We start from the raw sequence: 115,343 nt of genomic DNA on the forward strand, positions 1-115,343 counted from the left end.
GAACACTTTCACTCATTGGATTCATGAACTTACGGCCAATCGCCTCAACGCAACGAACAATAATAGAAGTGTGATCAGGGTGAGGATCGTTCATAAGCGGAGAAGAAACTAAACTATATTGCTTCGTGCATACTCTAAAAATTGCTTGCAAACTTGCAGTCACAGGCAAAGCCAAAAATGCTCCAAGAGCACCAAATACAGCGCCCATTACAAGAACTGAAATAAAAGCTACTGCAGGATTCAGATCCATAGTCTTTTCGGAAATCTTCGGCGAAATAACCATGTTCTCAATTTGCTGATAAATCGTAATAAAAATTAATGTTGCAACAGCCGCACCAAAACCATTGGAACCCCACGCAACCAAGATAGGCAAAGCTCCACCCAAATAGCCACCAATTGTAGGCACAAACTGCGAAACAATTCCGCAGAATAAGGATAGCGGAAGCCAATACGGTATATTCATCACAATAAGGAAAATTGCGGTACCCACTGCGTTAATCGCTGCCAAAATAATTCGCGAAAATAAGAAGCTCGAAATCTGCTCTTGAACAACTGACCAAATAAATAGGAAACGACGCTGAGCTTGCGGATTCATCCAACGGCACATGCTACGACGCATAGCCGGACCTGCTGCAGAAATGTAATACGTAACCATAATAATGGTAAGCAAATCAAGCAGAACAGTCATCAATCCCCATGTTGTGTTAAGTGCTTGGCCAGCAAAATCAACAACCCAAGATGTTTGCACATGCTTCAAAATTTCCATGCCAAGCTGCTCAATATTAGGCATTTTAAAACCGGTATAATGAAGCACAAAATTTGCAAATTGATTGTATAAATCAGGCAAGCCCATAACCATTGAAACAACCTGCTGAGCAAATAAATTACCAAACAAAGCAAGTAGCAAGCTAATTACAACAAGCAAGCCCGTTAGCGTAAAGCCAGAAGCAACTCCTCGCCTCCAACCATGCTTAATTAACCGAACAACAAGCGGTTCCATTGCGAGCGCAATAAAAATAGAAATCACAACATCGAAAACAATGAATGAAATGCTATTCCAAGCGAACCATAGGAAGATGGACACAAAAGTAACAATTGCAACGTAAATAAGTGCACGCCCTAGCCAATCTGGCGGCCTTCTATCATCGCCTTTGGCTGGGAAAAGTGAAGCTAAATCTAGCTTATTTTCACTTTCTTTAATATGCTCATGCATCTTATGTTCATGCATTTCTTGCTCTTGGTAATTCATAGGTACTATTGTAACTGCGCGAACTGATGAATGCGAATTAGCGGCATGTAGTATTAATTATTCGCATCTACGCAACTACACGTAACATTATGTAACACAAACGTAACGAGATATTCGAGTCGCTGAAATCCAAAATGGCATTCATAGTCATAAACTCATTACTGGGTTTTTTAAGAAAGGAATGGTGGCCATGACCACTTTGCAAACTAAAGAAGATGCCGCAGCCCTCATTGAAAAGGAAGGCATTGAATACGTATCCGTACGATTTACTGATTTAATTGGCGTTCAGCAGCACTTTACTGTTCCTGCTGACGAGTTCTTGCACAGTGCTTTCACTGATGGAATGGCGTTCGATGGTTCTTCAATGCAAGGCTTCCAGGCTATTAACGAATCAGATATGAAGCTTATTCCAGATGTTGACACTGCTTATATTGACCCATTCCGTAAGCATAAGACTCTGAATGTTGCTTTCTCTATTGTTGACCCTGTAACAGATGAGCCATATTCTAGGGATCCTCGTCAGGTCGCTATTAAAGCAGAGTCCTATTTGAAGTCAACTGGCATTGCTGACACTGCAAGCTTTGCCCCTGAAGCTGAGTTCTTCATCTTTGATAAGGTGCGTTTTGCTAACGACATGCAACGCTCCTTCTATGAGGTTGATTCTAACGAAGCTCCTTGGAATTCTGGCATCGACACTGAGGATGACGGCAGCAACAATATTGGTTTCAAGAATCGCGTAAAGCACGGCTACTTCCCTGTGCCACCAGTAGATCACAATCAGGATTTGCGCGATGACATGGTTTGCAATTTGCAAAAGGTCGGCTTGATTCTTGAGCGTTCTCACCACGAAGTCGGCGGCGCAGGTCAGCAGGAAATCAACTACCGTTACAATACGCTTGTTCATGCTGGCGATGATTTGATGAAGTACAAGTATGTGGTTCATGAAACTGCTGCTTTAGCTGGTAAGGCTGCAACATTTATGCCAAAGCCAATTGCTGGAGATAACGGCACCGGCATGCACTGCCATCAGTCGCTTTGGAAGGATGGCAAGCCATTGTTCTATGCGGAAACTGGCTACGCTCAACTTTCTGATATTGCACGTTGGTACATTGGCGGCTTGATTAAGCACGCTTCTTCTGTGCTTGCATTTACGAATCCTTCGCTTAACTCTTACCATCGCTTGGTTCCAGGATACGAAGCTCCAGTCAACTTGGTTTACTCTGCTCGTAACCGTTCTGCAGCTATTCGTATTCCTCTTGCTGGTACGGAACCTGCTGCTAAGCGAATTGAGTTCCGTGCACCGGATCCTTCATGCAACCCATTCTTAGCATTCTCCGCTCAGCTTATGGCAGGTTTGGATGGTGTTGTTAACCATATTGAGCCTCCTGCCCCTGTTGATAAAGATTTGTACGAGCTTCCTCCAGAGGAGCATGACGGCATTAAGCAAGTTCCTTCTTCACTTGGTGAGGCTTTGCAAGCTTTGGAAGAGGATCACGACTTCCTTATGCAAGGCGACGTATTTACTAGCGACTTGATTGAAACTTGGCTGAATTTGAAGCATGAGGAAATGGATATGGCGCGCTTGGCTCCAACTCCACTCGAGTATGAGCTTTACTTCCACATCTGATTTGTAGTTAAGTTCTTCTAGCCAATAAGCCGACTCTACGATTTCGCAGAGTCGGCTTATTGTTTGGCGCTCAAGCAGATTGTCGCGTTAGCTGTTTATTTTTTAGCACGTATTTTACATCAGCTTGAGATGCGACCTTCGAATCATGAGTAACAACAATCACACATTTGCCATGCTCTCTAGCAGCTTTTTTTAATATTGCAATAACTTCTTTAGTTGTTGCAGGGTCAAGACTTCCAGTAGGCTCATCAGCTAAAATTACCGGCGCAGAAGATACTAAAGCTCGTCCAATTGCAACACGCTGCTGTTGACCACCAGAAAGTTTAGTGACGTTACGATTTGCTTCTTCTTCAGTTAACCCAAGATCTATTAGCACTTGAACATCAGCATGTGAATTTACTAATCGCAAATTTTCTAATGGCGTCAAATAGTCAATAAGATTAAAATTCTGGAAAACAAGTGAAATATGTTTTTTGCGATGCTCAACATATCCTGTTTTTGCAATATCCTCACCATTGAACAATACTTCACCTTTATAAGGAGTATCTAATCCAGCTAAAAGTGAGAGCATAGTAGACTTTCCTGCTCCAGAAGCTCCCATGATACTGTACATTTTGCCAATTTCGAAATCTGCATTCACGTCATTTAGTACCGCAATATTTGCAGGTCCGTAAGTGTACTTCACATTTTTTAATTGCAATAAAGCCGACATAATAAGCTCCTTATTTTTACATAATTTAAATATGATTTATACGATTTGTTCCATTTATGCGATTGCGCTTTTAGTAGAAAATTCGCATACGCAACTACATTTCTGCTAACTCATGGCACTCAGTATTTTCCGAGGCTTCTTTATTAATATTGGCAGCACTGCGACAAGTAATGCGACTATTGAAATAAACAAACCCATAACAAAGGCAGCAAGAGTTTGCAGCAATGGCAATACTGGCATACCATCCGCAATAAATGACGAATCAGCACTATGCAAAATCGCAGAACCAATAACGCCAGAAAAAGCAGCACCGAAGCCTAACGAAATGACGAATGACACAATGTTGAGTATCGCTATTTCAACAAGCAATTGACTAACTATTATTGCTCTAGATAATCCAATAGACATAAGTACGCCAATCTCGTGCATACGTCCTCTAACCCAGAACACTAATACAAGTCCAAGCACTAAAATACCAACAAAACTTAGTGCCACAAAAATCATTCGCACAAGTTGTTGCACAGAGTTAACCGAGCTTATTACATCAGACAATTGCGAAGCATTCTGCTCTACATCTGCCCACTTGCCAGTAATACTTTTAGCCTCCCGTATTGCACTAGCTAATAAATCAGAACGCTCAACAACACAACGCAAAACACTTCGATTAGAAGAACCCGCCAAAGACAACGCAGAACTTAAGTCAGTAAATATGCGGTTTTCTGACGTATCCGAAGGAAGCGCTCCTTTAGTTTGCAATTTGCCGGCAAAAATACCAACAACACGAACTTTTACATTAAACCCCTGCTTAAGAATTATAGTAGAACCAATCTTAAGATTATTCTTCTTAGCAAAATCACGATGCACTATTGCTCTACCAGAAGAACGATTAGTAATATGCTCACCCTGCTCTAAACGGTACAATCCCTCTTGAAAACCTTGAGATAATCGAGAATCTGTTGTGCCAGTAATTCCGGCAGCATGAGCCAAAACATCATCGTCTAGTCTAGGACCCTGCGCAGGAAGCACAAGTTGCTTTCCAACAGGCACAGCTAAAACATCGCGCTCTTCCACTACAGTTTTTACGCTCGAAATCGCAGCAAATTTACGAATTTGACTAGAGTCAATTCCTTCATTTGCGCCCAAATCTTGAGGAATTGAGGAACTAGATGTAGCAGTAGCAGAATTAGAATTTGCATTACTTTGCTCTGGAAGAGTTTCACCTCGAGTTTTTGCTCGTACAGTAAAACCTAAGCCAATACTGGATTGAATACGATCCCTAGCACCCTCAACAGAAGCACTGATACCAGCTTGTGAAACTAGCGCACTTAAAACAAGAGTCATAATCAGCACAATTATTGCGTTACGTCGAGGTTTGCGCAATATTGCAAGTTTCGCTCGAGCACATAAAGAAATTACTTCACCATTCATAATGTTACTCACTAACTTTTCAAATAACTTTCATACGACGAATTATGAAAACTATGCCGCCAAACAGCATAGTTCTACTTTTGCAATCCGAGGAGCTCACGAGGAGATTTGCATATAATTGGCAAATAAGACAACACAACTGCAACAACGATTACTGCACCAACGATTGTAGAAACTCCGACAAAACACTGAGCATCTACTTGTACGCTAAGTGTTTCTAAAGTTTTTGTTGCCAAAGTTGATTCAAGATTTCCACCAGCTTGACCCATATTACTCAATTCACGGGCGGCTGATGATTGCACAGAGCCAAGAGCAACATTAGCCATCAACGGAGCTATAACTTTTGCAAAAAGGTAACCCACAATCAACGAAGGTATTGAAATAAGCACAATCTCAGCAAGATATTGACCAACTATAGATAATTTGCCAGTGCCAATTGCAACAAACACACCAATTTCATTACGTCGCTCATTCATCCACAGCAAAAGCACTAATGCCAAAGCAATAATAGCGAATGATACAACAGCAATTGTTGTAACAGTCATTATTGAGCGCACTCCCTTTGCTGCTTTCAACAAACCAGAAACGAACTGATCGTCACGAGTTAGTTGATAGTTTTGCAAATCAATAGGCAATTTCGCAGCTTGAGACATAATATTATCCGCATCCTCGCCGCGCTTTATTCTAAAACTTGCATCCTGATATATTTCTTTTCCAGGCTTATATTTGTATAATTCGCGAGTAGTTTGCAAATCCGTATACACGGTATTAGCTGTCAATTCCGCCCTAGTTGCGACTTGACGCTTATTTGCTCCGGCATAAATTCCAACAATACGAGTTTTTACTGTTGCTGTTGATTGTTGAATATTGTCAGCATCGTAAGGATTAGCGCGAAGTGTAAGAGTATCTCCTACATGTAATCCGTTAGCTTTAGCGAGATCTTCATGAATTAGTGATGCATGAACGTTGTTAGCAATAAGATGCTTGCCCTTAGACATAGTTATTGCTTTTGTTTTAAAAGTATTTAAACCAGTAGAGTCATTCGTCCCTTCAATATTAACGGCATTGCCAAACTGCTGTTCACGCTTATTGTCATACTCTTGTACGCCTGGAATTCTTGCCGCTTTAGCATTAACTAAATCCGCTGTTACATTTTGTCGAACAACGTAGGAAGCAATTCCATTTAACTTTGCAATTGCCTGTACATCTTTAGGTTTTACAGTTCCAGCTCCTCTAGGAGTTCCAGGGTTTATTTGAGGGTTATTTGCGAGCACAAAACTAGACTCTGCTTGCGCTTCAACTTTTTCTCCTTCTCTACCTGCAGCATTTGAAACTGCAGAAGTAGAAAATAACAATGTCGAAATAAGAAATACAATAATGAAAACTATTGCTGTTTTTATTCGTTTCCTCAGAATGTAGCGTATTGCACGAGAGATAAACGTCATCGACTACCTTTCTTCATTGAAAATTGCTTGTATATCAACCTTTAAATATACGGACTACCAGTATAACATATCCATACTGAAAAATGCGTTTAGTGTCATACTTTACAATGCGCAAATCTACCAGTGCGCAAATCTACGCTATAAAAAAGTTTCCCTCTGCAAAACAAATTGTAGAGGGAAACTTTTATTCGTATTTAATGCGCCTTTAAATTTTGCACATTTCGTTAGGTTTAGTCTTGGTTAAAATCTATTACTAGCTTATTATCTTTAATACTAAACTTTCCATAAACATAACCACTATTTCTAGTGTGCGAGTCTCTCCAATCGCTATCATCATCATCGTCCTTATAGCGATAAGTAATGTCTACACCAACCTCATCGCTCTGAAAAGTTCCTGACGACATGTTAACTTGATCCAACATAGGAGTGCTATTAACACTACGCTTAATATTGTCATATTTATAGCTGGTATAGTAACTAAAGCTTGCAAATCTACAACTCTCTGGAACATCAGTTTCAGTTGACGCTACACATTTATCGACATGCTTTTGAATAGCCTTAGTAAGCTCATCCTTTAATGTTTCTGTAGCTTCTAACTCTAAACTTGCAGATTCCGAACTATCTTTTTCGCTAATTGACGCGTCAGCAGAATTTGTGGTCCACAGTTGCGAACTTTTTGCAGATTCAATATGGTAAGCACCAGGATACACTGGAAGTCTATATTCTGTAGCTGATGTATATACTGAATAACCGTATTCTGAACTGTAGCTTTCACCGTCATATTTCGGCGATTTTTTGAGAGTAGACAAATTTATTTCAGAATCATTAACTTTTATTTTATCAACTTCATTTGGCACAGTTATGGTAATGTGACCAAATGGTGGATATTGAACTTTATAAGAGTCAAAGAATAGCCACTGTTTGCCAGCTGGTACAAGGCTTATTACCGCCGAAGCATCACTATCGCCAATTTTGTAAGAAAGCTTAAATGAATTGTATGGGCCACTATCAACACTCATGTAAGACATATGATTCTTGGAAGCTCTGCCTATTGCGCTTGTAAGTAAGGCACGATAATTTTCTGGAACTTTAGAAGAAGACCAATCTGTCATATTGTTAGCTTCATCAAAATTGCCTTCTTGCAAAGACTTCACATAACGTTGAATTGTTGCTTGTGGAGAATACACATTCTGTTGAATAACTGTATAACCTATACCAAGAACCACAATAACAATGCCAATTACAATAAGCATAATTTTTGTGCTGTGTTTCATAGGCGTGCTTCTCACAACATTACCTGCTACGAAATTAGGATTAAACGAATCAGGAGCATAATATTCTGTAGGCTGATTTTGCGAATAATCCTGCTGATTATAGTACTGTTGATTTGAATAATCCTGCTGTCCATAAGTATTTTGACTGCTATAAACAGGTTGAGGATAAGCTTGCGTATTCTGCTGAATGAACTGCGTTTGTTGTACATCGTTCATTTGATTTTGCTGATATTGAGCACTTTGCATTGGCTGATAACTTGAATTAGCTTGCTGCGGCACAAGACTAGCTCCACAAGATGAGCATACTATAGCTCCATAAGCATTTTGACTGTTGCAATATGGACAATTCATATATTTCTCTCCGTATATTTTTACAAAATAAGCCTAGCAGACAAGACTGCTAGGCTTATGACTTATTAGATATATTTACCTAAATAAATTAGCTAGGTCTTGTGCTTTATTCATAAGATTATTCGAAGGAACCAAGGAATTAACCATAGCAGTATTGATTGCAGCAACGATAAATATTGCAACAATTCCAATCAAGATAAAGATAACCCACATCCACTCACGATCAAGCTTACCCTTGTAGTGTGCAGTTGCCATAAACGATACAGGAATGAGCATCAATAATACCAAGTAAAGTGTGTGCAAAGACATAGATGGAACTTGCAAAACAGCACTAGGATTATTCATTAACAATGAGATGTCTGAATTGCTGTAGATTATAGATGCAACTAAAGAATCACTGCCTTCTACTTTTCCTTTAAAGTAATTCATAACAGGAATAGATGGAGCAATGAAAGTCAAAATCACTGAAACAATTTGCAAGCCTAAAAGCGGTACGAGTTTCTGAGCAAAAAGAACGTGAAGCTGAGCTGGCGAAACCTCTTCACCAAACATCTTCATGCCAAGCAAAGCTACACCGTATACAGCGTATACGGTAATCATTCCAATAACAAACTTATAGAAGAATAGTGTAAAAGGCACACCAGGAGTTTGCTGTCCAGCGAACTTAGATACAAGTTCCAAAGCAGTGCTATTAGAAGCATTGTAGAAAGAAAGCGAAGAGAAATATGCTTGGAAACCAAACAGCAAACCAGAAATCACAGAAATTAAAACTGCGTAAATATTAGATACGCGATACCTCTGAGAAGGATTCTTAAGAGCAGTTACTAACCAACGGAAGAAGTTCATCATCTGTTCAGCATTAAGCTGGTTTGAAATTTGGCTATAGTGCGAAACGCCTGGAGTATTTGGGCGATTCTGCATACCCGGCATTCCTGGCTGAGCTGGCATACCCTGCTGAGCATATGGATAGCCTGGACGTTGCATATTTGGCATACCCTGCTGAGGCATACCCTGCTGAGGCATTCCTGGCTGAGCTGGCATACCCTGCTGAGGCATACTAGGACGCGCAAACTGAGGAGCATGCTGCGCAATAGGCTGAGCAGGCGCCGGCTGAGCTGGTGTAGGCTGAACATGCACTTGCTGAACAGGCACTGGCTGAGCTGGAGCATGTTGAACAGGTACTGACTGAACAGGTGCCGGCTGAGCAGGTGTTGGCTGAACGGGTGCCGGCTGAACGGGTGCCGGCTGAGCAGCCTCAAACTTGTTACCACAACCCTTGCAGAATTTTGCAGTATCAATATTCTGGGTACCGCATTGAGCGCAAACTTTCACTCGTCTCTCCTTTGTTAATGGAACAGATCCCATAAATTTGCTAACCGAAAAATGTTTAACAAACCACTTGCGCTCAATTCTATTACTAAAAGCACACAAAACAAACCAGACGTAACAAAAAAGTGCTTGTTTGAAACAAAAAATTCTATAAACACGACATAAATCAGTAAAAAATACGACGCAAAAATAGAAAAACAGAAAAATATAGTCAGTATCTATTAATCAAAAACAAAATCAAATTAATAAATAAATTGACAATAAAACCTAGATAGCAAATCCCAAAGTGCGAGCCGCCGCCACTGGAACTGCTTCATCTGCCCAATAATCCTCAAGGTTCTCATCAGTGGAAAGTGAACGCATTTCTGCACGATCAATATAAAGTTCACCACGAAGATGATCTGTTTCGTGCTGGAAAATACGCGCAGGCCAACCATGCAAACGCTCGGAATGTTGTTTGCCGTCCTCATCCTGCCAAGTAGCCTGAATATCAAGCCAACGTTGACGTACAGCCTGATAGCCGGAAACGCTTAAACAACCTTCATAAAAACTACGAGTTTGCGTACCAATAGGCTCATAATGAGGGTTAATAATAGCTCTAAACGGAAGCTCTGCGATGTCACGAGGATCGTCCTCATCATCACGAACATGATCTTCAATAACAGCAATAGCAAGACCAAGACCAATTTGAGGAGCAGCTAAACCAACTCCCGGAGCTTCCAACATTGTGCTATGCATTAACGAAATTAGCTTAGTAAGAGTTGCACGTGTAAGCTGACCATCATACGCAACAGTACGCTGGCGAAGAACAGGCTCACCTGCCTGCACAATCGGCAAAATGCCGTCTTCTGTAGCGGAATCAAGCAAGCGCTCAACAGCGCGACTGAGCTTAGTATCAACACTTGCGTGATGCGTAAACATAGGACTCCTTTTCACCGTTTTAAATAACGCGCATAATAACGCGAAAATATACAAAATTTACATGCCGCGAGCAGAATTTGAAAGCAGCACTAAAGATATAAGTGTATCAAAATTATTTGCGCACTGCTAGAGCCGACTGAGATGTAAGCAAACAGAGAACGCAAAAGTAAACAAACTTATAACTTCAGATTATCAACCACAACTTGAGCAAGACGAGCGCAAACCTCATCCGCCTGAGTTTGAGTTGCAGCCTCGCACATAACGCGCACAAGAGGCTCGGTGCCGCTAGGACGCAAAAGCACGCGACCTGTATCTCCAAGAAGTTTCGATTCTTTCTCAACAGCTGCAAGCACAGCTGCGTTAGTTTTCGAAGCCATTTTATCTACATTTGGCACATTTACAAGAGCTTGCGGAAGCTGTGGGAAGTCTGCAGCCATTTGCGAAAGTTTCTTGCCTGAACGCACAACTTCACGGCACAAAGTCAAAGCAGTAAGCGTACCGTCGCCGGTGGTTGCAAATTCGCGATTAATAACGTGACCAGACTGCTCGCCGCCGAGCGAATAATCGTGCTTGAGCATTTCTTCAAGAACGTAGCGATCGCCAACGTTTGTTTGCACTGTTGCAATACCCATATCTTTAAGAGCAAGTTTTAAGCCAAGATTGCTCATAACTGTAACTACAAGAGTGTCATGATTAAGCTTGCCTTCAGCCTTTTTAGCGCGAGCAAGAATACCCATAATTTGATCGCCATTAACCATATTGCCGTTTTCATCGACAGCCAAGCAGCGGTCCGCGTCACCATCAAACGCAACACCTAAATCAGCCTTAGAAGCTTTAACCATAGCTTGTAACTGCTCAGGATGAGTCGAGCCCGCATGATCGTTAATGTTGTAGCCGTCAGGAGATGCGTTAATAACTACAACTTCTGCACCAGCGCGGCGCAAAGCCTCAGGAGCAACAACAGAAGTAGCACCATTCGCGCAATCTGCTACAACACGCAAACCTGCAAGCGGCTTTGGGCGCGTAGTAGAAGCGTTACTTAAAGGCGCAACAGCAGAAACTAAATGATCAATATACAAGTTAGTAGCTGTAGTAGTATCATGGCTGACTCGACCTACACCAGCACCAGTTGGACGCTCCCAATCTTGACCAAGCACAGCCTCAATCTCATCTTCCTTGCTATCTGGAAGCTTAAAGCCTCCGCGCGCAAAGAATTTAATGCCGTTATCTGGCATAGGATTATGCGACGCAGAAATAACAGCACCCATTTCAACGTTAAGCACGGAAGTGAGGAAAGCAACACCAGGAGTTGGAATAATTCCAGCATCGATAACATCAAAACCGCCAGCACTCATGCCAGCAGCGAGAGCAGAAGCTAGAAAATCGCCAGAAACGCGAGTATCTCTACCAATAAGTGCGCGGCGACGAGCGTGAGCGGAGCGAGAAGAGGTATCTGATGACGCTTCTTCTTCTGCAGCAGACGCAACCGCGCTTTTATCTCCCAAAACGCGCACTGCAGCGTCACCTAAATCTAACGCAAGTTGCGCTGTTAAATCGCGATTTGCTAATCCACGCACACCGTCTGTACCAAACATTCTTGGCATAATAAAGCCTCTTTCGCAAAAATCACTTCTCTTGCGCGCAAGCAAACAACATCGCATACTAGCGCGTCACACACTATTCGCAATTCTACTCACTGTTTCGCATAACGCGCTAGCGCAGCAAAGAAGCTTTGCAGTAATACTTCTGCGAACATCGATTACTTGTTGATTAGTGAACTTTAACATTCATGCTCTGCAGATATTGAATACTTATCCCCTAGTGGACACTAGCATTCGCGCTGCTGCACAAACTGCACCAGACTCTCCTACCACACCACAAAACACTAGCGTTTTTATCAGTAGTGAGGGGTGGGTGTTGCTTGGTCGAGCAATATAAAAGCGGAGCGATAGTAATAATCGTGATGATGAATAACTATTTCCGCAGAAAAAGTAAGCAAAAAACTAAACTTAACTACCTATCCACTAGTCCAAATGAGGTATAGGAGCGTAGCGCTGCGAGACAAGTAACCCCACCCCTCACAGCCACTCCAGAAAACTGCCAGCCAAGCACCACATTAAACAAAAAAACTCGCGCCACATTAAACAAGAACTTACTTGCTCAATGCAGCGCGAAAGCAGGACATCGCACTAGCGCAAAGAAGCGTTGTAATGCTGCACTTTAAGCGTGCGACGCGAAGAATCAAGGCTACCAAGCACCATGCGTCGCAAAGCCTGATCCGCATCAGCATGAGCCTCAAGCCACTTTTCACCGTGCTTAACCAGCTCCTCAACCGGCGCATACACAGGATACAAGCCCTCAATCAGAGCCTCAGCCATATGGAATGTGCGGTTCTTCCAAATCCACTCAACTTCAGCAAAGTAGCGCTCAACATAAGGCTTAACCAAATCGCCTTTAGCTGTGCTTGCAAATCCGGCAACCACAGCGCCCATTTGCATATTAGTCAAATCGAGATTGCGCAAAGCCTGTTCAAAAGCCCAATCCTTAGCTTCTGCAGTTGAGCGAGCTGCACGAGCCTGGTAAGCGTATTCGCGATTCTCAGTCGTGTCGCGCTTTTGAAGTTCCGCGTCAATTCCAGCTTCATCCAAAGCATTCACGCCTGCGAGCGCAATCAAAATGCTCCAGCGCAAGTCGTTGTCGATTTCCAAGCCTTCCAAACTCACGAAACCGTCAAGCAATCCGTTAGCTACGCGCAAGAACTCAGCATCTCCAACTTCGCCGTATCCAAGATAAGCCTTAACGAGCTGGAATTGCTCGTCGGAACCTGCAGAAGCTGCCAAAGCCAACTGCCACAATTCGTGAGCAACATGCTTTGCGACTTCTGCTTGACGCTCTGGGACAACGTAGTGGCTTGCAGTTACTTTCACTTGACCAAGAGCATAGCGGAAAGTAGTTGATTCGCGCTCAGTTGCCAAAGCTTTAAGGCTGAGTTCCACGAAGCGTTCTGCTGGGAATTCTGCGTCGCGAGTCATGTCCCACAACGCGAGCCAAATAAGTGAGCGAGTCAAAGAATCCTTGAAACGATACAAGTTTTCGGCAGCAAATTCAAGCGACTTTTCGTCAAAACGTAGCTTCGTGTAAGTCAAGTCGTCGTCGTTTACAAGGATAAGTGCTGGCATTTTTTCGCCGCGCGCCTCAACAACTTCCGTCACTTCGCCGTCTACGTCAAGTTCGATTCGCTTTGTGCGCTTAATTTCGCCAGTTGCTTCGTCTACATTGTAGAATCCAACAGCCAAACGGTGTGCGCGAAGAACAGGATGCTCAGCTGGCGCGCTCTGACGCAAACGCAAGGAAGCAATAGTGCCGTCACCTGCTTCTTCGACTTCGGTAGAAATCGTGTTAATTCCAGCCTTTTCAAGCCATTGAGCACTCCAAGCTTTAAGATCGCGGCCGCTTGTAAGCTCTAACTCGTGCAACAAATCGGCCAAAGTTGCGTTGCTGTATGCATGCTTGCTCAAATAGTTATGGATTCCTTCAAAGAACTTTTCGCGACCAACATACGCTACGAGTTGCTTCAATACGGAAGCACCCTTTGCATAAGTGATGCCGTCGAAGTTGACGGAAGTGTCATTCAAATCGTTGATTGGAGCCACGATTGGGTGCGTTGTTGGAAGCTGATCTTGATTAAGTGCCCAGCTTTTTTCGCCGGAATTGAAAGTGCTCCAAGCGTCATGCCATTCGGTTGCTTCAGCAGTTGCAAGAGTAGAAGTGAATTCTGCGAAGGATTCGTTAAGCCACAAATCATTCCACCACTTCATGGTCACGTAGTCGCCGAACCACATGTGTGCAAGCTCATGCAAAACTGTTACAACGCGGCGCTCAGCATAAGCGTCCGTGACTTTGGATTCAAACACGTACTGGTCGCGAATCGTAACCATACCAATGTTTTCCATAGCTCCAGCGTTATATTCTGGCACGTAAATCTGATCGTACTTTGCGTACGGATACGGCACTCCCCAAGTCTTAGCGTAGAAAGCAAAACCTTTCTTCGTAATATCGAACAAGTAGTCAACGTCTTTTGCAAAAGCGTCTTTAAGTGCCTGACGGCAGTACATTGCCATTGGCACTACGCGACCGTCTTCGTTGTCGTAAGTTGTGTGCCATTGCGCGTAAGGTCCTGCGCAAATAGCAGTTAAATAAGAGCTCATCTTTGGAGTTGACTCGAATACCCAGTGCTTCATGCCTTCTACAGCACCATTTTCCAAAGTGCCTGCTTCAGTTTCGCGGCCCTCTAACGCTGTTTCGCTTTTAATTGGCATGTTTGAAGTAACGATCCAGCTTTCTGGAGCATCAACCGTAAAATCAAAAACAGCTTTCAAATCTGGCTGATCAAATACAGCATAAACACGGCGAGCATCCGGCACTTCGAACTGAGTATATAAATACACGTTTCCGTCAGAAGGATCGACACTTCTGTGCAAACCCTCGCCCGTGTTGGAATACTGGCAGTTTGCTACAACTTCTACGGTATTATGCTCAAGCAAATTTGCAAGCTCAATTCGGCTGTCTGCAAAAACTTTAGAAACGTCAAGATCGGTACCGTTTAACACCACGGATTCTACGCTGTTTGCAATTAAATCGAGGAAGCTTGCGCTACCAGCCTTAGCATCGAACTCAATCTTTGTGCGCGAAGTAAAATCGCGTCCGCCTTTTCCTAAATCGAGCGCAACATCGTAGTGAATTGGCATTTGGATAGCGTCGAAACGCTCTTGAGCTTCTATGCGAGTAAGATTTGCTCCTGGCATATTTTGTACCTTTCTTATTTTTTCTTATTTTTAATTATATTTACGATTATTTTCAGCTATTTACGAATAATCGCGAATATTTTTCTTTATTTTTGATTATTTTTCATTATTCTTGACTATTTTTTGCAATATCCGCAACTACCGGAACGAGCATAGGCTTCCTGCGTAAAGCGCGAGCCACCCAACTGCCCAATGTGCGTCGCATAATTTGCTGCAATTTATAAGTATCGTGCTCGCCGCGCATCATAGCATCTTGCAACTGTTCAACAATTTGATGACGAACCTTCTCAAAATCAGCCTCGTCTTCAGCAACAGCATTCAAGAAAATCTTTGGACCAGAAACCACGTCAGCGTGCTCTGTATCAACTACAACAAAGCTCGAAACGAAACCTTCCGTGCCCAAAATTCTGCGCTTTTCAAGCTCTTCATCTGTAAGCTCACCGACAGAATCACCATCAACATACACGTAACCGCATGGCACAGAACCAACAACTGCAGCATTGCCATGATACAAATCCACAACATCGCCGTCTTCAGCAAGCACAACGTTATTTGGATCAACGCCAGTTTTTACTGCAATCAATCCGTTTGCAACCAAGTGACGATGCTCACCATGAATTGGCATGGCGCACTTTGGCTTCACAATGTTGTACAAGTACAGCAACTCGCCTTCATTGCAATGACCAGACACGTGGATAGCAGCATTATCTTTGTTAATTACGCGCGCACCCAACTGCACAAGCTTATTAATAACTTTGTAAACTTCGTGCTCATTTCCTGGAATAAGCGAACTTGCAAGAATAACAGTATCGAATTCGTTAACTGTAATATCTCGGTGACTGCCATCTGCAATACGCCCAAGCGCAGCCATAGGCTCACCTTGTGAACCAGTGCACATGTATACGAGCTTGTCATCCTGAATATCCTTCGCCTGTTTTAAGTCAACAACAGTATTTTCAGGAATATGCAAGTAGCCTAAATCCGCAGCAATTGACATATTGCGAACCATCGAGCGACCAACGAACACAACTTTGCGCCCAAACTTATGCGCAGCGTCAACCACTTGTTGCACGCGATGAACGTGACTTGAGAAGCTAGCAACAATAATTTTGCGCGTAGCTTCAGCAAAAGCGCGATCCAAAGCCGGACCAATCGAAGTTTCAGGCTTCACAAATCCTGGTACTTCAGCATTAGTGGAATCAGCCATAAGCAAATCTATGCCTTGCTCACCTAAACGCCCGAACTCAACTAAATCAGTAATGCGATGGTCAAGAGGAAGCTGGTCAAGTTTAATATCTCCAGTATCAATAAGCGTTCCGGCCGGAGTTTTTACGCACACAGCGAGCGCATCTGGAATAGAATGCGTAACAGTAATAAATTCAAGGTTAAACGGACCGACTTTCATCTTATCGCGACCTTCTACGCGAATAAGCTCCGGATCAATATGATGCTCTTTGCACTTAGCTTCCACAAAAGCAAGAGTTAGCTTTGAACCAATTAACGGAATGTCGGGACGCATTTTAAGAAGGTAAGGCACACCACCGATATGATCTTCGTGACCATGCGTTAAAACCAATGCCTCAACTTTGTCTAAGCGATCTTGAATGTAGTGAAAATCTGGGAGAATCAAATCAACGCCTGGCTGCTCTTCTTCTGGGAATAGCACACCACAATCGATAAGCAGAATATGACCGTTATATTCAATTACGTTCATATTGCGGCCGATTTCACCCAAACCACCAAGCGGTACGATTCGCATTGAGCCTTTACGATACTTTGGCGGCGCAATAAGCGCACCTTCTCTTTGATCGTTAACTACAGGAGGAAGAACATTTCCTGTTCTACGAGTTGATGACTTTGCGTTTTCTGTTTTAGTTTCTTTGTTGAATTTAGCTTTTTTAGTTGATTTAGTTTTAGCAGATTTTACATCTTTAGTAGATACTGATTTAGTTGAAGTATCAGAAGACATTTTTTTATTCACTTTTTTCACCGACTGTCGAATTTGCTTAGACGACGCAGAAGATTCTTGGTTATTAAGAGAACGCATATTATCAGCGTCAGATTGCAACGCATCGCGTACTACTTCAGCAAGAATTTCCTCAGTACGTTCATCATATTCTATTTTCATATTCATCTCACTACATCTTGCGATATTGCGCACTTCTTTCTAGTGTACCGTTAGGACTCAACTCAGCTTTTGTTACTGAAACGGCAGAAACTTTACAGCGGCGTAAAGAAACTGCCGTTCCCTAGCCAAAAAGCGGCAGAAACTTTACACGCGTGCGCAGTTAATGTCGCTTTTTAAGCACCATTACAATAAACCAGCCGAACGTTGCGATAGGTATAGCTGCCATTGTTGAAATCCACGGAACCATCATTCCGGCATGCGAATTCCACGAGTCTATTGCAGCTCCAGCAGCCATCGAACCTAAAGAACAGCCGACAGCAGACGCAGTTGGTAGCCATGAAAGGCCTTCCGTAAGCGATTCTTCAGGGACAGTTGCTTTAACGATAAGATTTCCAGTAGCAAAAATTGGCGAAACGCATAAGCCGGAAAGCACTTCAAAAACGCTCATAAGCATAAGTCTGTCAATATTAAGACTCATAAGCACAAATCCAACAGTTAAACCAGTCAAAAATACAATCAAATGCGACCAATTAGAACCGCGGAATTTATGCGATCCAAAAATAATCGCTCCCACAAGCGAACCGCATGCAAACAATGCCAGCTGCATACCAATAAAATGATCAAGTCCTTGAGCTTTCATTGCAGCTGTTACAGACACGTCAAATGCACTAAAACTCATATTAAACACAACAAACATGAGCACTAGCGGGATAATACCGCGGTAAAGCAGCACGTTTTTGCCACGCTTTTTTGAGTGATGATTGTGCAATTGCTTAAGACTAAATTTGTCTGCAAATGAGCGTTTCGGTTCTTGCTTTTGAGATTCCGCATAATCTTTAGAAATTTCATCTTCTTTTTGAGAAGCGATTAATACATCAACGTCTTCAGCTGCAGCAGTTGGAACTTCCACTACTTTAAGCACAGCAGGTTGAGTATTTTTTAGAGAAAAGAACCAAGCTCCGCCCAATCCACTTGCAAATACTGGCACGAATAATTGCGAAACAGGATGCACAGAAGTTGCTAACCACGCAGCTAAAATAGGTCCTAATATAAACACAATTTCATCGATACCAGATTCCAACGCATAAGCAACGTTTAATAAAGAATCGTCATCTTCTGCACGCAATGTATAAGCCCAACGAGTACGCACCAACGCGCCAAAAGCAAACTGAGTTACGCCCATCACAATTGCTAGCACAAAAAGCAAAACAAGAGGAACCTTAAATAACGCTGCACATGCAAAAGAAATCATAGCGATTACTTGTGCACTTAGCGCAATAACTCCGACTTTACGCTGACCAAAACGGTCGAAAAGCTTAGCATACACAGGAGTTACCGCAGCTTGTGCAAGCACATACGACGCAGACATTGCTCCAGCAATAGTCCAGTTGTTATACAAATGGTTTAATGCAAGAACAATCCCCAACGCAATCATAGACATTGGCAAACGCGCAATTGCGCCTGCTACGCAAAACGCTTTAGCTCCATTAAATGAAAATAATCTAGAATATTGAGAAAATACCGATGCTTTCTTAGTTGCCGTTTGCGACGACATATATTTCTTTGCTCCTTTTGTCAAGCAAGTCACGCACGTTATACATTTGCATATTTTTTATTAGCACGTTTTAGAACGAGCATTCGCTTGCTTTGAACGAACTCTCGGCTCACCTGAGTAAATATACAAGTCATCCACCAAAGATTTCACGTTCTTAGCTTCATAAGGATGATCCGAACGCATAAAAGAAGCATCTCTTCTAAGCCCGTGATAATCATAAAAGCTTACGTCGCACGCTGAATCAGTATGCAAATAGTAACGATTTACGCCATTATTTCTTAGCATATGCATTGTTCGCTTCCACAAGCCTCCACCGACACCATGCCCACGAGCATCCGGAGATACAAGGAAAAGCTCCAATTCCGCTTGAGTTAAATTATTAATATGAGATTTTGCTTCAAGTTTAGTTTCCAACGCGCGCATGCCATACGCTTCTTCTAAAGCGAGAGCATAGTTTTTGTCACAATTTTCTTTCATTGCGGCTTCTTGCTCGCGAAGCATTCTCCCTACTTCTGGAAATAAAACAGGTGCGCCAAAAACTCGCGCCAAAAGCAGACCCATAAACTTACCGTCTACTTCAGCAATAGTACCATGCGTTGAAGGTTCCAAGTAATGCAACACACATCTTCGAGAAAGACTTAACGAAGCATCTTTCCCAACTTCTTGCGCAATACCCCAAGTACGTTCATATTCTTTAACCATTGCATCAATATCGCTGAGTTTTACAGAACGAAATTCAACAGTCATGATTCTTCCTTACTTCATACTCAAATCGATGTTGTGCGTATGCCCGCCCACACACACTGCACGAGGAATCTGCACGTTTTCGAAGTGATGCACGATGCGTTTCAATCGCGGCGCAAAATACGTTACAGCAAACAAAAATTGCAGCAAATAAATTGCGGCAAAATGATTGCAATAGCAACATTTATGCGTCATCATCATCGAGGGAGATTAACGTGTCAGAGTGTAACTCGGCAAGGATCTCATCTTTCGTTTTTTGCTCGGCATGAATTTCCCGTTCACATTCATCCGATATGTTCACATAATAAAGGGTGGCATCGATAGCATCAAGCGGAACCTTAGTCATAAGAGACAGAAGCAGACGATACCAGTCAAGCTGACCAAGTTTAAGCGCAATATCTTGTGGCTTGGTTGGTTTTCTACCGGTTTTCCAATCGACTATCGTGTACAATTTGCTTGGATCTTCTGGATTTAAACCACCTGCGAATATTGCGTCGATTTTGCCATTAATAATTTGATCGCCTAATTCTGGAACATGAGCTACAATCGGCTGCTCTGCTGCTATAGGACGGCGATGCGCCCATTTTGATGTTATTAAGCGCTGCTTCCATATCAACAATTTGCGCTCCGAAGATTTTGCATTTTGCGAAATATTCTCGCAAGTTCCAGCAACGTTCTCATCAACGTTCTCATCAACGTTCTCATCAACGTTCTCATCAACGTTCTCATCAACGTCATACTGAATAGAATTTTTATTCACGCAACCAGCTTTTACAAACTGTTCAGCCCAAGCATGAAAACGAGTTCCCAAATCAGAAGCAGGAGAAGAAACACTAGGAATAGGGCGAATAATTGCCATCCATTCCTTTCGCAAACGCTTAGCATCCGCATCATCAAAATCTTCATTCGCGCGCGAATAATCATTACGAAACATAGCGCGCCTTTGCACAGCAGTCACATTGACATTTTCAACATTAGAAAGCTGCTCTGCTCTGTTTTTTAACTCTTGAATGTTACGATACCAATCAATTTTCGGCATTAAATCCGCATCTTGTAGCAAAGCTTGAGCTTTGTAAAGCAAAGAATTATCTTTTGAAATACCAGAAACTTGATTACTAATTTTTGAATTTACAACGTCTTGCGCAGATTTTTGCAATACACTACGTATAGCTTCACTAGATGCACTCGGCCAAGATAATTGCTTCTTATTATCTTCAGTTGGAATAGAGCTTTCCTCGCTAAATAATTGCGCAAGTTGCGAAGCTGACTCCCCTACAACATAACCTACTTGATTTGAAGAATCTGAAACCTTAGCTGTGACCTGAACCGGAGATTCTTCAGATCCGCGCATTGAATCATACATTTCCTGCCAAAAAACAGAAGGTTTTTTAACTCTAGAAGTTGAAATATTTGAAGATTCATCTACAGAAGAAGCTGCACTATTTGCAAAATTTTCTTTATTCTCAACAACGCTCATAGCATTAGACTGGCTGCAAGTGAGCAATGCTGCGAATTTAGCACGCGTCAAAGCAACATACATAAGGTGACGCTCGTCAATGTGCAAAGCGCGCCCACGCTCCTCGACTTGCGAAAGAGGCAATGTGCCAGTTTTCATCACAGCGTCATACACTTTTCTAGCTTCTGAAGGAATCGCTTCTACTGGAGCCTGCTCATGCTCATGGAACTTTTCTGCCAAATCAAACATTTCTCTAGCTCTTGAACCATAAACTTCTGCGTCGATATCGTCTACAGTTAACATATTTTTCAAAGATTTTTGAGGTTCCATGCTAGTTTCAAGATCAACATCGTGAGGGAATCTTGGCAATATATTTGCATCCACTCTCATAGAAACAGGCACTTTTGCAGCAACTTCGAGCGTTGCGTATGCCCTTTCCCTGTACACGCCACTTTGTTGCGTTGCTATTACGCGCAAATTATCGCCTTGATTACTTGGGAACACGCCTTCATTAAGCCCAACTATCGCTACAGCAGGCCATTCCAAACCTTTCGATTGGTGAATAGTCATTAATACGACATCCGCAGGTTCATCCACTGAAGAAGGTTGATCGTTAATTTTGTCTATATTGAAAATCCAAGACATAAACCCATGCAAAGTAGGAGTTGTAAAATCGCTCATTTCTTGCAAATACGCGTCTGCTAGTAGACAAATAGAATCGACAGTAGAGTGCATATCGTCAAGAAGCGTTGCATTAGAGGAAGTATCATTCATAAGCGCACGAGATAGCGCAACGTCAATATCAACGTTAAGCGTTTCTACAGCAACGCGCATAATATCTTGCAAAGAGCCAGATTGAGCACGTTGTATTGCATGAATCATTTGCCCTATTCTTAACACTGCTACATAAGCTTTAGAGCTTAAATTATTTTTTAGCTCAGAAAGCAAATTATTGTCGTTTTTGTCGTTATTTTTTGCTTCTTCGCTTAGTTGAGTTTCGTATGCTTCAAGCAAAACATCCGCCACAAAAACTCCACCATGAATACTATTGGTTTGCGAAGCTTGAGATTGCTGTTCTCGAACAACTTGCGACCACTTAGAGCGAGGAGTTTCAGCGTCTACTAAACCTGCTTGCACTAAAGCACGAAAAACATATTCGATATTCTTTGATGTTGCAATATTAGCTATAGCAGCCAAATCATCAGTATTAAGCGCAAAACGAGGAGTTGCAAGCAATCTCATCAAAGCTTGAGTATTTGTGTGATCTGCAACAACAGAAAGAAGAGCTAAAACATCTCGAATTTCTGGTTTTTCAAGCAATGCAGAATACCCAACAGTAAGAGTGCGCAAACCTGCTTTTTGTAATGCTTCTTCATATAACGGAATATTATTTTTGCTACGGAAAAGAACTGCAACTCTAGCAGATGCAGAATTAGTATCGTCGTTTTCAGATAGCGCATTATGTTTTACATATTTTACAAAACGCACAACGGCTTCTACTTCTTGATATTGCGTAGGCATATTTAACACACTAAAAGTACCTTTTGGCGCATTATCTAAGTATTGCAAGTTTTTCACTTCTACTTCTGTAGCAAGTGAACTACTATGACGAAGCGGAGGCACTCGCAAAGGTTTCGTAATAGAATTTGCAGCTTTTAATATAAGCTGCGAATTGCGTCGCGTTCTTGTAAGAGAAAACTCACTTGACTGGTCGATATTTAGTGCTTGCTCAAGCTTTCTGAAAGCTCCGGAACTAGCTCCTCTAAACGAGTAAATAGCTTGGAAGGGATCACCTACTGCAGCAATATGCGTTTGTTGAGTAGTCAAAAAGTCTTGATTTTCACTAGTTTTCGCAACAACGCTAGCTTCTTCAACACCGCTAGTTTTTTTATGAAACAGCGTTGCAATCAGCATTGCTTGAGTGGTAGAAGTATCTTGATATTCGTCAAGCAAAACTTGGCTGTATTGGCGGCGATACTGCTCTGCAATAGAAGGAAAATGCGTCACCAAACGGTATGCAGCAATAGTAAAGTCGCTAAATTGCGCCATATTTGCGCGCTGCTTTGCTGCGTCAAAAGCCAAAACTAATTCAAGTAATGCATTGCGCTTCTTAGCAGCTTCAAGCAAGTTATTACAAGATTCATAACACTTATTTTTTAATGTAATATTCAGGTATTCTACGTATTCTTTTCCGTAATTTTCGCACTTTTCGAAATATTTTTCATCCGAATCGTTTTTTCCGCGACGCAATTTAATAGAGCTAGGCTTTTTTGCAATTATTTCAGTAGTTTCAGCACAATCAATTGCTTTTTGCAAATGTTCAATCCAAGCGTTATTCCACTTTTGAATTTCTAGAACAGCTTTAGACGTGCTATCTATAGACTCTCCCCTGCTATTTATGCCAATCATCGAGCATGAAATATCTGCTGCGAGCGCAAGCACGTCGTCAATAAGCGCATCAAAACTATACCAAGACAGTATTTCCGCATGATTAGTAACATAATCGTTTACTAGCGGTTTTATTAATTCGCGCGCACCTGCATCGCTTAAAGGTTGCGTATTTTGATCAAATCCAACGAGCAAACCATATTGGCGCACAATTGACTGGAAAAAAGCATCGTATGTCATTACTTCTGGCTTCAAAAAGCCACTTGAAGATGCAGAATTTCCGTTATTAATGAGCTTATTTATTTCGCTACTATGCTGACTTACAGCTTGAGCAACTCTTGCAAGCAGCTCAGAAGCTGCTTTATTAGTAAAAGTCAACCCCAAAATACTTTCAGGAGCAACTCCGCGCTCAATAAGGTCGATAACGCGACGAGTCATCGTATACGTTTTGCCACTTCCAGCTCCTGCAACAATAATCATGTTCTTATTTGTTGGCGCTTGAATTGCTGCAGCTTGTTCCACGCTATCGGTGTTCTTGCGAGTAAATTGCTTATTTGTTTTATCAATCATAACTACAGCACCTCATATACAGTATCTATGCAACCTGCGCATGCTGGGCATACTTGTTTTCCATTGCAATACTTCAAGTGTTCAGAAGTTGGGTGCGCAATAATCTTATGCGAACGAGCTGCCGCAGCAGCATAGCAAACGCGCGAAATCATAGTAAGAGACCATTTTGCGCTTTGATTTAATGATGTAAACGACTGCCAAGCGTTTTCGCTTACATTTTCTGGACAATTCTTCGCAATATCGTCAAGCTGCGGACAATCTAACAATCTTGCCATATTTTTGAATCCAACTCGTAACTCAAGCGGATTATTATTTAAAGTATTTTTTACGCAAAGCGGCGGCTGATACACGTTTTCAGCAACGTTATGATCTTGAGCAGGATAATCATTCTTAGCAACGTGAAATAGAACACTTCGTGAAATAATCGGCGCATTCGAAGCATCAATAAGCGGATTCTCATCAGAAAAAAGTAAAGCAAGCTGATAGCAAACTAGCTGCAAATCGTTAAAAACTCCGCTTGCTGTTAAAGGTTTTCCTGTTTTGTAGTCCAGTAAACGAATATGCTCAGAACCATCTGAATTGATGCGCTTTTCCATGCGATCAATTCGACCGTGAATATGTACTTGCATATCTTCACTTGCGCCATCCGGCCACCCTCCAACTAAAGCACCCATCAATTCGTAGCAGTCATGCGTAGTAACGGTTTGCAAATTTGCATTCTTAAAAGTATTGTTCAATACGCGAGTAATATCATTAAATCCAAAATGCGCGCTTGTTTGCAATTCGCAATACGCTTGTTGCAATCTGCCTATGCTGCTTTCTAAAGATTTTTCGCTTTTTGTAAGAGATTCTAATATGCCGTTTTCTGACTTTTTTGAGTTAAGCGCATATGTTGATTGATCGTAAGAAGTGACAAAATATTGCGCAATTGCATGTAACGCACGTTTAATATTCTTCTCACGCGCAAGAGCCGAATAATGCTCCTTACTATCTCGAATATCTGCAAGTTCAGGCGCAATACTTAAGTAATAGTTTTCCATAAGATTTGCGATTGCGTTACTGCGGCGCACAAGCGGAGAGTAAGGCGAATAGTCGGCTGAATTATTCGTCGCTTCAGTTTCATCAACTTCAGTTTCATCGACTTCAGTTTCCGGCATATCGTAATGCTGATTTTCGCTTGCCCACCTTGCAGTTTCGTGAATTAGCGTGCCAAAATACGTTGCTGCGCTGCCGGGTTGAGGGCCTAAAAGCTGACGATTGACCAATCCACACACAGGGCATGCCCACAAACTATCTACAGCTGAAGGAGACAAGCTTACAACAGAGTTAGTTTTTTTAGCAGAGCTAGCTTTTTCATTATCTTTTCCAACAGAAGATTTCTCATCAACATAGTCATCGACATCGCTCATAAAATCCCATTCAAAAGGATCAGCGCAAAATACTCCATTTTCTTTAAGTAATTGCAACGTTTGAGCAGCGTCAATAATCGCATTTCTAGACTTACTATTCTCACTATCGGAGCTATTCGCACTACCTGCATTACCTGCATTACCTACACTATTTCCAAACTCTTCTTTCATAGAAGAAGCACGCAAAATTTGCGAACGAGCAGCACACACTAATCCACGAACATCCATATCTAAACCGGCAAAAGGTGTAGTAAATTCCGTAAAAGGCGTGCGCGAATTTTCATTATTGTAGTATCTTTCAGGCAAATAATAATAAAGAAAGTCGCTTGGCACAGCACTATCGCTATATTGCGCGCTTATATACAAACGCTCTGTTGCGCGCGTAATAGCTAACAAAAAACTGCGCTGTTCCGAGGCAAAAACTGCAGATTTATCATTATTTGAAAGAAGTGACGCATTCACAGTCAATTTAGAAGCAGAAATCTTAGAATGCAAAATAATATTCGCTAAACTTTCTGCGCCAAACATAGTGCTACGAGAAGCAAGATTTGGCCACACACGTTGTTGCAAAGTAGGCATCCACACAAGATTCCAATGTTTGCCAACAGAACCAGCAGGAGTAGTAAGCGTTACAGCATCTGGAACAGGCGCTACTTTAGCAAGAGAATCAGCTTCAATTTCCATGCCACGAACTTGAGCTATAAAATCTGCAATACCTACAATATTTTCTTGTCTAAAAGTATCGTCAAACGTATTCATTGACGAGATATCAGAAGAAGCATATGAAGAAACATAATCAAAAAGACGCATTGCAGCATCCAAGCGATCGTTAGCTCGATAACCTTCCGAATCATGCTGTAAAGACATACGCTGCCAACGCTCAGCAACATGACAAATATTCCAAGCCTCACCAAGAGCGTATTGAGCACTACTCAAATCAGGATTATTATGCATACGAGAAGCGAGAATTTGCACGTTTTTCCACAGTTTTACAAAAGATGCAACGTGCGGATTCCGAGGTGCCATATTCTGCAATATTTGCAACACTGTAGAATCTTTACGAACATTAGAATCATCATCTATAAAACGTGCAACATCTGCTACACAAAGCAAATAGCATGCATCAAGAGACAATGGCATAAGCTCATTTGAACTGCCATCAATACGACTATTATCAACCAAAATTTGAGATTCAAAGTACGCTTTGCTTTGCGCATTATGAAGCGAATTTTGCAACAAATCCCAGTTATGAACAAGATTTCGCAAAGGCGCATTAGATTCAAAGCTCTCGTTATTTTCACAATTTTTCTCAATTAAAACAGCCGAAAGAGAAGAAAGAGAACGCATAAGCGAATCTACAGAATATAACTTCGCAGGTATTTCAACGTCTAAATCACCGTAAAATCCAGAATCGCTCTTAGTAATCGAGGAAAGTGGACTATCCATAATATTCTGAACTCGCAAACGCACCCACGAAGCCAAATTTTGCAAACTTCTACCATGTTTTACTTGCTCAACAATTCCAGAAAAACCGTGCTGCGCAAATTGAGCAAGTTCAATAAGCGCAAATAAACCTTGCACAAACGGCTCATCTTTTAATGGGCGAGTTACTAACGAGTATCGCACAGGAACTCCAGAAGCGCGAAGCTGCTCGCCAAAAAGACGAACAGTGGAATTGTCGTGCGCAATTAACGCCATATCGCTCCACTTGCGCTTATTATTTACGTGAGATTGCTTCATTTGCCAAATAACAGCATCTAATTCCTCGCGCTGTGAACGATATAACGCTGTAAAAACAGTGTCATCTGAGTTTAGATGAGAATTTTGTGGGGTTTCTATAGGCTCAATCGGTAAGGACCCTACAAATTTTGGCATTTTCCAAGGGCGATTTGGGAGCGCAACATCTGTTTTATATTGCGAAGTAAGCGAAAGAGAAACGCGCGAAGCGAGTAATTCACGCATCGAAGGTGCTTGGGTATAATTTGCAAAAGTTGGATCTGCAGAATAATTTTTAGAAGAATCAGCAGAATCGTCGGAAGAATTTTCGCAAGAATCAGCAAAACCCGTATATTCTAAAGTTTGTTCAGCAGCATTCAACTCATCCAAAGCTGCAGAAATTGCATAATCCGGGTACGCTCCTCTAAACGATTGCACAGATTCATCCGGATTCGCAAGCAAAACTAAACGCGTGCCAATCTTCGACAAAGTCTCAATAAAACTCAAACCAGCCAAAGTAATATCTTGATAATCATCGACTACAAGAAGAGCCGGAATTTCAGAAGAGTTTACTAAACCATGCTCGCCTAATTCGCGCGCAGATTTTGCACCCTCAACCAACAGTTGCGAAGCGTCAAGTCGGAAAGAAGATTTATAAGTGTCGGCAATTATTTTTCGATATTCAGCTCGCAAAGCAAACGCCAAACGCCATTGAGTTAATCTACGTTTAATAAGCACAGACGTTTGTAAAATATCACTATTATTGGCGTAAGATTGCTCGTCACTAAGAGCGCAAAGAACTGAATTTTCGCTTTCAAAATCGCTAATACCAAGCTCATCTAAACGAGCGAGCATATCGCGCAATTGATGCATAAAAGCGTTGTTAATATCGAAACTATCTGCCAAAAATTCTGGAGACGAAGAAGCTGCTTGAGCAGCCTGAGTTGTTGAAGGCGCGGAAGGTGCGGAAGTGGCGGAAGTATTAGAAACTGCGCAAGTTAATGGAATAACCCATTGAGACGTTTCAAAATAATCCTTAAAAAGCGCGCATATATTGCAATCACCATTATCTCCACGCATAACATGCTCAATGTGTGCGCGCAAAACTTTACGAAGCAAAGAATCCTGCTCAGCACCATTTAGCAGCTTAGGCGAAGGCTCATTCTTTAACTTACAGCAAGCAGAAATGATATTAAAAGCTAAAGAAGCCAAAGTGCCAACTGGACGAGACTGCTTACTCACACCAATTTGACGAATAATAATATTGTCAATTTTTGAAGCAAGAACACGATTTTGCACAGCCATCGCAGTAACATTATGCGACCAACGCTTATAGCCGGAAATTGCTGCGCGCACAGCAAACTGCGTTTTACCAGTATTCGGCGCACCATACACAAGCAACGCATTAGTCACATTGCCAGAAGAATTGCGTAACGTACCGTCAAATAATGCTTGTAATGCAGTATCCTCACTCATACGCTTAATTCTAGCAATTAGGCAATAGTGGCGCGCAACAATACTATTCTTTTAATATTGCACGAGCGCGAGCATCCTTAAGCGCAAGAAATACACTGCCGACACCAATAAAAATAAGAGTAAACACAATTAACAAATACGCAACACCAACGCCCAAAGTAGTGGCATTAAAAGTTTGCGGTGCAAAGCCGAACCAGCCGGCAGGAGCGCCATAATTGAGGAAATTATAAGGCGCGCGCATTGCATGAACACCCCAACGAACACCAGCAAACTCACTAAGCATAGCAGCATAAGCAACATAAGCAAGAGGCGGAACAGTAGAAACATACAAATGTGCGCGAGTAGAGCGGAAACGATAATCAAAAAGCACAAAATCAGCGATTGCAAGAAGCGGCGCAACTGCGTGAACGCAAAGGCTGCTGCAACCGTTATTCATGTAAGCGCCGACAAAACCAAGCTTATTGGTAGGTGCTAAGAAACACAGGTACAAAGTGAATGTGACAGCAATTGAGATGGTCATCATGAATTTGAAAATGTACCAAGCGTTGGATTTTGAGTCGAACCATGCGCAAGATGCTGCAGAATCTTGCTGTGCGGCGGAATCTTGCTGTGCGGCGGAACATGCAGAATTACGAGCACGCATAAACGCAGCTGTATCAAGCAAAAGCGATCCAGCAAGAGCTACGCAAATCATAAGGTTAGAAAGATTCGTAAAATAAGTGAAGGTCATCAAGCCTTCCCACGAAGCAGCCATGCCATAAACAGATGCGATGATTGCAATCGCGCGTATTGCTGTGCGTGTCGCGTATTCGCGCGCTGTGAGCGGAGTCTTTTGTTCTAGCATGGAATCGTTTGCCATGTTATCTCGCTTTCGTAACTTCTATAATCTACTTTTTATTTACTATATTTATGTTTACACAGTTGAAAGCAAAAATATGTAGAAGAAGTTGCAAAAATGCGGCGCGATTTTTGTAGATTCCTGCAAGTGCTGCAAAACAAGCAAAATGAGACACTAACGCAAAAGAGCGTAAGTCATGAACAAAAGATATAGTCGAAGGATGGTTCGGAGTGCGCAATTGCAACAAATTGTGAAGTCAAGCGCTGAGATTACATCCGTAAAACCTGATCTAGATAGTGCTAGCGAAGGGAAACATTATGACAACATGCAACACTGAAAAAACAAATACCTGCAACGAAGCAAACGAATACTGCACAAGCTCAACAACGCAAGTCGACACATGCTTCTCTGTACGCGCACGCCGACGTATGTTCCTTAACGACGTGCGTCAATGCATCGAACGTGTGCGCACACAGCAGCCACTCACCCATTGCATCACGAACGTAATCGTGCAAGACATTACAGCCAACGCACTGCTCGCTGCAGGAGCATCGCCAATTATGGTAACCGATCCAGAAGAAGCGCATGCACTTGCGCAAATTGCCACAGGCGTGCTCATAAACGTTGGCACATTCCATCAGCCAGAAACTTCCGAATACATGCGCGCAGCTGTTGAAGGATGCGAAAAAGCTGATACTCCGTGGGTGCTTGACCCGGTTGGAATCGGCGTTCCAGCACTTGCACCTCGCGCGCGCTTTGTACACGAAATTATTAAGCACCACCCTACTGTAATTCGTGCAAACGCTTCCGAAATAATGGCACTTGCAGGCAAAGAAAGCAACGGAAAAGGCGTAGATTCTCACGATAACGTAAACGACGCGCTTCAAGCTGCTCGCGAATTAGCTAAAAAATACGGATCCGTAGTGGCAATTTCCGGAGAAAAAGACGCGATTTACGCTCACGGATGTTTAGCTCGCGTAACAGGTGGCCACAAAGCTATGACTAAGGTAGTTGGAACAGGTTGCGCTTTGGGAGCGTTAGTTGCAGCATACGTTGGCGCAAACCCGGAACGTCCGCTCGCAGCAACTGTTGCAGCGCACGTGCACGCAGCAGCGGCTGGAACTTGGGCAGCTCGCCAAACCACAGCTCCAGGCACTTTCCGCACACTGTGGATGGATGCGCTTTCAACTCTTAGCGTAAATGATATGTTTAGTTTGACAAATATTGAGTTTACGGTGGAGCCTGTTGATTGGACACTGTATTTGGTAACGGATCCGCGCATGGGAAATCGCCCGGAAGAAGAAGTTGCAGTAGAGTCAGTTGAAGGCGGAGTTACAGTTGTGCAATTGCGCGATAAGTATTCCAATGACGCTGAAATTTCGGCCAAGGCGAAGAAGTTGCGTCACGCGCTTATTGATTCCGGACACGGCGATGTGCCTGTGTTTATTGACGATCATGTTGATTGCGCAGCTCATCTTGGTTTCAACTTGCACGTTGGGCAAAAGGATACGCCGTTTGTTGAGGCACGAAAGGCGATGCCAGCAGAGTGGATGGTTGGGCTTTCTTGCGCTCGACCGGATTTGATGGAGAAAGCTTACCGCGAGTGCAAAGAAAACGACGTTCCACTGCCGGATGTGATTGGCATTGGTGCAGCTTTTGAAACGCATACGAAAGCGCACGACGTGCCTCCACTGGGAGTTGAAGGCGTAAACGAAGTTGCGAAAGTTGCGCACTCTATGGGCGTAAAAACGTTGGCAATTGGCGGAATTCACGAGAACACGGTGTTCCCTATTCGCGGTCTTGAGCTTGACGGAGTTTGCACAGTGTCGGCGCTTATGTGCGCTGAGGATGCTGGGAAAGTTGCGCGCGAGCTTAAAAGCGTGATTACTGAGTAAAACTGGCACGCGTGCGCGACGACCTGCTTTCGCGCTTAGAGCGTAGCGCGCGAAAGCAACTCGGAGCGGAAACTCGCTTAAGCGCGAGCGTTGGCTGGTTTTGGGAACAAATGCCGGAAAATTCCCGGCATTTGTTTACGAACAGAGCTTCGATGTTCACACAGTTTGCTGAAGGATGCGCACGGAATGGTTTACCGGTCCATGCCCGCGCTCGCCGCCGCGCCCAACATGCAATTCACTCCCAGCCGCAATCGCCTCACGAAGCCACGCCGTTGACCATTCAAGCGCGCGAAGTACAGTATCGTGATCACTCAAATTCTTTCCCTCGCGCAAAGCAAGCCCAATTTTCGTAGCAAGCGCAGAAGAAAGCGAGCAACCAGTTCCGTGAGTTGTGCTTGTTTCAACTCGTTCGCTTGGTACGTGACTTGCGTAGCCATCCGGGAAAACCGCAGTATTTCCAACGTCTTCGCCAGTTAAGTGCCCACCTTTTACGATTACAACAACGCTGTTTTTTGCAGCCAACTTGCGCGCCTGGTTGCAAGCTTCCTCAAAATTTTCCGCAACACTTGACTCGCACAAAGCCGCCAATTCCGGCACGTTTGGCGTCACTACATCAACGCAGCTTATAAAGTTTCGCATCGCATTTTCAGCACTTGCCTCAAGCAAGCGCTTCCCGGAAGTTGATATCATAACTGGGTCTAGAACGCTTACAGGAACCGGATTATCACGCATCCAGTCTCGCATTGCTTCAATGTATTCTGTGCATCCGAGCATGCCGATTTTTAGTGCATCAACTGTAACGTCGTCGTACACGCATGAAAGTTGTGTGCGGAAAAAGCTTACTGGTGGCGTGAATACTTCGCGCACCTCGCATGTGTTTTGCGCAACAAGATTAGTTGGTATACACATGCCGTAACCGCCTGCCGCCATGATTGATTTAAGATCTGCCTGTATTCCGGCTCCACCTGTCGGATCTGTGCCAGCTACGCTTAGCACGCGTGGAATGATTGGATTTGATTGCTGCGAAAGCGATTGCGTATGTTGCAAGTCGTTCTGCTTACTTGATACTAGCGTCATATTTTTTATTATATTGCGTCGCGCTCGTTTGTGTTCAAGTAGGTCGTTACTAGCGCAGTGATATGTACCCCCTTTTCTGCATCAGTGTCCGAAGGTAGGCAAAATCACACTCATGCAGCGCGACGACCTGCCTGAGCGCTGCGATTTAGCGCGCGAAAGCAACTCGGAGCGCCGAGCTTGCTCAGAGTTGAAAGCACAGTGTGCTTTCAACGCAAGCGAGGTCTGCCTTCGTCTCGATTGACGAAGGCAGGGCAGAGTTGCGTGGTTGCGCTTTAGAAACTAAGTTGTGACTGGCGTGCGCTGACGACCTGCTTGAGCGCTGCAATTTAGCGCGCGAAAGCAACTCGGAGCGCCGAGCTTGCTCAGAGTTGAAAGCACAGTGTGCTTTCAACGCAAGCGAGGTCTACCTTCGTCTCGATTGACGAAGGCAGGGCAGAGTTGCGTGGTTGCGCTTTAGAAACTAAGTTGTGACTGGCGTGCGCTGACGATCTGCCTGAGCGCTGCCATTTAGCGCGAAGGCAACTCGGAGCGGAAACTCGCTTAAGTTGGAAGTCCAGTGGGCTTCCAACGCGAGTTTCGTAAGCGAGCGCGTAATCCACGCGAGCGCCAACTGTGCCAGCAACAAAAAAGAGCTTCAAGCCCGAAAGCTTGAAGCCCCATTTTTATATTAGATTAGCGCAATCACTCAGCTTCGTCGCCATAATCGCTCTGACCACCCTGATCGTCAAGGAAGTCATCTGGATTAAAGTCGTCGCCGAGCTTCATATCACCAAAATCAATGTTGGAGAAGTCAACATCGCCCATATCGCTCTCACCGAAGTTCGAAGGCGTGCTATCTGCACCGCCCAAACCAAAGTTCGGATAAATAGAGTCGCGAACCTGAGGATCCGGCTCCACACTAGCATTGCGGTAACGTGCCAAACCGGTACCAGCTGGGATGAGCTTACCGATAATCACATTCTCCTTCAAGCCCTTAAGGTCATCTTCCTTCTGGCTCAAGGCGGCCTCAGTAAGCACACGCGTAGTCTCCTGGAACGATGCTGCAGAAAGCCAAGAATCCGTAGCCAAAGAAGCCTTGGTAATACCCATAAGCTCTGGTCGACCAGCAGCAGGCTTTCCGCCGTTCTTTACAGCAGCCAAGTTTGCCTCGCGGAACTTTGCTTGATCCACAAGCTCACCTGGAAGAAGATCCGTATCGCCAGAATCAATCACCGTAATACGGCGAAGCATCTGGTGCACAATAACTTCAATGTGCTTATCGTGAATATCAACACCCTGAGAACGGTACACGTTGTGCACTTCTTCCACGATGTTCACCTGAGCCGCACGCGGACCAAGAATACGCAGAATCTTCTTAGGATCCACAGAACCTTCAATCAGCTGCGTACCAACCTCAACATGGTCGCCATCTTTTACAAGCATTGGCGCACGACGAGTCACTGGGTAAACGATTGGATCAATCGTAGTGTCGTCTGGAGTCAAAGTCACCTGACGGCCGTGATCAGTATCCTCGACCTTCACAACGCCTGGGAACTCAGCGATTGGAGCCTCACCCTTAGGAGTACGAGCCTCGAAAAGCTCCGTAACACGAGGAAGACCCTGAGTAATATCAGAAGCCGAAGCGACGCCACCGGAGTGGAAGGAACGAAGCGTAAGCTGCGTACCAGGTTCACCAATGGACTGTGCTGCAACAATACCAACAGCCTCACCAACATCCACGAGTCGGCTTGTAGCCAAGGACCAGCCGTAGCACTTTGCGCAAACGCCGCGCTTGGATTCGCAAGTAAGCACAGAACGCGCCTTAACTTCCTCAACGCCGTGAGCAACCAAATCACGCAAAACGTCCATAGAAAGTGCGTCGCCACACTTTGCCAAAACTGTCGTACCGTCAGCAGGATCAATTACGTCTGCAGCAAGCAAGCGCGAGTATGGACCACCGTCAGCAGCCTTAACAAGCGTCAAATTGCCGTTTTCGTCGCGATCAGCAATCTTCATCATAAGACCGCGCTTAGTGCCGCAATCTTCTTCACGCACGATTACTTCCTGCGAAACATCCACAAGACGACGAGTCAAGTAGCCAGATTCTGCCGTACGAAGTGCGGTATCTGCCAAGCCCTTACGAGCGCCGTGCTGCGAGATGAAGTACTCCAACACGGAAAGACCATCGCGGTAGTTTGACTTAACAGGTCGAGGAATAATCTCGCCCTTAGGGTTTGCCACGAGACCTCGCATACCAGCAATCTGACGAATCTGCATCCAGTTACCACGTGCGCCTGACTGAACCATGATGTTCACGTTGTTGTCATCGTGGAAGTTTTCGCGCATTGCGTCTGCAACCTTGTCGGTGCATTCAGTCCACAAGTTGATCAACTCTTGACGACGCTCTTCGTCTGTAAGAAGACCCATATCGTATTGAGAGTTGATTTTTGCAGCCTGATCCTCGTAATCTTGCGCAATTTGCTCGCGATTTGGAGGAAGCACAATGTCAGAGAATGCCATCGTTACGCCAGACCAAGGAGCGCGAGTAAAGCCGAGATCCTTCAAAGCGTCGAGTGTTGCTGCAACTTGAGCTGTAGAATAGCGGGTTGCAATATCGTCGACGATCTTAGAAAGTACGCCCTTTGGCACCTGCTCATTTACGAACGGATAGTCGACTGGCAAAGTTCCGTTGAACAAAATGCGTCCGCAAGAAGTTGCAAACAGTACAGTCCCGTCCTTAAAACGCTCTTCGCGCACAACGTCTGGGCTGCCTGGCTCAGGGTCAACAACCTTAAGCTCAGCAGGCTCCCAATTCTTTGGCAATACGAAGTCTGCAGGAACTCGAATCAGCACCTTAGCTTGCATATCAATCTCATGCTTGTCGAGAGCCATTTCAGCTTCAGCAAGCGAGGAGAAGATTCGGCCCTGACCTTTTGCTCCGTCAATTACGGTAGACAAGTAGTAAAGACCCAGAATCATATCCTGAGAAGGCATAGTCACGGTGTGACCGTCTGCTGGCTTCAAGATATTGTCGGAAGCCATCATCAAAGTGCGCGCTTCGGCTTGAGCTTCTGCAGAAAGCGGAAGATGCACTGCCATCTGGTCACCATCGAAGTCTGCGTTGAATGCTGCACAAGCAAGTGGTGGCAGGTGGATTGCTTTACCTTCAACCAAAATCGGCTCGAATGCCTGAATACCCAAGCGGTGAAGTGTAGGTGCGCGGTTAAGAAGCACAGGATGTTCGGAAATAACTTCTTCCAAAACGCCCCAAACTTCGGAGTCGCCGCGGTCAACCAAACGCTTTGCGCTCTTCATATTCTGAGCGAAGCCCTGATCCACCAAACGCTTAATAACGAACGGCTTGAAAAGCTCCAATGCCATTGGCTTTGGCAAACCGCACTGATGCATGCGAAGGCTTGGACCAACGACGATTACGGAACGACCAGAGTAATCAACACGCTTACCAAGCAAGTTCTGGCGGAATCGGCCTTGCTTACCTTTAAGCATGTCGGAAAGCGACTTTAATGGTCGGTTGGATGCGCCGGTTACTGGGCGTCCGCGGCGACCGTTGTCGAAGAGTGAGTCGACTGCTTCCTGAAGCATGCGCTTTTCGTTATTAAGCATAATCTCAGGAGCACCAAGCTCAATAAGTCGCTTCAAACGGTTGTTACGGTTGATTACACGACGGTACAAATCGTTCAAATCGGAAGTTGCAAAACGACCACCATCGAGCTGAACCATTGGTCGCAAGTCTGGTGGGATTACTGGAATTACGTCCAAAACCATAGCTTCTGGCTTGTTTCCAGTAGTCAAGAACGCGTTTACAACCTTCAGTCGCTTCAAAGCGCGAGCCTTGCGCTGACCGGTTCCGTTGTCAATTTCTGCGCGAAGCTCTTCGGCAGCAGACTTCAAATCGAAATCTTGCAAACGCTTCTTAATAGCTTCAGCACCCATGCAGCCTTCGAAGTAATCGCCATAGCGATCTTCCATCTCGCGCCACAAGTCAACGTCGCCTTCCATATCGCCGGCACGCAAGCCCTTGAAACGATCAAATACGGCGTTCAAACGCTGAATTTGCTCGTCATAGCGAGTACGAATAGCAGACATTTCGCGTTCTGCACTAGCGCGCAACTTAGATCTTGCAGCACCTTTGCCTTCGCCAGATTCTTCCAGCTCATGCAAGTCTTCTTCAACTTTCTTAGCGCGCGCTTCAATTTCGTTATCACGACGCTTGCGAAGGTTGCCGATTTCTGTATCGAATTCGTCTTGCAAATCTGGAAGATCTTGGTGACGCTGCTCTTCGTCAACTTTCGTAACCATGTAGGCTGCGAAGTAGATTACTTTTTCAAGATCCTTAGGTGCAATGTCGAGCAAGTAGCCCAAACGGCTTGGCACACCCTTGAAGAACCAAATGTGCGTTACCGGAGCTGCAAGCTCAATATGACCCATGCGTTCGCGGCGAACGCGACTGCGGGTAACTTCTACGCCGCATCGTTCGCACACGATTCCCTTAAAGCGCACGCGCTTATACTTGCCGCATGCGCACTCCCAATCGCGAGTTGGACCGAAGATCTGCTCACCGAACAGACCGTCCTTCTCTGGCTTTAGGGTACGGTAATTAATGGTTTCTGGCTTCTTTACTTCGCCGTGGCTCCAGCTACGGATATCTTCGGCGGTTGCCAGTCCAATCCTCAGTTTGTCAAATGCGTTGACGTCCAGCACTCTTATCGTCCTGTCTCATGAAATTGTTTTTAACGTTTCTTAATTTCTTAAAGTGTGTTCGTTACCGAATCACTGGTATTCAGGTTCAACAGCAATCTGATCTTCCTTGGCGGACGAATCTGGTCGAGCGCCAATATTGAAGCCAAGATCGTCGGAAGATGAAACTGGGTCGTCCTCTTCATCCTTCATGTCGATTGCGACGCCTTCAGCGTTCAACACCTCAACATTAAGCGAAAGCGACTGCATTTCCTTAAGCAACACCTTGAATGATTCAGGAATGCCAGCTGGTGGCAGGTTATCGCCCTTGACGATAGCACCGTACACGCGCACACGACCGTCGACGTCATCAGACTTCGTAGTCATCATTTCGTGCAATGTGTAAGCAGCACCGTAAGCCTCGAGCGCCCACACTTCCATTTCGCCGAAGCGCTGACCGCCGAACTGAGCCTTACCACCCAACGGCTGCTGGGTAATCATGGAGTAAGGACCAGTGGAACGTGCGTGAATCTTATCATCAACCAAGTGATGCAGCTTCAAAATGTACATGTAGCCCACAGAAATTGGCTTCGGGAATGGCTCACCAGTACGACCGTCGAATAAGGTTGCCTTACCGTCAGAGCCAACAAGCTTGTCACCATCGCGATTTGCGAGTGTTGTAGAAAGCAAGCCCTTCAAAGTTTCTGGTCGCACGCCGTCGAATACTGGCGTTGCAACTGGAGTGCATGGATCGCCATGCTCAGCACCTTGCGGCACGTACTTCTTCCAAGCTGCTTCCAAGTCTGGATCCAAGTTAATATCCCAGCCAGCGTGAGCAATCCAACCCAAGTGAAGCTCGAGCACCTGACCCAAGTTCATTCGAGAAGGCACACCCAACGGGTTAAGCATGATGTCAACTGGAGTACCATCAGCCAAGAATGGCATATCTTCTTCTGGCAAAATGCGGGAAATAACACCCTTGTTGCCGTGACGACCGGAAAGCTTATCGCCTTGCGTAATCTTACGATGCTGAGCAATGTAAACGCGAATCATTTGGTTCACGCCGTTTGGAAGCTCGTCACCGTCGTCTTCAGCGTCTTCACGAGTGATTTCCTTAACTGCAATCACAGTACCAGTCTCGCCGTGTGGCACGCGCAAAGAAGTATCGCGCACTTCACGGCTCTTTTCGCCGAAGATTGCGCGGAGCAAACGCTCTTCTGGGGTAAGCTCGGTTTCGCCCTTAGGAGTTACCTTACCAACCAAAATATCGCCAGCTTCGACTTCAGCGCCAATACGAATAATGCCGCGCTCGTCGAGATTTGCAATCGCATCTTCGCCAACGTTTGGCAAGTCACGAGTAATCTCTTCGGAACCAAGCTTGGTTTCGCGAGCGTCGATTTCGTATTCTTCAATGTGAATAGAAGAAAGCGTATCGTCTTGCACAAGACGCTGGGAAATAATCACAGCATCCTCGTAGTTGTAACCGTTCCAAGGCATGAACGCAACGAGCAAATTCTTACCCAATGCAAGTTCGCCCTTTTCGGTTGCAGGACCGTCTGCCAAAACTGTACCAGTTTCAACGCGCTCGCCGTCTTTAATAAGCGGCACTTGGTTGTAGCAAGTAGTCTGGTTAGAACGCTGGAACTTTGAAAGCTTGTAGCTGGACTGAGTTCCATCGTCGTTCATAACGCGAATAATATCTGCAGAAACGTAAGTTACTACGCCCGGCTTTTCAGCCAAGATTACGTCGCCAGAATCAACTGCTGCACGCCATTCAGAACCGGTACCAACAAGTGGTCGCTCCGACTTAATAAGCGGCACAGCCTGACGCTGCATGTTCGTACCCATCAATGCGCGGTGGCCTTCATCGTGCTCCAAGAATGGAATCAAGGAAGCGCCGAGAGAAACCATCTGACGTGGGGAAACGTCCATGTAATCTACAGTGCTTACAGGCACATCGACTGCTTCTTCTTCGTCCACGCGAGCAAGTGCTTGAGTGCCGACGAAGTTGCCGTTTTCGTCGAGTTCCTGGTTTGCTTGAGCAATAACGTGCTCAGCTTCACGATCTGCAGTCATGTATTCGACTTCGTTAGTTACGTGACCATTCACAACCTTGCGGTATGGGGTTTCGATGAAGCCGAATGGATTGATGCGTCCGAAGGTTGCCAAAGAACCGATAAGACCGATGTTTGGACCTTCTGGGGATTCGATTGGGCACATACGTCCGAAGTGGGATGGGTGCACGTCTCGAACTTCCATAGAAGCGCGATCGCGAGAAAGACCACCAGGACCAAGTGCGGAAAGACGACGCTTGTTCGTAACGCCTGCCAAAGGATTGTTTTGATCCATAAACTGGCTGAGCTGGGAAGTTCCGAAGAATTCCTTAATAGTTGCGTTTACTGGACGAATGTTAATCAAGGACTGAGGAGTAATTGCCTCTGCATCCTGAGTTGTCATACGTTCGCGCACAACACGCTCCATGCGGCTTAAGCCGGTACGAAGCTGATTCTGCACAAGCTCGCCAACCTGACGAATACGACGGTTGCCAAAATGATCGATATCGTCAACGTCAACGCGCAACTGTACGTCTTGACCGTCGCGCTTACCTGGGAAGGTTTTTTCGCCAGAATGCAACGTTACCAAGTACTTAATAGTTGCGATAATATCTTCGCGATTCAAGCTGCGATCGCTGTAATCTGCTTCAATACCGAGCTTGCGGTTGATCTTATAGCGACCAACGCGAGCCAAATCGTAACGCTTTGTGTTGAAGTAGAAGGAATCGAGAAGATTGCGACCAGCTTCTGGAGTTGCAGTATCTGCAGGGCGAATCTTACGATACAAATCGGTAAGTGCATCGTCTTGCGTTTCGATAGGCTCTTTTGCGAGCGCATCCAAAACAAGTGGATAGCCTTGGAAAGCATCTGCAATTTCGTCTTTCGTCATGCCAATAGCCATAAGGAATACGATTGCAGACTGCTTACGCTTGCGGTCAACGCGAACGCCTAAAACGTCACGCTTGTCGATCTCAAACTCCAACCATGCACCACGGCTTGGGATAATCTTCGCACCGAAAACATCCTTGTCGGAAGTGCGATCTTGTGTACGATCGAAGTACACGCCTGGGGAGCGCACAAGCTGCGAAACGATTACTCGCTCGGTGCCACCAATAATGAATGTGCCGTGAGGAGTTTGCAATGGGAAATCACCCATGAAAACAGTCTGGCTCTTAATTTCGCCAGTTTCGCCGTTTTCAAACTCAGCATTCACATAAAGTGGAGCAGAATAGGTGTAATCCTTTTCCTTGCACTCGAGCACAGTGTGACGTGGCTCTTCAAAGTATGGATCAGAGAATGTGAGGCTCATCGTCTCAGCAAAGTTCTCAATTGGGGAAATCTCCTGGAAGACTTCGTCGAGGCCAGAAACATGAGGCACGGTGTGAGTTCCGTTTGCTTCATCTTCTGCAACGCGCTTCTTCCAGCGTTCAGAGCCGATCAACCAATCAAAGCTGTCGGTTTGCACGCCGAGGAGGTATGGCACATCAATAGGCTCACAAATGGAGCCAAAATTCACACGATCTGACGCTTTATGCAACTTAATATCATGTTCGTCAGCACGTGCGATGACTTTCGTGGTGCTCGTCATAGCTTGTTCAGCAGCCAATGGACGTTCCTTTATCACTCGCTAGTTAACTATTTAATCTTTGAAAAACTAAAGAAAATCGCGGCAAACGAAACTGCCAAATAAGCAAGTTGCGATGCGCGGGCGCCTTCTTCGGTTCCATGAGCATGCCCGCTATATGACACACCTTACACAGTCTGTCTACTTTACCAAAAACTCCGGACTTTTCCCCACTAATAACGAACGCTCGCAATAGTAATGTGCAAGTTGCGAGTAAACTAAATACGTTACGATTACGAAGTTACGTAAAGATACTTAAAAAGCTAAGGAATAGCATGAATAACAGCGAGAATACGCAAGAAGCAGCAGCCAAAACCAAAAAGCAAACCGAAGAGCAAACCGAAGCACACAAAGCAGCAGCAAGCCGCGTAGAGCAAATGTACGAGTACGGCTACCGCAAATCAAATTATGGCCCAGACGAGCTTGTAACCGACGCTCACGGAAATCCGATTAGCGTTATGGACGCAATGCTCAGTGCCGACGATGCCGCGCGCGCAGAAACGCACACCCCTCACCTTTGCTTTTACTCCCCTCGTATTCCAGGAAATACAGGTTCCGCAATTCGACTTTGCGCTGTAACTGGCACTATCTTGCACTTGGTTGAGCCGCTTGGTTTTAATTTGCACGATACTAAATTACGTCGCGCAGGCTTGGATTATCACGATATGGCTCACGTTGTTTTGCACCCGAATTTTGAGAATTTAGTTGAGTCAATGCCAAATTCGCGAATTATTGCGTTTACTGCAAATGCTACGAAACTTTACACTGAAATTGAATATAAGTCGAACGATATTCTGCTTTTTGGACCAGAGCCAGGAGATATTCCTGATCCAATGGATGTTATGGCTGGTCCACATGTGGCAGAGCAGGTGCGTCTTCCTATGCGCCCGTCACTTCGTAGTTTGAATCTTACAAATTGTGCTTCTATTGCAGTGTATGAAGCGTGGAGGCAACTCGGTTTTACAGGCGGAAAGTAATCACGAAAGCATACGACGTTTACATAATTAAGCATGCAGCAAGATTCACAATCTCTCCCCGAAGAACATCTCACCGAAGAAACTTCTCAACCATTGCGCGAATTGGCAACACTTACGCGCGATAATGTTGCACTTTTTTGGCATAGTTGTGCACGCGATTTGCCTTGGAGGTTTGGGCACACTACCCCTTGGGGTGTGCTTGTGTGTGAAGTAATGAGCCAGCAAACGCAAATGAGCCGCGTTGTACCCTATTGGCTCACTTGGATGCAAACTTGGCCAGATGCACAATCACTAGCTCACGCTACGAGTGCTGAAATTATTACAGCTTGGGGTCGCCTCGGCTACCCTCGACGCGCGTTACGTTTACAATCTTGTGCTCAAGTTGTAGCAACAACATATCGCAATAAGCTGCCATGCACCTATGAAGAACTTATTGCCTTGCCAGGTGTAGGCGATTACACAGCAAGTGCAATACTCAGCTTTGCTTATGGCAAGCACATTGCGGTGATTGATACAAATATTCGCCGCGTACTTATGCGCGCTTTTACTGGAACTGAATCGCATGGTGGCAGCACAACGCAATCTGACCGCGAGCTTGCTGCAGCAGTATTGCCGGAAGATAATCATGTTACTACTGCCACTGCTAACGCTACTAACACCACCAACACTACCTGCACTTCATCCGTTTGGAATCAGGCAATTATGGAAATTGGTGCTACCATTTGCACAGCACGATCTCCGCAATGCACTACATGCCCTTTGCAAACATGGTGCCGTTTCAAAGCTGCTGGACTTCCAGGTCTTGGCCGCCCTACCCGCCCACAGCAACATTTTGCCGGCACTAATCGGCAAGTGCGCGGCATTATTTTGCAGGCATTGCGTGAAGCACATAAAAAACAGCAGGTATTGCAACGTTGCGAGATCAACAATTTATGGTCGAATCAAACGCAACTTGACAAATGCATTGCTTCGCTCGATCATGACAGTCTTATCACTATATTGCCGGATGGCACTTTAGCACTACCTTAAGTAACTAACTAATTACGCTGCTTTTGTAACTCTTTAATTAACAACTTAATTATTTTGTACATGAGTCTACCTTGTGTAGTGAGTACAGTTCATCTCATCGACTTATGTATTACAATGGTAAATATGTCAATGCCAACTACGTCACCACGTAAACCGCATCGCAATGTGAGTGCAACATCATTTCGCAACCCGATGCGCAAACCCGTGCGTAAGCCCGTACGCAACATAAGTGCAGCAAAACGAAAAATGTATCGTCGCCGCAGAATTGTTGTTGGTATTGCTTTGTTGCTTTTGATTATGCTGATCATATTTTGCGTTATTAGCTTGAGTAAAGGTATTGCTGCTATTGGTAAAGCGATTGCTGGCCATGAAGTTACTATTGTTCGTCAACCAGTGCCAGACCCTCGTCCTGTTGGCTTGACACCTCATTGCACTGCTAAAGATATTCGTCTTGAGCTTTCTACTAAGTCACAAACTGTTCCCATGGGCGGTAGCGTTGAATTGACAGAACGATTTGTGTACGAAGGAAACTCTTCTTGCCTTATTGACGCATCGGATATGAATGCTGTTTTAACGATTAATAGTAGTGAAGAAGTTACGCAAGGTAAGCAAGCAACTAAAGATAATAAAAAGAAAAATAATCAAGACAGCAAAGACTCCAGTAAGAGCGTTGACTACTTATCCCATGCAGTATGGCGTTCAGACGTATGCGATATGCCTTTGAAACCTCTTCTTATGGCAAAAGGCGACCATTTTGAGAAGAAAATTACTTGGAACACTAATTCCACTTCCGGCAAAGGCTGCACCGCTGATGAGGATTTGCCAAAAGTGAATCGCGGAACTTACGTTTTACGCATTGAGCACAAACGAGTACAAGGTTTGCATAGCGAACCTGTGCTAATTAACGTGCAATAATCGCTAGCATACCGTACAAAATGCGCTCGTACTAAAAGCTAGTAACAACTTGCACATCAAAATTAAAGCCAGACGCGACGCTTGTGCCCGCAAAGCACGAAAGCAAGTCAAAACGTAGCTAATTCTTGAAGCTGTGTACTGGAGCAGGAATACGTCCACCGCGAGTTACGAAAGCTTCGCAGCTTGTTTGGTTTACTGGCATAATCGGCGCGTATCCCATTAATCCGCCAAAGTTCGCCATTTCACCTACACCTTTTCCAATTACTGGAATAATTCGCACAGCGGTAGTTTTTTGATTAATCATACCAATTGCAGATTCATCCGCAATCATGCCAGAAATCGTTGCAGCGGAAGTGTTTCCAGGAATTGCAATCATGTCAAGACCGACTGAGCAAACGCATGTCATTGCTTCAAGCTTTTCAATAGTCAAGCAGCCAGACTTCGCAGCAGCAATCATATTTGCATCTTCCGAAACGGGTATAAACGCTCCAGAAAGACCGCCAACATAGCTACTTGCCATAATGCCGCCCTTCTTAACTTGATCGTTCAGCATAGCGAGCGCAGCAGTTGTGCCAGGAGCACCAACCTGGTCCAAACCGATTTTCTCAAGCACTTCGCCAACAGAATCGCCAACTGCAGGAGTTGGAGCAAGCGACAAGTCTATAATTCCAAACGGCACACCAAGCCTACGAGAAGCCTCTTGCGCAACCAACTGACCTACACGAGTAATCTTAAACGCAGTGCGCTTAATAGTTTCGCATAGAAAAGCAAAGTCTTTTCCTCTAGCAGCATCGAGTGCACTCGAAACAACGCCAGGACCAGACACGCCAACATTGATCACAGCATCGCCTTCAGTTACACCATGGAAGCCGCCTGCCATGAACGGATTGTCGTCCGGAGCATTGCAAAAAGCCACGAATTTAACACAACCGTAAGAATCGTTTCCAGCTGTAGCTTCAGCGATCTTTTTAATCGTGCGTCCGAGCAGCTCTACGCAATCCATGTCTATACCAGTTCGCGTCGAGCCGACGTTCACAGACGAGCACACAATTTCCGTCTCACTTAAGGCTTGTGGAAGCGACTCAATAAGCATGCGGTCTGCTGCAGTCATCGACTTTGCAGGAAGCGCCGAATACCCACCAATTAAATCAACTCCAACAGTGTGTGCTGCTCTGTCTAATGCGTGCGCAATTTGCACAAAATCTTCAGGCTTTTTACAAGATGACGCTCCAACAAGCGAAATTGGAGTTACGGTAATTCGCTTGTTTACAATTGGAATTCCGTAGTCGCGCGAAATATCGTTACCTGTTTTGACGAGATCTTTTGCAAGACGTGTGATTTTTTCCTCAACTTTGTTACAAACGTCCTGCAAGTTTTCGCAAGCGCAATCTAGCAGGTTAATTCCCATGGTGATTGTGCGAACGTCGAGCTGTTCTTGCTCAATCATCGAATTAGTTTCGCTTACTTCCATCAGGTTGAGCATTGTGTACTTCCTTACATTTACTTAGATTGCTGCGGATTTTAGATTCTGTGCATTGCAGTGAAAATATTGCTACGCTGGCAGCGAATACGCACGCCAATTTCGTCTCCTAGCGTTTCTAATCCTGCAGCAAAGTCGCCAAATTCGCAATCAACAGTAGACACGTCAACAATCATCATCATGTTGAAGAATCCGTCGACAATTGTTTGAGAAATATTCAAAATATTTACATTATGCTCGGCAGCATGTGAAGTAACTTTTGCAATAATACCAACGGTATCGCAGCCGACAACAGTAATAATCGCCCTGAAAGCATCAGATTGCAACGCTTCTTGCGATTCATTATTTTCTGCAACTGCTGTTGTGTTATTGGCGACCATATTTGCCTCCTGCCGTTTTGAACCCGTACGTTAATGCATAAAGCTTATGCAGTTACACGAATTTGCGGTTATTTGTTTTATATATTGTACGTTTTATGCGCTTTATGCGTAAATATTATGCTGTTTCATATCTTCCGGAAGTGCGTTGCGAAGTGACACAAGCGATCCAGAGCGGAACACGGAACGAATGCCAGCAGCAAGAAGCGGCGCAATTGAAAGAACCGTCATATTATCAAGACGCTTCTCTTCGGGCACAGGAACTGTATCCGTCACAATGATCTCGCGAACCCCAGCAGCTTTTAAGCGCTCAACAGCAGGTCCAGAAAGCAAAGCATGCGTTGCAACCAAAGTAACAGATTTTGCTCCAGCCTCACGCAAAGTACGTACAGCTTCGCAAATAGTGCCAGCAGTATCGATCATATCGTCTACAACAATGCAATCACGTCCTTTAATCTCACCAATGATGCCGTGAGCTTCAGCATGGTTAGGACGTGTAATGTCGCGCGTTTTATGAATAAAAGCAAGAGGCAAGTTGCCAAGTTTTGCAGCCCATTGCTCAGAGACTTTGATGCGCCCCGCATCAGGAGAAACAATAGTTGCGTTGTCGAGCTTCATAGAATTACGCACATAATCAATAAGCACAGGCATCGCAGTCAAATGGTCAACAGGACCATCAAAGAAACCTTGCTCCTGAGTTGCGTGCATGTCGACAGTCAAAATGCGCGTGGCGCCAGCAGCGCGGAATAAGTCAAACATGAGGCGAGCAGTAATAGGCTCACGTCCCTGATGCTTTTTATCCTGACGCGAATATCCAAAGAACGGTGCAACCACGTTAATACTGCGAGCAGATGCGCGTCGCAAAGAATCGACCATAAGCAGCTGTTCCATAATCCAATTGTTAATAGGATTCGTATGTGCCTGAAGCACAAACACATCTGAGCCACGAACAGGCTGAGTAAAGCGCACATACATTTCGCCATTCGCAAAATCGTAGGCAGTAGTCTCAAGCACATCAATACCAAGATACTGTGCAGTCTCATTAGCAAGCTCTGGGTATGCACGACCCGTAACTAACATCATCTGCTTTTTTGGATTGCCTTCAAGAATTATTGACATAATTGCCTTCCCGTTTGCAAACTGGTGTACGCGACATAGTCACTTCCCATTTTAGCAGCCTGTACGCCTCGTACGACACAACAAGCGTTTTATTTTAATGCGTTACTTTAAAAATTACTAAGCGCTACGTTTGCAAAGCAAAATCATCATTACGAAAATAAGCCCGAATCCCACAAAATCTGCCCATGAAAAAACGGCTCCAGTAAACATAACAGCAGTAATTGCAGCAGTAACAGGCTCGCTAGCTCCAAGCAAAGTACCACGAACTGAACCGACTCGCATAATGCCCTCTAAGAACAGCCAATATGCTCCAAAAGTTCCAGCAATAACAGTAAAAGTAAAAAGCAGCATAGCGCGCAAATCTAATGCAGGCATCGTTTCCCACGGTCGCACAAACGGAAGCATAATAAAACCAGCAATAATAAACGTAATGCCATTAACAGTCAGATTTCCCCATTTTGCAATCAATTTCACAGGCATAATAGCAAGCGCCGCTGTAGACGCAGCATCTGCAAGGCCCCAAAGCAAACCCATAACAGGCAAAGATAGTGAAGAAAGATTACCGCCTGTAGCCATTAAAGCGGTTCCTGCAAAAGCTAGCACAACTCCAATAGTTTCGCGCATAGTTGGCACGCGGCGAGAGCGAAAACACACATAAACCAAAACAAACAGTAAGTTAAGGCTTTGAAGCACAGTAGCAGTGCCAGAATTAGTCCAATCAATAGTCCATAAATACGAAACTTGCGTAAGAAGAACACACACAATTCCCGTAATAGCCATTGAAATCCAAGTACGACCAGTTTTCACAGCACCACTTAACTGCTTAGGAGTGCACACTGCAGCAGTAATGACAAATAACATGCCAGCAGCAATTTGACGAACGCAAGCGATTTGCAAAGGAGATACGTGATACGTCGACATAAGGATTTTCGAAACTGTTGCGTTTGCACCCCAAAATGCGCCACCCAAAAGAGTTAAAAATATTCCTACAAGAATAGCGTTTGTAGAATGATTTAACGCTGGATTAGGTTTATTTGGAGTACCTTCAATTGCTTTTGCTGCAGCTTTTGATGTGTCAAAAGTCTTTGAACCTGTTGATTGCAATTTCGAAGATTGTTGCTTTTTTGTTGAAGAGGAATCAATATTTGATGAATCCAAATCATGCGCACTGCTACGCCAAGAAAACTTAACCATTATTAGATTCACCTCGCATCCCCAAACAAGCAAACATGCAGTAATTATTGCACATCTACTCAACTAATTTGCTGGTAAACAACACTTTAGAGAAACATACTCTATTTGCACACACGAAAGAAATGTATAGTATTAAAAAATTACAATTCAAAATGCGCATATTAAACAATAAAATCAACGCACTAGCCATATGAAGGCGGTAACATGCACAACTACGCATCAAGCAGTAATACTTTTCAACCACACCACATCTTAGTTACTGGCGGCGCAGGCTTTATTGGATCTAATTTTGTGCATTACATAGCTAAACATCATACAACGGTTGCTGTTACGGTACTTGATTTGCTTACCTACGCTGGGAATATGGCAAATCTTTACGACTTACCTCAAGATTTTGCAAACAACCGATACGCTTTTATTCGCGGAGATATTCGAGACGAAAATATAGTTGATCAGCTATTAGATCCGCATAATCCAATTAAAACGGCAGAAGGAACAACACTTCCTGCTATCGACGCAATTGTAAATTTTGCTGCAGAATCACACAACGATAATGCAATCGAGTTTTCTGACCCATTTATAAGCACAAATATTTTAGGAACGCATACGCTCATTAAATTTGCACACAAATATAATATTCGTTTCCATCAAGTAAGTACCGATGAAGTTTACGGGGATTTTCCTATTGACAGCGTGCTTAAATTTGACGAGTCAAGTCCATATTGTCCGTCTAGTCCATATTCTGCAAGCAAAGCTGCAGGCGATCTGTTGGTAAAAGCATGGTGTAGGACTTACGGTTTGCGCGCAACTATTTCGAATAGCAGCAATAATTACGGGCCACGACAGCATATTGAAAAGTTTATTCCTCGCCAAATTACAAATATTATGTGCAATATGCCAGCAAAATTGTACGGCGTAGGAGATTCGATACGCGATTGGATCCACGTTGAAGATAATTGCGACGCAATATGGCATGTTCTAACGCGTGGAACAATCGGTGAAACATATAATATCGGTGCCAACTGTGAAGTTAACAACATAAATATTTTGCGGATTTTGATGCAGTTAATGGGCGTGCCGGAAACAAATATAGCGTATGTAAATCCCAGAATAGGCGAGGATAGGCGTTACGCACTAGATACTACGAAAATTCGAACGCAATTAAAATGGGAGCCTAAGTACAACAATCTGAAGCAAGGCTTGCAAGAAACAATATCGTGGTACGACTCTCACGCAGATTTATGGAAGCCTATTAAAGCGCAAGTCGAGCAGCATTATGCTGAATTAGGGCACTGAATTTGAGTGACGAATTTGGGTGACGAAATTGGGTTAAGCGGCAATCGGGTTTTCGGCATGAAAAAAGGGCTTCTAGCGATTGGCTAGAAGCCCTAGGCGCGGAGAATACGAGATTCGAACTCGTGAGGCTGTTACACCAACACGCTTTCCAAGCGTGCGCCATAGACCACTAGGCGAATTCTCCAAATGTTAACTTAACAACCAAATTGCTTGATAAGCAAACAACTTAAATAGAATACCACGAATTTGAGATATTGCAAACTCGCGCGCGCCGAGGCGACTAACCACGACTAAATCCCCGGCAAATGTTTGCGGCGACGAAAGTTGAGACTACTTAAGCAGCGGCGCTACTTGAGATTCATAAGCACGCAAAGCCATGTCGATTACGTTGTGCATGTCGTAATAGCTGTAAGTGCCCAAGCGACCGCCGAAAACTGTGCGAGGCTCAGCCGCAGCAAGCTCCGCATAGCGCGCATACAATGCTTTATCTGCATCAGTATTCACAGGATAGTAAGGCTCATCGTCGCGAGTTGCAGCGCGAGAATACTCCTGCCACACTACAGTTTCCCCAGCTTTCACACTTTTACCCGGCACAAAATCAGCTTCACCGCTAGTATCGCCACTAGCCTCTCCGCCAACTTCTTCACGCTCTGGATTAAAGTTCTTAAACTCAATCGCGCGCGTAAATGGCACATCAGCATCCGAATAGTTCATAACTGGGCAGCCAAAATGGTCGCTCTCCTCGTAACGCACTTCCTTAAAGTCCACAGTGCGCCACTTCAACTCGCCGAGCGCATAGTCAAAATACCTATCAACCGGACCGGTATAAACAACCGGCACTCCAGCCTCCGCCAACGCGCGCTTGTTAAATGGCTGCGACTCGTCGAAAAAGTCTACGCCAAGCGAAACGTGAATACGCGGATCGTCAATCATGCGCTGCATCCAAGCTGTGTAGCCGTCCGTTGGCAAGCCTTCCCAAGTGTCTTTAAAATAACGATTATTGTAGTTAAATCGCACAGGCAAGCGTTTAATAATTCCAGCAGGAAGCTCAGAAGGATCCGTTTGCCACTGCTTTGCTGTATAGTTTTTAATAAACGCTTCATAAAGCGGACGCCCAATTAAGCTAATGCCCTTATCGTTCAAATTTTGCGGATCTTTGCCAGCAAACTCCCCCGCTTGGCTTGCAATCAAAGCCTTCGCTTCTTCTGGCGTGTAGTGCGCATGGAAGAATTGGTTAATCGTACCCAAGTTGATTGGCAACGGGTAAACTTCGCCGTCGTGAGTTGCGTACACGCGATGCACGTAGTTAGTAAACGACGTAAAACGGTTCACATAATCCCACACGCGTTTGTTGCTTGTGTGGAAAAGATGCGCACCATACTTGTGAATTTCGATTCCCGTTCGCTCGTCAAAATACGAGTAAGCATTGCCGCCAATATGATTACGAACGTCAATAATTTCAACGCGAGCGCCAGTATGCTCCACTGCTTGTTGAGCTACAGTTAAGCCGAACAATCCTGCTCCAACAACTACTAAATCTGGGTAAGTTGCATTTTGGGAGATTGCTGCTTGCGTCATATCATTTACCTTTCGTACTTTTAGTTGGGCTTATTATTCAAACTATGCTCCAACTCAATTCATTCATGCACAATACATTCTAAGAATAGGCTTAAGCGTATATATAATATCTAATATGACTAAGGCAAAGAGTGCAAAAACCCAAGAAATACAAGAAGCGCAAAATACTAGCAGCGCAAATAGCAACAATAGAAGTTGGGAAGTTGTAAATCGTGTTGTTTACCCTGTAAAAGACGCTGAAATTACTATGCCACTTTACGTAATTCCTTGGCATCGCTCGTATTTGCAGCGCACTGTGCTCGATCCTCGTATGAATATGCGCGCAATCGATATAAATAATCTCAATCTTACTGATTTTAAAAAGCTTCTTGCAGACACTAGCAGTCATTTGCCAAATGTTGAAACTCAAGGGGTTTGCACTGTTCTTTCGCGCAACTCACTTTGCATTGCATCTGGAAAACATGTGTCTCTTTGCACTTTCTTTAACGCTTTTCCTGCAAGCTATTGGCAGCATTGGACGAGCGTAAAAACTGTTAAGTTCACTGCCAGTGTTGAAGGCACTGGCTACTTGCAACTTATGCGATCGACTGGCCGCGGGCTTACGTATCCTGTGCAAAAGTTTGAGTTTGATTCTAATAAACAGCAACCAAACCAGCCAGCACAAGTTACGCAAGATACACAAATTATTAGCTACGAAATACCTATGACCGGTCTTGCAGACGGTGGATATTTTTGGTTTGAAGCTAAAGCAAGCGATTCTAGCAGTCTAACTGTTAGCAATGCCGAATGGAGTGTTCCTTTTGTAAATAAAGTGCAATTTAGCAACACAAAGCATCAGGAAGATTCAGCTAAGCAATCAAATAGCACTTTTTCTATTGCTATTACTACGTTTAATCGCCCTTCATACTGCCACAATCAGTTGAAGGCAATAGCAGAAAACAAAGCACTTCGCGCGCGACTTGACACAATTTATTGCACAGATCAAGGCACCGATTTAGTTAAGAATCAGCCTGGATTTAATGAAACAAGCGCAAATCTTGGCAACCAGCTCACCTATATTCAGCAGGCTAATTTAGGCGGTTCCGGCGGATTCTCGCGCGGCATGTTTGAAACGCTTAAAGCAGGAAAAAGCAGTTACACAATGCTTCTCGACGACGACGCAATTAGTGAAACAGAGTGTATTCTTCGCGCGCTTCAGTTTGCTGATTACACAATTAAACCAGCCATTATTGGCGGCGGAATGCTTCACTTGGATAATCGTACCGTCCTTTACACTCAAGGTGAGCGTTTCACGCGCAACAATGTGTGGATGAAGCCTTCACAGAATCTTGATTACAATCATGATTTTGCAGCGATTACTTTGCAAGATTGCCCAGAACGTCACCAGCGAATAGACACTGATTACAACGGTTGGTGGATGAGCCTTATTCCAACTGCGATTATGAAAGAAATCGGTCTTTCGCTACCTGTGTTTATTAAGTTTGACGATACTGAATATTCGATTAGAGCACTTGAGCACGGATACCACACGATTTGCCTGCCAGGAGTGGCAGTTTGGCATCAAGCTTGGCACGATAAGGATCCTTCACGCACTTGGGAAGAGTACTTCTTCCAGCGCAATCGTTGGATTTGTGGATTACTTCATTGCACTCATCCAAGCTTACGTTTCGCGATTGAAATGCTTCGAAGCGACTTGGCTTCCGGCTTAAAACTTGCGTATTCTGCAATGCATTTGCATCATATGGGATTACAGGATATCTTGCGCGGACCGCAATATATTGTTGATTCAATGCCACAAAAGCTTGGCGAGGTTCGTAAAGCGCGCCAAGCGTTTAGCGACACGCAGCCGGTAAACGATAAGGCACTCATTAGTGAGGTTTTGCGCGAACACGTAAGCCCGTTTACTGCACATGACGCTAAGGCTTTGCGTAAAACACAAAAGCACGCAACGATTAAGGCTTTGTTTGCGCACGAAAAGCACGCAAAGAATCCTCGCCCAGAAGTTGCAATCCCAGCTCAAGACGTTTCTTGGCCTTCGTTTGTGGGAGTTAATACCGCAATTGTTACGGCTCCAGATGGCACTACTCTGAATCTTTTCCAACGAGATAGCAAGTTATTCCGTAAAATGTTGCATGCGGACGCACTTTTGTCGTTAAAAATGTTGCGTAAGTGGAAGAAGCTGTCTAGAGAGTATCGCAGCTACGATATGGCAAGCATTGAAAGTTGGGATAAAATTTTCAACTCAACCAACAACAAGTAAGTAACGGAAGAAACAGCTACAAAACGCCGGAGAAATTACCGACAAATGTTTCACGAAACTTGCTTAATCGTCATAGCACGATCGCTTAGCAAAGCATAGTCGCGATTACGGCTATCTCTAATCACAAACGTGCAGGCGTTCGCATCCACTGCCACAGCTAGCAAATCTGTATAATCATCCTCAGTTGGGCTAGGTGTGCGTAAAGAAGTAAACAGCGTAAACTCGCCATTGTTAAACAAATTTAGCGGCATTTCAAAATACACTGTTTGATGCCCACGCTTTTGCATTTTCAGCACTTTAGAACCAGTATCGTAAGTGATTCCACCACGTCGAACGTCATGCAAAGCGATCGCCAAATAGAAGTCACCCGGCTCGTCATACTGATACTCAACAGCAAAACGGAAAGTATCGCTACTTTTGTAAATCTTGTCTTCCAAAGCATACGTCCTAAGCAACGGGCACTTTGCATTCAAACCTTGAGCATACTGACCCTTGCCCAGCTTTTCGCCAAGCTTATTTTGCTTTTCGCGTTCAGCTTTGATATTTGCCAAAGTATATTGATCTGCCACGGACTCAGTATTGCCAATCGCAGCAACTTCACCATCACTGATCATCATCGCACGCGTGCAATAGCGTTTAACAGCATTCATATCATGCGTAACAAGAATAACTGTTTTAGTAGGATCTTTTCGAATTTCAGTAAAGAAAGAATCGCACTTGCGCTGGAAAGCTTCGTCACCAACAGCCAAAACTTCATCAAGAACTAAAATATCTCCTTGCGCTTTAATTGCCACAGAAAAAGCCAAGCGAACTTGCATACCAGAAGAATAATTCTTTAACTTTTGATCCATAAAATCTTCAAGTTCAGCAAATTCCACAATATCGTCGTACATTGCGTCGATTTCTGCGCGAGTGAAGCCAAGTAAAGCTCCGTTAAGATACACGTTTTCGCGGCCGGTAAGTTCCGGATTAAATCCAACACCAAGCTCAATAAACGGCACAAGCTTGCCTTTTACTTTTACACTTCCAGTATTCGGGTAATAGATTTGCGAAATGATTTTTAGTAGCGTTGATTTTCCACCACCGTTTCGACCGACGATTCCGAAGAATTCACCGCGATGCACTTGAAAGCTTATGTCTTTAAGAACGTTCTGAATTTTATAGCCTTTAATACCTTTTGTAAGATTTATAAACGCTTGCTTTAGACCAGTTGCTTGCTCTGTTGGTAGTTTAAAATACTTGCCTACATGATTGACTGATAGAACAATATCGTCGTCGCTTGCTTCCGCTTCTCGCGCTACATCCACTTCAGCTTCTCGCGTTGCCGTCACTTCCGCTTCTTCCTGTAATGTATTCATAAATTCCACTTCCCCGTCATAACTGTCGTAAAATTTTCGCAATTTTCAACATCGTCACATAACTTCTACGAAAAGACGACTGTTTCTTCTAAATAGATAAACTCCCAGCCACACTATGAGCACAGTAAGTAAAAGTGGCACACAAGACATCCAAGAGAATCCAAATTCACTCCACACAGTTGGTTGCGTGTCTGGAGCCAACATATTGTGACGCATATCTTGAATGCATTGTGCTATAGGATTAAGCAGCTCAAGCTTTGCCAGTGCCGCAAAAATACCGCCTTTATTAATCACATAGCTAAGCGGATAAATAATTGGCATGCCGTAAAACAGTAGCTGTTGAACCACTTCCCAAATATGCAAAATATCGCGGAAAAACACGTACATAGTAGACATTATTAACGCCATACCAATTGCAATCGCGTAAATCTGCACCAAACTTATTGGCAACAGAACCACTCTCCAAGTAAAATGCACTCCTCCAATAATTGCAAAAATAAGCACAACTACTAAGTTGATTAAGAAGCTTATTAAAGAACCAACTGTTGCTGAAACCACCACAATGTAGTTTGGAAAATGAATTTTGCGCAACAAATCGCCACGATCTACAAGCGAGCGCAAACCGATCGAGGTTGATTCTTGCACAAACTGCCATGCACTAATACCTAGTAATAACACCACAGGATAAGTCGGTGTGCCATCTGTCATTCGCAAAAACTTGCCAAAAATAAGATACATCACACAAAACATCATCAACGGCTTCAACGCCGACCATGCTACGCCTAAGAAGGAGCCTTGATAGCGCAGCTTAAAATCGGTTTTTACTAAACCACGAAGTACGATATTTGCATAAGCGTACTTGTTTCGACAACGAGTTATGAGATTTTTCACGTTCCCTATAATATCAGTTATATTGTAATTGAATGTGCTTAATCAAATATGATACGAATACACGCAAGTGCTACACATAAGACATTTATGCTAACATCGTACGTATGCCGAAAGTATCGATTATCGTTCCAATTTATAATGTTGAAGCCTTTTTACCAGAATGTTTAGAGTCTATCCAAAATCAAACTTTTACTGATTGGGAATGTTTAATGTTTTCAGATGGGAGCAAAGACGGTTCCATCGATATTATGAAATCTTTTGCTGAAAAAGATAGTCGCTTTGTTGTTATTGAAAAAGAAAACGAGGGCTATGGAGCCACTTGCAATCGCGGTTTGGAGCGTGCTAAAGGCGAGTGGATTAGCATTGTTGAGCCGGATGATTTCATCGATCCGCACATGTATGAGCGTCTTTTAAGCAATACAGATCTTACGAATGAAAAGATCGATATTATTAAAGGCGGATACTGGCTTTTTTACGATGGAAAAGATGGATATAAGGATGCAGTAGACACGCCAAACTTGTGCTATTTTATGCCTAAACACAGGTCTATTTTTAGCTTGAATGAATTTGCTGAGCCTTTCTACCATCATCCTTCTATTTGGTCCGCTATTTACCGCAAAGATTTTCTTAACGGAGATAACAAAAATAATGAAACCATACGTTTTAAGCCGATTCCTGGAGCAGGTTGGACTGATAATCCTTTCTTTGCGCAAACTATGGTTTTAGCAAATAAAATCTGCTGGAATCCTGGAAAGTACTACTATTATCGTCAAACTAATCCTGGCGCTTCTAGTTTATTGAAGGATTTTCATCTTCCGTTTGACCGTTTGCGTGATATGCGCGAGTTTCTCAGTAAGCAGAATATTTCACGCGAAGTTTTACAAGCTTTTTATTCACGCGAATTTGATTACGTTAATTCGTTAATTACTGAGTTTGGTTTTGACGATAAGAATCCGGAAATACGCAAGCTTATTCGCGAAGTTTTTAGTTCTATGGATTCAAAAGAAGTTTTCCTTATGGCTTCACGTTTAAGGCCAGAGTTTATGGATTACTACATGGATTTCTTAGGATCCTCGTACGAAGTTAAAGCACACAAAGCAGAATCTAATCCTGAGCTTTCTCTTGTTATTTTTACGCATAATGCTCATTCTTGGATTGTTGATTCTCTTAAAGCTTGCACTTCTATAAGCAATATTTCTTGCGAATTTATTATTGTAGACTCTCATTCTTTGGACAGCACTCTTAATATTGCTAACAGATTTACAGATAAAGATAAACGCTTTACAATTCTGCAAAATGACAATTTATATACTGTAAAAGATATGCTCTCTAAAGCGGTTGATTACGCTCATGGAGAATACACTATTTTTATGCCTTCAAGCTATATAATCAACGAAAACGTGCTTAGAGCCGCTTTAGATAATATGCTTAAATGCTCTAACAATAAAAATAAGATCATTGATCTTGAGTTCTTTAACAATAAGAGTTTGCATAGCGATTATCTAATTGATTGTTCCATTAAAAATGATATTAAACATAATATTGATCTTTCTGAAGAAAGCTTTATTAGACCTGTAAATAATGATGACACACTGCAAGATACTTATTACGGGTCTTACGCTCCTAAAGATATTGCAGAGCTTCTAATAAACAGTTGCTACAACTATGGCTGGCAGAAAGTATGGAGAACTGAATTTCTGAAATCTGCTCACATTGAAGCTGGAGTTAACGATACTCCTGCAACTCTTATGACTTTTAGCACTCGCGCAGCATTAGCAGCTCAAAATATTATGTATTGCGATTTGGCTAAATCATACGAAAATGCTTATGGCAGGTTCAGCATTGGAGCTGACGAAGGGTTCGAAAACCTTAACAGTAAAACAATTCCAGAAAACTTCTGGCTTTCAATAGAGCATCATACCTCATTCAACGAAGCACCGCTTGAAGTTGATTCGGTGTTAGAGGTTGGAAAATGGCTTGAAAGCGAAGGGCTTCTTGAAACATACAATCAAGGATACGCGAATGCTCTTGTGGAAAGCTTCGTTCACGATTGCCATACGCGAGTAACTGCTGAATCGTTGGCAAACATCGTCCAAGATAAGTTAAAAGAAGTATTAGAGGTTCTGAATTACGAAAGAAATTCACACAACTTACCAACGTATTTTTACGACGAAAAAGCTTATAACGAATTCCAAAAGTTGCAGCTTAACGCCACTTCTCGCACTTTGTGGCTAAAAGAGCGCATGCTTGATTTTGAGCGCAAAAGCGAATTATGCGAGCAGGAAATTAGTAATATTCGCACTTCTGCACGCTATGTTATTGGCGAAAAAATCGTAAAAACAGCGAAGAAAATAGCCTTCCCGTCTATTATTGCAAAATTGCAGAAAAAGATACGCCTCATGAGAAGAGATAATAAATAATTTAGATTCTCGTAATATACTATACTGTTTGTTGTAGGTAAATCTGTTGGAGATCGTTAGATTATGAATACTTCGTTAAACAATGAGCGTAAAAGTGTTCCAATTTTATACATTGTTGTACCTTGTTTTAACGAGGAAGAAGGCATTTCTAAAACCGCCGAAGTCCTCCAAGCGAAGATGAATTATCTTATGAATCAAAAACTCATTCACTCTTACAGCAAGGTGATTTTTGTAGATGACGGTTCTAAAGATTCAACATGGAATTTAATTGCTTCTTTTAATCGCAAAAACCCTTCACTTTTTGGCGGAGTAAAGCTTGCGCATAACCGCGGTCACCAGAATGCGCTCTACGCAGGGCTTATGTACGCTCGCAAGCAAGGTTGCGACGCTGCTATTTCTATGGATTCTGATTTACAAGATGACGTAAATGCAGTAGACGAAATGCTTAAGAAATTTGTTGAAGAACATTGCGAGGTTGTTTACGGAGTTCGTTCTTCGCGCAAAAAAGACACTTGGTTTAAGCGCAATACGGCTTTGGCTTTTTACAAGGTTTTTGCTTCAATGGGTGCGGAAGTTGTGCCAAATCATGCTGATTATCGCCTAATGAGCGCAATTGCTTTGGATGCTCTTTCCGAATACAGTGAAGTCAACTTATTCCTGCGCGGAATTGTGCCAATGCTTGGATTTAAAACTGGCAAAGTTTATTACGAGCGTGGAGTAAGAACTGCTGGAGTTTCAAAATACCCTTTGCGGAAAATGATTTCTTTCGCTTTAGAGGGTATTACTTCATTCTCCGTTAAGCCGCTTAAATTAGTTACGTATATGGGATTGCTTTCTATTGTTATTGGTTTTGCAATGTTCGTATACGTAATTGTGTCTTTATTTACCAATCACACTGCTGTTGGTTGGTCATCGCTTATGTGCTCAATATGGTTTATTGGCGGATTCCTTATGATTTCTATGGGCATACTGGGAAGCTATATTGGCAAAATTTATTTGGAATCTAAGCATCGTCCACGCTACTATATTGAGAAATCTTTGTAAATACAGCCTTTGTAAATATAATTTTATAAATACAATTTCGTGAAGGCACTTTATAAAAGCAATTTTTAAAGAGAGGTTCAAAAAGTATGATTGAGCGTTTTCAGCATGTAAGCGTAATGCTCGGGCGCTTTTTTAGCAATGCTATTGTATGGTGTTCAGCTGTATTTTTCAGCGCGTTAGCATTACTGACTTTAATTCTTTCTGCTCATCTTTTCCCCGGAGAATACAGACTTGAGTTTTTATGGTTTCAGTCGCCATTTGTACTCATTTTAAGTGCTTTATTATTCTTTATTTTCGTGTTTTTAAAGAAACGGCATGTTTTTGATAAAATCCGTATTCGATACTTTGCTGCAGCAGTTTTTGCTTATGTACTTGTATTGGGATTTTTGTGGATAAAAGTTACTCGTGCTTGGCCTGAATGGGATCCTGCTTATATGTTTAGCGCGGCGCAATATTATGCGGATCCTAATCGAAAACCTATAAATTGTGCTACTGATACGTCAGAATTATCGTGGATTATTTGCCCGGGCGGTTACTTCACTAGATTCCCATTCCAATTCCCTCTTCTTTCTCTTATGCGATTTTTGGTAATCGTCTTTGGCTCTAACGCGTACCTTGCTTTTGAAGTATTGAACGTGTTATGCGCTGCTATTACTGGAATTCTTATTGCATACTACGTAAATTTGTTGTTCCGTAATAAGAATGTAACTATTCTTTCTTTGCTTTTGTATGCAGCTTTTTTGCCTATGATTTTTTACGCGACTTTTGCGTATGGCAATACTGTTTGCTTACCGTTTGTTTTTGGCGCGCTCATTTTTCATGCTAAAAATATTAAAAGTGGAAGTTGGCTTAATGCGGTTCAGTCGTTGATTTGCATGTTCTTTGCTATATTGCTTAAGTCAACTATGGCTTATTGCTTAATTGGCATGATTGTCGTGTGGATTGTGTCGGCTTTGCGCTCTAAAAAGTGGGAACACGCTGTTTGCGTATTGCTTGCCATTGTGTTCTTTGCTTTAAGTAATGTTGCTGTGGCAAGTTCAGCTAATTCTTTCGGACATAATGCAAAAGATGGTTTGCCTTCTACTGTTTGGCTTGCAATGGCAACAGATCCCTCTCGCAAAATAGGTCCAAATAATCCTGGATGGTATAACGGGTATCCTACGAGCTTTGACGTTAAAACGTATAACAAAGATGATATTAAGAAAGAATCTACGGAATTATTGCGCAATAATCTTAGGCATTTCGCAAATAATCCGGGTGATGCCTTTAGTTTTGTCACTAAAAAATTTGCTGGAGAATGGCTTGAACCTACTTACGAATCTTTACTTGCAAGTAGTTGGAAGTGGAATGGTCCAAATAGACCAGTTTTGCTTGATCGCAAAATGAATCCTGTTTTAAGATCGCTTTATTCTGGAAAGCTTAATATTATTACATTTACTTTCTTAGACGCTCTTCAATTTATGCTTGTTGCTTTTACCGCACTATTCTTATGCGTAGCTCTACGAAAGAAAAAGTCAATTTCTTGCGAATATTTTACTCCGCTTGTTATTGTCTTAGGAATGGCTGTTTTGTATCTTGTTTGGGAAGCACAGTCGCAATATATTTTGCCAGCATACTTGCTTATGATTCCGTTTGCCGCGCGAGGTTTCGATATGCTACTTTCGCGCTACGAAAATCGTGCTGCAAATAATAGTAATGCAGCAAACCCAAGCAATAATTGATGGCATTGTTTGGTAAATTATGGAAGATGCAATCATTCCCCATGCAGCGTATGTGACGTTTGCTGCCATTGCGCGAGAGGCTCCTACTTGTGCAATTCCGCGATAATAGCTTAAATATGACCCTGTTCCAAGTAAGCCTATTGCAATTAGCATTGGTATAGTTCCTAAAAGCTTAGAGGACGCAAATATGCTACTCGCTGAAATATTGGCTGTGAAGCATAGCATTAACGCGATTATCGTGTAAGAAATAGCAGATACTGTTTCTCGAATGTGTAAGATTATTTCGTCGTCTACGCTTTGCTTTCTAGCGGCCCAAGCGCATACTACAGCTTCACTACCCCAACCAATTACGCTTAAAAATGCTCCAGCTAACCCTAATAGTGTGTTTGTAATGTTTGCAGAACTTAATGTATTTTGCGCATCAGAGCATGAATAATATCCAAGTACTCCTACTGCTATAAGAGCTAAAGTAAAAGCTGCGTATTTTTTTACACTTAAACGTTCTTTTAGCACGATTGCGGAAAGAACTGCTCCAAAAGCAGGATATAGTGCGGAAATCGCTGCAGCATACCCAGCTCCTATATTGCTTGCTGCTAAAACATATCCGCTCATGCCAATAGGCCCGCCAAGTAAGGATCCGATGATAATAGGCGTGAGAATTTTTGGCTTTTTTAGTATTTCAAAAGTTTTATTCCACTTTTTTCTAACACTTATATAAGTCCATATGAGTATTGCGCATACAATATCGTGAAGTAATGCGCCAATAATTCCTGTGAAGATTACTAGAGCAGTGTTGTTTTCGTATGACGTGTTATTTGTAAATACGAATGATACGGTTAAAAGAGCTAGAAGAGCTGTATCTACTCCCCATAAAAGTCCACTTAGAAACGAATACTTCATAATAAATACCACTTGCTTGTTAGAAGATGTTTGTGATTTGTTTCTGCTTGTTTATATGCTGCTTATTTAGCTTTCACTTGCTTGTTATTAGTTTGTCGATTTATTTATTATTTTCATAAGCTTTTAAAGCTTCGTTAATATATCGTTTCGCATAGCTGTAATACGTGTACATGCAAGTTCCTATATTTTCGCCTTCTGCTTGTTTAACAAGTGACCACAAATGCCAGCACCATCCTGCAAATCCTATATAAGCCAATAAATGACGCTTTTCTTGCGTAGATGGAGTATGCGCTAAATAAATAGGCATTGCTTCGCTTATTTCGGTGTTATTGAATTCGTCTGAAACACATAAAGTACCAAAATCTTGAGCGTAATCAGACATTCCAGCATATTCCCAATCGATAAGATGATAGCGATTGTTTTGATCTATTAGAATATTTGCGCCTAGTATGTCATTATGGCAAAGGCAAGTATGCGAGCCGTCTTGAGTAATTACAAAGTTATGAAGCTCGTCAGCTAAAACACTTAGGTCGATGATTTTTGGCGGTATTTCTACATTTCTATCATTAAGTTCTTTCATATAGCGCTGAGATTCTGCGTAAAAATCAAAGTTGCGATGCACGCTTTCGTTACTTTCATGCAAAGAACGAACTAATTTCAAGCTTTCCTGTAATTGGTTAGGATCGTGCATATTTGCAATATGGCAATCTGGCAAAAATCGTGAAATCTTCCAACCTTCTTTAGCGTCTGCTGTAATAAAAGTGCCATCTAAACCAAGTTTTTGAGCCAATTGCAAAGCTTCAGCTTCAGCTTGTCTGTTAATAAGCACGTCTGTTCCAATGCCAGGATGCCTATAAACGTATTCGCTATTGTCAACCGAAAAATGGCAAGATAAATTAGTAAGACCTTTTTTAAGCGGATAAACGTTATGAATATCGGATTTTTTGCAGTTAAGTGTTTGAGTGATATGGTCAAAAATTGCGCTATCAATATTTTCTAGGAAAAGTGGATCAAATTCGCGTAGCTCATCAATAGAATCAAATTCGTGAATAATTGGCGTATCGTACTTGCGTATTTGCATGTCGAGTTCGTCAATGTGTTCAATAAAAATATCTTCCCAAAGTTTTCCTGCAGTTTGTGGCAAATCGTATTCTTCACGAAGAATTTGCATAAATCGTTTAGAAAATGCTTCGTCAAAATATACGTGACCAATCATGTACCAAGCGTTACTTCCGCCAATCGTGACTTTTGTAATGCGATCATGCGCTCCGCAAGTCATGCACCATTCTTTAGTGTATCCTTGCTGGAATTGCGCGGAATAATAAGCTTTCCAAACGTATTTTTCAAATGGATTTTCGTCGAAATAATTGTCGGATGAGCAAATATAAGTGTTCGATAACTGGTTTGCTACTGCCATAATTGAACTGTTGTTATTGCGCGTGCTGTACTCGCTATTGGGCACGATTTTTACGTTAAAAGCGTCTTCTAAGTAGAAAAATTGCTCTTGCTTGTAGCCAACAACAATTGTTATATCGTTAATCCCAGCTTCGTTAAGTTGCTTGATTTGGCGTTCAATAAGAACCTCTCCTCGAACTTTGATTAGTCCTTTAGGTATCTCGTATGAAATAGGAGAAAATCTTGAAGAAAAGCCTGCTGCCATAATAATAGCGTTGCGTACTTTATATGGTTCAAGAGATTTCATGCCTTCTTCAGTGATGCGCAATTCATTTGTTGTTTCAATAAGATTTTTATTTTCTGCGCTTTTTATTGCTGAATTAACAGTTCCGAGTGAAATTCCTGATTGCGAGGCTATGTCTCGCTGGCTTAATTGCGCACTTCTGTTTTTGTTATTTAATAGCGTTGTAAGAAGCTTAAATTCGTTGTGATTGATAGCCATGCGAGCCTCGCTTGTGTTGGTATTTTGTTCATTATACAACAAGCGTTCAAAAATAGCTATTAAATTTTTATTTTGAACAACGCGCAGCTAAAGTGACCGAAACTGCGCAAGCATGTAAAGTTTATGTCGCTTTTTAGCGAAAATCCGACCAAAACTTTACAGACGCGTAAAGAATAGGTCGCTTGCAAGCAACAAAACGTATATAATGAGTAACCATATGACTTTTGCTAGTAAAAGTGAGAGAAAGCAACAGAAGGTGTAAGTATGGCGTCTGTATTTCGTAAGCTAATGCGCAAATTTATTGAGCATTGTCCTTCATCAAAACGTTCAATAAAAGATCTTAGAGCGCAAGTTAGCGATTTACAGAACAGCATAGATCGCATGCAACGCGTGTTAGACGAGCAATTGCCACGCATTATTGAAAACCAACGCAATATGCACGTTGACATACTTACGAATCGAGAGCACGCTTCTCTCTTAGCTTGGGCAAACTACCGTCATGACAATGAAAGCGATTTTGACGCTCGCAAGCGTTTTTACTATGGTCTTCCTCAAGCAACTGGTTCAGTGCGACTTATTCAACGCGGTTGCGCTTCGCTTTTAAATGAATTTGCAACGTTTGCTAAAGAATATAATTTGCAATATTGGGCTGATTTTGGTACTTTGCTTGGCACTATTCGCCATCGCGGATTTATTCCTTGGGATGACGATACAGATTTAGGAATGATGCGAAGCGATGTAGATAGGCTTCTCGAATTGCTTAAAAAAGATGAAAAGTTGTCTAAACGCTATCGCGCAGTGCTTATATTTGACCCTTACGTTTTCTGCAGGCAGCTTAGATTGCGATACAAAAATTCTGAAGACCCCAGCTTCATTGATATTTTCTTCTACGATTACATGCCTAAATACGATGAGCATACTAAGAAAAGGTTTATTGAAATTCGTGAAGAATTAAAAAAAGATTTGAAATCTAAACCTTTCTATAATAAATGGCACGCAAACGGATACTTGGAAGATGGCGAAGAGTTTAGTGACGAAATAGAAAATACTTTCACCAAATATCAAAATATTGCAAAAAGTGAAAATATTATTGCAGATAACATTACTAGCAACGAGTGCAATATTATTTACGGGCTTGATAACGTCGATTCTGAATTAATATACACATCGCAATATGAGGATATGTTCCCGCTTAGGCAAGAAGAATTTGAAAAATTCGCAATTTTAGTACCTAATAAAGCAGAAAAAATTCTCTTCAATTATTATGGGAATATTTATCAGCTTCCTTCAGATATGGTTTCGCACTTGCAGCATGTAAGCCGTGAGTTACTTAATAACAAACATACTATTGAAGCAATTGAACAAGATATTGAAACTAACCCTTATATGCACTGATCATGCTTAAACTCTGGAATGTAACAAGTATACGCATTACATTCATTGGCATTGATCGTAAAATACATAAAGCGGTAAGCCTTCGCGCTACTTGCCATGCGTTTGCAATATACTTGCTTTAAAAGTAACAGATTTTAGAACCGATACGCACAATAATGTGGGGTAAATAGTGGCAGCAATAGCGACAAAAAGCGAAATGCATGAAAACAGCACAAACGAAAAAAGTACGCGCATAATGCAGAGTTTTCTACTAAAAATAATGCCATCTATGCAAAATACGCAAAACTTTTTAAAAACCCACGCATTATTGCGCAAAATATTACCCTTTATAACAATATTTGTAATTACTGGACTTGTTACTATTTTCTTCTTCAGTAATCTATATCTTTCCTATAGTTCTAAAAATTATGCAGAAAAACAACTTGCTCTAGTTAACGCATCAATACCAGACTCCAGCAGCTATAATGCGCAAACAGGCAAAAAAGAAACTAAAGATCAAGCTCATATAGTTGGAAATACAATAAATATTCCAACTTCTGGATCAGATGTAATATTAAGCGACATCAACTCCGCTACTAAAGCTATAAAAATTGAGTTAGAGCAAACAAAACCAGTAACACTAGTTACAGGAACTGTTGAGATCGAAGACTTCGGCATAGCTCCAAACGCGTACACTCTAGCAGACTCTTTCCAAATGTCTACAGGAAAACACAACACTAGAACACTTCGATTTGAAAGCCACGGAGACGCTTATAAAATTCGCTTACACTTCAACCAAACAGGAGCTCCTTTTACACTCAAAGCTGTAACAGTAAATCCGCCTTTTGCGCTGCACATAAACTTTGGAATGTGGGCAATACTTTTCGTTGCAAGCTCACTTATATTCTTGGTATACAAGAAAAAGTGGTATTTGCTTAACTACGACCGCCACAATCTTGCACAAAATATAGTTTTTTGGGCAGTATGCGCAATGCTTATGGGATTCTCGCTCTACCTGTGCTTTGTTGTATATCACGGCCACGGCATACGAGTGCCATTCCCGTCTGACCTATACGATCGCGTCAACGGAAATCCGTACACTGAGCAGCTTAAAGCTTGGAAATCAAACTCTTTGGCTCTGCTGCAGCAGCCACCTAAAGAATTAGTAGAATCCGCAAACCCGTTTAGTTGGGGCCAACGCATGGACTTGGGTTCTAAAGGAGTATCCATACCTTGGGATGTGGTATTCCACAACAATCATTACTACTGCTACTTTGGCATAGTACCATTCCTGCTCACTTACTTGCCTTTTAATCTGCTCTTCCCACATGCAGTTCCTTCCGCAATATTAGTTGTTACAATATTTGCGGTTGCGATTATTCCGTCTATGTTCGCGCTTCTTAGAGAAGTTGTTGAATTCTTTGCAATACGTGCCAATTACTGCCTGTTTTTGCTTTCTGCAGCAGCCTTCCCATTTGGATGCTTAATCTTCTACTTGCAATCTTCAGCATCCCTTTACTATATGCCTCTGCTTAGCGCAATACTGTTCGGGATCTTATTCGTATACGCTTCTCTTAAAGCTGTGCGACTTCACGCAACTCATCCGCGCGCTGGGTATGCTCTTTTTGCACTCGCTGGCATAAGTCTTGCTTTACAGTGTGGATCTAGGCCAAACGCGTGCATTCCTGTTGTTGCTTTTATAGCTCCGCTGTTTATTGCGCTATTATTTGACGCGAAACGAAGTATTGCAAATCGCGTTGCTGCGGCTTCAAGCTTCCTTGTTCCTGCAATCGTAGGTGTAGCTGGAATATTAGCTTATAACTACTTGCGTTTTAAGTCTTTCTTTAATTTTGGCAATGAAGAGCAACTTACTAATTTCGATTTGCGATTTAATAGTAAATCTTTTGACCCTACTAAGATTCGCGATATTTTCCTTAATTATTTCTTAAAACCTTTTAATATTTCGGAAAATTTCCCATATATCTCTATACCTTGGGCAAATAATCAAGGTTATGGAAATTCTTTCTACACGCATATGATTTTCGGTCTTATGATGATTCCGCTTTTCTGGTGGCTGTTTACATTAAGACGTAAGTTTATGCAAAAAATTGAGTATATTATGACAGTCGTTGGATTAGTAGCATCCTTCTTGCTGCTGTACCTTAACTACTGTTTAGGCGGCAATTTGTACCGCTACTATTGCGATTCGATTATTATATTCATTTTGATTGCAATAATGAGTATGCTTCACAGAGTTAAGCCTTATAGCAAAGATATTGATATTACTTGTGAAAAAGATTGTGCAATTGCTGAGCAATCGTCTTTGCGTTTGTATATTCCAGCTGTGCTTTGTGCAGCGGTAACTATTGTAATAGTTGGTTTATTAGTATTCAGTAATCATACTGAGCCGTCTGCAGATATACAAAACGTAAACCCTGATTTATTCCTTAAGTGGAGTGATTTATTTACGATTGGTCGCTGATTTGCGCGACGACCTGCCGTAGCGCTTAAAGCGTAGCGCGCGAAGGCGACTCGGAGCGTGAGCTTGCTCAAGTTGAAAGCACGGTGTGCTTTCAACGCAAGCTCAGCAGCAAGTACACGCAAAGTGTACGAGCGCTATAAGCGCAAACACAAATTTTCCAGCCTCGTCAAAACCGAAAAATTAAATCAGTTACAAAACTCATAGACGATACTAAAGAATATCGAAAATAAAACTCGCGCAACATGAAACAAAATGTAAAATAAACTATATAAAAAATGGCCAGCATGCTGTTGAGCACACCGGCCACTTTAGCTAGTAGACTTAATTACTTAGCTTGCAATGTAGCCTTCTGGCAATCCTGACGCCAAATACCATTACCGTCATGATGCTCATCTTCAACAGGAGCACCGAGCTTTTCGAAGCCGCCGCGAGCGTAGTAATCTTTACGAAGATTGAACATAAGAACAAACTTCTTATCCTTACCATGCGTCCAAACGTCACCATTTTGGCAACGCTGACGCCACCAGCCAGCACCCATATTTTCCTCTTCGGCAACAGGAGCGCCAAGCCAAGCAGCACCACGATGCCCTTGGTAAGAGTCGCGTAACTCGAACTGAATCACGTACTTAATGTCTTTGCCGTGCGTCCAAACGTCACCGTTCTTGCATTGCTGACACCACCAGCCAGCACCCATATTCTCCTCATCGGCAACAGGAGCGCCAAGACGACCATAGCCACCATGCTTGTAGTAAGAGTCACGCAATTCATACTGAATTACATACTTCTTATCTCGACCCTGGGTAAACACGTCGCCATGCTGGCAACGCTGACGCCACCAGCCGCCACCCAAGTTTTCTTCGTCTGCAACAGGAGCACCAAGACGAGTGAATCCGCCGTGCTTGTAGTAAGAGTCGCGCAATTCATACTGAATCACGTACTTCTTATCTCGACCCTGCGTAAACACGTCGCCATGCTGGCAACGCTGACGCCACCAGCCGCCACCCAAGTTTTCTTCGTCTGCAACAGGAGCACCAAGACGAGCGTAACCGCCGTGCTTGTAGTAAGAGTCACGCAATTCATACTGAATCACGTACTTCTTATCTCGACCCTGCGTAAACACGTCGCCATGCTGGCAACGCTGACGCCACCAGCCGCCTCCCAAGTTTTCTTCGTCTGCAACAGGAGCACCAAGACGAGCGTAACCGCCATGACCATAGTAGGAGTCGCGCAATTCGTACTGAAGAATAAAGCTTTTATCTCCGTTGGTCCAAAGATCGCGGCGATTTGCTTTCTTACTTACTTTCCAGCCGTCTCCAACTTCTTGCGAAGAATTCGTGCTGGTGTTAGTAATAGTGTTACCAAACTCAGAAACACCATTGATTTCGCTGCCATCAGCCATGCCAAATGCGTTCAAATCAACGCGACCATCAATTCCGTCAACGCTGCCGTCGGAAGTGTACTGCCATCCGCGCAATGCTGTAGAAATAGGGAAGCCTACACGAGAACCGTAGCTAGCAACCCAGCTTGTACGCTCGTGAATATACTGAGAATTTAATGGTCCTCTCAAATAATTTGTATAAGAGTAAACGCCGAGCTTATGGTAGCCTGCAGAAACTAACTGATTCCACCAGGAAGCAACAATATCCTGGTAAACATATGGGGATGTTGGTGGTTTATGACCACTCCAGCTCCACTTTTCCAAATCGTAATAAACAGGATACGTTAAATCTTGAGGACTTACTCCAGCACCCTGTAAAAGATTTACAATGTCGGCGCCTTCAGCAGCACCATCTTCAGCTTTTTCAGCATAGGAATACATGTAAATGCCGAATGGAATACCAAGACGCTTGCATTCGCTAATATTGCGCAAAGCTTGCTTGTCATATCCATTATCCCAGCCATAGCTAATACGAATAATCGCACCATCTACTCCAGAAGCTTTTACAGCATCCCAATCAATTTCTTTTTGATGCTCAGAAACGTCAATAACCGCCTTAGCGTTATTAACGAACACATCATCATTTCCATCGATAAAAGCCGTAGTGCCATCAGCATCGCTCCAATGCGCACCATACTCATTATCAATAAACGAGCTTTGATACACAGTGCCAGAATGTGATTGAATAATAGGCTTAACAACACTTTTGGTATGCACATTAGCACGCACATTTGCATGCACATTAGTATTCACATGTTCAATCGATGAAGATTTTTGCGGCGCAATGACATTCATAGTGAAAGCAGTAGCAGCCGACACTAATCCAGCTAATACACGTACGATAATCTGTCCCACGAGTCCTCCAGACATGTTTTTTACGTGTTTCTCCGCTACTACCATAGCAATAGCACCCTAATAACAAGCATAAATTCAATAGAAATGTGAAAATAATATGCAAAAATATGTGATTTTTACAAAAAAACTGAAATAAATAAACCATTAAAAAGAGAATTGCAAAACGTAAAGCAAAAATAAAAAATGGAGCGGACGACGGGAATCGGACCCGCGTAATCAGTTTGGAAGACTGAGACTCTACCATTGAGCTACGTCCGCAATTACGCACCATACTTGCACGAAATATTCACGCACAAATATCGACTCGTTCAAGTATACAGATGCTTGTGACATCGACACAAGTGCACAAAACATATTTTTCTTATATTGTATCTTTTCTTATAAGACTTCAAGCATTACAACAGCTGATGCGAAAGCTGAATTATCGTCTAATAATCCGTCATGGCTGAGCGAAATATGCCAACGAATATTAGCTACGTGCTCACTACTATCTACACACTCGCTGGACGCACTGAAAAGCGATTTTACAAGTTGCGAATGCACATCTGAGCTGAGAATAACGCGCGGGCAACCATGGGAATCGTTAAGAATCTCGATACTAGCCCACGGCATGTTATCCAGAGTATATGGATAAGGGTTATTTATTGTGCATAACGCCTCGGACCACGCTTTAATCACAGCTTCTTTGCCAGCCCAACGTGCTGCAATATGTAAAGCTTTCTCATCATTCTTCACTTGCGCACGAAGATCACATTGTCGAAGCTCTCGCACAGAAAACAGCGCACGCCAACCGTTGCCATCCTGCATCTGCTGAGCAAACTGCGCAACGTTTACCAAGTCGTGCCCTATTCCTGCAATCATACACACCTACTTTTAGCATGCATACCTACTTTTAGAATGCGCACATGTTTTACACGCACCTACTTTTATGCGCACCTACTTTTAAATTGCATACTATTATTACTATATAAGCATATTTCGTTAGGTAAAAAGTAAAGGCGGATGCACAACACCCGCCTTTACAAGTAAATTTTTAATTATTACTAAAGAACTTATTATTACAAAATTACTTTATGCGAATTTAATAATTATAAGAACGAGAATAGCTGCTCTGCAAATCATTCACACCGTTAACAAAGGCATCAATCTTGCTGACCACAGTAATTTGAATATAAGCAGCAATAATAATAGTTATAATTCCAAGAACCAATCCTGCAACAGCCATACCGTGACCACGCTTGGCACCTGGAACACCAGCCTTGGTGTTACGCATTGCAAGAACAGCAAAAATAACAGACAGAATACCCAAAACCCACCAAATAATAGTGAATACAGGTACCCAAGCAAATATGGTACCAATAATTCCAAGAACTAATGATGCAACAGCCAAGCCTGAAACAGGAGCCTGCTGAATATACATTGGTTGCTGACCATATGGCTGCTGAGGTTGCTGACCATATGGCTGCTGAGGCTGCTGAGCATAAGGCTGCTGAGCGTAAGGCTGCTGTTGAGCAGGCTGAGCATACGGTTGCTGAGGTTGCTGAGCATAAGACTGCTGAGGCTGCTGAGCGTATGGCTGCTGTTGGACTGGCTGAGTGTAAGTCTGTTGGACTGGCTGAGCTTGAGGAACCGGCTGAGCTTGCGGAACCTGCTGGTTATTTTCGTCCATTTTCCCTCCATCTGCAAAAGCAATACAAGTAATACAATTCCATGTAGCTCATAAAGCTTTCCAAATAATTTCGATTGTCAAACGATAAGACAAACAATGCGATTATACAACATATGTAAGCCATGCAACACATACAACATTAATTAATTAATTAAGCGTCAACACATAACATATTTTGACATTTTTATGCTCTACGCAAAAATACTATATAAAATCTTGTATAAAATATATTTAAATCAACAATCACTTACGTGATTCTTTACTGCAGTAGCAAACGCCGAAAAAATCACGGCAAATGTTTTCCAAAACTACAAAAACGACAGCAAACGCCAGAAAATTATGCACGCTACGACCTGCTTAAGCATGTGCACAAGAAACGCTACAAGCGTGATTAATCCATATACGAATAAATTACTATAAAACGATAAAATTTTAGATAATTTTAAATAATCCGTCGTTATGACAATATTTTATACATAGAGTACCCCCCCCCCGGCAGAAAATTTTAAAGTTGTTATATATCTAACAATAAAAAAATTATATAAACTTTAATAAAATACTGTATAATATTATGAATTATGTGTATGCGCATAAATATTTATGCCAGTATTCGTTATGAAAAAATAACGAATAAGTATAGAAAAAATGGACATAAGTTTAGAATAAAACGCACTCATAGAAGTAAAAGTTAAAACCAAAACAAGGGGAATACTATGGCAAATAACACTCGCAAAAAGCTCTCTAGCAAAAAAGCTACGAGCGCATTTGCAAACACATGCGCATATTACGCAGCAAAAACGAACGCAACTTCCGCGTCTGCTACCATGCGCAAGGTGTCATTGAGCACACTTGCCACAGTTCTTACTGCCGCCACTTGCTTAGGCGGTCAGCCAATCCTCGCATCCTCTAATATTCTTCTTCCTCCAACTACGGCAGCTTTTGCGCAAGAAGTGCGTAGCGCAGACACTACTACTCCTTGGTTGCACACGCCAAATATTCTTGAGTTCCAGAGGTATCGCTTTGCTAACAGCAATGGAAACACTGGTTCAACAGCCGATTTAGGTGAATACGATAACACCACCAAGAAATCGGATATGTACGCACATCTTGAAAAGAACGGAAACGACCAATACCTAGTCTTCGATGTGTTCTTTAACAACGATGGTAAATCTATGGTCACCCATTCTACACAACACCAATATATGTGGCAGATTCCTTATGCAATTGCAGATTTAAATAGTAACGGTTCTTACAAAGGTGACACATTAAGCAATGTTTCCTTTGATTTCTATAAACGCAATCAAGCTAATCCACAAATGACAAATGCTGTTCTTTCACGCGACATTAGCTTGTTCGAAAAAGATAATAGTAAATCATTTGTTACTGGTTTCTTAGGAAGAGATAATGATCACAATGGTTCTATCTATTTGTATACCTTAGGTATACGTATGGGAGCCAGCAACAGACAAGATTTGAATGCTACTTTCCACAACAATGCAGGCGACGGAGTCATTAGCAATGCTACAACACTGAAAGGTGTTTACAGTAAGTACAGTTATGGCATTGGTTTAAGAACCACAAACGTCAACTACGCAGTACACATGCATTGCAAAGTAAAATTACGTCAAGGAGTCACTCTTGAGGACATTCAAGATGCTTATACATTAGCAAATACGAGTAGTTATGGAACTACTACTAACTCCGCATATACATTTATTTCTGGTCGCGAGCGCTGGAGTGAACCAAATCTTAAGCGCACAAAAAGCGATAAAATCCCTCCAAAGCTGTATTTGAACGGCAAGGAGATTGGCGATAAAGACAACAACAGCATAACCGTATATCAGGGAGATATTCCTACAATCACTTTCGGCACATCAGATGACAGCGGAAAGGTTAATAGCTTCTCAGTTAACGGTCTTCCTAACGGTAAGGGCGATGTCACTGAAAACAGTAATGGCATGGAAGCAACTGAAGCTAAGCATCACAACCATGTTGTTAGTAGAATTAAGTTTGAATATAAGAACGGCAATACGCCAGCAAATACTGACTACACGGTTACTGTCTCTGCAACCGACGCTTCTGGAAACAAAGTAGAAAAGAAAGTTACAGTACATCTTAAGAACCTGAACCAGAAGTATTCTTCGCCAACCGCTACCCCAATTACTGTTGATTGGGGGCATAAGCTTACTGAAGATGATTTAAAACCTCATGTTACTGGCATTACGGGCGGCGGTAAGCTTGTTTTTAATGACTTCCCACAAACCAACATTCCAAAAGAATACTTTAATGGAAAAGATACTCTCCAAAACAACGCATCTGCAAAAGTTGTATACTCCGACAATTCATATCATGTTGTTACGATTCCTGTAAACATTAGGAAACCACTCGCTTTGCAACACAAGAGCGAGCTGAAAGATCACGAAGTTAAAGTAAATGTTGGCGACACTCTTACTAAAACAGGAAACAAGGTTGACGCTAAGAAATATCTCGGCTTAACAGATAACGAAGTTAAAAATAAGAAAATCAAGAGCGCAGAGTGGGTTAATGGCGAACCTTCCACAGATGTTGCCGGAAAGAAAACTTACACTGCTAAAGTCACGTTTAACGACGGCAGTACTGCGGAAGAAAAGGTTACTTTTACAGTTAAGCCTAAGAAACCTACAATTGAGACTGATTTGACTGGTGTTGCAGGCGTAAAGGGCACGGAAGTTGTAGTTGATGCTGGTCCTGGCACAGCTGGAAGCACTGTAACGCTTAAAGATAGCAAGGGCAATCAAATTGGAACTGGAAAAGTTGGCAACGATGGCAAAGTTACGATTACAGTTGCTAACGGCATTCCTGAAGGAAATATTACTGCAGTAACTACTACTGCAGATTCCGTAAGTTCTGAAGAAAGCGACGCTAAAAACGCTAGTAAAGACAATACTGCTCCAACACTTACTGGTCCTAATAGCGTTACAGTAAAAGTTGGCGAAGATCTTAAGATTAATCTTATTGCAAAAGATGATGTAAAGATTGAGTCTATTGACACAGCAACAGCAACTACAGCATTTTCTGGAACTGATTTCAATAAAATTATTGCTAACATGTCTCGTGCAAAAACTGCCTACACGAAGAATACTAATACAGAAAAAGAGTTTACGTACAGCTTCTCCGGCTTTAAGCCTGAAGAAGTTGGCACTTATACTCTTACGTTCTCCGCAACTGATGCTGCTGGTAACAAAGTAGAAAAAACTGTGGCTGTAAAAGTGGAGAAAAAAGAAGACATTAAGTCAAAGAATATTACTGTTGACTTAGGTCACCAGCTAGACGACAAAGATGCAAAGAAAGCTATTGCCAATAGTCGCAAGCTTCCAAAAGGGACTACGTTTGCTTGGGCAAAGAATGGCAAACCGGACACTTCCACTGTTGGCAAAGAAAAGCATGGAAACGTTATTGTAACTATTCCTACTAACGACAAAAATCACCCACGCGTTGAAACTGTTGACGTTAAGGTAACTGTTAGGGATAACGAAAGTCCTAAAGTTGCGATTCAGCAAAAGGACGAAGGTGGTACATATAACACCATTAATGGCACATATCCAGATGGTCCAAAACACGCACAAGTATTCACTATAACTACGTACCGCGGCGATAAGAACGATATTAAGATTACTTCAACAGACAACAGTGGCAACGTTACAACTTTGACGTTGAAGCCATCTGTTCCAGGCGAAACAACTGGCACAACTACCGGAGACGGCACAACTGCAAAACCTAAGACTTTGACTCTTAACAATATAACGCCAATCAACACTAATCCTGACACGTATACACGTACCTTAATGGCGGTGGATCCTTCGGGCAATACTACTGAAGTTACTGTGAAGTTTATTGTTAAAACACAGTCCGAGAAATATGGTGAAGTTAAAAACAATCCTGTGACGTACAACATGAGCGACGGCACAAAGCATCCAGATCCTAAGAGCGGTATTAATGCAGATGATCTAAAGAAACTACCTAGCGACGCTACTTACTCTTGGATTAAGGAGCCTGATTGGAATAAGCCTGGCGAGCAGAAAGATGCTAAAGTTCGCATAACATTTAAGGATGGCTCAACTAAAGACGTTACTACAACCGTTACCGTTAAGGACAATATTGCGCCTGTTATTAACACACCTAGTACCAATAAGGCAAAGAGAGCAGATACCGATAAAACACCTGAATACTACCAGTTCAAGGTGCATAAGGGCAAGCAGTTCAGCATTGATATCAACGCTTATGACAACAGCGGAAAGATTAAGAGTGCGGAATTTGGTTCGGCTTTGCCTAAGGAAATAACTGGCAGCAAGATTAGTATCACTGATAAAGATAAGAATTCTGCGGAAAAGCCTGCAAAAATTACTATTACAGGTACTGCTAATCGCGCTAATAATACGAATCCTGATGCAAACAAGTGGTCTCGTGATCTTGTTGTTAAAGACGAAGCTGGCAATACGTCCAAGATAAAGGTTCAGATTTCCGTATACACGGATGCTGAAGAACACAATGCCACTGCCAAGCAAGTCGATAATCCTAAGGATAACAACGCAATTACCAACGCGATTACCATAACAAAATATGACAATCCAAATACGCCAATCAAAAAAGACGGCATAACATTTGATGTTGGCAATATTCCTACTAAGAATGGAAATTACACTATTCCTGTAACAATTCATTACCCAGATAAGTCAACAGAAAAAGTGGAAGTTCCTGTAAAAATTCAGAAAGATTCAAACGATTTTGAGCCTGAAGGCAAAACAATTGAAGTGTCTTGGCACTCTAGTGCGGAAGAATTGAAGAAAAAGGTTACGTCCTTTGGTGACAACAACGGTCTTAAGTGGAAAAGTACAACAAAACCCGACGATAAAAATAAGCCAACGGTAACTATCGTAAACAACAGTTCCGTTCCAAGCACCGATAAACCTGGCGAGAGCCAAGTACAAGTTAAGGTTACGTATTCGGATGGATCTAGTGACGTTGCAACAGTAACTGTTAAGGTGCTGAATCCACAAAGCGAAACTTATACGCCAGAAGGTCAAACGATTAAGGTTGACTACAGTAAGACGAAGAATAATGATATATCCAGCAAGATTACTGATATTGGCACTGGTAATGGCATTAAGCTAAAGAAGAATGGCGAAACTGCAGAGCTTACAAAGCTTCCAGATGGTGCAAGTATTGCTATTGATGACGAGGCTAAGACTGTTCCAGATGGCACTCAGCCTGGCGATTTCAATATTCCTGTAACCATTACATATAAGGATGGCTCTAAGAGCCATGCAACGGTAACCGTTAAGGTTGGCGAGCCTCAGAATAAGAAGTATGAGCCAAATAAGCCTGATGGAATCAACGTTGGATATGGTAAAACCAAACCTTCTGATGATGACATCATTGCTAAAGTCAAGTTTGACGATAACAACAAACCACCAACTGGTACAACAATTACTGTTGATAAAGATCAAACATCTATCGACACTAAGACTCCTGGAACCGTAAACGTTAAGGTTACTGTTAAGTATCCTGACGGTTCTGAGGATCACGTGGAAGTTCCTGTAACAGTTGGCAATCCAGATAACGAGACCTACAAGCCAAGTGCAGAAGCTATCAACAAGAAGCGCGGAGCGGAAGCACCTACTGCTGATGACATTAAGAATGCTGTAAAGATTCCTACGGTTGATGGTAAAACTCCAGATAAGAACAAAACAACAGTAGAACTTGTAGATTCAAAGGCTCCTCTTCCAACTACAGATAAGACTGGCACAACTAACGTACCCGTTAAGGTCACCTACCCAGATGGTTCCAGCACTGTTGTGCAAGTGCCTGTAGTAGTTACAGATACCGATGCCACTGCGAACACTCCTGCAGTTGACCCTGTGGAAGAGCCGTATGGCACCAGCAGAGACAAGACCAAGGAAGCTGTTAAGAAGGCTGTAACTGTTCCTGATTGGCCAAAAGATTCAAAGAAACAGCCAACAGTCACTATCACAAGCACCGATAAGGATATTCCAGACGGCAATACACCTGGCACCTATCATGTAAATGTAGATGTTCAATATCCTGACAAAACTGTTGATAAAGTTACTGTTGATGTGACTATTAAGAACAAGCAGTCGGATACTTTCGAGCCAACAGCAAAGCCTGTTGTTAAGCCGTATGGCACTCCTGTAAACCCTGTTGACGTAACAGGCAGTGTAACTGTTCCTCATTGGCCAGAAGCAGACAAGAGTCAGCTAAAGATTGAGTTGAACGATCCTAACCAGACTTTGCCAGATGGTAAGACTCCTAAAACCGTAAACGTTAAGGTTAAAGTCACCTACCCAGATGGCACGACTGACATTGTTGATGTTCCAGTAACTATTAGCAACAAGCAGTCTGAACTTTACCCACCTAAGGCAGATAGCATTACCAAGAATAATGGCGAAAAGACTTCAGAAGAAGAAATTATCGGCAAAGTAAGCGTTCCTACTTGGCCAGCAGGCGAAAAAAATAAGCTAACTTACTCTATTGCTGATGGCGATAAGGATAAGATTCCTGCTGGAGATAAGGCTGGCAAGTTTGAAGTGCCTGTAACAATTACGTATCCGGATGGATCAAAAACCGTGATCAACGTGCCTGTAATTATTAAGGCTCCAACTGCTACACCGCAAGTTGTGACTGTGCCAAAGGATGCGGAACCTAAGCCAGAAGACATGATTTCCAATAAGGATAAGTTCCCTGATGGAACCACCTTCGAGTGGAATAAAGACAGCAAGCCAGATACTTCTTCGGAAGGAACAGGCAAGCAAGGCAAGGTCGTAATAACAGTTCCAGGTCAAGATTCTGTGGAAGTGCCTGTAACAGTGAACGTTGTTGACCCAAGTGCTCCACAAATCAACGTGCCGCAAGGTAAGGATTTGCCAAAGCCTGAAGATGTAATTAATGATTCCACCGATAAGAACAAATACCCACAAGGCACTAAGTTCGAGTGGAGTAAGGAAGATACACCAGATACCAAGAATCCTGGCATGAAGAATGGCAAGATTATTGTCACTATTCCAGGTCAAAAGCCTGTGGAAGTGCCTGTAACAGTGAACGTTACACCAACTCCAGAAGCGAATGTTGTTAATGTGAAGGTTGGCGACAACCTTCCAGACGCATCGAAGGGTATCGCTAATAAAGATAAGTTCCCTGAGGGAACCACCTTCGAGTGGAAGAAAGATGCTGCTCCAAAGACCGACAAGCCAGGCACCGCTACCGGCACTGTGCTCGTTCATATCCCAGGTGTGAAAGATCCAGTGGAAGTAACAGTTACTGTGAACGTAAATCCTGCGCCTATAGCGAAGGAAACCACCGTCCCACAGAACAGCGATCCAGATCCTAAGAACAGCATTGATAATAGCAAAGATCTCCCGAAGGGAACCACCTTCGAGTGGAAGAAAGATGCTGCTCCAAAGACCGACAAGCCAGGCAATACTACTGGCACTGTGATTGTCAAGATTCCAGGGCAAGATCCTCAAGAAGTGACTGTAAAAATTACTGTTACAGCATCTCCTGAAGGAAAAGACGTAACCGTGCTGCAAAAGACTGACGGCAAGGATACCACTCCTCAGCCAAAGGATGTTATTAATAATCTACCTAAGGATGCTAGTATTTCTTGGAAGAAGAAGCCTGATACGTCAAAGACTGGCAACCAACCAGGCGTTGTGACCGTTAGAGTGCCAGGCGAGCCAGATGTTGACATTTCAGTCAATGTGTTCGTTGTGCCAAATCCAAAAGGCAAGACGGTAAACGTGCAAAAAGACTCCGCTTTGCCGGATCCAAAAGACATGATTGCCAATAATGGTGACTTCCCTGAGAAAACCACATTTACTTGGGCAACTAACGGTAAGCCATCAACGTCTAGTACTGGTGAGCAAACTGGAACTGTTGTTGTAAATATTCCGGATATTACAACTCCTGTGAATGTAACAGTAAAAGTAAACGTTGTGGATAAAGACAAGCCATTTATCAACGATGACAAAGCCGAGAACACACCAGATAAGCCTGATAAGACCACTATTACTGGTAAAACTCATCCAGGAAACACCGTAACTGTCAAAGACAAAGACGGTAAGACTGTTGGTACTGGAACTGCTAACAAAGACGGAAACTTCACTATCGAAATCGATAAGAAGGATCCTGGTACAAAACTCGAGCTTGTTCCAAGCAAGGGTAATAACGAAGGCACTCCAGTAGAAGTAAAAGTTACTGCTAAACCACAAAAGCCAAAGATTACGGTACCAACCGACGATCACAAGAACGGCGGAAACGTAACTGTAACACCGCCACACGGCGATGAAAACGTTGTCAAGATTGTGATTAACGACAAGCCAAATCCGCTTAACGGTCCAGAAAATCCAGAACAGACAATTATTATCAAGAAGGGTGATGACGGCACGTGGAAGATTGACGGAGACACTCCAGAAGGTGTAACTGTTGATCCGCAAACTGGCGTTGTTACGATTCCAGCAAAAGACTTGGAAGACGGTAGCACTATTACTGCAGTAGCTAAGAACAAGACGGATAAACCATCTGATCCTGCTACTGCTGTAACCGGCTTTAAGACTCCGCAGATTACCAAGCAAACGCTAAAAGACAATCCAGATGATTCTACTAAGCAAATCATCACTGGAAAGACGCTTCCAGGCGCGAAGGTAATTGTTACCGACGAAAAGGGCAAGGAAATAGGAAGTGGCGTTGCAGATAAAGATGGCAACTTCACTATTACTATCCCGAAGCAAAAGCCTGGTGCTATCGTCACCCTCACGCCAACCAATGGTAAGGGTGACGGCGCAAAGACGGGTGATAGCGTAAATATTACTATCGGCGGAAATATTACTAAGCCAAAGATTGACACTCCAACCAATGGTGGCGCTAGCGTAACGCCGGATCTCACGGATACTCGTGTCAACAAGGTTGTAATTACCTACACGCCAGAAGGCAGTGAAACAACCGCAACGATTACCGTTGTTGCTGAAGGCGATAAGCATGAGTGGAAGATTGACGGCTCTGCACCTAACGGCGTGACTGTTGATCCGCAAACTGGCGTTGTTACGATTCCAGCAAACAAGATTAAGCACGGTAGCACTATTACTGCGCAATCAGAAGACAGTAGCGATAAGACTGGCAAGAGCAAGTCAGAAGTGGTAACTGCTAAAGTTGGCGAAAAGGAGAAGCCTGCACCAACTCCAACGCCTATCCCAACAGACAGGCCACTTGTGGTAACACCACAAGATGGTGCCGAGCAGGGCTCTGCAACTGTTACACCACCATCTGACGCTGATTCTATGGAGATTACATACACTCCTGAAGGAACTGGAGCGGCTGGTGAAATACCTGGAATCTCTATTCCTGGTTCCCCGTTGGTTCCAACACCAACACCAACACCAACACCTACCCCAACACCTACCCCAACTCCAGCGCCTGATACCACTCCTTCTACACTCGTAACAATCAGAGTGAAGAAAGGAACGGACGGCAAGTGGACGTTTGACGGAAAAGCTCCAGAAGGCGTAACAGTTGATCCAACTACTGGTAAAGTAACGATTCCAGCGAATAAGATAAAAGACAATACCCAAATCACTGCGAAATCGAAGAAGGGTGAAACTACTTCTCCAGAAGTAACAGGCATAGCTGGAGCGAACCCAACAGGAAACCCAACGCCGTCTCCTTTGCCGTCTCCTTCACCGCTTCCTGATAAGCTTCCTGACGTTCTTCCTGAGCAACTTCCAGAAGAACCTACTGAGCAAAATCAAAGCGACAAGAAGGAACAAGAGCAAGATTCTAAGGACAATAAGCAGCAAACCCAAACTGCTAAAACTCAAGAATCTAATGAGAATAAGTCTGATTCAGACTCTGTAAAGCAAAATGCAAGCAACGCGAAGAACGTAGCAAATAACGCTCCGGCACGGCACTCATCCGGTAAGGTTACTACTTCAAATCTGAGTAACACTGGAGCCGCTATTGCTGCTGCAGGAGCTGTTGCAGCATTTGCAGTAGCAATAGGTGGAGCGATTGCTGTTATTGCTCGCAAAAGGAAGCGCAAGTAAGGCGTACATGCTGGGAAATAGTCAGCATAAACCACAAAACTAAATAAACCAAATAACTAAATAACTAAATGCTCTGTGGAAGAGAAAATTCGCAAATTGCGATAACTACTCAACCACAGAGCATTTTAATATACAGGTTTTTGCCCACTATTTCGCGTTGACATACTGTAGTGCTCAAAGCGCAGCGCGCGAAGTGCACAACGGTGTAAAGTTTCTGCCGGATCTCGCCTAAAAAACGACCTTTATTTTACACGGACGTAAAGTTTCTGCCGGATTTCGCCTAAAAAACGACCTTTATTTTACACGCCTGTAAAATTTAGGTCGGATTTAAGCTAAAATCCGACCTTTTCTTTACATTTGCAACTACTTAGACTCAGCAGTAGTATCCGTTAGCGTTAAGGCGAGCTTCAGGATTAAGCAACATCGCCTTTTCCGCTTCGTGACCGTCGTAGCGAGTACCATCCGGAAGGCGCGTGCCATCCTTCAGCAAGTGACGATTCTCAACAGGCTCGAACAAAGCAGATCGACCCATCATGCCTTCCTCAAATCGCCTCTGACCTGCAGCCAAACGCGCATTTGCCTTGGTACGCCAATTCTTAAGCGCATCAACACCTGCACTAGCAGCCACAGCAGCCTCAAAAGCACCAGGGTGAACTAATGCCACAAATCCGCTAACATGACCGAAACCGAGCGAAGTTGCGAGAGCAGCCTTCACTGCACAAGAACCTGCACCATCGCCAATACGCATCGGTTCACGCAACCAAACCATGTGGTCGTCACGCGCAAGCTTAGGATCCACGCAGTCAAGTGATGCGTTTCCAGGAATTACGCCACTTCTAAACAGTTGAGTCAAACCGTTGATTTGGAAGATGCACGCACCGCCCTTTGCATGTCCGGTCAGCGTCTTTTGGCTGATTACGAACAGTGGATTTCCGTCCGTACGTCCGATTGCGTGCGCAAGAGTATTGTGCAGCTCGGATTCGTTCGGATCGTTGGCATTCGTAGACGTATCGTGCTTAGAAACCACAGCAATATCGTCCGGAGTAACGCCGAGAGCTGCCAAATCACGCACGAGCTTAGACTTAGCTCCACCCATGCCCGCAGCCAAAGCACCCAAGCCCGGAGCAGGAATAGAAGTGTGAATGCCGTCAGCGTAGGAGTGAATGAAACCAACCACACCAGCAACAGGCAAGCCAAGCTTCAAAGCAATATCGCCACGCGTAACCAAAATCGTACCGCCGCCTTGAGCTTCAAGGAAGCCGCCGCGTCTGCGATCGTTTGCGCGAGAGAAGAATCGTGGATCGATGCCCTTCGCATACATTTCTTCGCTATTGGCAGTTGCGTTCATATTGCCGAAGCCAACTACGGATTCCACGCCGATATCGTCAATTGCGCCAGTTACTACGAAGTCAGCTTTGCCGAGAGCAATCTTGTCGACGCCTTCTTCGAGCGAAACAGCTGCAGTTGCGCATGCAGACACCGGCTGAACCATATTTCCGTAGCCGCCGATATAGGTTTGCATTACGTGAGCTGCAACAACGTTTGGAAGCGCCTCTTGCAGTACGTCCGTAGGAATTTCGTGGTTAAGGAAGCGATCCAAGTACAGTTTTCGCATTGAGCTCATGCCACCGAAACCGGTTCCTTGCGTGGAAGCAACCATTGACGGATGCACAGATTGCAAAATCTCCGAAGGTGTGAAACCAGCAGAAATATAAGCATCTACAGTTGTGACAATATTCCACAACGCAATCGTGTCAACACTTCCAACCATCGAAGCTGGAATTCCCCACTTCAGCGGATCGAAGCCCTTAGGGAATTGTCCACCGACGGTTCTGGTCATTGCAGCCCTACGCGGCACGCGAATCATAGAACCCGCCTTGCGCGTAACAGTCCATTCGCCAGATTCTGCATCACGAGCAATCTCAGTATGCGATTCGTCAAGTGCCACATATTCGCGCGCAATTGTTTCTGTTGGAACGCTGAAACTCACGTCGTGATCGAGGAAGATTTCTGCTTCTTCTTCGTTCGCTCCATCCTTGTAGTCGCCGCCCATACCGGTTTCGAATGGTCGAATACCGGAGCGCGCAACTACTTCATCGCGATATTTCTCTGCAATATCTTCTTCTGGAACAAGCGTGCCGTCCGCATCGTACCAGCCTGGCTTTGGCGAATCTTGCCAAGTAAGCAAGCCCATATTCCAAGCCAATTCCAGTACTGCTCCTGCAGAAAGCTCCACGGATCCATCTTCGCGAATTCCAAGTTCTGCTTCGAAACGAGTACGTCCGGAACCCCACGGTCCAAGCTCGCCGACTGAGACGATCACAATTTCGTCTTCTGGACGCGCTGTTACGTTCTTCCAATCAGCCAAGTTGACTCGCGGCTGAGTTGGCACGTAAGGGGTAGGAAGTGCTTTGTTGGTTGATTTAGCAGTTGATTCTGCAGCTTCTTCTGCAGCTTCTTCTGCAGCTTCTTCTACAGCTTCCGCCGCTTCTTCCGCAGCTTCAGCACGCTTCTGATCTTCCAGCGCTTCTGCACGAAGAGCATTCAAATCAAGAGGCTCCTTGCCTAATCCACCCGTAAAATCAACATCCAAAGGCGCAATTGCAGCCTGTTCGCGCGCTTCCTTCGTGCACAAATCGAGCAAACGATCTGCCATTTCTTGCGTTGAGTAGGTAGTTAAACCATGACGTTCAACTACAGCCACAAGCGGATCATTTCCACCCATTAAGCCGGTTCCACGCACCCATCCAATCTTAGGATGCGCAAAAGTCACGCGATCCGACCACACACTTTCTGCATGTGCACGGTTCACAATCGCGTCGAAAGCACTCTTGACTTCGCCATAAGCACCATCGCCGCCAAACATACCGCGGTTTGGAGAGCCAGGTAACACAACGTGCATACGATGTTGCACATCCGTATCTGCTCCAATTTGCGCAAATCCGGCGATTGCACGCTCCACTCCCCACAGCATTAAGCGCGATTGCGATTCAAAAAGCGAACCAGAATCAGCCAAAGTGCCGTGAACTGGAGGCGCTGCAAACGGGAAGAACATGCTCGGCTCGTAAGCAGGCTTCAAAATAGTAGTAGTTGCGCCGCTAACTTTCTTCGAAACTGTGCTAACCCACTTTACAAGCGCGTCAACATCGCGGTAGCTAGACAAGTTTGCTGGAACAAGCCACAACTTTGCGCCCATTTGAGCGTTTTCGCGATACGCTTTCTTCGCCCAAGACTTAACGCTCGGCTTGAAACTGTGCGAAGTTGCGATAACCGTAGCTCCACCCTTAAGCAAGCCCGTTACTACGCGAGCAGCAATCGAATTAGGAGCAACACCTGTAACTACTGCAACTTCTCCTGCAAAACGAGTCGCTTGAGCAGTATCAGCGTTGTTTTGCGCAAGTTTAGTGCGAGAATCGTGAGCAATATCATTAAATATTGTTGCAAGATTGTTTAATTCGCGAGATTTAGAAAGACTTGCAAACCACTCAGCTTCCGAAGCTACTGCTTCCCCTGCACCAAGGAAACTACCAAAATCATTTAAGATTTCAGAAACTTCATTTACCTGAATATCAACATTCTTTCCAGCATACTTGTAGTACAAGCGAGCAACGTCTTCACGAGCAGAGGCCCAGCGGTCGTCGAAAAGAATTGCTTTACGCTCATCAAATCGAGGAGCAACTTGCTTTGGCCAATCCGCACCAAGCTCAGTTTCAACAGCAGCTACAACAGCAGCATTTTCGTCACTTTCAGTTTCTGCTTTAGGAGCCTCAACACCAAGCTTTGCTAGCACAAACTTAGCAGTTGCAGCAAGTACGCCATCTGCGCCAACAACCTGCTGAGCGAAAGCGTCAAGAGCTGCAGAATCAACAACAGCACCGCCTGCACCGCCAGCAGCACCAGGCTGAGAAACGCTAACGCCGTGAGCTTGAGCAACTTGCGCAATTGCTGCATCGATTAAAGCGTCAGCTGCAGCAGTATTCTTTGCAGGATCAGTTGAAAGTTGCGCAAGATTTTCACCGCGCACGCTAGCACCTTCACGCGTTTGCAAAACCAAAGCCGCAAGAACGTGCGCACGCCAGCCTTCGCCAAGCTGCCAGACTTCAGAGATTCGCTTGTCAATTTGCGCTGGTTTCACACCGGCTGCACCGAAAAGCGCACGCAAACGTTCGCGCACAATATCGGAAAGCACAGCACCAAAAGCTTTATAGCGAGGAGCAACCGAATCCACAAGCTTTCGCAACGCACTCATTGGAGCTTCTGCAGCACCATCCACGCTTGCCACGCCAAGCTCGGAACTAATATCCATAAGAAGCTGGTTTCTGCGTGAAGATACGCCGTTTGTAAGAGTATCAGTTGTGTCAGTGTCTCCGATTTGGTCGAGGCGAATTTTTGCACTATACGCAATAAGCATTGAGATTGCGTCGGATGCTTTGAATGGCAAGTCTGCTACAGGTCCGCTTGCTGCTGCATTAGCTGCAGGAGCAGAAGCCGCAGGAGCAGCAGAGGCAACATTTGCTGCAGGAGCTGCAGGAGCAGCAGTCGCATCAGCAATGCTACTTGCTTCTTGACTATCTTCCTCAGTAAACACTTCAGGCACAAGCGAATCAGTGTCAGTCATATAAACGCGGCCTTCATCACGACCAACGTTGTAAACAGTCACTTTTTCGCCACTAAACTCCGGCAAAGCAAGAGTTTTAGCACCAAGATTTGCCAAAGTTGGCGCGTTTCCTAAACCAACTTCAACGTACTCTTCAACGCCAAGACCACCGCGAGCGCGATCGGCAAACATAAGAGCCTGCGTTTCAATCCAGCGAACTGGAGAAGCGAACTGCCATGAAAGAAGCTCCGTAAGAAGCAATCTACCAAGCTTCTGCTCATCCTCTGCATAAGATTTCCACGTAGTTTCATCTTCCAAAGCTGCTTCAATGCGCTCAGATGGCACAACATCCAAAATCTTTTGCGCAAATTCTCGCGTAAGCTCAAACGGGCAAGCCACGAGGTTTGGAATGTAACGATCTACAAGCACAGAGTAATCAATATGCTTCGGCAGCAGCGAATCGAGCTTGTCGCGGAATTCCGGCACACCCTTTCGAAGAATTCGAGAGTGGAACGGCACGTCAATTCCTGGAACAAACATGAATGGAGGCTTGCCGCCATACTCCTTAGCGCGCTTAGAAGCGTCTGCCGCCAATGCCTTCAAGCCTTTAATAGTTCCAGCAATTGCGTACTGCTGACCTGCCAAGTTGTAGTTTACAATTTGCAAGAATTCGCCAGTAGCCTTGGAAATGCCATCAACGTAAGCGTTCACACCTTCGTCTGACACTCCAAACTGGTTTGGTCGAAGCGCACCCATGCGGTAGTTCGAGCGACCTTGCGCATCGCGCTCAATCAAGTGATGCATTGTAGATCCGCGGTGGAACACCAATTCAAGCACAGTTTCGAGTGGAATAATTTGCGCGAAGGAGCTCAAAGCATTGTATTCTCCAAGCGAGTGACCAGCAAAGTAAGCAGGCCAAATATCGCATCCCGCTTCACGCAAACGCGCGGTTTGCGCAAAGGCAACTGTTGCGAGCGCAACTTGCGTAAATTGCGTTAAATTAAGCAATCCTTCAGGATGGTGATAAGTTACGCCGTGAGCAGTAAGCTCCTTTGGATTATCGCGCACGACTGCGAGGATTGAGAATCCAAGCTTTTCGCGAGTAAGCTTGTCTGCTCGCTCCCAAGTATCGCGCACTGCAGGCGACTTTGCGCGCTCATCCAGCGACATTCCTTGCTTTTGGATACCCTGACCTGGATATACGAATGCTGCACGTGGAGCGCGAGTAAGTGCGCTTGCTTTAGACACGATTTGCCCATCAACTCGGCATGTAACTTCCAAAGCAAGTCCACCGCGACGAACTTTACCAACGCGCTCAACTGTGATTTCTACTTCGTCATCAAGCTGAACCATGCCGTACATGTTGTAGGACCAGCCAATGAGCTCGTAGCGAGCACCTTTTTCATCAACCGCTTGAGCCACATGCTGAGCTGTTGCAGAAAGCCACATACCGTGTACCAAAGGAGCAGAAAGACCGGAAATTGCAGCACCTCGTTTAGAAGTGTGAATTGGGTTGAAATCTCCAGAAGTACGCGCGAAAGCGGTCATATCGTGAGGAGCGCGAACGACTACTCTGCGCAAAGCTCTGCGAGGAGTGTCTTCAATTTCATATCCGTGCAATCCTGCAGCTTCGCCATATTGCGCAGCTGGAGCAGGAAGCGCGTTGCTGAAGCTTCGTCCACGAATAGCAAAACGCTCAGTTTCATGAGCCAAACGAGTTCCATCTGCAGCAGTATGCACTACGTGAATAGTTACCACGCGTCCGGAAGCAGATTCTGCATACGGCTCAGCCCAGCCGAGCAAATTAATTCGCTTGTCGACATACTTTTTAAAGTCTTCAGCATCGACGTCAAGCTCTACTAAATGATCTAAGTGAACAGCGTTAAGCAGACCCTCAATAATCGGGTATCCATCAACCATTACGGAACCCAAAGCCGAGTAAATAGTCGGCCAAGCAGGACCTACTAACGCGTCTGGCACAATGCGAGAAGCAAGCAATCCATCTGGAAGTCTTCCAGCAGTAGCAGACTCGTGATCAATTCCAAGATTTCTTGAGAAAGTATAGGAAGAATGAACCAATCCAAACGGGAAATCTCTATAACCTTCTGCGAGCAAATCTTCCGGCAATTTTGCCAAACTGCCATCTTCTTTTACTGTTTCAACCTTAGGCATAGCGTCAAGCACATCGCCAGTAATCGCTGTATTTCCAATACCTGCGGTTGCTGCAAGCATTTCGTACACGTGCTTTGGCAAGCGCTCGCGGTCAACTACTGGTATGCTTCCAGCTTGACTTGCGTCAACAGTTAGCGGAATTACAATATCTCGTACTGCATGCTTGCGTTTTGGTGAGTTTGCAGCGTTTTTTGTGGAGTGTTTTGCTTCCTGATTTTCTTGATTATCCCAGAATGTATCTAGCTTAATATCTAAATCAAGCGAAATTACGTCATTATTACTAGAAGTTACTGTAATTACGTAATTTTCGTCTCCTAAAGACGTTCCGTAAGCAGGGTTTGCAGTTACATGACCAACCCAAGAAATATTCGGGCATGCGCGCACGTAAGCTTCAACGTTTTTAGCATCAGCAATCTGACTAAAAGCAGATTTTGAAGACTTGCTCGCCGCATTTTCCTTATTTTCTGCTTCTACTCCAGTTTCAGCTCCAGATTCTGCACGATTGAGCACAGCTGCTTCAAAACGTCCCAGAATATCGGCAATCGGCTCATCCATAGTCGTAATTCCAGCCACGGAAATCGGTCCTGGAATTACGCGCACAGCATCTGCCGAGTAACGCGAATCTTCCGACTGCCAAAGCTGATCTTGACCCCACCAACGCAACAAATCGTTGTCAATAACTGGCACGAATGGCATTGGCTTAGGGTATTCGCGCACCAAAGTTGGGAACCAAGCGGCATCCATTGGCACAACGTTCATCTCGCGAGCTTGAGGCAACGCATCAATCAGCGTATATAAAGCAGCTTGAGGGTGCTTAGAAACTTCTTCAATAGAAGGCAGAATAGAAGTAAATTCGCCTGAATCTTGATTAATTAAACGCGCTTCAATACGCTGTAACAAATGCATGTAGCGATCTGCGTAAGTCGGATCCACCCAAGGGTATGCCAAATCTAGGAAACGTTGAGCAAATTGCAAGTAAGTCATGCTTTCTACGTCACCAAAATATGGCTTTGCAGTAGAGTTAAGCGCTTCGATTACTTCATCGCGACGTGATTCAAGCTCTTCAGGATGTTTCATCATATGAACGAGCAATCTACCGCAGCGAGCAGAAGCGTTTTCTAACTCGTAAATATCTGCGTGCAAATGGCTTAAACCACTCGTCACACCGCCAATCACTTTGCCAGAAGGCACCCAACGCTCACCCATTGGCGCGAACGGATCCTCATCAAAACCTTCAATGCTAGAAGATTTTGGCATCGCAATACCCGGAGTTTCCACAAGCATACGCTTTACTTCAGGGCTTGTATGCGCTTCTTTTGCTGTCATTGCAGCTGTGCCAATCATTACAGCATCAACTGGCATATTTGGCAAACCGTATTCACTCGCCCATTCACCAGAAATGTAGTCTGCAGCACGCTCAGGAGTACCAATACCACCACCTGCAACAAGCACCAAATTTTCGCACTCACGCACTTGCGCGTAAGTTGTCATAAGCAAATCATCAAGAGATTCCCACGAATGGTGACCGCCTGCAGCACCGCCCTCAACCTGCACAATAATCGTTGCTGGAGCAACAGCCTTAGCAATTCGCACAACTTGACGAATTTGATCAACTGTTCCAGGCTTAAACGTTACGTAAGGGAATCCATCAGCTTGCAAGGATGCTACTAATTCCTTGGCTTCGTCAAGTTCTGGAATGCCTGCAGAAATAACTACACCATCAATAGGAGCTCCCGACTGCCTCTTTTTTGGCACGATTCGCTTCGAACCAAATTGCAAATTCCACAGGTAGCGATCCATAAACATGGCGTTAAATTCAATAGTTGCGCCTTCACGAAGCTGATTTTCAAGCGACTTCATATGACGATCAAAAACTTCTGCAGTTACTTGACCGCCGCCAGCAAGCTCAGCCCAGTAGCCTGCATTTGCTGCTGCAGCAACGATTTCCGGCTCTACTGTCGTTGGTGTCATTCCTGCAAGAAGCACAGGAGCTTTGCCTGTAAGCTTGCTAAATTTAGTAAGTACTTTGCGTCCTGCAGGCGTGTTGATTACTCGAGGCGCAAAATCAGCCCAGCAGCCCGTACGCTCTGGCTCAGAAGCAGAGTCAGCTGTCGAAAGCTCTGCACGCGAGCGCAAGGTAGCAGCCTCTACTATTCCAGCGCCGGTTCCTTGCACAAGTACTCCAGTAAGCTTTCCGAGAACTTCGCTAGGACCCATGTCTAAAATCCAAAGCGAGCGCGCGTCGTTTTGCTCCAAAACTTCGCCAATTTGCGTAGCCCAATCAACAGGAGTTACAAGCACTGCATCAGCCAATTCGCGAGCAACTGTAGTGTTCAAACCAGCCTCATTTGCCCACTCTACTACCTGCTCAACTGCAGATTGAAGCATTGGCGAATGGAATGGCACTGTAACATCCAAATATTCAGCAACTGGCGCAAATACAGCTCCACCGCGAACTTTCATTTCGCGCAATTTTTTCGAACGCTTTGTTTCTTTTTGCGCTTCGTTTGCAACAGCTTCCATATCTTCCGGGTATCCTGCAATAACCACGTGATTGTAAGCGTTTTTAACAGCAATTGACACTTCACCGCGCGTGCGCTCTACGCGGGAAATTAACGCTTCTGCCTGCTTTTTAGTAACTCCTTTAAGCGACAGCATTGGCGTGTGCTCGCCGTCACCAGTAATTTCAAGCATTCGAGATTCACGATCTCCTGCAGCTCCAATTAAGTAGGCAATTGCGAGTAACTCTTCGATTTGAGCACGAGCCTTCTGCCAAGACTTTGCTTTTATGCGAGCTTTTACCATTTCTGCTGCGATTACGCCTTGAGAATGACCCAAAACTGCGCACGGCTTGTTTACTTCAAAGTTGTATCCAAGATTTGTTAAGTCGCGCACTGCACCGAACTGTGCAAGCGTAATTCCAGGCACACTAAGAAGCGCGTTTGCAGCGTTCATATGCTTATTTTCTAGCGCGTCAAACACGTTTATGTCGCCGCCTGCATTTGCTAAAAGCTCAGAATAAATTGGCGATAGCAAAGCTTTTGCGCCTGCTTCGTACTCGTAAAGTTCTGCGTTTAATTCTTCGTCTGAACTAAGCTCGCGCAAAGCTTCAACCCACGGAGTTGACTGACCTGCAAACACGAGTGCGTGCGGATTATTAGCGAGTTGGTCAAAAAAGTATGTTGTCATGATGTTTCCTTCTCGTTGATTTGGATAAGTTTTATAAATTCTGTAAGTTTTGTAAGGTTTATAAATTCTGTAGTTCTATAGTTTTTAGTTATAAGTTTGATAATTCCTATAATTTTTATAAATCTGCTTACATTGGCTGATTTCCGTGATGCTTTCCAGTTCTGGAAACCCGCTTTTTACTGCGCAAAAGCTTCAATGAGCCAGCAATCATATCGCGAGTCTGCTCCGGGTCAATCATTGCGTCAATCTGCCCAGTTTCCAACGAAAGATTTGCGTTAACAGTAGTCGCCTCATACTCGTCAACCAGCTGCTTTCTAAGAGCTGCAACGTCTTGTCCACGCTCTTTAGCTTTTTGCAAATCTTTACGATGAATAATATTCACAGCACCTTGCGCACCCAAAACCGCAATCTGGCTGGTTGGCCACGCGTAATTTACGTCCGCACCCATCGACTTGGAACCCATAACGATATAAGCTCCACCGAAAGCTTTGCGCAAAATCACCGTAACCAGTGGAACTTGCGCGTTCGCGTACGCATAAATCACTTTCGCACCTCGGCGAATAATTCCTGCGTGCTCTTGATCTGAACCAGGCTTATAACCAGGAGTATCTACTAGAGTCACCACAGGCAAATTAAACGCATCGCACAATCGCACAAATCGCGCGACTTTTTCGGAAGAATTTACATCCAAAATACCAGCGTTCACCTTCGGCTGATTTGCTACGATTCCAACAGGATGACCCTCAATGCAAGCAAAACCAACCACTGCAGAAGCAGCATACAATTCCTGCACTTGCACGAACTCACCATAATCAACAATTCTGCGAATCACGTCGAGCACATCGTAAGGCTGACGGTCGTTATCTGGCACAATATTCGCCAACTCGCGCGCAGTTTCGCGATCCGCGCGCGTTGCAGCGTAGGCAAAAGTTGGAGGCTCTACCTCACAGCTAGATGGCAAATAAGCCAAAACTGTGCGCGCGTAGTCAATTGCGTCAGCTTCATCCTCTCCCAAATAGTGAGCGACACCGGAAGTTGCGTTATGCACAAGACCGCCGCCCAAATCGTCCATGCTAATAGCCTCGCCGGTTGCAGCTTTAACAACATCCGGACCGGTTACAAACATGTTTGAGTGCTCGCGAGTCATAATAATCAAATCTGTTAACGCAGGGCAATAAACTGCACCACCAGCGCAAGGACCCAGAATAATTGAGATTTGCGGAATTAAGCCGCTTGCTTCACAAGTTTTTTTGAAGATACGCCCGTATTGCATAAGCGCACTCACGCCTTCCTGAATGCGAGCGCCGCCGGAATCAATTACAGCAACAACTGGCACACGAAGCTCAACAGCCATATCTAAAAGATGGCAGATTTTCTCGCCTTCAGCTTTACCTAAAGTTCCGCCGCGCACAGAAAAGTCTTGTGCATAAACTGCAACTTTTCTGCCATAAACTTCGCCAAATCCGGTGATTACAGCACATCCAGCAACGTCGTTATTTATGTCACCGCCGTTAAAACGTCCGATTTCCACGAACGATCCGGTATCAAAAAGCAAGTCGAGACGCTCTCTTGCAGTTGACTTTCCTTTTGCGTGCTGACGTTCTAAAGCTTTTTGTTCTGCGTCACGAGCAAGTTGTGCTGCGTGCTGAACTGCAGCTTTTCCGCGACGAGGCTGCAAGTTTGTATCGTCAGCAGAGCTATTAACAGAAGAGTTATTAACTGTTTTCGCTGAAGTTTCAGAGATTTCAGACTTTTCTTTTACTAAAGCGCTCATTTCTGCTCTCCTTCCAGCTTTTCATCGCTTTTTTCGGAAGATTTTTCTGCGCCTTTATCTGCGCTTTTGTCTCCAGCAAGATCAATCGTCACAAGCTTTGCGCCCGATTCCACGCCGTCACCAGGCCCCACAAAAATTCCAGTAACAGTACCAGCTGCAGGAGCGTAAACGTAATTTTCCATTTTCATAGACTCAAGCACCACAAGCAAATCACCCTTGGCAACCTGCTGGCCTTCAGCCACATTCACGCGCGTAATAACAGCTTGCATAGGCGCTGCAATTACGCCAGGAATCTGCTTTTGTTCTTCAGATTTGTGAGTACTTCCGCGAAGCGAACGTCCGCGCAAAGGCTGCGAAGCTCTAGAAACGCTACGAACTCGCGCCGAGCCAGTCAAATTATCAACAATATCTTGCGGAATCGTAAGCTTTACGCGCTTATTATCAACCTCAATAATGAAGGATTCCATTGCAGGCTGCTTATTTTCGGATTCATCCGCAGACTTTCCAGAAACAAGCGAAGCCGGCTGACCGCCCAAGGAAGCTGCAGGAACTCGGTTCAAATACTTGCGTTCCATCCACTTAGTAGACACGTCAAAACTGTGATTTTCCGCAGTAAACTCAGGGTCGTTAAAAATCTGCTCAAAAAGTTTTGCTGGAGTTGGCACGCCCTCAATACAAAGTTCCTTCAAAGCGCGACGCACGCGAGCGACAGCAGTTTCGCGACTTTGCGCAGTAATAATAAGCTTGCCCATCATCGAATCGAATTTTGGCGAAATATTATCGCCAACTTCAACACCAAAATCGACGCGAATACCAGGACCGGAAGGCCACTTTATTTTCGTTAAAGTGCCGGAACTTGGAGTCAAATTCGTAGCAGGATCTTCCGAAGTAATGCGAAGCTCGAAGCTGTGTCCGCGAGGTTCTGGATCCTTAATCAACTCGCCGCCGTCAGCAATATTGAGCTGTTCTCGCACTAAATCAAGTCCACTAACTTCCTCACTAACCGTGTGCTCAACTTGCAATCGCGGATTAACTTCCAAGAAGTAGACTTTATGCTGAGAAGTCACCATATATTCGCACGTGCCAAGACCAACGTAGTCAACAGCTTCAAATAGGTTACGAGAATATCGGTAAAGCTGATCTTTTTCATCGTCGGTCAAGAACGGTGCAGGAGCTTCCTCAACCAGCTTTTGGTTTCGGCGCTGCACCGAGCAATCGCGCGTGGAATATACGGTGAAATTTCCGTGAGCGTCGCGGCCGCACTGCGTTTCAACGTGGCGAGCCTTGTCGATAAAACGCTCAATAAAATATTCATCTAAGTCGCCGCCCTGAAGAGCGTCGTGATTCATGTAAAAGCCTCGCAACTCGTCATCGTTACGAACGACTGTAATGCCGCGTCCGCCACCGCCATCCGTGCGCTTCATCATCACAGGATATCCGTGCGTTTGCGCAAAAGTTAAAAGTTCTCGAATATCTTTTACCGGCTCCGAAATGCCTGGAACTGGCGGCACTTTCGCGCGAACTGCCACGCGACGAGCCGTAATCTTATCTCCCAAATCAATAAGAGCTTCCGGGCGAGGACCAATCCAAATAACCCCAGCATCGTTAACTTTTTTCGCAAAAGACGCAACTTCCGAAAGGAAACCGTAACCCGGGTGCACAGCATCCGTGCCGCTTCTTTTAATAATGTCAAGAATCGCATCTTCGTTTAAATAAGTATCACGATACGTGTCTCCGGAAAGTGCGTACGCTTCGTCTGCCATTTCTACAAACTGCGCGTTGCGATCAGTAGGTGCGTAAATAGCAACGGTAGAAATGCCCATTTCGTGAGCCGTGCGAATAACTCGCAAGGCAATTTCACCGCGGTTTGCGATGAGAATTTTTTTGATATTCGTAACCATACGTTACAAGATATTAGAAAAGTTGCGTTTACGGATGAGTCGACATACACAAAAGCTAGAGCAAAATTTTGTACACTTCTCCAATGCACATGATTTTTTAGGCACGTAATGTGATTAGCGAAACGGAAAACAACCGGCAAAACCGTTTAATTGACAACCTATTAGCTGCAAACGGCAAACCGGAAATAACCAAAAGAAGGTTTTCATGACTAACATAAATCAAAATAATGCAGCAACAGCTTCAGCAAATTCAAACGTTGCAAATAAGTTGAAAGTAGCTGCAGCATGGCTTGCAAAGCCAGCGCTTCTCACTGTGCTTTTGGCTCTTTCTACCATGGCAGGCGCAATTTATCTTCCTATTACTCCTGTGCCTATTACGTTGCAAACTCTTGTTTTGTGCATTATTGGTTTAACTTTGAGCTGGCGCGAAGGCGTAGCTTCTGTAGTTATGTACCTTGCTGTTGGCGCAGCAGGTTTGCCTGTATTTGCTGGCTTTAAGGGCGGCTGGGCTGTTTTTGTTGGCCCTACTGCAGGATTCTTAGCCGGTTTCATATTTGGCGTTGCTGCAACTGCAGCTTTGAAGCGCGTATTTGACGTAGCTCTTGACGCAATGATGCCAGAAAACTCCTTCAAGAAGACTTTCGCACGCTTCTGCACTTACTCTGTAGCTTCTATAATCGGCACGATCGTGATTTACGCATTCGGCATTTTCGGTCAAAGCTACCTAACTGGCATGCCACTTTCAACTGCCGCCGCAACCTTGATTATTTTCATGATTGGCGATTTGATTAAGGCTTTTGTTGCGAGCGCGGCTTGCTCCGGCTTGTACAACGCACTTAACAAAAAGCGCGCGTAGCGGAAACGTTATATTGCAGAAAAACGGCATTTCCTTTACACGACTGTAAAGGGAATGCCGTTTTGTATAAGATTGCCGCGCACTTGCTCTTTGACTGAGATAACTAGCAAACAGCTGACGCTTGCGCTTTAAGCGCTCGCTGCTGAGCTTGCACGGAAAGTCCACTGGACTTTCCGTCTGAGCAAGCTCGGCGCTCCGAATTGCTTTCGCGCGCTAAATCGCAGCGCTCAAGCAGGTCGTCAGCGCACACTAGTCACAACCTAGTTTCTAAAGCACAACTACACTAACCTGCCCTGCCTGCGTCTTTATTGACGCAGGCAGACCTCGCTTGCGTTGAAAGCACACCGTGCTTTCAACCCTGAGCAAGCTCGGCGCTCCGAATTGCTTTCGCGCGCTAAATCGCAGCGCTCAAGCAGGTCGTCGCGCTTCATACGCAACTGCGTGCACATCGCCGCTTTTTACCACAATTTCCTCGCCAGATGCCTCACGAATTGTAAGCGACGCATCTTCTCCAAGCCGCACAGCAGTTCCTGTCACCACGCTTCCGTCAATTGGATGCACGTTAACTTCGCGTCCAAGAGTCCAACACACACCATTTACCTCTTTAAGCAAATCGGCAGCGTTACTTGGATAATCACGCATAAAATCGCACAATCTCGTCCTCAATCCAGTAACTATTTTTGCAGCAATCGTATCACGCAATTCTTTAGATTCCGGCAAATCAGTCATATGCATTTGCAACGAAGTTGCCATCTTAATTGGCAGCACTTCTTGCGGCACGCACAAATTCAATCCGATTCCAAAAATTACTCCAACAACATTGTCTTTGCTTGGATCGGCTACAATTTCTGTTAAGATTCCGCCTTCTTTACAATCGTGCAAAAACACGTCGTTAGGCCATTTAAGTTTTATCGCGCAAGCATCACCGTGTATCGGCGAACTTCCGCACTCTTTAAACGTTTCTAGAAGTGCGTCACGCGCTGCAAGACCTGCAATAATAGGCAGCCAGCCATTGTGACTTGCGTCCATAACAATTGACTTCGGCAGCAAAGTTACGAATGAAACTAAAAAGCTTTCTCCCGGTCGGCTTACCCACGCGCGCCCTAATCGTCCTCTTCCTGCTGTTTGCTCGTCTGCCACAATCGCAACTATTGCTGGCTTTCCGTCATCTCGCGCGATTATTTCGCCTTTTTGTATCATTTCTCGCGCAATATTTTGCGTAGAATCTGTAATTGCGAAATATTTTACCAAATCTGCTACTTCTGATGTCTGCGGCATCAATGCCACACTTTGCGAAGAAAAAATAGTCATATGTATAATTTACATCAGATTATATTTTTGCGCGCGTAATTGCATGTTTTGCGCGCAATAGCAACCAAAATAGCTAGGCATCAATTAAGCAGGTGTTAACACATGGAGCGCATACGTCGCAAAAAGCAGTACAAGAAGCCGCGCACATTGCGTGCTGTTGTAGCACGTTTTTTAGATTACACTCTTGCTGCTTTGTTATGCTTTATACTTGCTTTTTGCACTAGCCTGGGGCCAATTTTCCGCAGTCAAGATATTAAAGTTCATTTAGGATCAATCGCTGATTTTTCGTTGGTTAATGCTTTTATTTTCGTTGCTGCCTTCATAATATACGCATTAATACTGACTGTGCTTATTTACTACGGTAAAAATAAAAAGTTTTTGCCTAAATATCAACGTTTTATGAAATTAATAAAGTCAATTGCGTTAAGAAAAAATAGTGAAAATAAAAAACAGTCAAAATTACAAAAATTTACTACTAAACACGCTATTTTCCGCAATATTTCGCATTTTCTTTTAAAATCTGCAAAACTATTTTTTAATTGCGCTAAATGGTTCATTAACCACTCCACTCGCAACAGAAGAAACCTACTTCTTACTTTTTTCGTGGGCTGGATTTGGGTTCCAGCTACGTTACTTGCCGCATACGGTGCAGATATATGCTCGCAAATTCGTGAGTACAGTTGGACTTGGAATAAAATTACAGGCTTAGACCAGCCTTATATCGGCTTCTTTAGCTTTGTCCCAATGGATATTTACCCAACTGCGCACTACTTGTGGCCAACTCACCCAACTTATTTAACAGATCAGCACAACATTGTTCTAACTGTTATTTATGGCGCAACAACAGCAGTCTCCAGATACTTTACCGACTCAAACGACGCTGGAATTGCACTTCTTGCCTTTGCACAATTTGCATTTGCAGCATGGTGCGTTTCTGCAACAGCACACCGCTTCTTAAACAAACCTTGGCTTAACGCAGAATCTAGCTCAACAAATTGCAGCACAACAACTTTTGCAAGATTCGTTATTCTGCTTATGTTTTTACTTAACCCGCTTGTGTTGTGCTCAACTATTGCGCTTACAAAATCTCCGCTTTTTGCGTTCGCTTTTGTTTGGTGGTTTGGCATAAATTACGAGTTAACTAATTGCTATCATGCGAAGGACACTAAAAATACACCTAGCACAAAGCCGAGTGCGCAAAAGCCTAGACTTCACACTGTTTTGGAATTAATTATTTCAGTGTGTGTAATGCTTATTGCTGCAAAATACGCCTGGTATATTCTGGTTGTTCAATTCGTGCTTTTAATTATTTTTGAGCGCAAACGCTGGCGTTTGTGGGTTTGCGGAATTTTGCTTCCAATCGTTGTAATTCACGGCTCGTTAATTATGCTTATTTCGAGCGGTGCTATTATTAGCGGCGATCCTATTGAGAGTCGCGGCATTCAGTTACAACAAATTGCACGTATAGCTAAGCTCGATCCGCATAGCATACCGCGTAGTGCAAAGCGCATTATTGCACCAATTTTTAATCTGGATCAAACTGCAGAAGCATACAAACCTTATGACGCAGACCCTGTGAAATCTTCCGGATTGCAATCTAAAAAAGTGAGTTATCGTTGGCGATACGTTACTAAAGACAATATTCGTAAATTAGATTTCGCTTGGTGGCAAATGATTACGCATAGTCCATTTGTGGCAACTGACGCTTTTCTTGCAAAGACTTACGGATACTTTGATATTTTTGACCGCCCGTATGTTGGGCCAGAATACTACATAGACACTGACAGCATACACAAATCTGATTGGATTAAATATTGGAATCCTAAGTGGCGAACTAAATTTGCAGAAGACATTAGCACGTTTAGTGATATTCCTGTTTTAAGTTGGCCAATTCACGGAAATACTTTCGTTATTTTTACACTACTTATTGGAGTTGCAGAAATTATTCTTCGCCGTTGGCGCACATTGTTATGGCATATTCCACTTGCCTTGCTGGTTGGAGTTATGATTCTTGCTCCAGCTAATAATTTTGAGCGACACATGCTACCGTTAGCTTTTGTTTTCTGCTTTGTAGCACTTACTTTTTGGCGAGATACTTTTACTCAATCGCGCTATAATAGTAGAGAATGTTAGGATCAAAGGCATAAGATGGACGAGAAGAATACACCTCAGTTTGCGCAAGATAGCAGCGCTGCTTCTTCTATTATGTCCGAAGAAAATTATGAAGATAAACTTGCAGGAAACAGCTTACTTAGTAGCGATTTTCTTTCGATATTAGCAAGCGTACAGGCAGCAGAAAAGCACGCGGAAGATTCTAATATTGCCAATTCTCTTGAAAATCAACAGTTAAACAAAACGCAAGTAAACGCTGTATCAAATGATCAAGAAAGCTCTTCTAAAGCAAAGCAATCTAAAGCAGAGCAAGAAAACGAAGAAAAGCACAAGCACCACTTGTGGCATCGTCTTTCATCAAATCAAAGTCGTTTGAGTCATTCAAGTCAATCTTCTGAAAATACTAAAGGTAATAATTCACCGAGTTTTACTCCATTGCCCAGCGCGCAAAAATCAACTAGCTCGGAACCGCTTAGAATTTTCGACAATCGTGATGGCCAAGTTTTTGACGCGGCGATGCGCTTGCAATTACACTCGATTATTGCCACGTGCTTAATGAATGGTATTGCAGATGCTCGTATTGACGCTTTCATGCATTTGCTTCAATGGTCAGATTCGCCAAAAGTTATTGTTATTGCAGGAACTTTCGGCACTGCAATTAAGCCAGATGACGGACCAAATCGCAAGCCAGCACCAGATATTCCACCTGATAACACTGACACTTTGCGCCGAAATATTTGGCCACAGCTTAGCAGTTGCAATGCATATGATGCAATAGTTGAGCGCACACAAAGTAGTGCTTTGCAGCGCATTACGGGAGCTTGGCAAAAAACGCAAGCACTGATATCAGCATCTACGAAAAATTCTTCTACTTTTGCAGCACCTTCTCATATTATTCTGCTTGCTGTACGCGAAAATCCTAGCGATCAAGCTTTAGAGAAGCTGTGCAAAGTTTTTGAGAATTCTCATAAGACGATTTGTGTTAGTAGCATGGTTGAAGGCGTTGAGCAGATTTCTTCCGCTCTTACTGCTACTCTTGCCGCGATTGCTGTTGCTCCAGCAGTAAAGCATTTGCCGCAAATCATTCACACGGATGATTTGCTTCCAGAGCGAGCGCTCATTGGCGATGCCACAGCTTTTGATACTCTTTACAACAAGGTGTATCAAAGTTTGGCTCCTTACAGTCATGACGATCCGACTTTGGAAACTATTGACATGTTCTTGCGCTTTGGTGGAGCTCTTGACCAAACAGCACACGAACTTAATGTGCATCCGAATACTGTTCGTTACCGTTTACGTAAAGTTGCGCAAACTACAGGATGGGATGCTACGGATCCGCGCGCCGCTTATGTGCTGCAAACAGCTATAACAATTGGTAGAATTCGCGATTCACATTAAGTCTAACTTTACAAACAAAAAACGTGCGACGCAAAACCAAAGGTTTTACATCACACGCTAAATGCAAGAATAAAGCAAGCACAAACAATAATAATATATTATTTATACTTACAGCACTAATTTAGTGACGAATCTTGCGAAGAGCAGTACCCATGCCGGCAAGAGCAGAAGCAACGACAGCAATCACAGCTACCGCAGCACCGGTCTTAGGAAGCTTAGCCTTAGCTGGAGCAGCTGGAGCTGGAGCAGCTGGGGCTGGCTTCTTATCATTCTCATGGAAATTGCTGGTAAGAGCTCTGTTGTACAAAGTCTTTGTAGCAGGCTCGCAAACTACAGTGCCCAAAGCGTTCTTGTAGCAGTGATTCATATCAGGAACCTGGGTAGGGTCATTGTAACCCTTAGGATTAGCAGGAGCCTCATGAGTCTCTGGATACAAATTCTCACCGTTCAATGGATCTGGAGTACCGTACTCAAGAACATGAGTATCGATTTCATCATCAGCCATTGCTGGAGCAGCAAAAGCACAACCTGCAAGCAAAGTAGCAGCTGCAGCGAAAGCTGCAATGGTCTTCTTCTTTAACATATTAGACCTTCAATCTCTTTTATCTGATCCCCGCGCAAAAGTTAGGGCTAACACGCAGAAGCCAGATACCAATATTAAAACTGGAATAAACCAACCCGGAATACACCAACTCGGAATATACCAATCTAAATTACAATAACACAGGGTACACCAATTTTTCACAAATAGAAAGTATTTTAAAGAAAAAACACTAAATAAAGGCGTTTTGTTGTAATAAACAAACTATTAGCAGTATAAGAGAATGTTTAGAACTCAATACAGAACAAACTATGGATAATCAGCAAACAGACATAATACTAAACTCAATATTAAAAAGTGAGCATGCCGTATTCGCATACAGCACGCTCACAAATAGTTAAGCAATCATGCACTTTTGTGCATTAAAAGCTTAGTGGCGAATCTTGCGAAGAGCAGCACCCACACCAGCAAGCACAGAAGCAACAACAGCAACCAAAGCTACAGCAGCACCGGTCTTAGCCAATGGAGCAGCAACATTCGCAGCATTCTTCGTTGCATTCTTCGTTGTCTTATTGTCATTAGTATTACCAGCAGCATTTCCAGCGCCGTTGCCAGTACCAGCGCCATTACCGCTAGGCTGACTTGGAACAGGAGTCAAAGGATTAATAGGCTTTGGAGTAAGCTTCTTGCTCTTTTCAGCTTCAGCAAGCAAAGCGCGAGCACCCTCAACAGTCTTAGCCTTACGAATCAGCTTAGCAACGAAAGTGAAACCTTCCTTCTCAGCTTGCTTGGCAATCTTCTCAATCTCAGCCTTAACAATCTTCTGGAAAGCAGCCTTAGCTTGAGCAAGAAGCTTTACAGTATCAGCATCAAGCTTGCCATCCTTAGCAGTCTTCTTAGCAGCTTCTGCATTAGCGTTCATTTCCTCGTACAAAGCCTTAGCTTGCTCATAAGTCAAGCCCTTGAACAAGTCAGCACCATTATACTCAGGCACATTATTAACTGCAGGAGCTACGCCATTGTTAATATTTCTTTTTTCACGCTCAGCCTCAGCAAGCAAAGCCTTCAATGCAGTCAAAGTAGACTTCTTGGAATTACGAATCAGCTTAGCAACGAAAGTGAAACCTTCCTTCTCAGCCTTCTTAGCTAACTCTTCCCTAGCATTCTTCTTACCCTGCTCAAGAAGCTTTGCTACAGCAGCAGACTCCTTAGACTTAGCATAATCCTTCAAAGCATCAACAACACTCTTTGGCAAGCCAAAACGCTCAGCCTCAGCAATAAGCGCATCCTTCTTAGCCTTATCTTTAGATATTGCTTCTTCAACCTTCGCTCTTTGAGCGTCAAACAAAGCTTTTTGAGCAGGACTAATCTTCTTCTTCTGCTGCTTCAGTGTAGCTTCAAAAGTCTTAAAATCGCCAAGACCAGCCATAGTCGTAACAACATCATCAGTTACATCGCTCTTATAAGTAAGAGTAACTGTAACAGTATTCTCACCAGCTTCAATAGTCTTAGGATAAGCAATAGTACCAACAGTACCAGTATCAACTACAGAATCACCCTGAGCAGGAGTAAGATCATTCTGCACCTGAGCTAACAAGCCAGCACCAATCTGAGCTATAGTATAGTTAATATCGCTCTTATCAGCACCGTACTTATCACCCTTCTTATAAAGAGTCATAGCAGTAGTCTTATGATCCGTTTTACCTACCTTAAAGTTAAAACAACACCTTTAAGTTCAGTAGCATCAGCGGACTGCACAGTAGGAGTAGAACCACCATTAACAGGCGGCTCTGCCATAGCAGGCGCGGCAAACACCAAACCAGAAACCAATGTGGCACCGGCAGCGAATGCGGCAATCGCTTTCTTATTCAACATAATAAACCTCAATTTTCTCACATAAATTGCGCGACATCATTTGTTCACGCAAAAGCAAAATCAATAAACAAAATTTAGTAAATATTCAAAATGAGTTTCATATTTTGGGAATTAATTCAATATCTTGAGCAATAACCTTCAAACTTTAATCAAAACCCAAAATACTAACACATACGGCAAAAGGCTTGGGAAACGAATGCCCCTAGTAGCACAATTCCCCAAGCCTCTTACACTAATCAGCATTGCTTCCCTAACAAGCAACACTGACTCAACACTCAACAGCTAGCTTACAAACACTATCAACGCCAGCACTGTGAAGAAAGAGATTTGGCAAAACAGTGAAAACGCACAATAAAATTTGCAAGTCGCCTGTGGCATAAAACTTAAACAGTCTCATGCCACAAGTTGAGTGAAAAATTATTCACTAAATTTAGTGACGAATCTTGCGAAGAGCAGCACCCATACCGGCAAGCACGGAAGCAGCAACAGCAGCCAAAGCTACAGCAGCGCCGGTCTTAGCCAATGGAGCAGCGGCAGCTGGGGTCTTAGCTGCAGCAGTCTTAGCCTCAGCCTTAGCAGCAGCCTTCTTAGCTGGAGCCTTCTTACCTGGGAAGTTTGGTTCCTTCTTCATAGCATTCAAGATATCCTTGGCACCAGTGTCGCAGCTCTGATCCTTAGCGTGATCGCGTGCGGAATCCAACAAGGCAGCAGCGCGAGTACGGTTGTTATCAGCAACCTTGAGCAAAGCTTCTACCTGAGCCTGAAGCTGCTGGACTTCGTGAGCCTCAACGTAATCACCCTTAGCAAGGGCATCCTTCATATCCTCAGCAAGCTCAGCCTTGAGATCCTTAACAGTAGCTTCAACATGACCGTAGTGCAAAACAGCCTTCTCAAGCTTACGACGAATATCCTTCAAGTAAGCGCAGGTGTCACCCATACCCTTGATGAGGTCATCCCAGCCGTGAGCCTGTGTAGCTTCAAGCTTTTGGAGAAGAGCATCATAAAGGTGAACATTGGTCTGCGCACGCTTCAAAACCTCTACGAACTGACCCTTGTAGTTATGCTGAAGCAAATCAGAGTTGATTGGATCATGGCTTTCTGGATCAGCTGCAGGAGTACCAGGAACACCATTATCAGACTGCTGACCAGTTGGATCAGTAGTGTGGCTGCTCATACCTGGAACCTTAATCCAGTCATCCAAGCCTGCTGCCATTGCTGGAGCAGAAAAAGCGAAACCGGAGAGGAGGGTGGCGCCGGCAGCAAATGCGGCAATAGCCTTCTTATTTAACATAATATTTTCCTTTCTTCTTCTCCTTCACGCCAAACGCGCGAAGAAAAATTAACATTCACAACTTAAGTTTTGTGAATAACTACCAGCGCAGAGCATCCGGCTGGAAGCTGTTATTAACATACCCCCCCCCCGTTCGAAAAAGTCAAGAGCAGACGCACAACTCATTAACAAAAAACATTTATATTTTTACGGAAATATTTCAGTCAAACTATTTTTAAGTATAAAAAATACAGTATTACACATTACTTTTCGTAAAAATGTCAATTTCAAGGTTTTTAAAGATTTTTCCCAGAAAACTCTCAGGAAACTCTTGAATACTCCCCCAACCAGCCGCAAAACCGTTGCAAAACCGCCATTCCCCCGCGACACGCCGCGCACGACCACGCGCCCTCAACCTCTCCAGTCACCTATTCATTACTAACACAGTTTGCGTACTGCACCAGCAACGCAAAATCTCAATTATTCGTTGCTAACGCAGAAACGCAGTAACGCAAGTAACAAAAAAACGCTGAAAACATGACTCAAAAGAGCACATTTTCAGCGTTTATAAGTTTTAAACTTAATCTACTACTTACCAGCCATGCTTTCGCATAAGCTACGCAAGCAATAAATCAGGCAGCAATGCTGGCGATATCAACTGGAACACCAGGAGCCATCGTGGAGGTCACAGTTACCTTAGTAATGTAACGACCCTTGATGGTGCTTGGCTTCAAGCGACGGATTTCGTCTGCGACAGCCTTGAAGTTCTCTTCAAGAGCCTTAGCATCGAAGGAGAGCTTGCCGAAGAGGAAGGACAGGTTGCCCTGGCGATCCACGCGGAACTCAATCTTACCGCCCTTAATGTCGGCAACAGCCTTGGCTACATCCATAGTCACGGTGCCAGTCTTTGGGTTTGGCATCAAGCTACGAGGACCGAGAACACGACCCAAGCGGCCAACCTTACCCATCATGTCTGGGGTTGCAACGACTGCATCGAAGTCAAGGAAGCCACCGGCAACCTTTTCGATAAGCTCGTCATCACCAACAATGTCAGCGCCAGCTTCCTGAGCCTCAGTAGCCTTTGGACCACGAGCGAACACCAAAACCTTAGCGGTTTTACCGGTGCCGTTTGGCAAGTTCACAACGCCACGAACCAACTGATCAGCCTTGCGAGGATCCACGTTAAGGCGCATAACAGCCTCAACGGACTCATCGAAAGCGTGCTTTGGCATGCTCTGCAACAAAGCGATAGCTTCAGCTGGGGTGTACAGGTTATTGCGGTCGATCTTCTCAGCCGCTTCACGATACTTCTTAGAACGCTTAGCCATTTCTACACTCCCTTTCAGTCGGTAACGGTAATACCCATCGAGCGAGCAGTACCCGCGATGATCTTCATACCGGCCTCGACATCACGTGCGGAGAGGTCAGGCATCTTAATTTCGGCGATTTCGCGCACCTGAGCCTTGGTCACAGAACCAACCTTGTGAGTCAATGGATTCTCGGTGCCCTTCTGGATTCCAGCAGCCTTAAGCAACAAAGCAGCGGCTGGTGGGGTCTTCAAAATGAAGGTGAAGGAACGATCTTCGTAAACGGTGATCTCTACTGGGACGATCTGACCCATCTTGTCCTTCGTCTGGTCGTTATACGCCTTGCAGAAGTCCATGATGTTCACGCCGTGGGAGCCTAATGCTGGGCCCAGCGGTGGAGCTGGATTTGCCTTACCAGCCTGAATCTCGAGCTTAATAAGCGCGGAGACTTTCTTTTTCGGAGCCATAATATGGTTCTTCTTTCTTGTACAAGCGGTTCAAATGGTTGCTGCAAACTCTTCTATAGTCGCTTCTTACAGAAGTAAAGCACTTACGAAACGTGCTATAAAGCCGTTTTGCAGCTTCCTCCCGCATCTTGTATTGCTGTGCTGTGCTAGCGGATTCCTCCTCCAGTCACAAGCCTTCCTATTATGCCACATCTTCGCGACACGCTGCATTACGAAATCTGCAACTATTTTTGCGCAACAGCAAAAGCTAGAAGCTTACTTCCAAGTTGGGTACCTTCGTACAACTATCTTTGCGCAACTATCTTTGCGCAGCTATCTCACTAGACAATTCGTTAAGTATAGCGTTTCTAGTCCACGCACTCACAGTCATTTTTCTGCGCTTCGCATCGACTTCGATTAAATGCCAAACGGTATCACTTAACCTAACAGTACGCGGCTTCAACGGCTGAGTTTCATCTTCCCAAGCTCTTCCAGCAAACTCTGTAATAGTGGCACCAGGAAAATTATCTTCTGCCTCCTCAGCCTACTTATCAACAATATCGTCCGTAATAACGAACCCATTTTCCGCAGTATACGTATTCTTACTCATCTCGCATCCCTTATCTCTTGTAAAAATCCCTTTGTAAGACGATTCGCATGAATTATAAGTATTGCGTTGTTTTCAAGCTCAGTCAGAAAAGGATACCATATCATTCTTTATTTTTATGCTCTTAACACAGTCATGAGCATATAAATACCCTGCTCCGTAAAAGCATAAGGCAAATATCGAGAGCCACCCCAACTTGAGGTGAAATTTTTGCACCTCAAGTTTTTGAACTCGTCAGCAGTTAGCCGAAACATAAAATCTTCGCCCTCAAACTTTTCAATATTATTCTTAATCTGTCTATTGAAATTTTTCGTTTCATACCCATATATTTCAGCAAGCTCAAAATCAAGCATGACTTTTGGATTGCGAATGTTGTAGATTTTCTCTTTTATTGTTTTAGCGTCTATAAGCGCTTTAGCTGGCACACTTTTAGCGTCCGCGATAATTAAATTTTTATTCCCCTCTACCATAAGATCACTCCTAAAAAATGTGCGTAAAACCTAGCGCTGTACAACAAAAACTACATTTCTAACACAAAACCCATGAATCGCAAGCAATCAGGGTTATTCCCAAAAATCAATCACAAGCCATAAAACATCTAACAACTAACAAAACTAGCATGCATCAGCGCATAAATATAATTCTATAAGATTCCACAAATAAAAAGCAACAAAAAAAATCGGTTTTAATACAAACGCACAGCACATTTATGTAGTGCGCTTGTACCTGATTTACGGCATGTCATGCCAAATCAGCCAAACGGCTAAGCCGTGAGGAATAAGTGCACTACATAGCAGCGCGAAGGCAGGTCGGAACGCTACACCAATCCACACATATAAAGTGGTAATATTACGAGATTCAAATCTTTTCTAACGCTAAGCTGTTTAGGAGCAAATACATAACTCGTTCCAATTCTTTTTGAAAACTTCGCCTTAAATTTATCAAGAGAAACTGTTTTGAACACATTTCCAGATTTAACTTCAATCGCAGATATACGCATTTTGCCAGCAGAATCCTGAAAAGCTTTAGAAATCAAAAAATCTATTTCCATTGTATTTTCCGAATTTTCTTTGTCTCTATTTGAATAGAAAAATAGGCGATGTCCAGATGCTATTAGCTGTTGCGCAACAACGTTTTCAACTAGCATTCCTTCATTAATTGAAATTTTTCCAAATAAAATTTCTTTATATAGATTATTAGACGCAATACTACTATCTGAAAGTATCATAGAAGTCAACAAACCAGTATCAGCCATATAACATTTTACTAACGCATCATCTGCATTAAGATTCAATCCCACATTTGGATCTGTAGATTTATAGCAATTATTTGTAATACTCGCATCCGAAAGCCAAAAAAACGCATCCTTATAGTCACGCATACGAGCATTCTTACCCAAGGAAGTAATCCTATATCTTTTTTCATGCCTGGAAAGCTGTGCTGGTATTCCATCAAACACAGCCATAACTTTCATTTCATAACCTTTTGCAAACTTTGCAGCATCCTGCCTATAGAGCGAAAGAATACGACGCTTAACCCTATCTACTCGAGTAAAATCTCTCGAATCAACATATTCATTTACAGATTGCGGCATGCCACCAACTAGCATATATTCTCTAAAAAGTCGCATCGCTTTTTTATGTAAAGCATCTGGCAAAGGATTTAACGCATCAAATGAATTTTTAATAACTTTCGATAGATTTTCTTCTCCAAAAGCCCACAAAAATTCTTCAAAATCAAGAGGATACATGCGTTCTTCTTGTTCTTCAGATGGAATCAATATTGTTTCAACATTATGTTTAATAGACAATAACGAGCCAGTCTCTATATAGTCGTATCTGCCATCTGCAACTAGTTGTTTTACAAATTCTCTAGCCTGTGGGAAAAATTGCACTTCGTCAAAAACCATTACCGATTCACGGTTATAAAGTTTCACACCATACAATGCAGATAGGTACGTAAAGAAAGTGCTTAAATCTGAACGATAATCTTCAAATAGCCGAAGCGCATCTTTTGATGCTTGCGAAAAATCAATAAGAATATAAGACTTGTATTCGTTTCTTGCAAACTCTTCAACTATAGTACTTTTCCCAACTCTTCGAGCACCTGTTACTAAAAGCGCTGTTGAACCGCGATCAGCATTCTTCCAATCGAGCATTTTTTGATAGAATTTTCGCCTTAACATATAACACCACTCTTAATTACCACAAAACCGTTGAAAATACTATTGTTTTATAGTATATATTTCACGAAAATCAATGTCAATTTATGCTAAATTTTCACGAAATCAGGGGTAAATATATGCCGAATTTTCACGAAAATCAAGGTGTTATTTCTCTAAATCTTCGCAACACGCTGCATTACAGCAATTCTAAGCAGTTATATGTTTGGCATGAGCAAGTGAAGCAGCACGGCGGCGGCGCTTGCGAACCGCGGCAATAATCATCGTCGTAAGAATCACCGCGCAACCAATAAGCGCGAGCACGAACATCGTCATCCAAAGCGGCCACTGCAACTTGTCCCCAGGAGCGGAAACTGGATCCGGCAGCACGCGATAGCCCGTAACCAGCAACCTCTGCGTATTCACACCATACGGCGTACACGTAAGCAGCGTCGCTAAATCTCGCCCATTCTCGCGTTGAAGCAACCTAATATCATGCGGATCGACTACGCTAATGCGGAACACCTTGTAACGTAAGGTTTCGCCTTGTATGTCAAAATAGAAATAGTCGCCCTTCTTCAACTCCACTAAATCATCAAACATGGTCGCATTCGGCAAACCCGTATGCGCCGTCACAACAGCGTGACGCGTTTTGCCACCAACCGGCAAATCCGTGCCATACAAATGCCCAGCACCATACGCCAAAACCTCCTGCGAACTACCGTGATAAATCGGCAGCTTAACGCCAATCTTCGGGATTTTCACGATACCCATAATCCCCATTGGCTCATCCAGCTGCTTCGCATATTCCTTATACTCCGGCGTCTTCATATAATCCGTCGTGCCATCGTAAGGATCAGCCGTAATAATCGACTTGTGGCGCGCATTATAACGACGAGCCGCGTTCAAAATCTTCTCGCGAGCGCTCGCAGTCTGCTTACGACTCAAACGATCATACGCGGTAGAAATCTCCTTCGACACCTTGTTATTCCACAACGTTGACGCAATCGGGTACGTGAAGCACAAAATTGCTGCAAGTGCGAGGGCAATTGGCTCAAGAGTGCGGCGGAGTTTGGATTTGGGTTTTTTCGTTGGCTTTGGTGCGGGTTTTGATGCGGGTTTTGATGCGGTTGATGAGTCTTGAGTTGATTCGGTTGCAGGTTTTGCTTTAGACTGATTGAAGAAAGCATATACTTTTGTAACAACTTTGTTTAATTTCATGCTTCCTCCTTGTGAAGTTTATATGCGTAAATACTTGCTTGATGTGGCGCGAGTTTTGGGGGCTGGTGTTTGGCTGGTGGATTTCTGAAGTGGATGTGAGTGGTGGGTGTTACTTGTCTCGCAGCGCTCCGCTCTTATACCTTACTTGGACTTAATGGTTGCGTAGTTAAGTTTAGTTTTTTACTTACTTTCTCTGCAAAAATAGTATTCGTCAATAAGATTATTACTATCGTTCCGCTTTTATATTGCTCGACCAAGCAACACCCACCCCTCACTCGTAAATTCACACATCGTTGTTTTGTGGTGTGGTAGGAGTGCTTGGCGTGGTGTATGCGGCAGCAATGACGTTAATGTCCTTTGGACAACAAGCAATCAACGTCTGCAGAGCAATAATGCTAAAGTTCACTAAGCAATAAATAATCGACGTTTGCAAAACATTACTGCAAAGATTCAGGAGGTTTGGGGGAAATACGACCTTTATTTTACGCGACTGTAAAATTTCTGCCGGATTCGAGCGCGTAGCCGACCGTTTCTGTACATGCACGTAAAGTTTATGCCGCTTGTTAGCGCGCAACCGACCGTTCCTTTACACGTGTGTAAAATTTCTGCCGCTTGTTGGCGAGAACACGACTTTTTCTTTACGAGGCTGCAAGAGAACAATCATAAGAGCAAGTGAGTCTAGGATTTAGTTCAGTAAACCCTAGACTCACACTTTGCTATTAGACTACAAGACCAGCTTTAGAAAGCGGATCAAGCGTTCTGCTGCTGTTCTTCTTCCTTGCGATTGCGCACGTACATAATCACGCTCGCAACAATAAGAACTATGCCCACAACAGCGAAAATCAGCACGCCGTAAGCACCAGTTGCAGGAAGATTGAACCAGAAGCTCTTGCCGTTGTCGCCGCCCTTAAGTGGGAGGTCCTCAAACGGCTCAGCCGTAGTCTTATCTTTCTCAACAGTCACAGCATGAACTACAGGAGAAATCGCATAACCCTTAGGAGCTTTAACCTCAACAAGATAAACAGGAACACCAGCGCGAGTCTTGTATGCCTTCGCGAAGTTACCTTTAGAATCTGTTGTAGCAGTCTGCACATCAGTAGTAGCAGCGCCAGCTGGCTGGGAAGCACCAGCTGCAGCAGCATCATTAATAGTTGACGCAGCCTTGCAAGCATCAATCGAGCCAAGTTCCTTATTTTCCTTCAGACCTTGAGCGCAAGCATCAGCCTTAGCCTTATCAGCAAAAATCCTGAACTCAGCATTTTCAAGCGGCTTCTCTTCATTACCTTCCTTATAGAACTTATGCACCTGAAGGAAACCAAAGTCAATAGTCGCCTGAGAATTCTTAGTATCTGGAATGATTGGCGGCAAGTCACCCTCATTCTTCTCATGAGCCTGGAAGAAGCCGGACTTGTTTACAACCTCATCCTGCGATTTATCCTTCTCAGCAACACTATCAGTGCCAGTCGGAGCTTTAGTGTTCTTGTAAGCATCACTAAGCTCAAACTCAAGATCAACCGTAACCTTAGGTGCTTCTTGACCTTCAGTAACGTTATTCAAGGCAGTAGCAATCTTACCTAAGCCATCATTATTAAACGTTACAAGAATACGCTTATGACCAGCAGCAAGATCCGCACCACCAGCATCAGAAGACGAGTTTACAACACTAACGGTGTACATATCTTTATTTTGATTGTCTTTTTTATCAAGACTAGTTTCGCCAATCTTTACATGCTTCACAACACTTGCATCAATAGTCTTGAAGGCAGCGGTTGGAGCATCATCGAAGACCTTATAACCCTGAAGATTAGCAGCCGTCAACTTACCATCTTTAGGCTTAGCTTTGTTCACTTCCGCAGTAATTGTAAAAGGCACTTTATCCTTAACGCTAGCGAACTTAGTCTTATCGTAAACCTTCTGAATAGTAGCCGATAGATCCTTGTTCTTCGGCGTCACAACAGGATTATAGTTATACGAAACAGTCGTCTTTGCATCCTTGCCCTCGCTAGTAGTGTACTCCGGCAAAGGAAGTGTCATATAGAAGGATTGCAAATCCGAAACACCATAGCCCTTAGGCGCGTTAGTTTCCTCAACCTTATACAAGCCAAGATCAAGATTATTCTTGCCATCACCAAACTTGGCTATACCTTTATCGTCAGTGTTCTTCGAATCAATAACGTTAGTAGTATCAAGCTTGACTTCTGCATCAGTGCCACTGTCTTTAATAGTGTGATCGTTCAGCTTAGTAACAAGCTTTGCAATCTTCTGCCAAGACTCAAATTTGCTAAGATCTAAGTTAACATACTTGTCACCTTCCTTAACAGAAGTGACTTTAGTCAATTTGAAAGTAGCGTCTTTAAGCGGCTTAAAACCAGTTTTGCATTGAGGATCTGTTTGTGTCTGAGAAGTAGTAGAGTTATCATCATTTGTCTTCTTCACGCACTTAAGGATGGTTATAGTACCTTTTGTCGGAGCATCCTTCTCCCACGGAGCCTTAGGATTCTCAGTAGCATGGGTTTCATTATGCACAGGATGGTTAGGATCCGGTTTCGCACCCCACGCAACGCCAGCCACGGTTACAGCGCCGGCGACGCACAGCGTGCCAGCCATAGCAAGCGACGCAATCGCCGCCACGAATTTATTAGTGAACTTTTTCATGTTCACCCCTTTCATTGCTTTTTACAGCAAGTAGAAAATTGATTTGCATTTATCATGCTCATACGAGTAAAGTTTTAAAATTTTTGGCATTTACCTTGTGTTATCACGCTCCCGAATCCCGAAAGACTGCACAATAAAACAATACGCAATAAAACAATGCGCGAAACAGGAAGGCTTTATGCGCAAATGCGTACGCAATCGCCTTATGCGAAGCACGGCGAGTAAATGCATATACAACTGCTTCATACGTAATTGCATAAGCCTCGCCACCTTCCCAAAATTAATTTGCGACCGCGCTCACTTTGACTTACCACGAAGCCAGCCGCCAGCAGATTCACCAATAGCGCTGCAAGAATACCGAGCTGCAAATTCCAACTCTGCCCGCCCGTATGCGGCAAAGTAAACTTGCTCACCGAATGAAGATTGAACGTAAAAGCAGCAAAATCCTTATGTTCTTTAAGAGACTTATCACCAGCTAATGCCTCATCAATGTCCGTAGGCGTTTGCTTGCCAGATTGAGCATTGAACGCTTTAGGTTTCAGCGCGTACACAACGCACTGGTAATTGCCAACCTCAGTCGGTTTTATGCTCACTTCCATATCAGTTCGCGCAGCCACTTTTTTACTTGGATCAGCAGACTCGCAAGTCTTATCGCCTTCTTTATTAGAGTGGCACGTATTTTGATTATCATCCGCAGGCACACTCAACCCAAGCTCGGCAAGATTACTGCTCCAAGTTTTGTATTCAAGATCTTCCGCAGATTGCGGAGATCCAGAAGGCTGAGTTGGTTGCGACTGTTCAGAGGGTTGCTCAAATCGCGAGCCAGCATTCTTCTTCTCGCCCTTCGAGCAGAGCACGCGCAACGTAATCTTATTCTTGCTATCCGCCGCAGAAGTAGCATCAACAAACGGCTTAAGACTCATACCGAGTATCGCAGAAATCTTGTTATTGTCGCTAGTCAACGCTGTTGTAGAATCCTTAAACGGATACACTTTCAGCGTAAGATCGTTATCGCCAATTGTTGGCTTTGGCGGCTTACTCGACTTCACTTCAATCGTAACCGACTTATAATCCCAGTCAATGCCTTGCTTAATATCATCAGTCTTCCACGTATTACTATCAACAATGTTTCCCTCAAACAGAGACTTCTTACCTGCATCAGTTTTGGCATTTTTCTTGAACTGATATACCAGATTAGAGGGATGCTTGCCACTTGCTTTGTCTATTAAATTAGCATCCTTAAAAGCGAACACTCTGCACTCAAAAGTTCCAGCACTCGTAGGCGTGCCGCTAATCCAGCTTTGAGATTCCTCAGTATACTTATCATCTTCATACAAAGCAGAATCAGCTGCACCAGTAGAAGGTCGATTCTCACCTTCCTTATGCTCGAACTGAGTCTGCATATCTGCAGAAGGATTATCCTTTTTATCTTTGAGGCTTAAACCATTAACACTGTCTACCGTATAACTGGCATTATCACCACTACCAGTTTTACAAATCATACGGTGATAAATAAAACCAAGCTTTTTAGTTGACTTAGAATCAATAAAAAGATTATTAATAGAATCGTAAACGTCTGTATTATCAGTACTGCCAGTAGTGTCTCCGCTAGAACCTTGACTATTAGTCTTTGGTTTTATAGTAATTTTATTATCACTTACAGGAGTCTTATCCGTCTTATTCACAAAATCGTATAAGCTCAGCGTTAAATCACCGTCGTTCGGCACGTCAGATACATCAACTTTTACACTTATTGTAGCGTATATTTTTTCGCTTTTATTTTTGTAATATGCAAAAACTTTAAATTTATAACTACCATAGTCCCATTTACCATTTGGACGCAAAGTTATAGAACCATCAAAGCTTTTTTATCTTTACTAGTATCCTTAACTTTGATAGTTTTACCCTTTTCTTCTTTTTCAAAATTCGCCCAACTTGGTACAGGAGCTTTACCATACTTTTCTAATTCAAACCACACGCCGTTCGGCATAGAGGCTGGTTGTTTCTTACTTTTTAATTCGAATTTTGGCTTAATAGTTATAGCGTTACCACGCTGTATTGGAACAGGATTATTATTATCGACAACACTCTTATCATTATAGTAGCTAACAACATAGCATTTTTTAAAAGGCTTATTACCACACTCTTTCGGAAGATCAGTAGTTTTTCTCGCACCTCTGTCCATTTCGCTAGAAGTTTCCGTAGAAGCGCTTTCCTTTGGAACATCTTTAACTTTTTTATTTACAGCAGAATCAGACTTAGCTTTATCGGCAGACACATCTGCATTCTGCCGATTTTCAACAGGATTCGATTCTTTATTATTCTTATCAGATTCAGTATTATTATATTCACTCTGCTTAGTCTGCTGCTTATTCTCACCCTCAGTCTTAGCAGAACCAGACTGCGCACCAACAGTCTCCCCAGTGCTAACTTTCTCGCCAGCACCACCAGCACTTAGAGCAGAAGTTGGAGCAATCACAAAAGTAGCAAGCAACATTGCAATCGCCACGAAAAAAGCAAATAACGAACGACGAATTGAGCGCACTAGTCGAAGGAAACGGCTAAATATATGCGAATTAAACATATACACCTACCTTCTAATCTGCAAAGCTTACGAATCATAATGCCATTATTACGATGACACTTAAAAAAAAAAACAACTCAATTACTCTGCTTAAACACTCAGCACTATACCCCCCCCCCACGCCTATTTGCAAGCCAAACTAAATATTTGGAAATATTTATTATTTACATTGATAAAAGCACTGTAATTGCAAGAAAATTTAGGATTATTTCCCCATTTTACGGCGTGTTGCAGTAAATAATAAAAACCGGGG

The 115,343-nt window shown here is 43.6% G+C and carries 62 protein-coding genes, 2 tRNA genes, 1 pseudogene and 1 riboswitch (1 of these 66 cut by a window edge); of the genes and pseudogenes, 17 read left to right on the forward strand and 48 right to left on the reverse strand.

Features of this window, described 5'->3' with window-relative positions; translation table 11 throughout:
* Positions 1–1,249, reverse strand: partial view of an AI-2E family transporter gene (locus DOD25_RS04285; RefSeq protein WP_004107301.1) — the 5' portion only. It extends 341 nt beyond the left edge of the window; only the first 1,249 of its 1,590 coding nucleotides appear in the window; it begins with the start codon at positions 1,247–1,249; its stop codon lies off the left edge, out of view.
* A 190-nt stretch (positions 1,250–1,439) separates the two neighbouring features.
* Between DOD25_RS04285 and glnA the strand changes: the two genes are divergently transcribed.
* Positions 1,440–2,876: a type I glutamate--ammonia ligase gene (gene glnA / locus DOD25_RS04290; protein WP_004107300.1), complete on the forward strand. Its 1,437-nt coding sequence runs from the start codon at positions 1,440–1,442 to the stop codon at positions 2,874–2,876.
* A 70-nt stretch (positions 2,877–2,946) separates the two neighbouring features.
* On the opposite strand, the gene DOD25_RS04295 is transcribed toward glnA, so the two are convergent.
* The 14 genes from DOD25_RS04295 to DOD25_RS04365 form a co-directional block, all read right to left on the reverse strand.
* Positions 2,947–3,588 (reverse strand): ABC transporter ATP-binding protein, encoded by a 642-nt coding sequence (locus DOD25_RS04295; RefSeq protein ID WP_004107298.1) that lies wholly within the window; start codon positions 3,586–3,588, stop codon positions 2,947–2,949.
* A 105-nt stretch (positions 3,589–3,693) separates the two neighbouring features.
* Entirely contained in the window at positions 3,694–5,016 is a 1,323-nt protein-coding gene (locus tag DOD25_RS04300) for an ABC transporter permease (protein WP_101886120.1), read from the reverse strand.
* Between the two features lie 74 nt (positions 5,017–5,090).
* A complete protein-coding gene (locus tag DOD25_RS04305; RefSeq protein WP_101886121.1) occupies positions 5,091–6,461 on the reverse strand; it encodes an ABC transporter permease in 1,371 nt (456 codons plus the stop codon).
* 230 nt (positions 6,462–6,691) lie between these two features.
* Positions 6,692–8,086 carry a zinc ribbon domain-containing protein gene (locus tag DOD25_RS04310; RefSeq protein ID WP_112928791.1) on the reverse strand — a complete coding sequence of 465 codons (1,395 nt, stop codon included), beginning with the start codon at positions 8,084–8,086 and terminating at the stop codon, positions 6,692–6,694.
* Positions 8,087–8,161: 75 nt separating this feature from the next.
* Complete coding sequence (locus tag DOD25_RS04315) at positions 8,162–9,418, reverse strand: zinc ribbon domain-containing protein (RefSeq protein ID WP_112928792.1); 1,257 nt, start codon at positions 9,416–9,418, stop codon at positions 8,162–8,164.
* Positions 9,419–9,682: 264 nt separating this feature from the next.
* The gene (locus DOD25_RS04320; RefSeq protein ID WP_004107289.1) at positions 9,683–10,336 is read right to left on the reverse strand and encodes a peptide deformylase; all 654 of its coding nucleotides are present in this window, start codon (positions 10,334–10,336) and stop codon (positions 9,683–9,685) included.
* A gap of 176 nt (positions 10,337–10,512) precedes the next feature.
* Positions 10,513–11,940 carry a phosphoglucosamine mutase gene (glmM, locus tag DOD25_RS04325; RefSeq protein WP_112928885.1) on the reverse strand — a complete coding sequence of 476 codons (1,428 nt, stop codon included), beginning with the start codon at positions 11,938–11,940 and terminating at the stop codon, positions 10,513–10,515.
* A 585-nt stretch (positions 11,941–12,525) separates the two neighbouring features.
* The gene (gene pepN / locus DOD25_RS04330; RefSeq protein WP_112928793.1) at positions 12,526–15,141 is read right to left on the reverse strand and encodes an aminopeptidase N; all 2,616 of its coding nucleotides are present in this window, start codon (positions 15,139–15,141) and stop codon (positions 12,526–12,528) included.
* A gap of 106 nt (positions 15,142–15,247) precedes the next feature.
* Entirely contained in the window at positions 15,248–17,275 is a 2,028-nt protein-coding gene (locus DOD25_RS04335; protein ID WP_004118687.1) for a ribonuclease J, read from the reverse strand.
* A 154-nt stretch (positions 17,276–17,429) separates the two neighbouring features.
* On the reverse strand, positions 17,430–18,824 hold the full coding sequence (locus DOD25_RS04340; RefSeq protein WP_004107275.1) for an MFS transporter: 1,395 nt from the start codon (positions 18,822–18,824) through the stop codon (positions 17,430–17,432).
* Positions 18,825–18,884: 60 nt separating this feature from the next.
* Complete coding sequence (locus tag DOD25_RS04345; protein ID WP_004107272.1) at positions 18,885–19,571, reverse strand: GNAT family N-acetyltransferase; 687 nt, start codon at positions 19,569–19,571, stop codon at positions 18,885–18,887.
* A gap of 181 nt (positions 19,572–19,752) precedes the next feature.
* Positions 19,753–23,982, reverse strand: coding sequence for an ATP-dependent DNA helicase (locus DOD25_RS04355; RefSeq protein ID WP_112928794.1), 4,230 nt, complete (start codon positions 23,980–23,982; stop codon positions 19,753–19,755).
* A gap of 2 nt (positions 23,983–23,984) precedes the next feature.
* On the reverse strand, positions 23,985–28,583 hold the full coding sequence (locus DOD25_RS04360; RefSeq protein WP_112928795.1) for a PD-(D/E)XK nuclease family protein: 4,599 nt from the start codon (positions 28,581–28,583) through the stop codon (positions 23,985–23,987).
* 43 nt (positions 28,584–28,626) lie between these two features.
* On the reverse strand, positions 28,627–29,442 hold the full coding sequence (locus DOD25_RS04365; RefSeq protein ID WP_112928796.1) for a hypothetical protein: 816 nt from the start codon (positions 29,440–29,442) through the stop codon (positions 28,627–28,629).
* A 195-nt stretch (positions 29,443–29,637) separates the two neighbouring features.
* Positions 29,638–29,749: riboswitch (TPP riboswitch) on the forward strand.
* Here DOD25_RS04365 and thiM point away from each other — a divergent pair.
* Positions 29,739–31,316 carry a hydroxyethylthiazole kinase gene (gene thiM, locus DOD25_RS04370; RefSeq protein WP_004107252.1) on the forward strand — a complete coding sequence of 526 codons (1,578 nt, stop codon included), beginning with the start codon at positions 29,739–29,741 and terminating at the stop codon, positions 31,314–31,316. It overlaps the preceding riboswitch by 11 nt.
* 156 nt (positions 31,317–31,472) lie before the next feature.
* Here the strand turns inward: thiM and thiD are convergent, their stop codons facing one another.
* From thiD to rpoB, 3 genes are all read right to left on the reverse strand, one after another.
* Entirely contained in the window at positions 31,473–32,393 is a 921-nt protein-coding gene (thiD, locus tag DOD25_RS04375) for a bifunctional hydroxymethylpyrimidine kinase/phosphomethylpyrimidine kinase (protein WP_064340227.1), read from the reverse strand.
* A gap of 681 nt (positions 32,394–33,074) precedes the next feature.
* Positions 33,075–37,094 (reverse strand): DNA-directed RNA polymerase subunit beta', encoded by a 4,020-nt coding sequence (locus DOD25_RS04385; protein ID WP_004118670.1) that lies wholly within the window; start codon positions 37,092–37,094, stop codon positions 33,075–33,077.
* Positions 37,095–37,163: 69 nt separating this feature from the next.
* Positions 37,164–40,712, reverse strand: coding sequence for a DNA-directed RNA polymerase subunit beta (gene rpoB / locus DOD25_RS04390; protein WP_032835542.1), 3,549 nt, complete (start codon positions 40,710–40,712; stop codon positions 37,164–37,166).
* 311 nt (positions 40,713–41,023) lie between these two features.
* On the opposite strand from rpoB, the gene DOD25_RS04395 reads away from it, so the two are divergent.
* The 3 genes from DOD25_RS04395 (at position 41,024) to DOD25_RS04405 (ending at position 43,669) form a co-directional block, all read left to right on the forward strand.
* On the forward strand, positions 41,024–41,725 hold the full coding sequence (locus DOD25_RS04395) for a tRNA (cytidine(34)-2'-O)-methyltransferase (protein WP_082851860.1): 702 nt from the start codon (positions 41,024–41,026) through the stop codon (positions 41,723–41,725).
* 33 nt (positions 41,726–41,758) lie between these two features.
* Positions 41,759–42,754 carry an HhH-GPD family protein gene (locus DOD25_RS04400; RefSeq protein ID WP_112928797.1) on the forward strand — a complete coding sequence of 332 codons (996 nt, stop codon included), beginning with the start codon at positions 41,759–41,761 and terminating at the stop codon, positions 42,752–42,754.
* A gap of 123 nt (positions 42,755–42,877) precedes the next feature.
* The gene (locus tag DOD25_RS04405; protein ID WP_407645752.1) at positions 42,878–43,669 is read left to right on the forward strand and encodes a peptide ABC transporter permease; all 792 of its coding nucleotides are present in this window, start codon (positions 42,878–42,880) and stop codon (positions 43,667–43,669) included.
* Positions 43,670–43,787: 118 nt separating this feature from the next.
* Here DOD25_RS04405 and DOD25_RS04410 read toward each other — a convergent pair whose 3' ends face one another.
* From DOD25_RS04410 to DOD25_RS04425, 4 genes are all read right to left on the reverse strand, one after another.
* Entirely contained in the window at positions 43,788–45,152 is a 1,365-nt protein-coding gene (locus DOD25_RS04410; RefSeq protein WP_004118664.1) for a PFL family protein, read from the reverse strand.
* A 38-nt stretch (positions 45,153–45,190) separates the two neighbouring features.
* A complete protein-coding gene (locus DOD25_RS04415; protein WP_004118662.1) occupies positions 45,191–45,529 on the reverse strand; it encodes an ACT domain-containing protein in 339 nt (112 codons plus the stop codon).
* 102 nt (positions 45,530–45,631) lie between these two features.
* Positions 45,632–46,645 (reverse strand): ribose-phosphate diphosphokinase, encoded by a 1,014-nt coding sequence (locus tag DOD25_RS04420; RefSeq protein WP_004118658.1) that lies wholly within the window; start codon positions 46,643–46,645, stop codon positions 45,632–45,634.
* 117 nt (positions 46,646–46,762) lie between these two features.
* Positions 46,763–47,839, reverse strand: coding sequence for a DMT family transporter (locus DOD25_RS04425; RefSeq protein WP_004118656.1), 1,077 nt, complete (start codon positions 47,837–47,839; stop codon positions 46,763–46,765).
* Positions 47,840–48,043: 204 nt separating this feature from the next.
* Between DOD25_RS04425 and rfbB the strand changes: the two genes are divergently transcribed.
* Positions 48,044–49,135 carry a dTDP-glucose 4,6-dehydratase gene (gene rfbB, locus DOD25_RS04430; RefSeq protein WP_004107526.1) on the forward strand — a complete coding sequence of 364 codons (1,092 nt, stop codon included), beginning with the start codon at positions 48,044–48,046 and terminating at the stop codon, positions 49,133–49,135.
* Positions 49,136–49,234: 99 nt separating this feature from the next.
* Here the strand turns inward: rfbB and DOD25_RS04435 are convergent.
* Together DOD25_RS04435 and DOD25_RS04440 are read right to left on the reverse strand one after the other, a co-directional pair.
* A tRNA-Ser gene (locus DOD25_RS04435) sits at positions 49,235–49,319 on the reverse strand.
* 146 nt (positions 49,320–49,465) lie between these two features.
* Entirely contained in the window at positions 49,466–50,713 is a 1,248-nt protein-coding gene (locus tag DOD25_RS04440; RefSeq protein WP_004107524.1) for a UDP-galactopyranose/dTDP-fucopyranose mutase family protein, read from the reverse strand.
* A gap of 115 nt (positions 50,714–50,828) precedes the next feature.
* Here DOD25_RS04440 and DOD25_RS04445 point away from each other — a divergent pair, with 115 nt between their 5' ends.
* Positions 50,829–52,973 (forward strand): glycosyltransferase, encoded by a 2,145-nt coding sequence (locus DOD25_RS04445; protein WP_112928799.1) that lies wholly within the window; start codon positions 50,829–50,831, stop codon positions 52,971–52,973.
* Between the two features lie 50 nt (positions 52,974–53,023).
* On the opposite strand, the gene DOD25_RS04450 is transcribed toward DOD25_RS04445, so the two are convergent.
* Both DOD25_RS04450 and DOD25_RS04455 read right to left on the reverse strand, forming a co-directional pair.
* Positions 53,024–54,331 carry an ABC transporter ATP-binding protein gene (locus tag DOD25_RS04450; protein ID WP_064340232.1) on the reverse strand — a complete coding sequence of 436 codons (1,308 nt, stop codon included), beginning with the start codon at positions 54,329–54,331 and terminating at the stop codon, positions 53,024–53,026.
* A 54-nt stretch (positions 54,332–54,385) separates the two neighbouring features.
* Positions 54,386–55,222, reverse strand: a complete 837-nt coding sequence (locus tag DOD25_RS04455) for an ABC transporter permease (protein ID WP_004107518.1) — start codon at positions 55,220–55,222, stop codon at positions 54,386–54,388.
* Between the two features lie 104 nt (positions 55,223–55,326).
* On the opposite strand from DOD25_RS04455, the gene DOD25_RS04460 reads away from it, so the two are divergent.
* The 3 genes from DOD25_RS04460 to DOD25_RS04470 all read left to right on the forward strand — a co-directional run bounded on the left by DOD25_RS04460 (position 55,327) and on the right by DOD25_RS04470 (position 60,407).
* Positions 55,327–57,642: a glycosyltransferase family 2 protein gene (locus tag DOD25_RS04460; RefSeq protein ID WP_032835509.1), complete on the forward strand. Its 2,316-nt coding sequence runs from the start codon at positions 55,327–55,329 to the stop codon at positions 57,640–57,642.
* Positions 57,643–57,705: 63 nt separating this feature from the next.
* Positions 57,706–58,686: a glycosyltransferase family 2 protein gene (locus tag DOD25_RS04465; protein ID WP_004118638.1), complete on the forward strand. Its 981-nt coding sequence runs from the start codon at positions 57,706–57,708 to the stop codon at positions 58,684–58,686.
* Between the two features lie 296 nt (positions 58,687–58,982).
* Positions 58,983–60,407, forward strand: a complete 1,425-nt coding sequence (locus tag DOD25_RS04470) for a glycosyltransferase family 39 protein (RefSeq protein ID WP_234025933.1) — start codon at positions 58,983–58,985, stop codon at positions 60,405–60,407.
* On the opposite strand, the gene DOD25_RS04475 is transcribed toward DOD25_RS04470, so the two are convergent.
* Together DOD25_RS04475 and DOD25_RS04480 are read right to left on the reverse strand one after the other, a co-directional pair.
* Entirely contained in the window at positions 60,342–61,307 is a 966-nt protein-coding gene (locus DOD25_RS04475) for a DMT family transporter (RefSeq protein ID WP_004119679.1), read from the reverse strand. The two genes, DOD25_RS04470 and DOD25_RS04475, sit on opposite strands and share 66 nt — an antisense overlap.
* A 100-nt stretch (positions 61,308–61,407) precedes the next feature.
* Entirely contained in the window at positions 61,408–63,204 is a 1,797-nt protein-coding gene (locus tag DOD25_RS04480) for a phosphotransferase (protein WP_004107503.1), read from the reverse strand.
* 264 nt (positions 63,205–63,468) lie between these two features.
* On the opposite strand from DOD25_RS04480, the gene DOD25_RS04485 reads away from it, so the two are divergent.
* Both DOD25_RS04485 and DOD25_RS04490 read left to right on the forward strand, forming a co-directional pair.
* A complete protein-coding gene (locus tag DOD25_RS04485; RefSeq protein ID WP_064340322.1) occupies positions 63,469–64,599 on the forward strand; it encodes a LicD family protein in 1,131 nt (376 codons plus the stop codon).
* Between the two features lie 268 nt (positions 64,600–64,867).
* On the forward strand, positions 64,868–67,060 hold the full coding sequence (locus tag DOD25_RS04490) for a hypothetical protein (protein ID WP_407645753.1): 2,193 nt from the start codon (positions 64,868–64,870) through the stop codon (positions 67,058–67,060).
* A gap of 325 nt (positions 67,061–67,385) precedes the next feature.
* Here the strand turns inward: DOD25_RS04490 and DOD25_RS04500 are convergent, their stop codons facing one another.
* The 4 genes from DOD25_RS04500 to DOD25_RS04515 all read right to left on the reverse strand — a co-directional run bounded on the left by DOD25_RS04500 (position 67,386) and on the right by DOD25_RS04515 (position 70,773).
* Positions 67,386–69,398, reverse strand: a complete 2,013-nt coding sequence (locus DOD25_RS04500) for a glycoside hydrolase family 25 protein (RefSeq protein ID WP_112928801.1) — start codon at positions 69,396–69,398, stop codon at positions 67,386–67,388.
* A gap of 139 nt (positions 69,399–69,537) precedes the next feature.
* Positions 69,538–69,611: transfer RNA gene (locus DOD25_RS04505), tRNA-Gly, on the reverse strand.
* A 120-nt stretch (positions 69,612–69,731) separates the two neighbouring features.
* Positions 69,732–70,214 (reverse strand): holo-ACP synthase, encoded by a 483-nt coding sequence (locus DOD25_RS04510; protein WP_004106305.1) that lies wholly within the window; start codon positions 70,212–70,214, stop codon positions 69,732–69,734.
* Between the two features lie 220 nt (positions 70,215–70,434).
* Positions 70,435–70,773: a DUF4190 domain-containing protein gene (locus DOD25_RS04515; protein ID WP_004106304.1), complete on the reverse strand. Its 339-nt coding sequence runs from the start codon at positions 70,771–70,773 to the stop codon at positions 70,435–70,437.
* Between the two features lie 14 nt (positions 70,774–70,787).
* Here DOD25_RS04515 and DOD25_RS04520 point away from each other — a divergent pair, with 14 nt between their 5' ends.
* Both DOD25_RS04520 and DOD25_RS04525 read left to right on the forward strand, forming a co-directional pair.
* The gene (locus tag DOD25_RS04520; protein WP_234025935.1) at positions 70,788–71,054 is read left to right on the forward strand and encodes a hypothetical protein; all 267 of its coding nucleotides are present in this window, start codon (positions 70,788–70,790) and stop codon (positions 71,052–71,054) included.
* Between the two features lie 681 nt (positions 71,055–71,735).
* A complete protein-coding gene (locus DOD25_RS04525; protein ID WP_112928802.1) occupies positions 71,736–81,113 on the forward strand; it encodes a Rib/alpha-like domain-containing protein in 9,378 nt (3,125 codons plus the stop codon).
* 373 nt (positions 81,114–81,486) lie between these two features.
* On the opposite strand, the gene DOD25_RS04530 is transcribed toward DOD25_RS04525, so the two are convergent.
* The 3 genes from DOD25_RS04530 to DOD25_RS04540 form a co-directional block, all read right to left on the reverse strand.
* Positions 81,487–91,071, reverse strand: a complete 9,585-nt coding sequence (locus DOD25_RS04530; protein ID WP_112928803.1) for a type I polyketide synthase — start codon at positions 91,069–91,071, stop codon at positions 81,487–81,489.
* A gap of 127 nt (positions 91,072–91,198) precedes the next feature.
* On the reverse strand, positions 91,199–92,845 hold the full coding sequence (locus DOD25_RS04535) for an acyl-CoA carboxylase subunit beta (protein ID WP_112928804.1): 1,647 nt from the start codon (positions 92,843–92,845) through the stop codon (positions 91,199–91,201).
* A complete protein-coding gene (locus DOD25_RS04540; RefSeq protein WP_112928805.1) occupies positions 92,842–94,746 on the reverse strand; it encodes an ATP-binding protein in 1,905 nt (634 codons plus the stop codon). Before DOD25_RS04540 ends, DOD25_RS04535 begins: the two co-directional genes overlap by 4 nt.
* A 205-nt stretch (positions 94,747–94,951) precedes the next feature.
* Here DOD25_RS04540 and DOD25_RS04545 point away from each other — a divergent pair, with 205 nt between their 5' ends.
* Positions 94,952–95,602, forward strand: a complete 651-nt coding sequence (locus DOD25_RS04545) for a biotin transporter BioY (RefSeq protein WP_112928806.1) — start codon at positions 94,952–94,954, stop codon at positions 95,600–95,602.
* Positions 95,603–96,010: 408 nt separating this feature from the next.
* Here DOD25_RS04545 and DOD25_RS04550 read toward each other — a convergent pair whose 3' ends face one another.
* Positions 96,011–96,913: a biotin--[acetyl-CoA-carboxylase] ligase gene (locus DOD25_RS04550; protein WP_112928807.1), complete on the reverse strand. Its 903-nt coding sequence runs from the start codon at positions 96,911–96,913 to the stop codon at positions 96,011–96,013.
* Positions 96,914–97,015: 102 nt separating this feature from the next.
* Between DOD25_RS04550 and DOD25_RS04555 the strand changes: the two genes are divergently transcribed.
* Both DOD25_RS04555 and DOD25_RS04560 read left to right on the forward strand, forming a co-directional pair.
* Complete coding sequence (locus DOD25_RS04555; RefSeq protein WP_064340527.1) at positions 97,016–99,046, forward strand: DUF6020 family protein; 2,031 nt, start codon at positions 97,016–97,018, stop codon at positions 99,044–99,046.
* Between the two features lie 15 nt (positions 99,047–99,061).
* Complete coding sequence (locus DOD25_RS04560; RefSeq protein ID WP_004118597.1) at positions 99,062–100,423, forward strand: helix-turn-helix domain-containing protein; 1,362 nt, start codon at positions 99,062–99,064, stop codon at positions 100,421–100,423.
* 121 nt (positions 100,424–100,544) lie between these two features.
* Here DOD25_RS04560 and DOD25_RS04565 read toward each other — a convergent pair whose 3' ends face one another.
* The 12 genes and pseudogenes from DOD25_RS04565 to DOD25_RS06485 form a co-directional block, all read right to left on the reverse strand.
* Positions 100,545–101,006 (reverse strand): hypothetical protein, encoded by a 462-nt coding sequence (locus DOD25_RS04565; protein WP_004118594.1) that lies wholly within the window; start codon positions 101,004–101,006, stop codon positions 100,545–100,547.
* A gap of 388 nt (positions 101,007–101,394) precedes the next feature.
* A complete protein-coding gene (locus DOD25_RS04570) occupies positions 101,395–102,642 on the reverse strand; it encodes a hypothetical protein (RefSeq protein ID WP_234025936.1) in 1,248 nt (415 codons plus the stop codon).
* A gap of 26 nt (positions 102,643–102,668) precedes the next feature.
* Positions 102,669–102,839: a hypothetical protein gene (locus DOD25_RS06510; protein ID WP_267895280.1), complete on the reverse strand. Its 171-nt coding sequence runs from the start codon at positions 102,837–102,839 to the stop codon at positions 102,669–102,671.
* Positions 102,840–103,269: 430 nt separating this feature from the next.
* Positions 103,270–104,130: a hypothetical protein gene (locus tag DOD25_RS04575; RefSeq protein WP_004118590.1), complete on the reverse strand. Its 861-nt coding sequence runs from the start codon at positions 104,128–104,130 to the stop codon at positions 103,270–103,272.
* 611 nt (positions 104,131–104,741) lie between these two features.
* Positions 104,742–105,437, reverse strand: a complete 696-nt coding sequence (rplA, locus tag DOD25_RS04580) for a 50S ribosomal protein L1 (RefSeq protein ID WP_004106273.1) — start codon at positions 105,435–105,437, stop codon at positions 104,742–104,744.
* 14 nt (positions 105,438–105,451) lie between these two features.
* Entirely contained in the window at positions 105,452–105,883 is a 432-nt protein-coding gene (gene rplK / locus DOD25_RS04585) for a 50S ribosomal protein L11 (RefSeq protein ID WP_004118588.1), read from the reverse strand.
* 708 nt (positions 105,884–106,591) lie between these two features.
* Positions 106,592–106,939 (reverse strand): annotated as a pseudogene (locus tag DOD25_RS04595) (ORF6N domain-containing protein); the annotation flags it as partial.
* A 347-nt stretch (positions 106,940–107,286) separates the two neighbouring features.
* The gene (locus DOD25_RS04600; protein WP_101892120.1) at positions 107,287–108,654 is read right to left on the reverse strand and encodes an ATP-binding protein; all 1,368 of its coding nucleotides are present in this window, start codon (positions 108,652–108,654) and stop codon (positions 107,287–107,289) included.
* Between the two features lie 186 nt (positions 108,655–108,840).
* Positions 108,841–109,851: a class C sortase gene (locus tag DOD25_RS04605; protein WP_004118584.1), complete on the reverse strand. Its 1,011-nt coding sequence runs from the start codon at positions 109,849–109,851 to the stop codon at positions 108,841–108,843.
* 750 nt (positions 109,852–110,601) lie between these two features.
* Positions 110,602–112,506 carry a SpaH/EbpB family LPXTG-anchored major pilin gene (locus tag DOD25_RS04610; protein WP_112928808.1) on the reverse strand — a complete coding sequence of 635 codons (1,905 nt, stop codon included), beginning with the start codon at positions 112,504–112,506 and terminating at the stop codon, positions 110,602–110,604.
* A gap of 242 nt (positions 112,507–112,748) precedes the next feature.
* Positions 112,749–114,233, reverse strand: coding sequence for a hypothetical protein (locus DOD25_RS06480; RefSeq protein WP_234025937.1), 1,485 nt, complete (start codon positions 114,231–114,233; stop codon positions 112,749–112,751).
* A 119-nt stretch (positions 114,234–114,352) separates the two neighbouring features.
* Positions 114,353–115,090 (reverse strand): hypothetical protein, encoded by a 738-nt coding sequence (locus DOD25_RS06485; protein ID WP_234025938.1) that lies wholly within the window; start codon positions 115,088–115,090, stop codon positions 114,353–114,355.
* Between the last annotated feature and the right edge of the window lie 253 nt (positions 115,091–115,343).

The organism is Gardnerella leopoldii (genome assembly GCF_003293675.1).
GTDB classification, from domain to species: Bacteria; Actinomycetota; Actinomycetes; order Actinomycetales; family Bifidobacteriaceae; genus Bifidobacterium; species Bifidobacterium leopoldii.

What these genes read in the sequence shown, in the direction of transcription:
- DOD25_RS04340 (WP_004107275.1), bottom strand. Translation starts at nt 18,824, where the DNA reads ATGTCGTCGCAAACGGCAACTAAGAAAGCATCGGTATTTTCTCAATAT.
- DOD25_RS04475 (WP_004119679.1), bottom strand. Translation starts at nt 61,307, where the DNA reads ATGAAGTATTCGTTTCTAAGTGGACTTTTATGGGGAGTAGATACAGCT.
- DOD25_RS04420 (WP_004118658.1), bottom strand. Translation starts at nt 46,645, where the DNA reads ATGTCAATAATTCTTGAAGGCAATCCAAAAAAGCAGATGATGTTAGTT.
- DOD25_RS04395 (WP_082851860.1), top strand. Translation starts at nt 41,024, where the DNA reads ATGAATAACAGCGAGAATACGCAAGAAGCAGCAGCCAAAACCAAAAAG.
- DOD25_RS04410 (WP_004118664.1), bottom strand. Translation starts at nt 45,152, where the DNA reads ATGCTCAACCTGATGGAAGTAAGCGAAACTAATTCGATGATTGAGCAA.
- DOD25_RS04510 (WP_004106305.1), bottom strand. Translation starts at nt 70,214, where the DNA reads ATGATTGCAGGAATAGGGCACGACTTGGTAAACGTTGCGCAGTTTGCT.
- DOD25_RS04355 (WP_112928794.1), bottom strand. Translation starts at nt 23,982, where the DNA reads ATGATTGATAAAACAAATAAGCAATTTACTCGCAAGAACACCGATAGC.
- DOD25_RS04575 (WP_004118590.1), bottom strand. Translation starts at nt 104,130, where the DNA reads ATGTTAAATAAGAAGGCTATTGCCGCATTTGCTGCCGGCGCCACCCTC.
- DOD25_RS04425 (WP_004118656.1), bottom strand. Translation starts at nt 47,839, where the DNA reads ATGGTTAAGTTTTCTTGGCGTAGCAGTGCGCATGATTTGGATTCATCA.
- DOD25_RS04605 (WP_004118584.1), bottom strand. Translation starts at nt 109,851, where the DNA reads ATGAAATTAAACAAAGTTGTTACAAAAGTATATGCTTTCTTCAATCAG.
- pepN (WP_112928793.1), bottom strand. Translation starts at nt 15,141, where the DNA reads ATGCCAGGAGCAAATCTTACTCGCATAGAAGCTCAAGAGCGTTTCGAC.
- DOD25_RS04405 (WP_407645752.1), top strand. Translation starts at nt 42,878, where the DNA reads ATGTCAATGCCAACTACGTCACCACGTAAACCGCATCGCAATGTGAGT.
- DOD25_RS04305 (WP_101886121.1), bottom strand. Translation starts at nt 6,461, where the DNA reads ATGACGTTTATCTCTCGTGCAATACGCTACATTCTGAGGAAACGAATA.
- DOD25_RS04310 (WP_112928791.1), bottom strand. Translation starts at nt 8,086, where the DNA reads ATGAATTGTCCATATTGCAACAGTCAAAATGCTTATGGAGCTATAGTA.
- rpoB (WP_032835542.1), bottom strand. Translation starts at nt 40,712, where the DNA reads ATGACGAGCACCACGAAAGTCATCGCACGTGCTGACGAACATGATATT.
- DOD25_RS04520 (WP_234025935.1), top strand. Translation starts at nt 70,788, where the DNA reads ATGGCTGCTGAGGTTGCTGACCATATGGCTGCTGAGGCTGCTGAGCAT.
- DOD25_RS04565 (WP_004118594.1), bottom strand. Translation starts at nt 101,006, where the DNA reads ATGTTAAAGAAGAAGACCATTGCAGCTTTCGCTGCAGCTGCTACTTTG.
- DOD25_RS04555 (WP_064340527.1), top strand. Translation starts at nt 97,016, where the DNA reads ATGGAGCGCATACGTCGCAAAAAGCAGTACAAGAAGCCGCGCACATTG.
- DOD25_RS04300 (WP_101886120.1), bottom strand. Translation starts at nt 5,016, where the DNA reads ATGAATGGTGAAGTAATTTCTTTATGTGCTCGAGCGAAACTTGCAATA.
- DOD25_RS04320 (WP_004107289.1), bottom strand. Translation starts at nt 10,336, where the DNA reads ATGTTTACGCATCACGCAAGTGTTGATACTAAGCTCAGTCGCGCTGTT.
- thiD (WP_064340227.1), bottom strand. Translation starts at nt 32,393, where the DNA reads ATGACGCTAGTATCAAGTAAGCAGAACGACTTGCAACATACGCAATCG.
- DOD25_RS04335 (WP_004118687.1), bottom strand. Translation starts at nt 17,275, where the DNA reads ATGAATATGAAAATAGAATATGATGAACGTACTGAGGAAATTCTTGCT.
- DOD25_RS04465 (WP_004118638.1), top strand. Translation starts at nt 57,706, where the DNA reads ATGAATACTTCGTTAAACAATGAGCGTAAAAGTGTTCCAATTTTATAC.
- DOD25_RS04610 (WP_112928808.1), bottom strand. Translation starts at nt 112,506, where the DNA reads ATGAAAAAGTTCACTAATAAATTCGTGGCGGCGATTGCGTCGCTTGCT.
- DOD25_RS04535 (WP_112928804.1), bottom strand. Translation starts at nt 92,845, where the DNA reads ATGAGCGCTTTAGTAAAAGAAAAGTCTGAAATCTCTGAAACTTCAGCG.
- DOD25_RS06510 (WP_267895280.1), bottom strand. Translation starts at nt 102,839, where the DNA reads ATGTTGAATAAGAAAGCGATTGCCGCATTCGCTGCCGGTGCCACATTG.
- DOD25_RS04540 (WP_112928805.1), bottom strand. Translation starts at nt 94,746, where the DNA reads ATGGTTACGAATATCAAAAAAATTCTCATCGCAAACCGCGGTGAAATT.
- DOD25_RS04560 (WP_004118597.1), top strand. Translation starts at nt 99,062, where the DNA reads ATGGACGAGAAGAATACACCTCAGTTTGCGCAAGATAGCAGCGCTGCT.
- DOD25_RS04295 (WP_004107298.1), bottom strand. Translation starts at nt 3,588, where the DNA reads ATGTCGGCTTTATTGCAATTAAAAAATGTGAAGTACACTTACGGACCT.
- DOD25_RS04515 (WP_004106304.1), bottom strand. Translation starts at nt 70,773, where the DNA reads ATGTATATTCAGCAGGCTCCTGTTTCAGGCTTGGCTGTTGCATCATTA.
- glmM (WP_112928885.1), bottom strand. Translation starts at nt 11,940, where the DNA reads ATGCCAAGAATGTTTGGTACAGACGGTGTGCGTGGATTAGCAAATCGC.
- DOD25_RS04440 (WP_004107524.1), bottom strand. Translation starts at nt 50,713, where the DNA reads ATGACGCAAGCAGCAATCTCCCAAAATGCAACTTACCCAGATTTAGTA.
- rfbB (WP_004107526.1), top strand. Translation starts at nt 48,044, where the DNA reads ATGCACAACTACGCATCAAGCAGTAATACTTTTCAACCACACCACATC.
- DOD25_RS04460 (WP_032835509.1), top strand. Translation starts at nt 55,327, where the DNA reads ATGCCGAAAGTATCGATTATCGTTCCAATTTATAATGTTGAAGCCTTT.
- DOD25_RS04345 (WP_004107272.1), bottom strand. Translation starts at nt 19,571, where the DNA reads ATGACTGTTGAATTTCGTTCTGTAAAACTCAGCGATATTGATGCAATG.
- DOD25_RS04525 (WP_112928802.1), top strand. Translation starts at nt 71,736, where the DNA reads ATGGCAAATAACACTCGCAAAAAGCTCTCTAGCAAAAAAGCTACGAGC.
- DOD25_RS04415 (WP_004118662.1), bottom strand. Translation starts at nt 45,529, where the DNA reads ATGGTCGCCAATAACACAACAGCAGTTGCAGAAAATAATGAATCGCAA.
- DOD25_RS04570 (WP_234025936.1), bottom strand. Translation starts at nt 102,642, where the DNA reads ATGACTCTTTATAAGAAGGGTGATAAGTACGGTGCTGATAAGAGCGAT.
- DOD25_RS04600 (WP_101892120.1), bottom strand. Translation starts at nt 108,654, where the DNA reads ATGTTAAGGCGAAAATTCTATCAAAAAATGCTCGATTGGAAGAATGCT.
- DOD25_RS04490 (WP_407645753.1), top strand. Translation starts at nt 64,868, where the DNA reads ATGCAAAATACGCAAAACTTTTTAAAAACCCACGCATTATTGCGCAAA.
- rplA (WP_004106273.1), bottom strand. Translation starts at nt 105,437, where the DNA reads ATGGCTAAGCGTTCTAAGAAGTATCGTGAAGCGGCTGAGAAGATCGAC.
- DOD25_RS04480 (WP_004107503.1), bottom strand. Translation starts at nt 63,204, where the DNA reads ATGGCTATCAATCACAACGAATTTAAGCTTCTTACAACGCTATTAAAT.
- DOD25_RS04450 (WP_064340232.1), bottom strand. Translation starts at nt 54,331, where the DNA reads ATGAATACATTACAGGAAGAAGCGGAAGTGACGGCAACGCGAGAAGCT.
- DOD25_RS04545 (WP_112928806.1), top strand. Translation starts at nt 94,952, where the DNA reads ATGACTAACATAAATCAAAATAATGCAGCAACAGCTTCAGCAAATTCA.
- DOD25_RS06485 (WP_234025938.1), bottom strand. Translation starts at nt 115,090, where the DNA reads ATGTTTAATTCGCATATATTTAGCCGTTTCCTTCGACTAGTGCGCTCA.
- DOD25_RS04365 (WP_112928796.1), bottom strand. Translation starts at nt 29,442, where the DNA reads ATGGCAAACGATTCCATGCTAGAACAAAAGACTCCGCTCACAGCGCGC.
- DOD25_RS04445 (WP_112928799.1), top strand. Translation starts at nt 50,829, where the DNA reads ATGACTAAGGCAAAGAGTGCAAAAACCCAAGAAATACAAGAAGCGCAA.
- DOD25_RS04360 (WP_112928795.1), bottom strand. Translation starts at nt 28,583, where the DNA reads ATGAGTGAGGATACTGCATTACAAGCATTATTTGACGGTACGTTACGC.
- thiM (WP_004107252.1), top strand. Translation starts at nt 29,739, where the DNA reads ATGACAACATGCAACACTGAAAAAACAAATACCTGCAACGAAGCAAAC.
- DOD25_RS04485 (WP_064340322.1), top strand. Translation starts at nt 63,469, where the DNA reads ATGGCGTCTGTATTTCGTAAGCTAATGCGCAAATTTATTGAGCATTGT.
- DOD25_RS04400 (WP_112928797.1), top strand. Translation starts at nt 41,759, where the DNA reads ATGCAGCAAGATTCACAATCTCTCCCCGAAGAACATCTCACCGAAGAA.
- DOD25_RS04550 (WP_112928807.1), bottom strand. Translation starts at nt 96,913, where the DNA reads ATGACTATTTTTTCTTCGCAAAGTGTGGCATTGATGCCGCAGACATCA.
- DOD25_RS04500 (WP_112928801.1), bottom strand. Translation starts at nt 69,398, where the DNA reads ATGGTAGTAGCGGAGAAACACGTAAAAAACATGTCTGGAGGACTCGTG.
- rplK (WP_004118588.1), bottom strand. Translation starts at nt 105,883, where the DNA reads ATGGCTCCGAAAAAGAAAGTCTCCGCGCTTATTAAGCTCGAGATTCAG.
- DOD25_RS04530 (WP_112928803.1), bottom strand. Translation starts at nt 91,071, where the DNA reads ATGACAACATACTTTTTTGACCAACTCGCTAATAATCCGCACGCACTC.
- glnA (WP_004107300.1), top strand. Translation starts at nt 1,440, where the DNA reads ATGACCACTTTGCAAACTAAAGAAGATGCCGCAGCCCTCATTGAAAAG.